Annotated in this window: 73 protein-coding genes and 10 tRNA genes; 27 read left to right on the top strand and 56 right to left on the bottom strand. The window is 28.7% G+C overall.

Annotation, left to right across the window (positions count from 1 at the left end; all coding sequences use genetic code 4):
• Positions 1-246: 246 nt before the first annotated feature.
• From CJF60_RS05000 to def, 17 genes are all read right to left on the bottom strand, one after another.
• Positions 247-320, bottom strand: a tRNA-Gly gene (locus CJF60_RS05000).
• 161 nt (positions 321-481) lie between these two features.
• The gene (locus CJF60_RS04995) at positions 482-1282 is read right to left on the bottom strand and encodes an MIP/aquaporin family protein (RefSeq protein ID WP_084232220.1); all 801 of its coding nucleotides are present in this window, start codon (positions 1280-1282) and stop codon (positions 482-484) included.
• A gap of 2 nt (positions 1283-1284) precedes the next feature.
• On the bottom strand, positions 1285-2820 hold the full coding sequence (glpK, locus tag CJF60_RS04990; protein WP_084232221.1) for a glycerol kinase GlpK: 1536 nt from the start codon (positions 2818-2820) through the stop codon (positions 1285-1287).
• Positions 2821-2829: 9 nt separating this feature from the next.
• The gene (gene glpO, locus CJF60_RS04985; protein WP_234805277.1) at positions 2830-3981 is read right to left on the bottom strand and encodes a type 2 glycerol-3-phosphate oxidase; all 1152 of its coding nucleotides are present in this window, start codon (positions 3979-3981) and stop codon (positions 2830-2832) included.
• Between the two features lie 382 nt (positions 3982-4363).
• Positions 4364-4780 (bottom strand): ATP synthase F1 subunit epsilon, encoded by a 417-nt coding sequence (gene atpC / locus CJF60_RS04980; RefSeq protein ID WP_084232223.1) that lies wholly within the window; start codon positions 4778-4780, stop codon positions 4364-4366.
• Complete coding sequence (atpD, locus tag CJF60_RS04975) at positions 4780-6183, bottom strand: F0F1 ATP synthase subunit beta (RefSeq protein ID WP_084232224.1); 1404 nt, start codon at positions 6181-6183, stop codon at positions 4780-4782. The genes atpC and atpD overlap by 1 nt, the downstream gene beginning before the upstream one ends.
• Positions 6184-6199: 16 nt before the next feature.
• Positions 6200-7039, bottom strand: a complete 840-nt coding sequence (gene atpG, locus CJF60_RS04970; protein ID WP_084232225.1) for an ATP synthase F1 subunit gamma — start codon at positions 7037-7039, stop codon at positions 6200-6202.
• Between the two features lie 5 nt (positions 7040-7044).
• Positions 7045-8631, bottom strand: a complete 1587-nt coding sequence (gene atpA / locus CJF60_RS04965; RefSeq protein WP_084232226.1) for a F0F1 ATP synthase subunit alpha — start codon at positions 8629-8631, stop codon at positions 7045-7047.
• Positions 8621-9187: an ATP synthase F1 subunit delta gene (gene atpH, locus CJF60_RS04960; RefSeq protein ID WP_084232227.1), complete on the bottom strand. Its 567-nt coding sequence runs from the start codon at positions 9185-9187 to the stop codon at positions 8621-8623. The genes atpA and atpH overlap by 11 nt, the downstream gene beginning before the upstream one ends.
• Before the next feature lie 2 nt (positions 9188-9189).
• The gene (gene atpF / locus CJF60_RS04955) at positions 9190-9753 is read right to left on the bottom strand and encodes a F0F1 ATP synthase subunit B (protein ID WP_084232228.1); all 564 of its coding nucleotides are present in this window, start codon (positions 9751-9753) and stop codon (positions 9190-9192) included.
• A gap of 42 nt (positions 9754-9795) precedes the next feature.
• A complete protein-coding gene (gene atpE, locus CJF60_RS04950) occupies positions 9796-10020 on the bottom strand; it encodes an ATP synthase F0 subunit C (protein WP_180738018.1) in 225 nt (74 codons plus the stop codon).
• A gap of 127 nt (positions 10021-10147) precedes the next feature.
• On the bottom strand, positions 10148-10966 hold the full coding sequence (locus CJF60_RS04945) for a F0F1 ATP synthase subunit A (RefSeq protein WP_084232230.1): 819 nt from the start codon (positions 10964-10966) through the stop codon (positions 10148-10150).
• Positions 10950-11396, bottom strand: coding sequence for a hypothetical protein (locus tag CJF60_RS04940; RefSeq protein WP_143823395.1), 447 nt, complete (start codon positions 11394-11396; stop codon positions 10950-10952). Before CJF60_RS04940 ends, CJF60_RS04945 begins: the two co-directional genes overlap by 17 nt.
• Positions 11397-11482: 86 nt before the next feature.
• Positions 11483-11881 (bottom strand): RpiB/LacA/LacB family sugar-phosphate isomerase, encoded by a 399-nt coding sequence (locus CJF60_RS04935; RefSeq protein WP_084232232.1) that lies wholly within the window; start codon positions 11879-11881, stop codon positions 11483-11485.
• A gap of 9 nt (positions 11882-11890) precedes the next feature.
• Positions 11891-14044, bottom strand: coding sequence for a phenylalanine--tRNA ligase subunit beta (locus CJF60_RS04930; RefSeq protein WP_084232233.1), 2154 nt, complete (start codon positions 14042-14044; stop codon positions 11891-11893).
• A gap of 7 nt (positions 14045-14051) precedes the next feature.
• Entirely contained in the window at positions 14052-14999 is a 948-nt protein-coding gene (gene pheS / locus CJF60_RS04925) for a phenylalanine--tRNA ligase subunit alpha (protein ID WP_084232234.1), read from the bottom strand.
• Between the two features lie 119 nt (positions 15000-15118).
• The gene (def, locus tag CJF60_RS04920) at positions 15119-15670 is read right to left on the bottom strand and encodes a peptide deformylase (RefSeq protein ID WP_084232235.1); all 552 of its coding nucleotides are present in this window, start codon (positions 15668-15670) and stop codon (positions 15119-15121) included.
• Positions 15671-15786: 116 nt separating this feature from the next.
• On the opposite strand from def, the gene rsmD reads away from it, so the two are divergent.
• Positions 15787-16350, top strand: a complete 564-nt coding sequence (gene rsmD, locus CJF60_RS04915) for a 16S rRNA (guanine(966)-N(2))-methyltransferase RsmD (protein ID WP_084232236.1) — start codon at positions 15787-15789, stop codon at positions 16348-16350.
• 78 nt (positions 16351-16428) lie between these two features.
• Here the strand turns inward: rsmD and secDF are convergent, their stop codons facing one another.
• The 8 genes from secDF to CJF60_RS04875 form a co-directional block, all read right to left on the bottom strand.
• Positions 16429-19020 (bottom strand): protein translocase subunit SecDF, encoded by a 2592-nt coding sequence (gene secDF / locus CJF60_RS04910; protein ID WP_084232237.1) that lies wholly within the window; start codon positions 19018-19020, stop codon positions 16429-16431.
• Positions 19021-19361: 341 nt separating this feature from the next.
• Positions 19362-20336: a Holliday junction branch migration DNA helicase RuvB gene (ruvB, locus tag CJF60_RS04905; protein WP_306765464.1), complete on the bottom strand. Its 975-nt coding sequence runs from the start codon at positions 20334-20336 to the stop codon at positions 19362-19364.
• Complete coding sequence (ruvA, locus tag CJF60_RS04900) at positions 20299-20901, bottom strand: Holliday junction branch migration protein RuvA (protein ID WP_084232238.1); 603 nt, start codon at positions 20899-20901, stop codon at positions 20299-20301. Before ruvA ends, ruvB begins: the two co-directional genes overlap by 38 nt.
• 187 nt (positions 20902-21088) lie before the next feature.
• Positions 21089-21173 (bottom strand) — tRNA-Leu (locus tag CJF60_RS04895).
• Between the two features lie 27 nt (positions 21174-21200).
• Positions 21201-21276, bottom strand: a tRNA-Thr gene (locus CJF60_RS04890).
• A gap of 4 nt (positions 21277-21280) precedes the next feature.
• A tRNA-Val gene (locus CJF60_RS04885) sits at positions 21281-21356 on the bottom strand.
• Between the two features lie 5 nt (positions 21357-21361).
• Positions 21362-21437, bottom strand: a tRNA-Glu gene (locus CJF60_RS04880).
• Position 21438: 1 nt separating this feature from the next.
• Positions 21439-21513: transfer RNA gene (locus CJF60_RS04875), tRNA-Asn, on the bottom strand.
• Between the two features lie 166 nt (positions 21514-21679).
• On the opposite strand from CJF60_RS04875, the gene CJF60_RS04870 reads away from it, so the two are divergent.
• Positions 21680-22570: a TraX family protein gene (locus CJF60_RS04870; protein WP_084232239.1), complete on the top strand. Its 891-nt coding sequence runs from the start codon at positions 21680-21682 to the stop codon at positions 22568-22570.
• A gap of 2 nt (positions 22571-22572) precedes the next feature.
• Here the strand turns inward: CJF60_RS04870 and CJF60_RS04865 are convergent, their stop codons facing one another.
• The gene (locus tag CJF60_RS04865; RefSeq protein ID WP_084232240.1) at positions 22573-23286 is read right to left on the bottom strand and encodes a potassium channel family protein; all 714 of its coding nucleotides are present in this window, start codon (positions 23284-23286) and stop codon (positions 22573-22575) included.
• Positions 23287-23361: 75 nt separating this feature from the next.
• Between CJF60_RS04865 and CJF60_RS04860 the strand changes: the two genes are divergently transcribed.
• Both CJF60_RS04860 and CJF60_RS04855 read left to right on the top strand, forming a co-directional pair.
• The gene (locus tag CJF60_RS04860; protein WP_084232241.1) at positions 23362-24171 is read left to right on the top strand and encodes an HAD-IIB family hydrolase; all 810 of its coding nucleotides are present in this window, start codon (positions 23362-23364) and stop codon (positions 24169-24171) included.
• A 12-nt stretch (positions 24172-24183) separates the two neighbouring features.
• Positions 24184-24257 (top strand) — tRNA-Cys (locus CJF60_RS04855).
• A 106-nt stretch (positions 24258-24363) separates the two neighbouring features.
• Here the strand turns inward: CJF60_RS04855 and CJF60_RS04850 are convergent.
• The 6 genes from CJF60_RS04850 to prfA form a co-directional block, all read right to left on the bottom strand.
• Positions 24364-25278, bottom strand: a complete 915-nt coding sequence (locus CJF60_RS04850) for an MMOB4860 family gliding motility internal complex protein (RefSeq protein WP_084232242.1) — start codon at positions 25276-25278, stop codon at positions 24364-24366.
• 92 nt (positions 25279-25370) lie between these two features.
• Positions 25371-26348 (bottom strand): MAGa3780 family membrane protein, encoded by a 978-nt coding sequence (locus tag CJF60_RS04845; RefSeq protein ID WP_095279155.1) that lies wholly within the window; start codon positions 26346-26348, stop codon positions 25371-25373.
• Between the two features lie 197 nt (positions 26349-26545).
• Entirely contained in the window at positions 26546-28255 is a 1710-nt protein-coding gene (locus CJF60_RS04840) for a hypothetical protein (RefSeq protein ID WP_084232244.1), read from the bottom strand.
• Positions 28255-28980 (bottom strand): ATP-binding cassette domain-containing protein, encoded by a 726-nt coding sequence (locus tag CJF60_RS04835; protein ID WP_084232245.1) that lies wholly within the window; start codon positions 28978-28980, stop codon positions 28255-28257. The genes CJF60_RS04840 and CJF60_RS04835 overlap by 1 nt, the downstream gene beginning before the upstream one ends.
• Complete coding sequence (locus CJF60_RS04830; protein WP_084232246.1) at positions 28973-29680, bottom strand: peptide chain release factor N(5)-glutamine methyltransferase; 708 nt, start codon at positions 29678-29680, stop codon at positions 28973-28975. The genes CJF60_RS04835 and CJF60_RS04830 overlap by 8 nt, the downstream gene beginning before the upstream one ends.
• Positions 29680-30759: a peptide chain release factor 1 gene (gene prfA, locus CJF60_RS04825; protein WP_084232247.1), complete on the bottom strand. Its 1080-nt coding sequence runs from the start codon at positions 30757-30759 to the stop codon at positions 29680-29682. The genes CJF60_RS04830 and prfA overlap by 1 nt, the downstream gene beginning before the upstream one ends.
• A gap of 40 nt (positions 30760-30799) precedes the next feature.
• Between prfA and gltX the strand changes: the two genes are divergently transcribed.
• Positions 30800-32197, top strand: coding sequence for a glutamate--tRNA ligase (gene gltX, locus CJF60_RS04820; RefSeq protein ID WP_084232248.1), 1398 nt, complete (start codon positions 30800-30802; stop codon positions 32195-32197).
• A complete protein-coding gene (locus CJF60_RS04815) occupies positions 32188-32565 on the top strand; it encodes a hypothetical protein (protein ID WP_084232249.1) in 378 nt (125 codons plus the stop codon). The genes gltX and CJF60_RS04815 overlap by 10 nt, the downstream gene beginning before the upstream one ends.
• Before the next feature lie 77 nt (positions 32566-32642).
• On the opposite strand, the gene CJF60_RS04810 is transcribed toward CJF60_RS04815, so the two are convergent.
• From CJF60_RS04810 to CJF60_RS04795, 4 genes are all read right to left on the bottom strand, one after another.
• A tRNA-Thr gene (locus CJF60_RS04810) sits at positions 32643-32717 on the bottom strand.
• 43 nt (positions 32718-32760) lie between these two features.
• Positions 32761-33225: a hypothetical protein gene (locus tag CJF60_RS04805; protein WP_084232250.1), complete on the bottom strand. Its 465-nt coding sequence runs from the start codon at positions 33223-33225 to the stop codon at positions 32761-32763.
• Positions 33218-33769, bottom strand: a complete 552-nt coding sequence (locus tag CJF60_RS04800; RefSeq protein ID WP_084232251.1) for a DUF4231 domain-containing protein — start codon at positions 33767-33769, stop codon at positions 33218-33220. The genes CJF60_RS04805 and CJF60_RS04800 overlap by 8 nt, the downstream gene beginning before the upstream one ends.
• Positions 33769-34323, bottom strand: coding sequence for a hypothetical protein (locus tag CJF60_RS04795; RefSeq protein WP_084232252.1), 555 nt, complete (start codon positions 34321-34323; stop codon positions 33769-33771). Before CJF60_RS04795 ends, CJF60_RS04800 begins: the two co-directional genes overlap by 1 nt.
• Before the next feature lie 113 nt (positions 34324-34436).
• On the opposite strand from CJF60_RS04795, the gene CJF60_RS04790 reads away from it, so the two are divergent.
• Both CJF60_RS04790 and CJF60_RS04785 read left to right on the top strand, forming a co-directional pair.
• Complete coding sequence (locus CJF60_RS04790) at positions 34437-35501, top strand: formate/nitrite transporter family protein (protein ID WP_084232253.1); 1065 nt, start codon at positions 34437-34439, stop codon at positions 35499-35501.
• A gap of 114 nt (positions 35502-35615) precedes the next feature.
• Entirely contained in the window at positions 35616-36554 is a 939-nt protein-coding gene (locus CJF60_RS04785; RefSeq protein WP_084232254.1) for an MSC_0882 family membrane protein, read from the top strand.
• A gap of 352 nt (positions 36555-36906) precedes the next feature.
• On the opposite strand, the gene CJF60_RS04780 is transcribed toward CJF60_RS04785, so the two are convergent.
• Entirely contained in the window at positions 36907-37650 is a 744-nt protein-coding gene (locus CJF60_RS04780; protein ID WP_143823396.1) for a hypothetical protein, read from the bottom strand.
• Positions 37651-37934: 284 nt separating this feature from the next.
• Between CJF60_RS04780 and asnA the strand changes: the two genes are divergently transcribed.
• The 9 genes from asnA to CJF60_RS04735 all read left to right on the top strand — a co-directional run bounded on the left by asnA (position 37935) and on the right by CJF60_RS04735 (position 46720).
• Entirely contained in the window at positions 37935-38915 is a 981-nt protein-coding gene (asnA, locus tag CJF60_RS04775; RefSeq protein WP_084232256.1) for an aspartate--ammonia ligase, read from the top strand.
• Between the two features lie 134 nt (positions 38916-39049).
• Positions 39050-40060, top strand: coding sequence for an SPFH domain-containing protein (locus tag CJF60_RS04770; protein ID WP_084232257.1), 1011 nt, complete (start codon positions 39050-39052; stop codon positions 40058-40060).
• A gap of 596 nt (positions 40061-40656) precedes the next feature.
• Positions 40657-41583: a TMEM164 family acyltransferase gene (locus CJF60_RS04765; protein WP_143823581.1), complete on the top strand. Its 927-nt coding sequence runs from the start codon at positions 40657-40659 to the stop codon at positions 41581-41583.
• 104 nt (positions 41584-41687) lie between these two features.
• The gene (gene dnaX, locus CJF60_RS04760; RefSeq protein ID WP_084232259.1) at positions 41688-44048 is read left to right on the top strand and encodes a DNA polymerase III subunit gamma/tau; all 2361 of its coding nucleotides are present in this window, start codon (positions 41688-41690) and stop codon (positions 44046-44048) included.
• Between the two features lie 3 nt (positions 44049-44051).
• Positions 44052-44339: a YbaB/EbfC family nucleoid-associated protein gene (locus tag CJF60_RS04755; protein WP_084232260.1), complete on the top strand. Its 288-nt coding sequence runs from the start codon at positions 44052-44054 to the stop codon at positions 44337-44339.
• A 2-nt stretch (positions 44340-44341) separates the two neighbouring features.
• Positions 44342-44929: a toprim domain-containing protein gene (locus tag CJF60_RS04750; protein WP_084232261.1), complete on the top strand. Its 588-nt coding sequence runs from the start codon at positions 44342-44344 to the stop codon at positions 44927-44929.
• Between the two features lie 2 nt (positions 44930-44931).
• Entirely contained in the window at positions 44932-45567 is a 636-nt protein-coding gene (gene tmk / locus CJF60_RS04745) for a dTMP kinase (protein ID WP_084232262.1), read from the top strand.
• 2 nt (positions 45568-45569) lie between these two features.
• Entirely contained in the window at positions 45570-46478 is a 909-nt protein-coding gene (locus tag CJF60_RS04740; RefSeq protein ID WP_084232263.1) for a hypothetical protein, read from the top strand.
• A gap of 166 nt (positions 46479-46644) precedes the next feature.
• Positions 46645-46720, top strand: a tRNA-His gene (locus CJF60_RS04735).
• Positions 46721-46728: 8 nt separating this feature from the next.
• Here CJF60_RS04735 and CJF60_RS04730 read toward each other — a convergent pair.
• On the bottom strand, positions 46729-47304 hold the full coding sequence (locus CJF60_RS04730) for a thymidine kinase (protein ID WP_084232264.1): 576 nt from the start codon (positions 47302-47304) through the stop codon (positions 46729-46731).
• Positions 47305-47395: 91 nt separating this feature from the next.
• On the opposite strand from CJF60_RS04730, the gene CJF60_RS04725 reads away from it, so the two are divergent.
• The 5 genes from CJF60_RS04725 to CJF60_RS04705 all read left to right on the top strand — a co-directional run bounded on the left by CJF60_RS04725 (position 47396) and on the right by CJF60_RS04705 (position 54340).
• Positions 47396-47623, top strand: a complete 228-nt coding sequence (locus CJF60_RS04725; protein ID WP_084232265.1) for a YneF family protein — start codon at positions 47396-47398, stop codon at positions 47621-47623.
• A 170-nt stretch (positions 47624-47793) separates the two neighbouring features.
• Complete coding sequence (gyrA, locus tag CJF60_RS04720; protein WP_084232266.1) at positions 47794-50538, top strand: DNA gyrase subunit A; 2745 nt, start codon at positions 47794-47796, stop codon at positions 50536-50538.
• 126 nt (positions 50539-50664) lie between these two features.
• Positions 50665-52503 (top strand): MIP family Ig-specific serine endopeptidase, encoded by a 1839-nt coding sequence (locus CJF60_RS04715; protein ID WP_084232267.1) that lies wholly within the window; start codon positions 50665-50667, stop codon positions 52501-52503.
• A 30-nt stretch (positions 52504-52533) separates the two neighbouring features.
• Positions 52534-54072 carry an MAG5620 family putative phospho-sugar mutase gene (locus CJF60_RS04710; RefSeq protein WP_084232268.1) on the top strand — a complete coding sequence of 513 codons (1539 nt, stop codon included), beginning with the start codon at positions 52534-52536 and terminating at the stop codon, positions 54070-54072.
• A gap of 76 nt (positions 54073-54148) precedes the next feature.
• Positions 54149-54340 (top strand): hypothetical protein, encoded by a 192-nt coding sequence (locus CJF60_RS04705; RefSeq protein ID WP_084232269.1) that lies wholly within the window; start codon positions 54149-54151, stop codon positions 54338-54340.
• A gap of 581 nt (positions 54341-54921) precedes the next feature.
• On the opposite strand, the gene CJF60_RS04700 is transcribed toward CJF60_RS04705, so the two are convergent.
• The gene (locus CJF60_RS04700) at positions 54922-55488 is read right to left on the bottom strand and encodes a single stranded DNA-binding domain-containing protein (RefSeq protein WP_084232270.1); all 567 of its coding nucleotides are present in this window, start codon (positions 55486-55488) and stop codon (positions 54922-54924) included.
• Positions 55489-55787: 299 nt separating this feature from the next.
• Here CJF60_RS04700 and CJF60_RS04695 point away from each other — a divergent pair, with 299 nt between their 5' ends.
• Positions 55788-56282 (top strand): peroxiredoxin, encoded by a 495-nt coding sequence (locus tag CJF60_RS04695; protein ID WP_084232271.1) that lies wholly within the window; start codon positions 55788-55790, stop codon positions 56280-56282.
• 67 nt (positions 56283-56349) lie between these two features.
• Here CJF60_RS04695 and CJF60_RS04690 read toward each other — a convergent pair whose 3' ends face one another.
• The 3 genes from CJF60_RS04690 to CJF60_RS04680 form a co-directional block, all read right to left on the bottom strand.
• Positions 56350-57696 (bottom strand): ABC transporter permease subunit, encoded by a 1347-nt coding sequence (locus CJF60_RS04690; protein WP_084232272.1) that lies wholly within the window; start codon positions 57694-57696, stop codon positions 56350-56352.
• Complete coding sequence (locus tag CJF60_RS04685) at positions 57680-59287, bottom strand: sugar ABC transporter ATP-binding protein (protein WP_084232273.1); 1608 nt, start codon at positions 59285-59287, stop codon at positions 57680-57682. Before CJF60_RS04685 ends, CJF60_RS04690 begins: the two co-directional genes overlap by 17 nt.
• A gap of 69 nt (positions 59288-59356) precedes the next feature.
• Positions 59357-60919 (bottom strand): substrate-binding domain-containing protein, encoded by a 1563-nt coding sequence (locus tag CJF60_RS04680; RefSeq protein WP_159444203.1) that lies wholly within the window; start codon positions 60917-60919, stop codon positions 59357-59359.
• Positions 60920-61246: 327 nt separating this feature from the next.
• Between CJF60_RS04680 and CJF60_RS04675 the strand changes: the two genes are divergently transcribed.
• The 3 genes from CJF60_RS04675 (at position 61247) to CJF60_RS04665 (ending at position 64825) form a co-directional block, all read left to right on the top strand.
• Complete coding sequence (locus tag CJF60_RS04675; protein WP_084232275.1) at positions 61247-61882, top strand: LemA family protein; 636 nt, start codon at positions 61247-61249, stop codon at positions 61880-61882.
• Between the two features lie 146 nt (positions 61883-62028).
• Positions 62029-63792 (top strand): DUF2130 domain-containing protein, encoded by a 1764-nt coding sequence (locus CJF60_RS04670; protein ID WP_084232276.1) that lies wholly within the window; start codon positions 62029-62031, stop codon positions 63790-63792.
• A 97-nt stretch (positions 63793-63889) separates the two neighbouring features.
• On the top strand, positions 63890-64825 hold the full coding sequence (locus CJF60_RS04665; RefSeq protein WP_084232277.1) for a DUF3137 domain-containing protein: 936 nt from the start codon (positions 63890-63892) through the stop codon (positions 64823-64825).
• A 115-nt stretch (positions 64826-64940) separates the two neighbouring features.
• Here the strand turns inward: CJF60_RS04665 and CJF60_RS04660 are convergent, their stop codons facing one another.
• The 9 genes from CJF60_RS04660 to CJF60_RS04620 form a co-directional block, all read right to left on the bottom strand.
• Complete coding sequence (locus CJF60_RS04660) at positions 64941-65978, bottom strand: hypothetical protein (protein WP_084232278.1); 1038 nt, start codon at positions 65976-65978, stop codon at positions 64941-64943.
• A 227-nt stretch (positions 65979-66205) separates the two neighbouring features.
• Positions 66206-67225, bottom strand: a complete 1020-nt coding sequence (locus CJF60_RS04655) for a hypothetical protein (RefSeq protein ID WP_143823397.1) — start codon at positions 67223-67225, stop codon at positions 66206-66208.
• Between the two features lie 25 nt (positions 67226-67250).
• Positions 67251-69353, bottom strand: coding sequence for a S8 family serine peptidase (locus CJF60_RS04650; protein ID WP_084232280.1), 2103 nt, complete (start codon positions 69351-69353; stop codon positions 67251-67253).
• A 438-nt stretch (positions 69354-69791) separates the two neighbouring features.
• Positions 69792-70616 (bottom strand): hypothetical protein, encoded by an 825-nt coding sequence (locus CJF60_RS04645; protein WP_143823398.1) that lies wholly within the window; start codon positions 70614-70616, stop codon positions 69792-69794.
• A gap of 31 nt (positions 70617-70647) precedes the next feature.
• Positions 70648-71043: a hypothetical protein gene (locus CJF60_RS04640; protein WP_084232282.1), complete on the bottom strand. Its 396-nt coding sequence runs from the start codon at positions 71041-71043 to the stop codon at positions 70648-70650.
• 521 nt (positions 71044-71564) lie between these two features.
• Entirely contained in the window at positions 71565-72743 is a 1179-nt protein-coding gene (locus CJF60_RS04635; RefSeq protein ID WP_084232283.1) for a hypothetical protein, read from the bottom strand.
• 704 nt (positions 72744-73447) lie between these two features.
• Positions 73448-74596, bottom strand: coding sequence for a hypothetical protein (locus CJF60_RS04630; protein WP_084232284.1), 1149 nt, complete (start codon positions 74594-74596; stop codon positions 73448-73450).
• Positions 74568-76484 carry a S8 family serine peptidase gene (locus tag CJF60_RS04625; protein WP_084232285.1) on the bottom strand — a complete coding sequence of 639 codons (1917 nt, stop codon included), beginning with the start codon at positions 76482-76484 and terminating at the stop codon, positions 74568-74570. The genes CJF60_RS04630 and CJF60_RS04625 overlap by 29 nt, the downstream gene beginning before the upstream one ends.
• A gap of 262 nt (positions 76485-76746) precedes the next feature.
• Positions 76747-77871, bottom strand: coding sequence for an Asp23/Gls24 family envelope stress response protein (locus CJF60_RS04620; RefSeq protein WP_084232286.1), 1125 nt, complete (start codon positions 77869-77871; stop codon positions 76747-76749).
• A gap of 337 nt (positions 77872-78208) precedes the next feature.
• Between CJF60_RS04620 and CJF60_RS04615 the strand changes: the two genes are divergently transcribed.
• Positions 78209-78781: a hypothetical protein gene (locus CJF60_RS04615; RefSeq protein ID WP_143823580.1), complete on the top strand. Its 573-nt coding sequence runs from the start codon at positions 78209-78211 to the stop codon at positions 78779-78781.
• A gap of 53 nt (positions 78782-78834) precedes the next feature.
• Here CJF60_RS04615 and CJF60_RS04610 read toward each other — a convergent pair whose 3' ends face one another.
• The 5 genes from CJF60_RS04610 to CJF60_RS05260 all read right to left on the bottom strand — a co-directional run.
• Positions 78835-80916, bottom strand: coding sequence for a hypothetical protein (locus CJF60_RS04610; protein WP_084232288.1), 2082 nt, complete (start codon positions 80914-80916; stop codon positions 78835-78837).
• A gap of 119 nt (positions 80917-81035) precedes the next feature.
• A tRNA-Trp gene (locus CJF60_RS04605) sits at positions 81036-81109 on the bottom strand.
• A gap of 93 nt (positions 81110-81202) precedes the next feature.
• Entirely contained in the window at positions 81203-83803 is a 2601-nt protein-coding gene (locus CJF60_RS04600) for a DEAD/DEAH box helicase (RefSeq protein WP_084232289.1), read from the bottom strand.
• A complete protein-coding gene (locus tag CJF60_RS04595) occupies positions 83803-84042 on the bottom strand; it encodes a hypothetical protein (protein ID WP_143823400.1) in 240 nt (79 codons plus the stop codon). Before CJF60_RS04595 ends, CJF60_RS04600 begins: the two co-directional genes overlap by 1 nt.
• Before the next feature lie 82 nt (positions 84043-84124).
• Positions 84125-84340: hypothetical protein (locus tag CJF60_RS05260; RefSeq protein WP_214608181.1), on the bottom strand; the 216-nt coding region annotated here is incomplete at its 5' end.

The following is an 84340-nucleotide window of genomic DNA, read 5'->3' as shown; positions in this document are numbered from 1 at the left end:
AGGGTATAATAAGGGTACCTAAAGTTTTGTTTAGGATTATCTATTAGACAAAGCTAAACACCGTAATTCACACTATCAAATATCTGAAAATTTATTACAGTTTTATTTTTCAGAGTAGTATAAGGTCAAAAAAAATTCATTTTTTCAATTAAAAATTTAGTAGTAATCATTTTTAAGATTAAAAAATAATTTCAGTAAAAATAAAAAAAGTAGCAATTTGCTACTTTTATGGTCAATAAAATGATATGGAGCGAGTGAAGGGAATCGAACCCTCACAATCAGCTTGGAAGGCTGAAGTTCTGCCATTAAACTACACTCGCATTTTTACTTGCTTTTTAATTATACATAAAAATTTTGAATTGACAAAATTTTTTTATAGCATTTTTAAGTCGCAAAACACCGCAGTTTTAGGCATTAAAAAATCAGTAGTTCTTCTTACAAACTACTGATTTTAATTTTGCTTATTTTATTAATTTTTTAATTAATAAAATAGCCCTGGTGTAACTAATACTCCAATAATTCCACCTGTAATAGGTCCTAGTGATCCAATTCATGCATATGATCAATCAACTTTACCTTTATTTGGAACTTTAACAAGTTGTAGAATAACTCTAGGCATAAAATCACGTGCTGGGTTAAGTGAATATGCTGTAGTTGTTCCTAATGATAGAGCAATTGCTAGAATGATTCATCCAACTACCATGGTTGAACCTGTTGCTGTTTGAATCTGTGCATTACCTGCTACAAAAGCAATTAATAACACTAACATAAAGGTTGCTACAACCTCTGTTAAGAAGTTAAATTTGTAATTTCTTACAGAAGGTCCTGTGTGGAAAGTTGCTGCAATTGAACCTTGATCTTCTGTCAATTTGTATTGAGGTCAAAATAGCATAACAACAAATAATTGTCCTACTGCTGCTCCTAATAATTGAGCAATTAAACCTACAAAGAAGAAGGCTACAGGTAGACCTGAACTACCTGTATGTAAATTAACAATGAAGTTGTTAATTGTAAAGACAGGGTTTAATAAACCTGAAGGTAAACTTCAACGCCCTAAGGTTTGAGGTATATAAGTTGCAATAATTGTTCCTGAAGCAGCCGCTCCTGTGAAAACGGCTAGCATTCAAGCAAAACTGAATAGTAATCACTTAGCATTAGGGTTTTTAGTTCCTTTTAAAACCCCACCTGCTACAACAGCATTACCTAGTAAAAGCAGAATGAATGTCCCCAGAAATTCTGCTCCAAAAAAGACTCCTAAATCTTGTCCTGTAAACGGTCCCATAGTTATTTTTTTGCCTTTCTAATAATATCATTTGATCAATTTAAAGTTCTTTTGACTGCTTCATTTCACTCATAAATTAAGTCATCTTTTTCATCTTCAGAAATTTTTGACTCTAATTCAATGTCAATTTTTGTGATTGCTTTGATTTCTTCTAAAGAACTTCAGTACTTAACGTGTAAACCAGCTAAATAAGCTGCACCCATCGCTGTAGTTTCAATATTTTTTGGTTTTGAAATTTTTAAGCGAGAAATGTCTGCTTGAAATTGCAATAAGTATTTACTATTTGAAACACCACCATCGACTTTCATGATCTTAATTTTTTCTTTTAAGTCACTTTCCATCGCTTTTAATAAGTCATTTGACTGAAAAGCGATTGCTTCTAAAGTCGCTTTGACTAAGTGTTCACGGTTAGTTTGTCTTTCAAGCCCAAAGATAGCTCCTTTAGCTGAAGAATCTCAATAAGGTGCTCCTAATCCTGTAAAAGCTGGTACAAAATAAATTTTTTGCCCATCATCTTTTACTTTCTTAGCATAGTAGTCACTTTCATCTGAATCATAGATCAGTTTTAGACTATCACGTAGTCATTTTAAAGCAGCTCCTGCAATAAAGACAGATCCTTCTAAAGCATAATAAGGTTTTTCATTACCTACTTGTCAAGCAACAGTTGTTAATAAGCGATTTTTAGATCTAACAAGTTCTTGACCTGTATTTACTAACATAAAAGCACCTGTTCCATAGGTGTTTTTTACCATCCCTTTTTCTCAAGATAGCTGACCAAAAAGTGCTGATTGTTGATCTCCAATTGCTGAAGTAATTGGTACAATTCCTTTAGCATTATTTGATCAAAATTCTTTTTTAATGTCTCCAAAATGTGAACTTGAAGCTTGCACTTTAGGGAGAATTTCCCGTGGAATTTCTAGTAATTTTAGAATTTCATCATCTCAATCTAAAGTATTGATATTGAATAATAAAGTTCTTGAAGCATTTGAAACATCAGTTGCATGCACTTTACCATCTGTCAATTTTCAGATTAATCATGTGTCAATTGTGCCTGCAAGTAACTTACCTTTAGCTAGTTTTTCTTGAGCACGCTCAACATTTTTTAAGATTCATCTTAATTTAGTTCCACTAAAATAAGGGTTAATAATTAAACCAGTTTTATCAATAAACATCTGTTGATGTCCTTGTGAAATAAGTTCTTCACAATATTCACTAGTTCTTGTATCTTGCCAAACAATTGCGTTATAAACAGGTAATCCTGTTTCACTATCTCAGAGCACAATTGTTTCACGCTGATTAGTAATTCCTGCTGCCGCAATTTGATGAGATTTAATTCCTACATCATTTTTAACAGCCTGCATTGTTGATAATTGAGTTGACCAAATTTCAAGTGGGTCGTGTTCTACTCAACCACTTCTTGGGTAAATTTGTGAAAATTCTTTTTGACTTACACCAATTACAGTCCCTTTTTTATCAACTATTAAACTTCTTACACTAGTAGTTCCTGAATCTAGTGCAATAATATATTTGTTGTCCATTTGTTTCCTTTAAAAAAATATTTCATAATCTGGTTTGAATCCAGACTTTTGTTTTAGTTCTAGACCTGCATTTTTCACTAGTTTTTCAATCTCTAGAGCAATTGCAGGTGCAGAAGCTAGAGCAGGAGATTGCATTCCTGCAGCATTGATAAAGCGTTTATTGGCTTTAGCATGATTAATTACAAAATCGTTAGTTGCAATATCTATTGGGCGTGAACCTGATAAAGAAATTGATGTTTTATCAAGTCTTAAACTAGGAATAATTTTGTTTCCTATCGCTCCAATATAGTCATATTTTTCACGTGTAATTAATCTTGTATCCTCTTTAGCAACACCTTCTTCAGCAGTAGGTCCAACTAATACATGACCATCTAAAGTGGGCGCTACTAAGACACCTTTGCCATGAATTGTTGGCACCATAAATAAGATATTTCTTACCACACCTGCTTCAGAACGAGCTAGAATACGGTATTCACCACGCCTTGTTGTTTGCTTAAAGTCAGGATAGCCTGCCTTTTCAGCTATAACATCAGCGTAGTGTCCAGCTGCATTGATAATAGTTTTTGCATAATATTTTTCACTACCATTAACAGTAATTTCAAAATAATCACCATGATCTTTAATTCCAGTGACTAGACTATTTTTCTTGATAGTTAAACCATTATTTGTTGCTGCTGCAAAGAAAGCATGAGTTGCTTGCACAGGATCGATTGCGTAAGAATCTCAATAAACTAATGCCTTGACAACGTCTTTATTAACGTTTGGTTCAAGTTTAATAATTTCGTCTTTATCAATGATTGAAAGAAATTCCTTAGGTACTTTATTAGTCATACCTCTTTCGTATAACATATGTAAATGTTTTACTTCTTCATCGTTAAAAGCTAAAACTATTGTCGGAATTTTTGCTCTGTTAAACTTTAGGTGCTTAAAGATTTGTTCTTTTCAAATCTGAACACCTAGAACGTTTAACTTCGCCTCAATTTTATGAGGCTCAGGATCAAATCCTCCATGTAATGCCCCTGAATTACCAGTTGATGTTTCACCAGCTAGAACAGGGTTTTTTTCAAATGTAATAATTTTTACATCATATCGGCTTAATTGGTAGGCGATTGCTCCACCTATAATTCCACCACCGATAATCGCAATGTCTTGAATATCCATTGTTTCCTTTCGCTTAAAATAGCACATTAATTATGCTACGGAACTGATTAGTCTGCAAAAATATTTAATTTTTTATGAAAATTTTCACATTTGGAACTTTAAATTTTAAATTAATACTTTTTTAATAGGAAAATAAGTTTAGCTCTTTGTGATTAAATCCAGAAATATTAACACTTAATTTTGAAATTTGTTTCAGTATTTTGGCTAAATTTAGCAGATTTTGTAAAATTATTTTTACCTTTTGAAGGTCGCTAGTTGTAAAGTGAGTTATTTTAAATATTTAATCTATTTTGTTTTCAGTCCTTTTCTATCATAGAAATGGATAGAAAAAGGCAATAAAAAAATGGACTTTGTAGTCCACTAAAATTATTTATATAAGTGATTAGTGCTTGTTTGAAGCAATCTTTAAACGGTTAATTGAACGCTTTAATCTAGCTTCTTGCTCACTATCAATTGTACCCTGGCGGCGCAAATCATTCAATGCTTTTTGAGCTTCATCTTGTGCTAATCTGGCTCTTTCAATATTGATATTTTCAGAAAACTCAGCAGCCGAAGTAACAATTGTTATTTGATCTTTTTTGACATAAACAATCCCTGAATCAATCGCTACTGAGCGATGTTTAGGAGTGTTTATGTGGTTAATATGTAACTCACTAATTACTAAATCAGCAATTGTTTCTTCCATATTTGCAAGCAGTCCTAAGTCACCTAGAGAAGTTCTAATTGTGACAATATCAACTTGATCATCATAGAAAACACCCTCAGGAGTTGTAATAGTTAGCCTTGTAGTTTTAGCCATTAATTACCTTCGTTTGCTTTAGCAACTGCTTCTTCAATGGTTCCTACATATAGGAAAGCATCTTCAGGTAGGTCATCGTGTTTACCACTAAGAATTTCTGAAAATGAACGAATTGTGTCGCTTAACTTAACAAGCACACCTTTTTTACCTGAGAACTTTTCAGCAACAAAAAATGGTTGTGATAAGAAGTTTCTGATTTTACGAGCCCGTTGCACGATCTTTTTATCTTCATCAGAAAGTTCACCAATTCCTAGAATTGCAATAATATCTTGCAATTCTTTAAATCTTTGCAGAATTTTTTGCACATTTAGTGCTGTTTCGTAGTGTTCTAGCCCAACAACTTTTGGATCAAGTAATCTTGATGAAGATGCAAGTGGATCAACTGCAGGATAAATTCCTAGAGCTGCAATATTACGATCAAGCACGATTTTTGCATCTAGATGGTTGAAAGTAGTTGCAGGTGCAGGGTCAGTTAAATCATCGGCAGGCACATAAATTGCTTGCACTGAAGTAATTGAACCACTTTTTGTTGAAGTAATACGCTCTTGTAATTGACCCATTTCAGTTGCTAAAGTAGGTTGATAACCTACGGCTGAAGGGATTCTTCCTAGTGTCGCAGATACTTCTGAACCTGCTTGAGTGAAACGGAAAATGTTATCAATAAATAATAAAACATCTTGGTTATTAACATCACGAAAATGTTCAGCCATTGTTAAACCAGTTAATCCAACACGCATTCTCGCACCAGGAGATTCATTCATTTGTCCAAAAACTAAAACAGTTTTATCTAGAACACCTGCATCGATCATTTCATGATAAAGGTCATTTCCTTCACGAGTTCTTTCACCAACACCTGCAAAAACTGATAAACCACTATAAGCAACAGCAATATTATTGATTAATTCCTGAACTAAAACGGTTTTACCAACTCCAGCACCACCAAAAAGACCAATTTTTCCACCCTTTAAGAAAGGCGCTAATAAGTCAACAACTTTAATTCCTGTAACAAGAATTTCTGAAGTAGTTTTTTGATCTTCATAACTAGGTGCTAATTGGTGAATTTCACGGAAGGTTTTTGCGTTAATAGGTCCTTTTTCATCAATAGGATCTCCTAAAACGTTAAACATTCTACCTTTAATTTCTTCACCAACAGGTACAGTAATTCCTTTACCTGTGTCAAGCACCCTTAGACCTCTTTTTAATCCAGGAGTGTTACCATCACCGATGATAATTGTTCTTACCATGTCATCACCAACATGTAGAGCAACTTCTAAGGCTAGCTCCGTTGTATCATTAATTTCAACAATTAATTTATTGTTTAAAGCAGGCATTCTATCAGGGCTAAAACGCACATCAACAACACCACCAAAGGTTCTAGCTAAAGTTCCATAATTTTTTTCCATAATTCTTCCTTTTTAACTAAGTTAAATTACCAGCGACAATTTCAGCAATTTCTTGAGTAATTTTACTTTGTCTAGTTTTGTTGTAATCCATTTTTAAGTTAGTGATTAACTCTTGTGCATTATTTGTAGAATTTTCCATCGCAATTCTGCGTGTTGCCATCTCGGCAACTTTTGATTCAGCAATTTTTTCAAAAACAATTGAACCTAAATAAATTGGTAAAGCAATTTTAAAAACACTTAAAGGACTAGGTTCAAACGCTAGTTCTGTTTTTTTAGATTCACCTAGATTTGTAAAATCAATAGGAAAGAGTGTTTTTAAAGTTACTTCATTAGTAACAGCGTTGATAAATTTAGTGTAAACTAAATTTATTTGCTTAATTTCACCTTTTAAAAATAAAGCAATGGCTTTTGAAATTGCATCTTGAATTGGTTCATAATTGATTAAATCATTGACTGAATGATACTCTTTAACAACTTCATATTTTTTACCTGAAAAGTAGTTAATACCTTTATTACCAAAAATAATTAACTTATCAAATTCACTAATTTGTGAATTAAGTTTTTTAAAAACATCAGCATTATATGAACCTGCTAGTCCTAAATTTGAAGTAATTACTATAAAAAGTGTTGAGTTTTTAGGATTTGCTGGGTAAAAATCTTTTGCCAAAGTATCTTTTAAACGAATTTGCACTTCATTGAACATTTCTTCAACAGAATCTGCATAAGTTTTAATTTTTAAATGGTGTTTTTGCGTTTTACGAAGTTTTGCTGCAGAAATTAATTCCATCGCATTAGTAATTTTTTTAATGTTACCTACTAAGTGAATACGCTGAGAAATTTTTTGTAAATTTGCCATTTTTATTAAGCACTTTTAGTTGCTTCAGCCTTTTTATTTAAATAAGGAATAGTTCTATAATCTTTAGAATTATAACCTGGAATTGTTTTAGTTTGATCTTGAGCGATTTTGATTAATGCTTCAAGAATTTTAACTCTTAAATCTTCACTTAATGCTTTTGATTTTTCAAGTTCACTTCTTAAATTAAAACCTTCTTTAGCAAAATATTTTAAAATATTTGCTTTGTAAGTTGTGATTTCACTGACTGGTAAAATGTTGGTAACTTTTTCTTTTAAAGCTAAGAAAATAATTACTTGTTCAGTTTGTTCAATTGGGTTATATTGCTCTTGTTTTAAGATTTCATAAACTTTTGAACCATGGTCTAAAATTGACTTGGTTGATTCATCTAAGTCTGAACCAAACTGAGCAAAAGTTTGCATTTCGTTATATTGAGCTAAATCTAATTTTAAAGTTCCAGCAACTTGCTTCATCATTTTGTATTGTGCTGCACTACCAACCCTTGACACTGAATAACCAACATCGACAGCAGGTCTTTGACCTGCATTGAATAAGGCTTCACGAGTAAAAATCTGACCATCAGTAATTGAAATTACATTAGTTGGAATATAGGCTGAAATGTCACCTTGCTGAGTTTCAATAATTGGTAAGGCAGTAATTGAACCACCACCATATTTAGAATTTAAGCGAGCTGATCTTTCTAATAATGAAGAGTGAGTATAGAAAATATCTCCAGGGTAAGCCTCACGGCCAGGAGGGTTTCTTAACAATAATGAGTTAGTTCGATAAGCCACGGCGTGTTTAGTTAAATCATCATAAACAATGATCACATCTTGACCTTGTGACATAAATTCTTCAGCAACACTAGTTGCAGCATTAACTGCAATATGAAGCATGATTGGTAATTCACTAGCTCCTGCTACAACTACTGTTGTATATTCCATGGCGTTATTATCTTCTAACTTTTTAACAATTTGCGCAACTGATGAGTTTTTCTGACCAACGGCAACATAGATACATTTTACGTTTTTACCTTTTTGGTTTAAGATGGTATCAATTGCGATCGCTGTTTTACCAGTTTGTCTATCACCAATGATTAATTCACGTTGACCTTTACCAATTGGGATCATTGAATCGATTGATAAAATTCCTGTTTCCACAGGCTGATCAACCGCTTGCCTTGTCATAACTCCAGGAGCTGTAACAAAAACTTGGCGCATTTTTTTACTATTAATTGGACCCTTTCCATCGATCGGGCGAATTAATGCATCAACAACACGGCCAGTAACTTCTTCACCAACAGGTACTGAAACAACATCACCTGTACGTTTAACTTCCATACCTTCTTTAATCAGATCACTTTCACCTAATAAGGCAACTCCGATGTAATCTTCTTCAAGGTTAAAAGCTAGTCCATAAACATCATTAGGAAACTTTAATAATTCATAAAGTTGGGCATCATCTAAGCCTGCAACGATAGCGATTCCATCCCCTGTAGAAAGTACTTTTCCAACTTCAGCAAAATCTCTTTTTTGTGAATAAGTTTTAATTCTTTCTTTCAGTAAGGCTGTTAGTTGTTCAACTTTATTTGACATTATTTTGCTCCTTTAAAATGCTTTGTGCGAATTGATCTAATGAACTGTTTAAGTTATTAGCAATTTTTTTACCTCTAATAATTAGTTCATAACCTGCAATTAATTCTTTTTTAACTTTGTTAGTTAAAATGATTTTACTGTTTAATGAAGTAGCAATTTGCTTTTCTAATTTTAATAAAGTTTTTTCATCTAAAGCATTTGCTGTATAGATTTGCACTTCTTCATAATTGCTTTTTTCATAAAAAACTGATAAGGCTAGTTTTAAGAAAAAACTCAAGCGTTTGCTTTGACCTTTATCAATAATGATGAATAATCAGTTCGTAAAATAAGAACTGAATGCTTTAAATTTAGCAATTTCTGCAAAAATTGCTTTTTTATTCTCAAGTGAATTATCGTTATTAGCTAGAAAATCACGAATTTCAGTATTAGTTTTTAAATATTTCTTTAAAAAAACTAACTCTTGTAAGTTTTTTTCTTCTTCATTAAATTCTTTTGCTAATTCATATAAAGCGTATGCTAATGCTTTGGCATATTCATTAATATCTTGGGCTAGCATTTTTAATTATTTTCCTTTAATTCAGCTAATGATTTATCAATTTCATTAATCAGTTGTGCTTCAACATCTTTAGAAATTTCTTTGGCAATAACTTTTTTTGATAGCGCTAGAGAAATATCAAGAATTTGCTTTTGAGCATTTTCTTCGAATTTTTCTTTTTGTCTTTTTTCATCAAGATGAGCATCTTCAATAATTTGTTTTGCTTCTTGTTTAGCACGATCAATTTCTACATAGGAAATTTTTTCAGCTTCGATTTTTGCTTTTGAAATAATATTTTGTGCTTGTACTCTGGCTTCAGATAAACTATCGTGAGCACTTGTTAATAAATGTTCACTTTCTCTTTTATTAACTTCTACAGAGTCAATATTTTCTTGAATATATTTTTGTCTTTCAGCAACAAACTTTTTAACTGGTTTATAGATTAAATAAGTAATTAAAAGAAAGGCAAGTACAAAAGCAATCAGCGTTGCAATTAATAGTGGAACTGATGGAAAAAGGCGCTCAAAAGTATCCCTAATTTCTTGACCAGTATCACTTCTTGTCGATATGGTTTGCAATAAATCCATAATTGACTCCTTATTTTATATTGTTTGTTTGCGATTTCAAAATTAGTAAACAAACACTAATAGAATAGAGATGATAAACGCATATAAAGCAGATGATTCAGCAATCGCCATTCCAATAATTAACATTGATCTAATTTGTGAAGCTGCTTCAGGATTACGACCAACTGCTTGTGAAGCATATCCAGCTGAAACCCCTTGCCCAACTCCTGTACCAAGTACACCTATCATGGCAAGACCTGCACCAACAGCAACTAATCCTGCTGCAATTCCTGCACCCTGTGAATTAGCTGTTGCAGATGTTTCTAAAATTTTATCAACAACTCTGCTCACTGGTGCCATATTTGATATTACGTCCATAAAATACTCCTTTAGTAAATTTTATAAATTTAAGTGACTAATGTGCAAGATGAAGTACTTGCTGACTTTTGTGTTTTTTCTTCTTTGCATCTCTTGCCAGTTTATGTTTATAAGATTCATCACTGGCTTCGTTGACTCAATATATCATTGATAACAGCATAAATACATAACTTTGGATTAGCGCACTAAAAGCATCTAAGTAAAGATGGAATAGTGGTGTCAATAAAGGTCCTAAAACATAGTTAGGAACAGTACTTTGTCCGTTTGTATTTAAAAATCAAGCACTCAGTGAATATAGTAAGAAAGTAACAACTGATCCAGTTGTAATATTTCCAAACATTCTGACTGAAAGAGAAATCAAAGGAATAAATTGACCGACTATTTCGATTGGATTCAAATATCTTTTTAGCATTTTTCAGCGTTCAAACATAATCGCTATAACATAAATCATTGATCAGGTTATGAAAGCAAAAAGTAAGGGAATTGAATAACTTGTTGCAAGTGCTGGAAAACCAACAAGTGGTAATAAGTTACCTATCAACAAGAATGTAAAGAGTGTAAATAAGTAAGGCGCGGTAAAATTAATTTTTCCGTCAGTTGCTGATTTAAAAGTAGTTTCAAAAAAACCAACATATTGCTCAGCTGCAAAGATTACACCTTTAGGCGCTTTTTTAGGGTTTGCTTTTTTAAGTCTGATAAAGATTCATAAAGCAAGCACTAATATAATTATTAAGGTAAGAACTAGGGAAACTATTTGTGGTTGTACCACTCAAATCTGACTAGTTACTAAACTGCCTTCGGCTTCTGGGGTTGCTTCAGCACTAGATTGCAAAGCAACGTTATTTAGCAAATTCATCCTGTTTTCGCTTTCCTTTAATTTTATCAAAGTAATGTTTTACAAAAATCGCTAATGGTAAAGTTGAGATTGCTACGATAAAAGCAAATAAATTAATTGGTTGTGAAATTGTAATTAAAGGACTTTCAATATAAACATGAAAGTAAACATCTATTAAAATTATCATTACCAATAAAATACCAATAACTATTGTTTTAAACAAATATATAACGATTCAAAGATATCGTTTAATTTTGAACTTTAATAATTTAAATAATTCAATATTTATTTTATAGATTAATCAAATCGTGATCATGCCGATGATTCAACCTAAAAACGCATAGTATTTTATTGAGCTATCAGCCATTAAACTTAAGGTTACAATTGCCCCTAAAAAGAAACAAACTAGTAGAATAAAATCTATCGAGAGCGTTTCTAATCGTTTTACCATGCTTTTTTATTTTAGTACTATTTTTAAAAATATAAGATTAAATTTAAAAAAAATCTAACAGCCAAAAACTGCTAGATTTTCTGCCTTTATTGCTTCTCTAATTCATCTAGAGCATCAATAAAATTCTGTAAATTATGGGTTTTTCCACCCAAAGTAATGATTTTTGGTTTTTTAGTTTGAATAGATGTTTTGATTTCTGCTTCATCAGTTTTAATGTTTAAAACATTTTCAACTTTTTGTTCAGTTAAATATTCTAAAACACCTCGACCTGAACCACATACACCGACACCAAAAATGATGTCTTCATCCTTCATAGCATCTTTCATTTTAGTTGCTAATGTAGTGTATGAATTGACACGATCTTCATTTGGATATGAACCTAGATCAACAACTTCATAATCACGTTTTTCTAACTCATCAATGATTTCTTTTTTTAGTTCTAAACCTTGAGAAATATTACCGATGATGATTTTCTTTTTTGCCACAAAATACTCCTAATTTGTTTTTAAAAGAAGGCTTGAATAATCTTCTTCACTATATATTCTAACAGTAATTATTTTTTTACCTTCTTTTTCAAATTCACTAATTATTTTATAGTCAAAGATTTTTTCTAAACTTGTAATTTTAGTTTCAATAACTTTTGAATTTTGATTTAATTCTAATTCAAAATTGACATCATAAACTTTTAATTGTTTACTTAGATCAAAACTATTTTTTGAATATTTTTTAGAGGTAATTTCATCAATTAAAATTTCAGCAATGACAACATCATATTCACTAACTGAAGCATCTAATCTAGCAATATAACCAACAACTTTGTTATTTGATTTAATAATCAAGTTTTTAATTTTATGAGCAAAATCTAGAACATTTTTTTGATGTTCAAAAATTAAATCATAATTTCTAAAAATTCTGATTAAGTCATTTTTTAATTTTAAAAAACTATATTGATTTGAAGCTAAAGCCATCACTCTATTTGAGTTATTTACAATTCCTATTTCATAAATTGAAATGTTATCCATTTTTCTTTTTACGTTGTAATCTATGACTCCTAAAAAAGAATTAATTAATGAGTTTCTAACCACTTCTCTTTCTTTAGAAACAAAGGTTTGTAAAACCATTTCTTTTTCAAATTTAAAAGGATTAAAAATATTTTTTTCTTTTGAAATTAATGAGTATGTTTTTACTTCTTGATAACCAAGTGAAGGAACAACATCTAGGAAATTATCAATATCTTCTTGAATGCTGAAAGGTGCGACTTTTGGGGCATTTGCGACAATTTTTTCATATCCATAAAATCTTAAGATCTCTTCAACCATGTCTTGAATGTTCTCAATATCATGGCGATAAGTAGGTATTATAACTTCATCATTTTTAAATTCAAAACCTAAAATTTCTAATGACTTAATTGCTTCTTTAAAATCATATTTTTGATTATCTGAAAGATAATAATAAACATCTTCAATTTTAAATTTTAATGACTTACTTTTTAGCTCTAAATTTTCAGAAACAAGCACATCATTATTAAATTTATTAGCAACAAAATTAATTGCTAAATTCATTGTTCCTTTAGAAATTTCTTTGGCAGATTGGCGACCAGCATTTGATTCCAATTTAATTGTATTCATACTTTTTCTAATCGCCTTGTTGTCAAAAATTCCAAATTCAAAAATGTAATTATGTCCTTTACTTTCTTTGACAGAAAACTTTTCAATTCCCATAACACCTGCTAAAGAAATAACATCTTCATTATTTTTAATTGCTAAAGTATTTTCTAATTTAACTTCTTTATTTCCTAAAATTTCAACTTTGTCATTACTATTAGAAATACTTACATTTTGAAGATCTTTTTCATAGTAAACATGGGTTGGCATTCCTGTCATAATTAAAGATAAGTTTGTTAAATCAACAATATCATTAATTGATTTAATATTATTTTTAGCAAGTAATATTTGTTCTTCAATTGTGATTTCAAATTCATCTTTTGTTTTTAATAAAACAAAATTTTCAACATCATTTTTAGTAACTTTTAATGTCTTATTTAAGTCATATTTTTTAGAATCATTTTCAAGTTTTTGATTAACTTGAAAATATGCTCTCAGTTCTTGAGCCATTACTAAATATGAATTAGCATCGCTACGATTTGTAAGGATTTTAATGTCAATAATTTGATCATCTAATTTGTAATACTTAACAGGATCTAAATTTAAATCAATCTTATCAATTAATAAGATTCCGTTTTTATGTTCTTCTCTAGCAAGTGTATCATTAGGGATTAATTCTGCAAAAGAAACCATCATTCCTTCTGAAACTATACCCTTCATTTTTTTTGCTTCAAGTGTTGTACCTTTTAATTTTGAACCAGGTACAAAGGCCATTAAGTAAGCACCATCTACGACATTTTTTGCTGCTGTTTGAATAATTCTTACTTTGTCATTGAATTGCACTTCACAAACAGTTAAGTTGTCACCTTCAGGGTTTTTGTAAGTTTTTAAAACATGTCCAAATTTAATCCCTTCAACATTTTGAAAATTGCTAATTGACTCAACTTCAAAACCTATGCTATTAATTGCTTTACTAACATCTTCGATTGTTACAGATTGATCTAAACCTGCAATTTCTTTTAATTTTAAATATGAAAATAACATATTGCTCCTAGAAGTTTTTTAAAAACCTTAAATCATTATTATATAAGTCTCTGATGTCTTCAATTTTATACTTAATCATAGCTAAACGTTCAAGCCCTATACCAGCTGCAAAGGCGTTCATACCATTTGTATAACCTGCATATTTCATCACGTTAGGATGAATAATTCCTGAACCTAAAACTTCGATTCAACGACCTTCATAAAACATATCTACTTCACAAGAAGGTTCTGTAAAAGGGAAAAATGAAGGTCTTAATCTGATCTCCACTTCTTCTTCAATTACATAAGATAAAAACCCTTTTAAGGTATAAATTAATTCATTAAAAGTGACATGTCCAACTGATATAAAATCACACTGACTAAATTGATGTGAATGAGTTTGATCATCACTATCATTTCGATAAACTGCACCAATTGTAAAATGGGAAAATGCTTTGTTTTTATTTTTTCTTAATTCGTTTGCACTTCATCCTGTATTATGAGTTCTTAATAAAGTTTTTTCATCAAAATATAAAGAATCTTGCATCTCTCTTGCAGGATGCATTTGGGGAATATTTAAAGCTTCAAAATTAAGTTCATCACTAATAATTTCTTTTGCACTCTTATCATCTGTGTAATATCCGTTTTGAACAAATCATTGTCGCATTCTTTTAGCAATCAAACTGATTGGATGATTACCATGGTAAAGTTCATTATCAGCAAAAATATCACTTTGATATTTTTGATTTCTAAGAGTAATATTATGCACTCTGATTTGTTCTTCAATTTCTAAATAAATTGCTTCATATTTTTTATTAGCTTCTTGAAGCAATTTACCTTGTGCTGCTTTTTCATTATTAGGTGCATTTCTTAAACTTAATTTTAATTTTCCTAATTCTCCTTCAGCAGAATTTACACTTGCTTTGAATTGTTTTAATTCTTCAAGCGTAACTATTTCTTTATATTTTTCTTTCATAAAACTCCTTGCTTGTTTTGAAATTAATAATATATTTTATTTTTGTTTTTAAATAAAATGAATGTGTCTTTTTATTTTTAAAAAGATTTTATTTTTGATTTCATAAATCAAAAATTAATTTATAAAAGTTCAACACCCTCTTCATTTCATAATCTTTTTTTATCGATATGATCGATAAATAATTTTCCTTCAAGATGATCTAATTCATGTTGAAAAACAATTGCAACATAACCTTCAACTTCAAAGTCATAAAGTCCATTCATAAAATATGAATATGCTTGCACTTTTATTTTTCTACTTCTTCTAATTAACCCTTCTTGATTTGGATGTTTTTCGTTAACACTTAAACATCCTTCTCCTGTATGTAAAGCTTGCAAATCAGCTGATTTTTCTAAAACCACGGGATTGATTAAAACGTCCCTAAAATAGGGGTTTTTAGGATCAGAATCATTTGGAACATTAACGTAAAACATTCTTTTTAAAATTCCATATTGTACAGCTGCAACACCTACTCCTGGGCGATATTTTGTCCCTTCAGTTTGGCTGTTATCAATGTGTCTGATCATTCTTTCTGCAAGTTTTTTATTAGCTTCATTAAGTGGTCAAGTAACTTCTTTTGAAATTTGCCTTAAACGCTTATCTGGTAGTTCAATAATATTTACTAGTTTCATAAAAATTATTATAAATAAGTTTTTATATCTTAAGCAATTTTATTTTGAAATATCTTGAATATTTTTTAATTAGATAAAGCTAATTAAAAAGTCCAAAAAAAAGTAAAATATAAAACATGTTAAGAATTATTGCAGGAAAATATCGCTCTCGAAAAATCGAAGCACCTCCTTATGAAATTACGAGACCAACAGGTGATCGAATGCGTGAAGCGACATTTTCAAAAATCCAAGCGAAGTTACCTGGAAAAATATTTTTAGATCTTTTTTCAGGTTCAGGAGCAAATCCTATTGAAGCAGTTAGCCGTAATGCAATGAAGGCAATTGCTGTTGAAAAAAATAAAATTGCTTTTTCCATTTTGCAAGATAATGTCAATAAATTAGGAATTAATAATATTGATCTTTATCATACTGATGCCCTTAGTTTTTTGAAAATGAAAAAAGGAATTAAAGTTGATTTCATTTACTTAGATCCACCTTTTAAAGATGTTGAATTATTGAATCAAGTTTTAGAAACAATTATTGAATTTGATTTTCTAAGTAAAAATGGAATGGTCATAATTGAAACAATTGAAAATGAATTATTAAAAATTCCTGATAAATATGTTGTCATGAATTCTAAAAGAGATATCAAAACTTATTCAAATTCAAAGGTCATGATCTTCTTACATTTAAATAATTAATTATTTAAATTAACGAAAATAAAATAAGCACGAAAATTAAATCGTGCTTATTTTTAGTGCAATTTTTAATGCTTAATTTTAAGCATTAAAATCGTTAAATCCAGAGAAAACTTGTTCTTCAACTTTTCCTGAACTTCAGAAATTATTAAGTTCTCTTCTTCTAATTCCTTTTTGTCTTCAGTTCTCAAAATGAGATCAAATATACATGTAAGTAAAGTTAGAAGTATAAAGAGAAATTCCTAAAGAAATAATAATTCCAATTCCTGCATTGTAGTCAATTACATTTCCAAACGCACTAAAGACTACCATGATAATAACTAATAAGAAAGTAACAATTAATGATTTTTTAAAGTTTTCTTTAATTGATGTATTACTAATATTTCTAATTGTTAAACTGTCCATTTTGACATTATAAAATTCATTGTAAATAACTGTTTTAACACGGTTAGCTAAAGTTATTTTATCTGTTACTGAATAGACAAAGATAGTTACTACAGTTGCCATAAAGTAGTTATTAATTTCTAATCTTGTGATTAAAAAGAAAGCAATTAAGAGTGCAATATCAATCACGTTTGTCAAAATTAAAGCAAGTGCAAAGGTTCATCTTAAACGAATAAATGAGTAACCAAAAACAACTGCAAAAGCAATTCCTAAAGTAATTGCAATGTTAGTTAAATTAGTTTGCGCCTCTAATAAAGTCACCTGTGAAGAATTTAAAATTAAATTAGAAACTGCATTAGTATTAACTAGATTTTCTAGAGTAGTTAAATTCTCTGCAGAAATTAAGTCTTTAGTTCTAATGACAACTGCATAAGTTAAGCCGTTTGTATTAGTTGCAAAACTTTGGATTTCATTTGGATCGAAAATATTTAAGGCTCTGATTTCACTTACTAGTTGATTAGCAGAAGCTTGATCAAAAACTAAATTCATCGCACTATCACGCTGGATGACAATATTTGTACCACCACTAAAATCTAATGAGCGATTAAACGGTGTTGCAGCATCTTGGTTAACACCTGCAATCGCTGCAAAAATAATTGCTCCTGCTATTAATAAAATAACGATTGCTAAGTTAAATCATTTAGCATTTTTTAAATAGTTAAAGGAAACTATTTTTTTCAAGAATCTTGAATTAGTTGTTTTGTCAGTTTTTTTCCTAATTCCTAATAAGTGTAATTTGTTTTCAAAATACTCACTATCAACAACTAATCTCGTTGCCATTCTTGTGACTAAAACTGCAATCAGTAGTGTAAAGATGATTGATAAAATCATCGTTAAACTGTAAGTTCTAATGACTTTGAAACCAAAGTAAAATAACACTGCAGCAATAATTATGGCAATTAAATTATAGTCAAGTAGACTTAGAAAGATATTCGAAGCACTAGTTTTGTAAGCCTTCTTGAGCGTATCCCCCGTGCCGACTTGCTGTTTGATTTTTTCAAACAGCATAATACTTGTTGATAAAGCCATTGCACTTCCAACTAATAGTCCAATAATTGAAGCTTCACTTCATTCTCCGTTTAACGCTGTAAAAACAGCCATCGTTACAAATAAGAATAAAGCAGTTGCAAGCATGGCAATTACACCTAAAATTCCATAGTTTAAAACCATGAAAACAGCAACTAAACTAAAGGCAATAATTAAAGCATATTTAACATTATTAAAAGCATCTGCACCATTTAAAGCATTAATAAATTGCTGTGAAATTTTTTCTAAAGAATAATTAACTGTGGAAGCGTTAATGTCAAAAGCTCATTGCTTAGCAACTGTTGCAGTCATTGATGCGTTAATTAATAAGTTATTTGAATTTTCAAAATTAGCAATTTCTTTAGTCGCAATTAAATAAGAACTAGCATCAATTTCAACTTGTTTTAAACTATTATTAACGGTTGCGTTATTAATAGTTGAAGTTGGACTATTATTAACAAAAGCGAAGTTGTAAGGGTTATAGTTAACGCTTGCAAACGAAGCTTGATTTTGACTTAAATTTGCTTGTCTGACAAATTCTTCTAAATTAAATCAAAAGACAACATTTTTATTAGTTGTATCTTGCATTTTGGTTAACGTAATTTGTGTTCACTGAGTAGCAGCAGTTGGTGATTCAAATTCTGCAATGATGTTGGTTGTACCATCATTTGCAAGCTGAGTTGTTGCAGATGAAGCTTTGATTGGTACTTGATAGCGATTTCATTCAATTTCACTAGGATTTTGGTAATCTAACTTTGTTAAATTAGTATTTGCTTGTCCATCGATAAAAAGGGGCACACCATTTGTATCGGTAACGATAAAAGTTGGTTTATTCACAATTGTATTTGCAAATAAAGTAAGCTGACCATTATTGGTAACTCGTGAATCAGTTGCCTCAATTACTCCATTACCTAGTAAAGAAATATTGACACCTGCTAGACCTGTACCAGAAGTTAAACGGTCGTTTAAATTCTGAGCGATCGAAACACTTAATTCATTATCTGCTTTTTGTCCATCACTATTATAAGCCTGAGCAGTTACTTGTGCACCACTACTATAATCAATTGAAGTTCTTGTATTATCTTTTAAATATAAAACTGATCCAAGGGTTACTATTAAGATTGAAGCTAATAATGAAAAGATTAATGTAAAAAATCTTCTGGGATTACTTCAGTGAAAAATTTTCTTGAAAAATTTCTTCAAAACTAACTCCTTGTTTTCTTAATTTGATATCAGTGATTTGTTTTTAAATTATAGAGCACATAAAAAGATATAGCAAAAATTAAATAATAAAAAATAATTGAAAAATCAAGTTGTGAATTTGACCTTCCAATTACTGATTTTGAGAGTAGGAAAACCTTCCTTTACCCCTTTTGGATAGAGAATGCTTCTTAAAAGTGCAAAAATTAAGATTTTTGCTAATGAAAAACTGCTTCTAGAAAGAAATTTGTCTTTCTAGAAATAGTTTAGATGTTAAAAGTTTTTTAACTTTTTGATGTTTTGTACGTCAGGTTAAGTAACTTAGTGATGTTTAATAGAAAAAATTATTGTTTAGAGAGATTTCTTTCTAAGTATTTTTCTCCTTGTTGTGTTAGTTGTCGACCACGAATTGTCTTATTAACTAGTTTGAAATTTAAAAGTGCAGGCTCAATTTCTTGAGTAATACTTTCTTTAGAACTATTCAAAAGACCTGCCAAAACATCGAGTGAAACATATTTGTTTTTGAAACTTTCGCTCAGTGTTTGTAAGTATTTTAAGTGCTCTTCATTCAGACCAAATTCATAAAGACCTAGATAATCAAAAATCTTCATCAAGATTTTATGATTCAAATTTTCAAGGTTATTAAAGACTACATAGTCTTTAATTCTTGCTAGTAAATTGTTAGCAATTCTTGGTGTAAGTTGTGAATATTCTGCAATAAAATTAATATTTTCTTCGTCTAAATCGATCTTAATAATTTTTGCATTATTCTTAATAATTTTCTTAATATCACTAAGTTGATAAGTCACCATTTTGCTTAAAAAGCCAAAACGGTCACGCAGTGGTTTAGAAATTATTTCTAATTTTGTAGTTGCTCCAATTAAAGTAAATGGCTTAACTTTCATTCTCACAACTTTAGAATTACTATCCACACCTAAGACAATATCAATTACAAAATCCTCCATTACTGAATAGAGCATTTCTTCAATATTTTTAGGTAAAGAGTGAATTTCATCAATAAAAAGGATTGTATTTTCTTCAATTGCTGTCAAAACACTCAATAAGGTTGCTTTCTTTTCAAATAAAGAACCTTGTGAGTAATAAATCTTCATCCCACTTTCTTTTGCAATCACATTTGCAAGCGTAGTTTTTCCTGAACCTGGCGCCCCATATAATAAAATATGGGGCAATACTTTATTTTGAATCTGGGAAGATCCAATCATAATTTTTAATGTGTTTTTAATTTTTTCTTGACCAATATATTGTTTAAAAGATGTTGGTCTAATTTCTAAATTCTGGTGCTTGGCTAATTGCAACAATTGCTCTTTCAATTAATTCTTCAAGGCTACCTCCTGCATCGATATGATCAAGGGCGTATTTGATCTGCCGTTTTTGGTAACCCAAAACTTTTAATGAAGTTTCTAATTCATTAATTTCTTGTTGTGAAGCAGTCATCACATTAATTTGCTCACGAGCATTTTCACGGTCAATCATTTTCAGCATTTTCTTTTCTAATGTGAAAATAATTGTGCTAGCAACTTTAGCATTGACATAGGGAATGACTGAAAGTAAGTCAATATTTTTTTCAACAATCATCGCTGCAACTTTTTCTCAACCTTCATTTAAAATTGAAAAAGCAATTTTAGGACCAATGCCACTGATGCTGATTAAATCAGCAAATAAAACTCTTTCTCTAAAGGTTTTAAAACCATAAAGTTGTTCACTATACTCAGTGCGATGCTCATAAATGTATAACTTACTTGAAACATCTAGAGCTCATTTTGAATTAGGATTAACCTTAATTGAATAGGCATTTTCTGCCGCTTCGTAAATAATATTTTCACCATTTTGGTGGACAATTTTGCCAAATTTATATAAAATCATATTTTTCCTTATTTATTTTTATTTAAAGATCCTTGAGATAACCTCCCTTTATCTCACCTTAGTAATAAAGAAAAATGACAAAGTGCAAAAAAGTAGCACCACTTTTTTACTAGTAATTTTTGCAAATCAAAAATAAAAAAACAACCTTTTTCAGGTTGCTTTTGTTATGGTCATTTTATAAATGATATGGTGCACGAGGAGGGACTTGAACCCTCACGCCGCAAAGCACTGGTGCCTAAAACCAGCGTGTCTGCCAATTTCACCACTCGCGCTTGTAGAGATGGTAGCTTAACGCTATATGGTGCCGACTATAGGAATCGAACCTACGACCTACTGATTACAAGTCAGTTGCTCTGCCTGCTGAGCTAAGTCGGCATAATGGTGGGGGTTGAGGGGCTCGAACCCACGACCCACAGCTTGTAAGGCTGTTGCTCTCCCAGCTGAGCTAAACCCCCATTAATGGTGACCTATACGGGACTCGAACCCGTGAATGCATGGATGAAAACCATGTGTGTTGACCGCTTCACCAATAGGCCATGGCGCCGATTACAAGATTTGAACTTGTGACCAACTGGTTAACAGCCAGCTGCTCTGCCACTGAGCTAAATCGGCAAGATTGCTTGAAGAGATGCTATTTTTTAGCCTTTTTATTATATACACTTTTGCCAGAACAAAATAAAAAAATTGAGATTTTTTTAAAGCCATTTTTGGAGTAATTTTTTGGCTACAAAAAATTAAAATTCAGTCAATATTAACAAAAAACAATATAATTAATTTTATGTCAAATGTCAATCTGAATAATAAAAAATCTTGAAGTGAAAAACTAAAAGCTTCTAATCAAAACTTTAAAGTGGCTTTTTTGAGTTCAACTAAAAACTTAATTAAGTTTGATTTAACCAATTTTAGTTGAGAATTTTTATCTTCAAATGTCTTACGCTGAATTGCAGTTTTTACAATGTTTATCGATCATGCAGGTTTAATTGCTAGACCTAGCGAAGCCTGATTTAGAATAGTCGGTAGATTGGCCTTTCCAATTTTTGCCTTCTTAGCAGGAGTTGGAGTTAACTTTTCGCATCGCAAACTTTATTATGTGCTTAGGTTCTTAGTAATCGGTATCGTAATCCAATTATTTATAATAATTTTTTATTTTACAGTCAATCGAAATACTGGTTTAGGTCCTTTTTATTTTAATATCATGTTCACCTTATTTTTTGGAACTTTGGTGGGCTATGTTCATTATAAAAATAATATTGCAGGTTTTGCTTTAGCTTTGATTTTACTAATTCCGTTTTTACTAATTGACTTTATGAATACAAATGTATTTGTTAATAGTAGTTTATTAAACATCTCGATTGATTATACAACTTATGGTTATTTATTGATTTTGGCTTCATATTTTAGTTTTTATTATGCAAGAAAATTAGATTCAAAAAACTGATTTATCTTCTTTAAAATGGCTTTTATTGCTCTTTTTGTAATTATTTCTGTTGTATTCATCGGTTTTTTACAAACTATGTCAACTGTGCAATGATACGCTTTATTCACTATTCCTTTATTTCTAGTTTATTCAAAAATAAAACCATATAAAAATATGGTTTTAAATATTTGGTTTTTATCTGCTTATGCCTTGAGTTTTATCATCCCCGCATTAACAGTTTTTTCATTTTAAAATTACTCAACTGTATCCTTGAATTCATTGCTTTTAGCAGTTGCTTGATTTTCTTTATTAAAGATTTCAAAGATGTCATTGATTACATCAAGAGGTCCAATTAAGGTGATTAAGTCACCTTTTTTTAATATCGTATCACCAGTAGGTATCTTAGTTACACCACCTGATTTAATTAGCACGATACTAATTCCTCTTTTAGTTAAGTTAAGTTCTTTAACTGGTTTATTTTCAATTTTATTATTAAATAATTGAGTCGAGGTCATCACAAAACCTCCACCCATTTCGGTCATATTTTTACTATATTTAATAAAACTATCGCTACCTGCAATTAGTGCTGTTCTGATCCCAGCTTCTTCTTCAGGTAAAACATATTGGTCAACACCAATTTGTTTTAAAACACGAGCATGTTTAATGCTTGTGGCACGAGCAATGATATGTTTTACATTAATTTCAAGTAGTGAAGCAACAATTTCGATATTATCAGGAGCAGCAACAATTACTGTTTCTAAGTTATGCACTCCTAATTTTTTTAAGGCTTCAATATCAGTTGCATCAGCAATATAAGCTGATGTAACTTGATTTGCTCAAGGTCTTAAATTAATTTCATCGTTATCAATTAAAACAATTGAACGTTGCATACTGCGTAGTTGTTTGGCTACTGATGAGCCAAAACGCCCTAAGCCAATAATTCCGATATCTTTTTTATATTTGATCATAAGTTTCCTTACATATTTTAACTTTAATTTAACTTTATCATTATAAATGAGGTATATCATTTATAATAGATATTTATGAAAGAAATTGAAGCATATTTTATTGATTTAGATGGTACGTATGTCGACATAGGACATAAAAATGTCTCAAGTGCAAATAAACAAAGTGTCAGGCAGGCGTTAAAGCAAGGTAAAAAAGTAATTTTTGCTACAGGTCGCAACATGACAATTAACACGATGTGAATTATTAATTCAACTAATGTTAAGGACGCAATTTTTATGAACGGTGCCATCATCATGATAGATGGCAAAATCGTTAAAGAATCAAGAATCTCGCTTGAAGCAGTTAATGCTTTAAATAACTACTTTATGAAAACTAAACCCTTTGTTGTCTTAAATAGTCTGATTAAAAAATGAGTTCACACTGGTAAATATTACTTATATCCACTATTTTTTCTAATCGGAACGAAAATTTTACCAATGAAAGCCTTGAACACTTTTTATCCTGTTGTTCATAAGTACAATATTTTTTCTTTTTCAAAGAAAAAAATTCAAAAAATAGTTACTGATTTAAGAGCCTTAAACTTAGATATTTCAATTGCAACTAGTTATAAAGATCGTGTGATTGAAATCACAAGTAAAGAAGCATCTAAAGGTTTAGCAATTGAATATGTTTTGCAAAAACACCAAATTGATAAAGAAAATGCAGTCCATATCGGTGATTCCATGAATGATTATAGTGCTAAAAACTACGTTGGTAAACTAATTGCAATGGCTGATTCAAATGAATCTTTTTTAAAGCTAGTTGACTATGTTGGCCCTAATCATAAAAAATCTGGAGTTGCAAAGATTATAAAAAATAATGAATTTTACGCAAAAATCAAGTAAGATTTTTATTACGGCACCATAGCTAAATGGCAAAGCATTGGTCTGCAACACCTTGACTGCCGGTTCGAGTCCGGTTGGTGCCTCCATTTGCAAACTTTGCACCAAAATAAATTACTAGTTTTAGAGATTCTAAAACTAGTTTTTTATTACTTAAAAGTAATGAAAAAGCCCCATTTTAGGGGCTTTTAGGTATTAGAAATCACCATTTAGTTCTTGGTCAATTAGGCTTTGTTTACGTTTTGTATATGCTTCAGGAGTGATCATATTGTTTGCTAGTAATTGGTCTAACTGAGCAATTTTAACTTGAATTTGTGACTTAGGTGCTTGGTTTGTTTCAGGCATAAAGTCAAATTGTTGAGTTACATATTGCTGTTGAAAGAATGGATTTGGTTGTCTTTCAGGATTTGGATTAGGTGCAGGAATGTAACCAGTTTTATGAAATTCGTTGTAGTATGCGTTTGAATTACTATTTGGTAGTGGATTTAAAGGCATTGGTAAATGAGATACATCTAAACGAAATTCTTGCTCCACAACTTGAGGTTTTGGTTGAACTGGTGCAGGTGCTTGTTGTTTAGGTGGAATGTAAACAAGATTATTATCAGGGTAGGTAAATGGTGAAGTCATCATGTACATTTGAGTTGTAGTAAGTGCTTGTTGTCTTGTTGTATAAGTTTGACTTACAGTTGCATGATGATGTCCGTGTTGTTGCTGATTTTGGTTATCAAAAACTTGTGGTTGATTTTGAAAATCACCTTGTTGAGTTTGATTTGGATTAGGTTGTGCATAAGTTCATGTTTGAGTAGGCACTTGATTTGGTTGTTGAGCTTGACTTACAGGAACTTGATTTTGTGGTACAAAATCAAATTGTTGCTGCATAGTTTGGTGTTGTGGTTGTGGACCTTGTTGAGCATAAGGTTGTGGTTGTTGTGGGAATTGACCTTGTTGCTGGAACTGTGGTTGTTGAGCTTGTTGATTTCTAATGTATTGGGTTTGTGAAAAATTTTGAGGCTGTTGTTGGTAAGCCTGTGATTGATTCATTTGGTTGTTTACGTTAGGTTGTTCAACAGGTTGCCCGTATTGATTAAAAAATTGCTTTTTGTTATTCATTTCTTTCCTCTTTTTAAATTTGAAAATTTTTTATTTTATCTTGGTTTTAATTATAAATTAAAACTAAAAATTATATAAAAAAATGACTGATTTTAAGCAGGCATTTTTTTGTTTGCTTTTCTGAATGAAATCTGGTTTAAAATTAGTTCATCCTTCTTAGTGAACTTGCAAACTTTAAAGCGTTTATCAGTTTTTTCTTTCTTAAATAAACGGTAATGTTTGATTGAATATGCACCAACAAAAAATAGTGTAATAAACGCAGGTAAAATATAAATTAAAGAAACCATTATTAAATGTAGAGCTACTCTTCCAACAATTTTTCCTGCAGTTTCAGAAGAACCTAAAGAACTAATATATAAAGGTTGGAATGGATTTGCGAATCCATAAACTACTACATAAGTTAGATATTCTTTATTTACTTTTGCAATGTCTTGATCAGATGCATTTGCTCCTAAATCAGCGATTGCTTGATCATGATTTGCAACTAAAGTAGGATTATTTAAAGTTGAAAAAGCCATGATGATCATAAAAATATAATATGCAGTTAAGTATAAAGGAATCATGATTCTAGTTTTTCTTAAAACAATAAATTCTTTTCTTACAAAAAATAAAACTATAAATCCAAAAACTGGAAATAGAAAATGTGTTAAGAAACTATCAACTGCTGATAAAGCAATTTTTCAGTTTGTACTATTTCATGAAAGTAATAATCAATAAATTATGAAGGTAATTGAAATTCAAATTACTGCTGCAAAATATCAATTATATGAAGTATTTGTTTTTCTAAAAATTAGAATAAACATGGCGATTGCTAGGATTAAATTTGACTGAGTAGTAAAGTGTAAAAAACTATAACCTTGTCCTACTAGTTGTTGTAATTCATGTTGTAAATTATTTACAACAGGAGGCATCGCTGCTCTTGTCATGGTTCATATAAAACCAAATAAAGAAAAAAATAAAATTAATAAATCTGTAACAGTAAATTTCAGATTTCAACTTGATATCGAAAATAATTCGTGTTTGTATCACACTCTATTTCCGTTATCACTATTTAAAATTTGTTTGTTCATGCTACTAATGATAGCGATTTTTAAAAAATTCTAAAAACTTTTTTAAAATAATCTGAACAACCTTATTTTTATAAATTAGTTTTATAAAAATAAAAAAGTAAACGAAAAGTGCCTGTTTTAGGCACTTTTAGATTATTTTTAGATTAATCAATTTACTACGTAAATGTTTTAAAAACTAATCTACAGTTTAAAAAATATTAATAAGGTTTTTCAAAGAAGAATTCTCTTGTATAAGTATTCTTGTGGAAAGGCATTTTCAAAGTTTTGTTTTTAAAGAAATATGAAATACCTTTTCCAATTAAAATAATACCTAATGCGCCAATTGCAAAAGTAACAACTTGAGGTAAAGCATTATTTAAAATAGTTGGATCGCCTGCACCTGCAGTTAAATAAGTTAATCCAATATAGGATGCTTGAAACTGCGACATGATTGTAAATTGCTGAAACATTTCATACATAATAACTGGTGCTGCTCATGAGACTATGACATGTTTTATGCTAGGAAAAACATAATAATAAGTTACATATAATCTATTAAAACCACGCCTGATAATTCTGATGTTTTTTAATTTATTTTCATCAAAACCATCGATTGCATTTCTAATTGCAATTGCTAATACGTTTGACTGCACAATTGCAATCGCAAAAATTGCTGTTGTAAAAGTATTAGTAAAAATTGGTCTAATTAAAAAGAATAAAACAACTGTTGGCATTACTCTAAAAAAGTAAACTATTAATTTTAAAAATCTTCTTAGATATTTTGTCTTAGTTTGTTTTGAAATCAAAATTCCAAAAAGTGTTCCAAAAATTAATGCAATTGCAATTGAAGCAAGTAGTTGTGAATAAGCAGAAAAAATATGTGTTGCAACTGTTTCAATATTAAAGTTATCTCATGATGAAGCATTAAAAATAGTTGAAACTGAATAAGAATAATTTGCTCATTGATCAGTTGTAGTCGTATGAAAGCCATAGATTAAACAAGCAAAAGTTGTAATTAAGAAAAATGAAAAAATAAAGAATTCAATAATTTGCACATTAATTAATTTTCTTCTTATATTTTGAAAATGCAAGTCATCTCTTTGTCTAAATAATCCCCACTTAACTATTTTGATAATTGCTAATTCAAGCAGAACATATGCCACGAGTAAAATAATTAAAGGTACTCCGACAACTGCATAGTTTTTGTTTTCTCCAGAAACAAAACCTCTTACTAAATCGGCTGCATGGATAACTCCTAAAACAGGCATAAATGAAGTAAATCTTGTCATTCATTCTATTCTTTGAAATATTTGAACATAGATTTCAAAAGCTTTATAGCGGTGAATTTTTAAATAGACAATAAAACTATTTTCTAACTTCAATGTTTGTGAATAAAACTTTCTTACTTCAACTTTTTCAATGATAGGTAAAAGCGAATTATGAAGATAAATTCAACTAACTCATCAGACAAAAAAGATTGTTCCTAAAAATGGATTAAGTTGCTTTGAATATAAGAAAGCAATTAAAATAAAAGGCAATAACATCTTTGCATAAATAAATGTTTTAGTAATATTTGAAACTATTTTTCTTTGTAAATTTTGGGCTGCTAAATATACTGAAAAGAAGGCAAAAACATAACCTAAAAATGTTCCTGAAATACTATATAAAAGTGTAATGATAATAAAATATCAACTACTAAAAAATAAATTAGAAGATGAATCAGATGAATTTGATAAGGCTCCCATCTGTTCAAAAGAATAAAAAAATTCACTAATTCCTGTTCGTGAAATTTCTGCCTTATTTACAATAAAACTTACTATTACTAAAATAATAGTAATTACAAAAACACTTAAAAAGATACCCCTTCTTAAGTTATGATTTCGCCTTCTACTTTTGAAGAAATTAAGAACAAATTCTTTTGTCCTCATTAGATTTTATTTTCCTCAATTAATTTTAAAAATTCAGCTTTAGATGCTTTTCTTAATTTACGATTATCTAGGTAATAAAAGTTATCAAAATGATCTCTAAGTAAATCTAAATCACGTGAAACAAAGATCATTGTTGCTTTATTTTTATGACAATAATCTTTTACCATTTCCACATATCATGATGACAAAGTTGAATCAATATATGAAGTTGGATCATCTGCTAAAATAAATGTTTTATCACTGATTAAGAGTTGTCCTAATTCTAGTTTTGCACGTGAAGTTGGATCTAATGTTTTTGTAATTGCAAATGTTTTCGGAATTAAATCTACCATTGTTAAAACATCATAAATTTTACGGTCTTGTTCATCATCAACTAACCTAAAAAATTTTTGAATAGTTTTAGTTTTAGGGATTCATCTTTGAAGTTCTTCATAAACTGTTTCATACTCTAATGCATAAGTTAAATTAGATGAATAGTGAATACTTTTTCAATACTCTAGTCTGACATTTTTACTTAACTTTTCAAAGTCATGTCCTTTGTAAGAAATAAAACCTTCGCTTAAAATTAATTCTTTCAAAAAGATCTTCAAAAAGTCGGATTCACCGCTAGTTTTGCGATCTGCAATAGCAATTATTTGTCCTTCTTCAATTTCAAAATTAATGTTTTTTAAAACATTATTTTTTTGATCTTGTAATTTAAATGAAGCGTTCAAAATTTTAAGCATCAGCACCTTTTTGATAATAAGCAAATCTAATTTTGCCGTTAATATCTTTTACAGTTTTAAAATTAAATTTTACAAAAAAATTGCTATGTCTGTGATTAATTTCAAAAAATAATCAACCACCTTTATTTAAATATTTATCATAGTCTTTTAAAATTTTTTTATAAACATCTAGACCATCATCTTTTGCAATTAAAGCAACTTCAGGTTCATGATCTAAAATAGTTTTATCAGGGATATCTTCTAAAATTAAATAAGGTGGATTTGCAACAATTAAATCATATGTTTTTGAAACATTTTCAAAAACATTACTTTTAAAAAAATGCACATTTTTAATGTCATTTAAAAGTGAATTTTTTTGACTTTGTTTTATTGCTTCATCACTAATATCAACTGCATCAATTAAAGCATTAAAATAAATTTTAGCAAGTGCTAATGCAATAAAACCTGAACCTGTTCCAATTTCTAAAATTGAATTAAGAGTTTTAATTTTTTCTTTAATTAAAAGAATTAATTCTTCAGTTTCATATCTAGGAATTAAAACATGATGATCTAAATTAATAGTCACATTTGCCATTTCTAGATAACCTATAATTTTTTGAATAGGAACATTATCTTCTAACATTTTTAATTCTTTTTCAGAAATTTTTTCTTCAAGTTGATAACGCCTTTTTTCTAGTAAAAGTAATTGCCTACGATCCATTATAAATTTGCTTCTTTAATTAATTCTGCTTTTTCTTCAGCAAGTAAATTATCAATAATCATTTGTAATTTACCTGACATAATTGACTTTAAAGATGAACTAAAATTAATGCGATGATCAGTTACACGATCTTGAGGATAATTATAAGTTCTAATCTTTTCACTACGTGCTCCTGAACCTGCTAATTTTCTAAATTTATTTTCTTCTTCCTGTTTTTTTCTAAGCTCTAAATCATAAAGTTTTGATTTTAAAAGTTTCATTGCTAATTCTTTATTAGCAATTTGACTTTTACCCTCTTGCGAAGCAGAAACAACACCTGTAGGAATATGTGTAATACGAACAGCTGAATCAGTTGTGTTAACTGATTGACCACCTGGACCTGATGAACGATAAGTATCAATTCTTAAATCTGCTTGATTAATTTCAATTTCAATATCATCATCAATTTCAGGCATTACAGTAACTGTTGCAGTTGAAGTATGAACTCTTCCTTGAGTTTCGGTTACTGGAATGCGTTGCACACGGTGCACACCTGATTCAAATTTTAATTTTGAATAGGCTCTTTCACCCGAAATTGATAAGGAAATTAGTGTAAAGCCACCATTTGCTGCATAACTTCTGTCAATCACTGAAACATTCATTTCGTTATTGACTGCTCATTTTTTATACATGTCAAATAAGTCACCTGCAAAAATATTGGCTTCATCACCACCTGCAGCGCCCCTAATTTCCATTAAAACGTTTAAGCTATCCCTTTCATCTTTGGGTAATAAAAGAATCGTTAATTCTTCTGTTAGAGTTTCAAGTTGAGGTTCTAATTCAGTAATTTCTTTTTTTGCTAAAGCAATTAATTCAGGATCATCCATGATTTCCAGAATCTCTTTTGCTTCAGTTACTTTCTTTTCATAATCTAGATATTTGCTGAAAGTATCAGCAATATCTTTTAAGTTAGCTAGATCACGAGAAACTTTATTATATTTTTTAATGTCGTTGACAGTTTCAGGATCTTCTAAGAGTTTGTTTAATTCTTGATATTTGCTATAAATTTCTTTAAGCGAGTTGTACATTGATTTTTCCATAGTTATTCTCTATTATATACTTATGTGCTAAAATTTGAACATGCAAAAAATTAGAACTAGATACGCCCCTTCACCGACAGGTTACCTTCATATTGGTGGGGCAAGAACTGCCCTTTTTGCTTATTTATATGCAAAAAATAAAAACGGTGACTTTATTATCAGGATTGAAGATACTGATATTGAACGAAATGTTGAAAACGGCGAAAGCTCACAAATTGATAATTTAAGATGATTAGGAATTGAAGCTGATGAATCACCTTTAAAACCTAATCCTGACTATGCACCTTATCGCCAGAGTGAAAAATTTGATAGATATTATGAAATAGCTTTAAAATTAATTCAAGAAGGTTTAGCTTATAAAGCTTATGATTCTGATGAAGAACTTGAAAAACAAAAACAAGAAGCAGAAGCAAAAGGACTTGCTTCATTCCGTTATGATCGCAACTGATTAAAAATTTCTGATCAAGAAAAGCAAAAACGAGATCTTAAACACGAATTTGTAATTCGCTTGGTTTCAAAACCAAATATTATTTATAGATGAAATGACAAAGTTAGAGGAGAAATATCATTTGATTCAAATGATATCGGTGATTGAGTAATTATTAAAAGTAATAAGATTGCAACTTATAATTTTGCAGTTGTAATCGATGATCATGATATGGCTATTACTGATGTTCTTCGTGGTGAAGAACATATTACAAATACACCTAAACAATTAATGGTTTATGATGCTTTAGGATGAAAGCACCCTAACTTTGGACACCTAACAATTATCACAAATGAAGATGGAAAAAAACTTTCAAAAAGAGATACATCATTAAAACAATTTATCGAAGATTATAAAATTGAAGGTTATCATCCTGATGGAATTTTTAACTTTTTAGCACTGCTTGGTTGAACTCATCCTGATGCCAAAGAAGTGATGAATCATGAAACTTTAATTAAAGATTTTAACCCTGCACGTTTATCAAAATCACCTTCTAAATTTGATATTGAAAAGATGAATTGATTTTCAAAACAATACTGACAAAAAGAAGATGATGAATTAATTATTGAAAAATTAAGACACTTAAAAAACGATGATAATTGACTAGAAATTTTTGTCAAAATTCATAAACCACACATGGTTACTGTGAAACAAATTGAAGATGAATTAAGAGAATATTTAGACCCAAAAATTGTTGATCAAAAATTTAATGATGATGAAATAAAAGTCATTAAAACATTTGCTAAATTTTTATCTGAAACTGAATTTACAAATGAAAATATTAAGTCAGCAATTGACTTAACTTCTAAACTTTTAAATGTAAAAGGAAAGCCCTTATTTATGAGCATTAGAAGAGCCTTTACTTTTAAAGAACATGGTCCTGAATTAGCTAATTCAATTTATTTATATGGAGAAACATTTATTAAAAATGTTATTAAAAAATGACTGTAAATTTTAAATCAAATTTCGTTCAAAATGGTAATGATTTTGAAGTCGCTTTTAAAGCACCTTTATTGCAAGAAGATGAATTTGAAGGAGCTAAAGTAATTGAATTTATTGACCCTGAAAGAAAGATTGTAAATCGCTTTGAATTTGGTGAAAAAGAAATTTTAATTATCGCAGGACCTTCTTCGATTCAACTAGTTTTAGATGAAACAGTTGATAATGAATATCCTGTTGAAAATAAGTTTATGCCAATTGTAACTTTCATGAAAGAATACAATAAAGAAGAAAACTTTTTCGAATTCAAATATGAATTATTAAGTACTCGTGGTGATGAAATCGGAAAATTTCATATCACAATTTCAATTGAAGAGTAAAAAAATAAACTTTGTTTCAAGCAAAGTTTATTTTTTATATTTGGTCTAAAAACACGGTTTTACCGATAGTTTAGATATGGTGCCGATAACTGGAATTGAACCAGCGACCCCATCCTTACCATGGATGTGCTCTGCCCCTGAGCTATATCGGCGCTAAATAATTTTATATTATTTAGCCCATAATTTTTAAAATTTTTATAATTCAGTATCGTTTTTATTTTGGGTCTCAACTATGCTCTCATAAATCTCAACAATTTCTTGGGGATAGTTGTTTCCTTTGATATCACTTAAAGTTAATTCAGCTAACTTTTTCTCTTCTTGTAAAACGTTAATACTATTTTTAAAAGCAAATAAAGATATGATTGAATCGACAAAAGTTATTAACGCAAACATGATTGTAATTGCTATAAAAAAGACAATTGTTTCAACAGGAAAAATGTTATATCTTATTTGTAATAAGTTCAAAATAAGCAAGGAAAAATTTAAAAACAATTGCAAAAAACGAAGTGCTAAAAATGTATTTTTAGATCGCTTTTCTTTTTTCTCATTTATAGCTCTAATTGCTTCGTATTTTTGATAAGCATCTTTTCTTTTAGGGTCTTTATTTAATAATGAATTTTCATCATTATTTTTAAATAAAAACTTCATTATATTAGCCATTATTTTCCTTTCTTAATTTTGATTGTCTTGTAATTTTTACACTTATAAAATTAACTATTCTAACTGTCTCTTCATAAAGATTTTTGTCTTTTGTATTAGGATCAGAATACTCTGCTAAATTTAAATCATAAAGCATTTTTTCATATTCCAATTCTCTAATTCTTACCTTTGCTTTTTTGTATTTATCATTAACACTAAAAAAAGCAACCATACCAATTATTGCTGATGAAGCAGCAGAAATAATTGCAGTAAAAATAGGATATGAACTTGTATTTGCTCCACCTATTGAAATTGAATTTCTAAGATGAATTAAAGCGTTATTATAGTTATTATCTATTTCTGTTAAAGCGCTTCCTTCTGCTGCAGTTCTAAGAGCAGATGAACCTAAAGATGTAACTGCTGCTAAATGTAAAACAGAAATAACTGCTGAATAAAAGATTAGTAAAAAACTTATGATGTTCATCAGATAAAATAAGATTCTGTAAACGTGTAAGTGAGTTTTACTTTTTTTATAGTAGCCTTCGAAAAATAAAAAATAATTCATTATAGTTCCCTTTTCATTTTTTTAATTATGAACTGTTTAAAAGTTAAAAATTTCTTTTTAGAATAGTATTCAATTGTTTGGTTACAGTCTTCAATAAATTGCTCAACTTTATAATCTGAATCGTATTTTAGGTGAGTTAAAAAGTAAGATAATTCACGATTGACTCCACGGTAGTTTTTAAATTTTTGATTGATTGTAAAAAATTGAACAAAAAAGTTTATAAAAAAACTTATTATGATAAATGAACAAGTAATGATTGAAAGTTGGATGGCATCCGTATAACTAATTCCTAAATTAACAACAAAAGCACTGCGTTCAATTGCAGAAATATCTGCAGCAGTTAAAGAATTACGTTTATTAACAATAAAAATTAGTGCTACTATCGCTAAAACTAAGATGATTAGACTGATTGCAGTCGAGATTAGGTTTAAAAGAGAGTTAGTTATAGCCGAAGTAAGCATTTTATTCTTAGAAATCTTCAATTTCTTCTCAAAAAACTGGTGTAGTATCTCTACTTTCTCTCTTTCTGTGAAATTTTGAGTGGTTTTTTTCATATTTTTTGCAGTTTCTCCTTATTTGTAATTATCAGCCTGCTATAGTGCTAATATGATTATGTATATATTTTAGAATATCTACAATTTATATATTAATTTGAACAGGAAATTATATGCATAATTATAAAGATAATTTTGACAATGCATTAAACTATTCGACAGCAAAAGCGACAATGGTCTGATGAAGAATTGTTATCATGGGAATCCTTGGTACAGTTTACATGGGACTTGCTTATGTTGGCTATATTAAAGTTGCAGCCCAATTTTTAACTCCCGAAAGCATCGCTTTAGCAGCATCAGCAGGTGCTGCAAAACAAATTGCTTTTGAACCTGGGGGAATTTTATTAGCATCATTCATGCTACCAATCGGAGTAGTTTTAATAGTCTTTCTAGGTGGTAGTCTATTTGCTAGCGATAGCATTAATATGATCGCTGTCTTTTCACAAGTTATTAAAGTTAGAACAATGTTTAGAAAATGATTAATTGTTTTAATCGCTAATGTGATGGGAGGTTTCTTAATCGCCTTTGTAATGTGATGAGGAAATGTCTTTAACGCTAGAGATATTAAGGTGATCGCTTTTATTGTGGAAGCAAAAACTGAAACAGAATGATGAATGGTAATTGGTAACTCTTTTGCTGCAAATATTATTGTTGCTGGAATGATCTGAGCTTCACTTGCAACAAGTAACCCAGTTGGTAAAATTGCTATTATTATGTTGCCTTTTGGTTTATTTGTCCTTACAGGATTTAACTTAGTAGTTTCAAATGCAATCGTGTTTGCTTTCGCAATTTTATCAAATGACAGAGTTGCACCTTGATTAACCGAACCAGGAGAGTGAATTGGAAGGGCAATTTACATTAACTTCTTCCCAAGTGCTCTAGGTAACTGATTATCAGGAGCCTTATTCTTACCAGGACTTTACTACTTATTAATTAAGTTCAAAGTAAAACCAGGATCAAGATTATTGAACTTAGGAATCTTCAAAATGGCTGAAGAAGGTACAAAAATTGAATCGAGTGAAAAAACTTTCTTCTACACACCTTTTGATGCAACATGTAAATTTAATACCGAAAGTACTTTCAACCCTTTCAGAACTGCTTATAGAAAAATTAAGCGTAAAATGTTTCCTAATAAAACGGAACATAACCATGCTTCGCATAAAAATCATAAACACTAAAAAATAGTTTTTTAAACAAGTCAAAAACAAAGCAGATGAATCATCTGCTTTTTTTATAAATTACAAAATAATTTATAAAAATTTCTTTAGCGCGCTTTTGCTATAATTAAAATTATGAACATCAAACCACTCAATGATACTTCAACCGTTAACATCATCACACCTAGTGAACAGATGCAAAAGATTTATCTTGAAACAACTACTTTTCAAAAACCTCCCAACGAGATTATTCCTAACGGACTATATCGAGTTTTTCGTTTTGAAAGGTTTTTTGATGTTTTCATGATGGTCGCTTTATCAATGGTTATTCTGACTATGGCTGCCATAATTATTGTTAATACTATTCGCCCTGATTTATTACTAACACCAACTATTAAACAAGAATTAACTATTAATGTCGCTGAAAATACGACTTTACAGCCTTTAATAGCCATTTATATTATCACTGGCTTAGTTATTTTTGCAGCTTTTGCAAAAATAATTTCAGTCGCTATTGATTTTAGTTCGATCAAAAGATCGATGGAACAATATCGCAATAATTTAAAAAATGAAGACTATTCTTCACCTGCTTATATTGATAATTTATATAAGCGTTTAATCGTTGGTCAAGTTAACCATAATTGAATCACAATTCACTTATTATGATTTGGTGGTTTATTTGTAGCAATTCTTTTTGGATTAAAAAATGCTGATTGATCAATTGGTGAACCTGGCGGTGTTTACTTACCAATAACTTGAAATATCTGAATTAAAAATGCTTTTATTGATCCTGATTTAGTAGTAACTTTATTTGTCACAATTCTACTTGCTTGAATTGTGACTCACATCGTTTTTTTTCTTGTTAGAAAAAAACGCAAAATGGATATTGAAAGTTTTTTTGCAAAATCACAGCTAGCTGATACTGAAACTAGCCAAAAATGAGTAAGCAGAACGAGAAAAATTTGGTTTACAACCTTCTTAATTTTGAACCTAATTTTAATAGTAATTCCTGCTGCTTATTTAATTTATCAAGTAATTAAAAAACGTAAACAAATTTCTGCTTTGGCAACTTAAGAACATTTAAATAGCAAAATTTTTGCTATTTTTTTATGCTTTAAATTAAGTTTAAAGCATAAAAAGAACCCGCTTTGAAAGCGGGAATATATTAGAAAAGAATATATATAAATTTATAAATTAAAGAGTACAATAGAACCAATTTTGATCCTATCTGGGGTTTGTTCAAGAATAAATATAAATCATATTTTGACTTATATCTTGAAGTTGTTTCTTTGCAACTGTTTTACGCTCTTGATTACATAAAACATAATAATTATGAAATATCTGCAAAAATTTTTGCAAAAAGCGTGTTGCTTTAGCAAGAAAGGCTTAAAACAGGCAAAATATGGTATAATATAAAAACTATTTTTTAGGATCTATTTCTACGGAATCAATTTCATCAACTTCATCCACTAGATGAATCTGAATCATCATCTTGATCTAAATCTTGCTCATCTGATTCATTACTTGATGAATCATTTTGCTGATTATTTGTAGTGTTATTTACATTAGAATTATTTGATTGAGAACTACTTATAGTACTTGGATTAGTTTGTTGGTTATTAGTTGCATTTGCTGAATTAGTTATGCTAGTTTGTTCAGTAGTTGATCTACCTTGCTGATTATTTCCTGAAGAAGATGAAGGGCTTGCACCAAATAATTGAGTTAAATTAATTTTGTTACCATCGATAGTTATATACTGACTTCCATTTTCTACAGAAAGGGAAATACCATGTTGATTTCCATTTGAATCTGCAAAAGTATAACTACCACTTGTTGTATTATTTGTTCCGATATTACTAATTGCTGACAAGATATCTGTAACAATTTCTGAGTCTCAATTAGTAGCCAAATAATTCATTATTTGTTGCGTTGTTTCTGCACCAATTTTTGAGTTTAATTCCTGAACAACTTGCCCTGCTTTTTCTAAGGTACCAGAAAAATCAGCATTGCCAATGTCAGTTGCAAGCTGTTGAATTCTTCTAATATTTTCAGCAATTTGTTCTGCGTTAATACTTTTTGTAACAACCACTGCCGTAACAGAGGCAGCAACAATTGCAACAGCAGAAACAGCTGCTAAAGTTCCGTATAAAATCAGTTTTTTCTTATGCATTATTGAGACAATTTTAACAGTATTTTTAAATAACACAAAAAAATGAAATATCTTAATTATTTTTTAAAAGGCTCTCATTAATTATGCTTAAATAATGGAACACACTGTTATAAATGATAAAAATTGAATGTTAAAATAATTTATATTATAAAAATAGTTGCAAAAATCGCTTTTGACTTTGCAAATTACTCCAATTTTTGCCTAAAAGTAAAATATCTATAACAAAAATGGCTTTTGTAGTTTATTATTTACTAATATTTATATCGAATTAAAAATGGAGAATAATGTACAAAACAAAATTAGATATCAATCAAACTCAAGTAGCAATTGGTTTAATTAAAAGTGTTTTTCCAAAATATTTATCTCAGGAATTACATTTAACTAGAGCAACTGCACCTTTATTTTTAGATCCTAAAACAGGATTAAATGATGGGCTAAACGGTGAAACACCAGTTAGTTTTCAATTTAAAAATATCGACACTACAGTCGAAATCGTGCACTCATTAGCAAAGTGAAAAAGACACTCATTAAAAGTTTATGAATTTCAAGAAAACACTGGAATTTATACAGATATGAACGCCATTAGAAGGGCTGAAGATCTAGATGAAGTGCATTCATTTTATGTTGATCAATGAGACTGAGAAAAAGTTATTAACGTTCAAGACCGTAATTTAAATTACTTAAAAATGACAGTAAAATCAATTTATCATCAAATTAAACGCATGGAATATTTACTAAAAAGTGAATATTACAACTTAGAAATTAAGTTACCTGATGAATTAACTTTCATCACCTCTCAAGAATTAGAAGATCTTTATCCAGACTTAAGCCCTGAACAAAGAGAACATCAATTTGCTAGAAAAGTTAAAGCATTTTTTGTCATCGGAGTTGGTTATAACTTAAAAAGCGGAGTAAAACATTCAGGTCGTGCTTTCGATTACGATGATTGAAATTTAAACGGAGACTTAATTGTTTATCACCCTGTTTTAGATCGTGCTTTAGAACTTAGCAGTATGGGAATCAGAGTCGATAGCACCTCAATTGTTAAGCAAGCAAATAAATCAAGTGCAGAAGTTGCAAGCATTAGCCCTTATCATCAAGGTGTAATTGAAAACAAATTACCGCTAACAATTGGTGGGGGAATTGGTCAATCTAGACTTTGCATGTTCTTATTAGAAAAAGCTCATATTGGCGAAGTACAAGTATCTTATTGAAGCGAAGCAGAAATTAAAACTGCTTTAGATAAAGGTATTAAATTATTATAATTTAAAAATTTACGCTCTTTTTTAAGAGCGTATTTTTTAAAGTTTTAAGCACTTCTAGGCAAATAATATTTTTGAGATTAATTTAATTTGGAATATAATTTAAAAGTAAATAACAAAAGAAAAAGAGGTGTCAGATGTTAGATGGCGGACAAATAGCTGGAATCATCATTGCAGTATTAATTATAGGATCTATAATTTTATTTTTAGCACTGTCAATTAAGATTGTTCCACAAGCAAGTTTTTTTATGGTAGAAAGACTTGGTAAATTTAAGAAGAGTTGACAGGCAGGAATTCACTTTATGATTCCTGTAATTGACAGAATAGTTTTAAAAGAAACTATTCGTGAGAAGGTAATTGATTTCCCTGCGCAAAACGTTATTACTAAGGATAACGTTACCATGAGAGTTGATACAGTTACTTATTTACAAATCATGGATCCACAAAAATATTTTTATGGAGTTGAAAATGCTGTGTTAGCGATTGAAAACTTAGTAGCAACAACCTTGCGTAACTTTTTAGGAAATATTACAGTTGATGAAACATTAACTTCTAGAAATAGAATTAATGGTGAATTAACTCAAATCCTTGATGTTGCTAGTGATGCATGGGGTGTAAAAGTTAACCGTGTCGAATTAAAAGAAATTGCTCCACCTGCTTCAATTTTACAAGCAATGGAAAAATTATTGCAAGCTGAAAGAGATAAGTCAGCAATCATAACTGAAGCAGAAGGATATAAAACTTCGAAAATCGAAAGGGCACTTGGAGATAGTGAAGCTATTAAATATTTAGCTGAAGCTAATAAGCAAAAAACTATTTTAGAAGCTGAAGCTAACCAAGAAAAAATTCGCCTTGAAGCAGAAGCTAATAAAGAAAAAATAATTTTAGAAGGAGAAGGAAGAAGACGCTATGTTGAACTTTTAAAAGCAGCAGGCGTTGATCAAAAAATCCTTCAATGAATCGCTTTGGATAAAATTGATACATTAGCAAATGGTAATGCAACTAAAATTATTATTCCACCTGATTTAGCTTCAACTGCAAGAAGCATGTCAACTTTTGCAACCTTATTTGATTCAAAAGATGATGCTAAAAATCATTCAAATAATCACCATATTAATTTAAATGAATTAATTGATGAAACTAAATAATTTAATAAATTAAGAGTCATATTTATGGCTCTTTTTTATTGCCTTGTTTTATAAATTTTAATTAAATTAATTAAGTTGTTTATTGTTCAAATTTTGATGCTTATTTTTTGAAAAGATGATTGCATAATTTTTAAAAATAAGTCTAATATTTAGTGATTAAATTTTAAAAATTTTTCTACTAAAAATTAAATTATGATTTCTTATTTAGGAAAAAAGAAAATTAAAATTTAAAATATATAGTTATTAAATTCAACTATAAATTACATTCTTAAAATATTATTAATAAGCAAAATATGTATTAATAGTTTTTATTTTTCATAGAAATTTTAATGACTAATGAAACGTATAAATTTTTTTGTAAAGCAAAAAATTTAAAAATATTAATTTTAAAAATATTTTCAGATATCTAAAAATTAATTTTTTTAGTCTGAAACTGGGTACATATACACTTTTTTTAAAAAATGGCTCATTATTAATATTTTTTAAATATTCTCAAAATAATTTGAAAATTTAATAAACTTTAATACATGAATATTTACAACTTTTTTAGCTGAGCAGGAAACAATACAATTTTTGCAGGTGGACAAAAAATATTAATGATCGTACTTATAGTTGTTGCACTTTTAGCAATGGTTGTAGTTTCATTTTTTACACCTTACATAAAAAGAAAATATGACAGCTATATTTATTTACAACAACAAAATGCAAAATCAAAATCAATGTTTTATTTTAAAACAAATTGATGATGAATTATCATTGCATCTTTTTTAGTTTTTATTTTCTTTTTTAGGATACTAATTTTTACAAATTCAATTGTAAATACTGGGCTTCCAGTTTATCCAAGAATTTGAGAATTAGTGCCACTTCATTGAACACGTATTTCGATGGTTTTATTAATTGTAGTTTTATTTTCAGTTGGAAAAGTTAAATCAAGTTCTTACACATACTTTTTATTTTTACCTTCGATAGCAACTGGATTTCTTGCATTAACAAATCCTGATTTAGGACCTAGACCTGAAGCATATGCAGGAATAGAAGTTCATTGAGGAGCAGACAGTTATGTTTTTTGAGACTATTACTTTGTTCATATTTTTAACGTAATTGTTCCATGAATGTTATTAATTTTATATAGACCAAAATTAACTTTCAAAACTTTAATTTATTCATTCGTAGTTATTTGAATTTATTTAATTTCAGTTTTCATAATTAATATCTCATTAGCAAGTTCAAGTGCAACTGTAGATCAAATTTGAATTTCAAATTATGCCTACTTAGCACCTGATAGATACAACCCAACTTTATCAGGATTTGCAAAACCACTAACTTTATGACCTTACAATTTAATTACCTATCTAATTCTATTTACATTTACAAATTGATTGATTTCAATTATTTATTACTACATAGATAAGCTATTTAAAAAATATTATCCATACCATCAACTAAACCCTGAATGAAACTTTATAAGCAATGTAAAAAAACAATTTATAAAGTGTAAAACATGGTTAACCAAAACTAGATAAATCAACAGAATTTAATTCTGTTTTTTTATTAAATTTAATATTTATATTAACTAAAAAAAGACTACATCATAATATAATTAAATAAATTAATAGAAGGAAGTGTTATGTCATATCAAGCGTTATATCGTGTCTATCGCCCAACAACTTTTGATGAAGTAAAAGGTCAAGATGCAGTTGTTACAACTTTAAAAAATATTCTCGAAAACGATAAATTGGTGCATGCTTATTTATTCAGTGGACCACATGGAACTGGTAAAACATCGATCGCTAAGATTTTTGCAAATGCAATTAATTGTATTCATAAAATTGATAGCCAAAATCCATGTCAAATTTGTGTTGATAAACTTGCCTCAAATCTTGATATTACCGAATTAGATGCAGCATCAAATAATGGTGCTGATGATATTCGCCGCATTAATGATGATGCCATTTCAATGCCTTTAAATGGCAAATATAAGATTTTTATTATAGATGAAGTTCACATGCTTTCTAAGGCGGCTTTTAATGCTTTTTTAAAGACATTAGAAGAAGCACCAAAACATAGTGTTTTCATTTTAGCGACAACTGAAGCTAATAAAATTCCAGCAACTATTTTAAGTAGAGTGCAACGGCTAAATTTTAGAAGAATTAGTAACACAATTTTAAAAATGCATCTTCAAGATATTTTGATAAAAGAACATATTGAATTTGATGAACAATCACTAAATTACATTGTTAAGTTAGCAAATGGATCACTGCGTGATGCTTTATCAATTGCTGATCAAGCATCAGTTTATGGAAACAAAAATATCACTATTCAGTCATTAATTTCAGCTTTTGGAATTACTTCATATGAAACAGTTATTGACTTATTAAACTTTGCATCTAATGATTTAGCAAAAGCAATGAAAATGCTTCATGATTTAAATAATTCAGGTGCAAATGCAGAATATTTATTAAATAATATTATCGCAATTATTAAAGATTTTATTTTGATGAGCAAAACCAATACTGATGAATTTAATAGTGTTTTAACTTTTGATCAAAAGAAACAGTTTTACTTCACAACTAAAACTGCTTATGATTTATTAGACTTTGCAATTCAAACTTTTGAAAGACTTTATACTTCAAATACACCTTTTGATTTACTGGAAATTTTAGTAATTCGTATCCATAATCATCTAGGTGATTTGAACTTAAAAACACAAGTTTTTTCAACAACCGAAATGGAAAAACGTTTGAAAGAAATCAAAGCTGAAGATAATCAAAATCGTTTTAAAGTAATTCAAAATGTCAAAGTTGATGATGAAATCAGCAACGCTCCAAAAACTTCTTCACTAGATGTTTTTGGTAGTTTTGTAAAAAGTGTTTCAAATAGTAAAGCAGGCGATTTAGCAGATGTTGATATTGTCAGCACAAAATCAATTCAAATTGATACTGATGATTTACGTGGCATTCAAACTCCACCTGAAGAAGATTCAATTTTTGATATCGTGGGCGTGCAAGATCATGAAGTTACTAAACCAGTTGAATTTCAAGAAACTCAAAGAATTAAAGTCAAAGAACAACCAAAAGCAGCACCAAATATCGCACCTAAATCAAGTAATTTTGAAGCAACAAGCACCGACTTATTAAAACAAACTAATGATTTTATTTCATCAATTAATGAGTCAAATGATTACATGGATACTCAGGAAAATTTCATTTCCACAAATGAAATTTTAATTGATACCGACCTAGTTAATAACAATGAATTGATTTCATCAAATTTTAGTGAAAACGTTAATCCATTTAACACACTTAAAGAAGAAAAAGTTTCTGATAGTGCTGAATTAGTTGATACAGTTATTTTAAATGACCCTGTTTTAAAAATAGATGAAACACAAATGGCAACAACTTCAATCAAGCCACAATTCAAAAGCGATACGTTAGATAACACTCTAGATTTTTCTAACACAGAAACAAATAGTTTTAACAAAACTGAAACTAAAATTGACTTAAATAATTTAGCAATTAATTTAGTTACTAAAGACATCTATTCAAAATCTGATTTAATTAATTTATTTAAATTAAGACATTCCAAAGATGCTGGAGAATACGAAAAAGAAAACTATCGAAATCGCCGTTCACATTTTGAAAATATCAGATTTAAAGATTATGAGTATCTTTTTGGAAAATTAAAATTTGTCACATCAGGAGAAAATTTTGTTATCCTAACTAGTGATGATGATAATGTCGTTTTTTCAACATTAGAAAAAATCGAAGACCCTAAATTCTACGATTTAATTTACAGTATCTTTAAAGAAAATAAACACGTTTTCGTTGCAACAATTAATTTAGTTACTGAAGCAAAAAACGATTGAAAAATTAATCGTGATAAATATATGAGTGAACCTAAACCTCAACCTTTAAAAGAAAATAAGAAAAAAATCGATCCTGAAGAGACCTTGATTAATATCTTCGGAGATGATTTAAACAAGGAGTAAATTATGAATAATAATGAAATGATGAAGCTTGCAAAAAAAATGCAAGCTGAAATGAAAAAAAGAGAAAAGAAAGTTCAACAGGAAAATTTCACTGTTGAAAAACAAGGTATTAAAGTTACCTTTAATGGTATGAGACAGTTGAAAGAAATTAAAATTGATGATGCCTTAATTGATCCAGAAGATCCTGAAACATTAGAAACAATGATCCAAATCGCCGTTAATGAAGTGCTTGAAAAAATTGATGCTGCTTACGATGCAATCGAAGCAGAAGCTAAGAATTTTCCTTTTTAATAATGGCTTCGAAAACGTTTGAAAATTTAGTTGAAAGTTTAACTAAATTAGATTCAGTTAGCAAAAGATCAGCAGTCAAATTAGCTAATGATTTTTTAAAATTAAGCGAAAAAGATATTGAACAATTTAGCATCATTTTAAATGAAGCAAGAAATAAAAATCAATATTGCAAATCATGTAATTTATTTCAAGAAATGCCTATCTGTACTTACTGCTTAAATACTAATTTAGATAAGAGTGTTTTGATTTCTGAATCATCACAAAATATTTTTAAATTTGCAAGTATTGAAAATTATCATGGCTATTTTTTTGTAAGTAACCCCTTATTAAAAATCAGAAATCAGATCGCATCAATTGCTTGAAAAGATCAATTAATTAATTTCGTAGAAAAATATAAAATTGAAGAAATTATTTTAGCAATTTCACCAACATTAAATGGTGAAATTACGATCACATATATTAAAAATTTATTTGCTGATCATGATATTAAAATTACTAGATTAGCACTAGGAATTCCAGTTAATAGTGATATCGATTATATCGATAATATTACTTTAAAAAGCGCAGTTACAAATCGGGTGAAAGGTTAAAGATGTTAATAACTTTAGAAGGTTTAGATGGTTCAGGAAAAACTACAATCGCTAATTCAATTTTTAATGAATTAGTTGGTTTAGGTTTAGAAAAAAATTTCATCTTTACAAGAGAACCTGGTGGAGCAGGAATTATTGAAGCAGAAAAAATTAGAGAAGTTATTTTAGATAGTCATAGCCGTTTAAGTAATATTTCTGAAGCGCTTTTATATTCAGCTTCAAGAAGAATTCATATCGATAGAGTTATTGAACCTAACTATGAAAATAAAATAATTATTTGTGATCGTTACATTGATTCATTTTATGCATATCAAGGTTATGGTCGTGAATTGGGAATTAAGTGAACAAAAGATTTAACTGAATTAGTAATTGGAAAATATAAACCTGACTTAACAATCTTTATTGATATCACTTATGAAGAAACACGCAACAGGCGTGAAAAGCGTGAAACGACCGACCGTTTAGAAACTCAGAGCCAAGATTTTTATAAGCGAACTTATGAAGGTTATTGAAAATTAATTAATGAAGATCGTGATCGCTTTTTAGTAATTGATGGCAAATTAAGTGTTGAAGAAATTGTCAAAATAATTATGGACAAAATTAAGACACTTGATAAATTTAAAAAAATGGGTAAATAAAGATGAATCAAAATATTGACTATTTAAGAAATATCGTAAATAATAAAATGGTTTCACACGCCATTATTTTTAAGGCGAGTCCAAATACAAATGTGGATGAGCCTTTATTATTTTTAGTCAATAGTTTAAATAATTCTAATTATGAAAAATTAGATAAGAGTCTTATTTCAAATAATATTTTATTATTAGATGATGTAAAAGAAGACTTAGTAAAAAATAATTTAGTTGAAGTTTTAGAGAAATTATTTAAGACAACTTTAGTTGCAAATAAGCCAAATATTTTGATCATAAAGGAAATTGAAAATGCTTCAAATGCTTTTAATAATTCATTATTAAAAAGTATTGAAGAAGCACCTGAAAATAGTTATATATTTATCGTTACATATAACTATCATAAAATTCTTTCAACAATAAAATCAAGGTGCCAAAGCATCACAATTTTACCTTTATCTTTTAAAGAAAAAATGCACTATCTAGAGAGCCTTAATTTTAAATCTCACTACCCAGAAATATATGCAGAATTGTTCGATAATTACGCACAATTAAAACAAAATTTTAATGATAAAACTGAAGAAATAATTAATAGAACTTTAGTTGCATTTTTAAATAGTAATGAAAATTTTTATAAGTTAGTTCATTTTTTGCACCTTGAAATTTCCAAAACAAAATATGAATTAACTTTAAATATTTTGAAGATTTTTTATAAAGTTTTAACTCAAAGTTTTGATCTAAAAATGGGCAAAAAAAATAGCGATATTTTTCAAAAGATGAGAGAGAAAAATATTCCTTATATTAAGGTTAATTTAGCAATAGATGATTTCCTTTTTAAGATTAAAAAATACAGAAATTTTTTTATTACAAAAGAAATTTTAATTTCTCAAATAGTTAATATTTATAAAGAAAAAAAATAATTTCAAATTAAAAAAGATGAAAACAAAAATCCAGTTTCAAATTCAAAAACTGGATTTTTTTAATTCTTCTTTAACTAAGATTTTTGCCTTTAAAATTAGCTCAGATATAGGCTTTATTTTTTTATGCCATTGTAAAAAAATTAATATATAATTTTAAACGCATGTGGTGAATATGGCGAAGTGGTCAACGCAGCGGGTTGTGGTCCCGTCACGCGCGGGTTCGAATCCCGTTATTCACCCCATTTTTTTATTACCTTTTTTGGCTTTTTTGTTTAGTACCTAGAATGTGGCATGAGCGACATCTTGCTTCATAAATGTCATCATCACCTAATAAGTTTTCTTGATCATCTTGAATAGTTCTAAAAGTTGTAGTTGCTGCTTGCTGGCAATTTGAACAAACTGCTTTTAATTTTGTAATGTGTTCAGCAACTGCAAGTAATTTGGCAATTACTTTAAAAGGTTCTTTTTTAAAGTTTGTATCAAGTCCTGATACAACAACATATTTACCTTGATTAGCAAGTTCTTCAACAACTTTAACTAAATCTAAATCAAAAAAGTGTGCTTCATCTATAATGACTGCATCATAATCTTTTGCTAGATCTAAAATTTTTGCAGAATGATTAACAGGTGTTGCACTAACTTCAATTCCTGCTCTCGATCTGATTTTGTCAATTCCAAAGCGTATGTCAAAACTTGGTTTGACCACTAAAACCTTGCGCCGTGCATGGTTTAAAATTCTTAACTTTTTAAGAATTTCCTCGCTTTTGCCTGAAAACATTGGACCAGTGATAACTTCAATAGCTCCTGGCGTATATTGTGGATACATATTACCTCTTTCATATATCTATATAATTTAATATTACATTGTTATTTTATGTATAATAAGAACTAATAAAATTTTTTTACTAGGAGCATAAATGGAATTAGGTTTAGCAATTGGTCTGATCGTTGGACTATCAATCTTATTTCTTTTAGTTGGAGGTATCACAGCCTTTTTTGTAACTAAAAAAATCTTTGAAAAACAACTACGAGAAAACCCTCCTATTAATGAAAGCATGATTCGTGTCATGTTTAATCAAATGGGTGTAAAAGCTAGCGAAGCACGCATTAAACAAGTAATGCGTTCAATGCAAAACGCAAAATAGAAAATCCGTTTTTAGACGGATTTTTTTGATTTTTAAGGCTAAAAATCAACTGCAAATAATTATGAAAAAATTCACAAGAAAGCGAAAAATTTTCATGTTTAAAAGTTGTCTTAGTTTATAATTTAAATAATGCAAATTAATTTTGTTAAATATTATTTTTAAGGTGTTATATGAGTTTAGATAATAACCATGACGGTCAAGACGAAGACCGCAAAAAAACAGGAACTTTTGAAATTCCTGAAGATGATTTAAAAGTTGTTTTCGAAGAAAATAAAAAGGCTCCAAAAAAATCTAAAGAAGTAGAAGAAGCTGAAGAAGAAAATCCTGCTGCTAAAGAAGAGTATCAAGTTCAATCACAAATTATTGATGAGACAGTCAATGGGATTTCACCACGCTTTGTTTCTAATGAAATGCAAATTTCTTTCTTAGAATATGCAATGAGCGTGATCGTTTCTCGTGCTTTACCTGATGCACGTGACGGGTTAAAACCCGTGCATCGCCGTATTTTATTCGGGATGCATGAAATCGGTGTTTTACATACATCAGCCCATAAAAAGTCAGCCAGAATTGTCGGGGATGTACTTGGTAAGTACCACCCCCATGGTGATAGTTCAGTTTATGAAGCAATGGTAAGGATGGCTCAAGATTTTTCAATGCGCTATCCTTTAGTTGATGGACATGGTAACTTTGGATCAATCGATGGTGATGCTGCTGCTGCGATGCGTTATACAGAAGCTAGGCTTTCAAAAATTGCTTTCCATATGTTAGATGGGATCAAAAAAAATGCTGTTGATTTTGTCGATAACTATGACGGAAGTGAAAAAGAACCTGCAGTTTTACCAGCACGTTTTCCTAACTTATTAGTTTCAGGAGGGCAAGGAATTGCTGTCGGAATGGCAACCACAATTGCCCCCCATAACTTAGGTGAAACAATTGATGCAGCAATTGCTTATGCACGCAATAATGAAATCACAACTGCTGAATTAATGCAATATATCAAAGGACCTGATTTTCCTACGGGGGGAATTATTTTAGGTACTAGAGGTATTTATGATGCTTTTGAAACAGGTAAAGGATCAATTCCTTTACGTTCAAAAGCAGCGATTACGCACTTTGATAGTGGTAAAAGCCGTATCGTTATTAGTCAGATTCCTTACGGAGTGCAAAAAACTTCAATTATTGAAAAAATTGCTTATTTAGTAAAAGAAAAAATTGTTGAAGGTATTAGCGACCTACGTGATGAAACTAACAACAAAGGGATTCGTGTTGTTCTAGAAATTAAACGTGGTTTTGTACCTGAAGTGGTTTTAAATAAATTATTTAAAAACACTAACTTACAAATTAATTTCAATGTCAACATGGTTGCTCTAGTAGGTGGCGTACCCCAAACTTTAACTTTAAGAAAAACTTTAGAAGTTTATCTTGAACATCAAAAAGATACAACTAGAAGAGAATTAACTTTCGATCTAGAAAAAGCAGAAGCAAGATTACATATCTTACATGGACTAAGAATTGCTACTCAAAATATTGATAAAGTTATTGCAATTATTCGCTCATCAAGAGCTGATGAAGATGCTCGTGCAAAACTAGCAACTGAATTTAACTTAAGTGAAATTCAGACTAAAGCAATTGTTGATATGCGCCTTGGTCGTTTAACTGGTTTATCAATTGAAAAAACAGATGCAGAAATTGCTGAAACAGAAGCATTTGTTAATAATTTAAAAGATATTCTAGGCGATGAATCTAAGTTATTAGAACTGATTATTAAAAACTTAGAAGAAATTAAGGCTAAATATAACGATGCACGTCGCACTGAAATCGATGGACAAGCCTTTGGATCAATTAGTGATGAAGACTTAATTCCTGTTAAAGACATCGTGCTTACTCGTTCAGTTAAAGGTTATGTAAAACGCATTGCCTTAGAAGAATATAAAGTGCAAAACCGTGGTGGAGTTGGTGTCAGAACTGCTAAAACATACGATGATGATGATATCAGCGATATCTTACCAACTACTACTCATACTGACTTATTAATCTTTACAAGTTTTGGTAAGGTCTTTAGAATAAGAGCCCACATGGTGCCTGAAGTTTCAAAACAAGCTAAAGGAACACCTTTTGTTAATCTAGTGCAAATTGACCCTAAAGAAAAAATTGTTTCATGATTAACAACTGATGCTTATAATGAAGATCAATTCTTATTAACTGTAACTAAAAACGGAATTGTTAAACGTTCAAATTTAAGTTTATTTGAACGTATTAATGCAAATGGAAAAATTGCTGTTAACTTAAAAGATGGTGATGAATTAATTAGAGCCATGGTTGTAAGCGATAGCGAAGAATTAATTTTAGGTTCTTCAGATGGAAAAATTTGTCGCTTCGATGTAACCGAAGTAAGATCAATGGGAAGAACTGCAGCAGGAGTTAAAGGTATTACTTTATCAGAAAAAGCAGAAGTTGTTGCTGTTTCATCTTCAAGCGAAGGTAACTTAATTTTTGCTCTAGGTGCTGATGGTTTTGGTAAAAAAACATCAGCTGATGAATACCGTAAAACACGCCGTGGTGCAAAAGGTGTTCAGACCTTAAAAGTGCAAAAAGCAGGTGACTTAGTTTACGCTGGTTTTGTTAATGGAAATGAAGATGTTTTAGTTATTAATTCAAGTGGGATCACCATTAGAACTTCACTAGAACAAGTTAGCGAAACAGTTAATCGTGCTACCAAAGGTGTACGTGTTATCCGCTTAAAAGATAATGAAAAAATTAAATCTGTTGGTATCTTAAATATTCAAAAAATTGAAGAAGAAATTATCAGAAGAACAACTGAATTATCTTTAAATGATCTAAATAATCCACCTGTAAGTGTGATTGCTGAAGCACCTTCAAGTGATGATAATTTAGAAGATCAAGATGAAATTTAATTAAATCGATATGTTGCCAAAAGCAACATATTTTTTTATCTATCAAAAAAATCTGATAAATGCTTTAAATAATTTAAAGTTACTCTATTTGGCTTATTTTGACAAATATCATTGATAATTAAGGATATGAAAAAATTCAAATTACTTTTAACTTCATCTTTAGTTTCTGCTGTTGCACTTAGTGCAACATTAATTGCTTGTACCCAAATTGAAAACCCTGGAACTCTGCCTCCTAGAAAAATTGTTGAACCAGCACCTACACCACCTAAAACTGATAAACCTCCAGTTGATGCAAAATCGCCTGCAAACGGCAATCCACCAAGTACCGAGAAACCACCTAAAAATGGTGGTCCTGAACAATCAAAACCACCTAAAAATGGAGAACCAGGAGCAGGTCAAAAATCTGAAAATCCCCCAAATAACGGGGTTTCAGAACCAATATCAAAAAATAACATTGATAAACATTTAAATTTACAAACTACTTTAAGAGAAGTAAATAACAAGGAAATTGAAACTAAAATAGATCCGAAAATTTCAGCAAATGAAATTTATAAAAATATTTATGACAGAACATTTTCAATACGTTTTAGCATTCAACAAGAAGATGCAATAGTTGCTTCACGTAGTTACTGAGGAACATCTTGATTACTAGATTATCATAAGGATGAAGTTGATGAAAATCAAATCACCTTATATCTAGCAACAAATGTTCACGTAGTTTCTGAAATAGGAAATTCTAGTCCACTTAAAGATGCAGGTTGAGATTATTCATCTAATAAAGCAGGTGAGGTTAAATATGTTTCACTAGGAAAATTAACTGAAGCACCGATTTTTAACCCCTTAAATCAGGAAGAAAATAACATCAAATTTGCAAACAACCAAAGACAAACTTCCTTAGCACATTTTTATACTAATAGCAATAAAGGTAACCAAATTGGAACCCAAATCAGTGCAATAACTGCTCCACCAAGATTAATTTTTGCAGCTGTAGATTTTATGGATAAATCAGTTAGTGATCAACTTTCAGATATGCACGAAAAGTGAAATTCAAGCACAAGATATCAAGCGGATTCTGATAGAAAAAGTGTTGATCAATTGGGCTTTTTTAAAGATTTTGCAGTCGTTGCAGTTGATGTAGATCTAAGTAAAAAAGAAGTCTTAAATAAAGGTGCAAGTGCTCCTGATACTAATGAAAAAATCAACGCAGAATTTGAATCATGAATCAAAAATGCAATGAAAGCAGTTGATGAAACTATTAACTTAGTTAAGACTAAAAAACTACCAAATAATGATGGTGTTAGACCTTATGTAACTTATGATATTCCTTCGACACTTCATGATAATGAAGAGAATGCAAAAGAAGCTGAAAAGTACAATGCAAAAACTGAATATGATAATGTTTATATTTTAGGTTATCCTGTTTCAGATGGTTTTGCCAAAATTAAATGAAACAATAATGAAGCCAGATATAGCGAAGCAAATAAAAATTTAAAAGCAATTGCTAGGTTAGATGAAACCTATAATATTATTACCGATTATAAAAATGTAAGACAAGAGGAGGCAATTAAAAAATGAGAGCCAGATGCTCTTAGTTTAGATACTTTCTTCAAAAAATGATACATCGATTACTATGGTTATCAAATGCGCTCTAAATTCTCAGAAATGGGTTTTGGCGCATCTGGCTCACTAGTTATGACAGATTATGGATTACCTTTAGGAATTCATTATAGTTCATCAGATTCAGATGATTCTGCATCTAGCGTATATGAATTATTTGTGCAGGCTCGTGATGAAAAAGTTAAAATTGTAAGTACTAATAAAGACATGATTTTATACAAATACAACTTATTTGATAAAACAGGAAATGAAAAACAAATCACTTCGTATCGCAGTAATTTAAAAGCAATTATTGATAGTGAAAATAAAGGAGTTTATAAAACTGCACTATTTCCTGAAGGTGTTTAAAAACTTTCTTAATGATGTAAAATAAAAAGTATGAATAATACTTTTGCACACTGAATAAATTTTTATGCTAATGACAAAAAAACTTTAGCACATCTTAAAAACATTGAAAAAAATTTGGATAAGCATCCAGATTTTTTTGCTAAACCTTATTTCAATGAAAGAGGTTTTAGTTTTGAAAAAGGACTAGGTTATAACCGTTTTAATACGCTAACTATGTCTTTAATTTTTCAATCTTTTTTAAATTTAATTCCCGAAAATATCAACCTAAATATTTTAGTTGCATATAACAATGATAGTGATTTAGCTTACTATGCAGAAATTGCACAACAGATCTTTTCAAAAAGAAATTTTAAAGTATTTCTTTTTGAAAGAGTTGAAGTTGTTAATAGCATTATCAATGAAACTTACAAAAATATTAATCTAGATGCAGCTATTTATTTAAACTATATTAAGGAGCAACGCAAATATAAAGTTACCTTTTTAGATGGACAAGCAAACTCAATTGCTTTAGAAGTTTATGAAAAAATAACTGAAAATATTTTTAACTTAGATCCTAGTCAGGATATTCATAAAATGATGAAGGCACCCTTATATTTAAAAGAAAGTGCTATTTTTGATGAATATCGCAAAAAAGTTTTAACCCTTTCAAAAAGAGCAACTGATGTTAAAAACCTAGTTATTGCTCTTAGTCATAACTCACAAGCATTTGCTCAATTAAGTAGCAAAATTTTAGGTTCCTTAAATTTTGAATATCGTTATGTTTCATCAAATAAAATGCTCTCACCTTTAATTGATAATACTTTGCAACTATCACGTTCCGCTATTAAAGCAGATGCTGATTTATTATATTCAAGTGATAGTGGTGCTACTTTTTTAAATATAGGAATTAACGTTGGAAGCAAAATGCAATTCTTAGAAAAGTTTGAATTTCTAACCTTATTTTTAGATCTTTATCTACTAGATAAAAAAGTTAGCAAAATAGATCTGAGAAATAAAGTGATTGTTTTACCCCAATATTTAGGAATTTTGCTTGACCCAATTTTTAAAAAATATGAAGTTAATTGATTGGCGATTGAACAAAATTATAAAAATGAAGTTGCTCAGCAAGACATCCTATTTTTAATCAATAAAGATAATCAATTTAACTTTAATACTAATTTAATTGACTACTTTGATCATTTACAAATTTTGGTCGTTTTTTCAGAATTATTAAATTACTACAAAACTCAAAAAGGAAGTATTGCTAATGTTTTTAGACAATCGATACAACTTTATAAGCCTATTTTTGTAGTTAAAAATATTTTTCATAGCGAACTACATCAAGTTGAAAAATTACTTTCATACTTTGATGAAAATAAATTTCCTGGAGAATTTAAAAGTTGAACTATGACAGTTAATCCTGCATATTTCATTATTCAAGACTATGAAAAAAATATCTTGATTAAAATTGAATATGAATTTTTTAAGAAAATTCTTTTCGTTGAAGTTTATGAAAGAAACTTCAAAAACGCTAAAAGAGCAAAAGCAATTTTTCATCATATTCATAAAATAGTTAATGCAAAAGAGTAAAAATTTTGCTTTATTAGAGTTTGAGACTTAAACATTAATATATAATTTTAATAACTAAATAAACTAAGGAGAATTTATGAATGCTAGAGATAAAGCTAAAAAATTAATTTCTAAAACTGGTATTAAAGATGTTGATGAAGTTTTAAGAACAATCGATGAAATAGTGCCACCTGATGCTAAGGTAGAAATGGATTGTAAAGAAGGAGAGAACAAGTCAATAATTTGTAATTTTAGTTTTACATTTCCAAATGATAAGCTAAAAAAGTAATTTAAAATTTTTAAATTGCTTTAAAAATTTACAAAAATTTTGTTTTTTTGTATAATTATTTAGTACGCATTTGCGTATAAATTAATAAGCCGCATTAGTGTTAAAGCTATCACATAGTACGCCCCATTGCCGTGATAGAAGTTGCTAAAGGCATGAGATATGAGAAAGAGTTAAATTTTTATTTAGCTGTCTAACTAGCGTGTCCTCAAGTGTCGGATTGGGCTGTCATACAAGCGGCAGAAAAAAAGAGCCTTTTTTGGGCTCTTTTTTATTGACTTAAATTTTTAAATTGCTCTAAAGATTTACAAGAAATTAATTTTTCTGTATAATTATTTAGTACGTATTTTGCGTATCAATAATCCCCCACATTAGTGTTAAAGCTATCACTTAGTACGCCCCATTGCGGTGATAGAAGTTGCTAAAGGCATAAGATATGAGAAAGAGTTTTATAAGACTGGCTAACTAGTATGTCCTCAAGTGATTGGATTGGGCTGTCAACAAGCGGCAGAAAAAAAGAGCCTTTTTTGGGCTCTTTTTTATTTACTAAAATACATTAACAGACTGTTAACTAGATAAATATTTTATTTATCTTTCTTTTTAAGCAATTCTAAAATTGCTTCAAGTTTATCATTTGTATCTTTATTTTGTTTTTCAGCTTTTTCAAAACCTTCTTTCATTTCTGAACGAATCTCATTTGCTACTTTTTCTAATTTAGCGTCAAACTTTTGTTCTATTCTTTTTTCCATTTGCATTAATTTAGCGTCAAACTTTTTTTCTTGTCTCTTTTCCATTTGCATTAATTTAGCGTCAAACTTTTTTTCTATTCTTTTTTCCATTTGCTTCATTTCATGTCGTAAAATGGCAACAGTTGTTGCTGCTGATTCTTTGATCTTCTCTAAAGTTCACTTTTGTCATCATTGCAAATTCTCACCATTTCCATTCCCTCTACCAGGTTGTCCTGGTGGGTCGATAGGTGGTTCAAACTGTTTAGGAGTACCCATTGCACTATATTCATAAAGAATATTACCTGTTCGATCATCTGCAGTTAGATGATTTTTAACCTCTTCAAGATCGTATGCTTTATCTAGTTCTTTAACTGCTTTATCGCAATTACCTTTTTTAAATTTTGCTGGTTTTTCATTACTCATATTACTTAATTATAACCAAAGAAAATTGCTATTAATTTTTTTTCAGTTTTTTTCATATTAGTATGACAAATTGGTTATTTTAATGAACCAATAAAAGTGTTTTACAAAATAAAACTGCTTTGAATGTCTTTAATTAATTCATCCTGATCAACACTAAAATTGCTTGTCAAAATTGATAGATACTAACGCAATTAAATAAAAAATTTTTTATTTAATTGCTTTACTTTTTTTAAAAGTTGTATAATGATTATATATATTCAGAAAGGATTCATTAATATTGAAATATTAATGATTTATAAATGCAAACAGAATTTAAAAAAGTTAAATACAATACTGTTAAAGAACTAATTAAAGTGGGAGAAAAACTATCTTTTAAAGCAGTTAATCGTGATTTAGAAGAAGTTGATTTTAAAGCAAAAAAAGTGACTGTTGTTTCACCTTTTCCTGCTATTAGTACAAAAATTTGTGATGAGCAAACTCGTGGTCTAAGTATCATTGCTGAAAAGTATGCTGATAAAGTTGATGTTGTTTCAATTTCACTAGACTTACCTTTTACACTAGCAGATTGATGTGGAGCACACGGCGTTGAAAACGTTGACACTCTAAGTGATTGAAGATACCTAGATTTTGGTAAAAAAACTGGTTTTCTAGTTGATAAACTACACTTATTAAACCGTGGTGTAATTATTGTTGATGAAAATTCAGTTGTAAAATTTGTCACAGCAAATACTAATATTCATGATCAAATTAACTTCGAAGAAGTTAATAGTGAACTAGATAAACTGATTAAGTAAAACTTAAAAAGTCAAAAAATAAAAGCGAGCTAGAACTCGCTTTTTTATATGTTTTAAAGTTAATAAACTATGAAACTTTTCTTCTAGTTAAAGTGTCATATGCCACGACTGAAACTAGAATTGCTGCTTGAATAATGTTAATGAAAGCAGCTTGTTGTTCAAGAATGTTCATACCCAATTGGATAAAGTTAATAATGAATGAACCAATAATAGTTCCTACAACTGTACCAATTCCACCCGAAACTGAAGCACCCCCGACAAACACTGATGAGATAACAGTTAATTCTTGAGAAGCACCAGCACCTGCAACAATAGCTTGCTGAATTGAAGCAAATACTAAACCAGTGAATCCACTTACTACACCAATTACAACAAAGATCATCATAGTTGTAAGTTGCACATTTACCCCTGATAAAGCAGCTGCTTTTTTATTTCCACCGATTGCATAGATCGCTCTACCAAAACGAGTATTTTTAGAAATAAACATGAAGATTGCAATAATTATGACAGCGTAAAGAATGTATAACTGCAACCCAAAATTAGACGTTGCTAATAACAGTGCAATTGCTAAGAAAAATCCGATTACAAACACTTGTTTAACAATTAAAAATGCTATGTGACCTGGGTTAAGACCAAATTTTTTCTTTTGAATAAATCCAAAAACATTCGCTACAACAACTAATACACCAATTATCATAAATAATAAGAAAGCAATGATATAAAATTTAGATTCTTCACTACCTAAATTAAAATCGATAGTTAGAAGTGTAAAATCTTTAAATGACTGCCCGTCTATTCCTTGTGCTGCTGAAGAAGATAAAATTGTTTTACCTTCTGATAAATATAATAGTAATCCCTGAAATAATAGCATTCCACCTAAAGTAACAATGAATGCTGGAATTTTTAAGTACCCTACTAAAAATCCTGTAGTTACACCAATTGCTAGTCCAACTGCTATGGCAGTAAAGAAGGCAGCAGCTAGCGAACCATTAGTTTCGATATATGTTCTAACTGCAATGTAACCAACTAAACCAAAGAGCCTTCCAACTGATAAGTCAATGTTACCACTAATAATAACTCAAAGCATTGGTAAGCTGATTAAAACAATCTGAATATTACCTCTTAACATTGTTGAGAATTGATCTGGTGCTAAAAGGTGAGAAGTAGAACTTATGCTAGTTCAAATTGAGAATAAGACAACTACAAACAGCAAAATGTAGTACATCGAATTACGATTCAAATGCTTTTTGATAAACCTTGTATAAGGGCTGGTTTTTTTATAATAAGTAGTTGCTCGATACTTTGCTTTTTGTTCTTTAATTTTATCGCTAACAGTATCTAGAACTTTATTAATGCTTGATTTTGTTTGAGCAAAAAAGTCACCAACTGGACTAATATTATTCTTTTTCGACATTTTGATTTACCTTTCTAACAGAGATTTCAAAAATCTTTTCTTGTGTTGCTTCGCTAGTTTTAATTTCGCCTTTGACATAGCCACCATCCATGACAAAAATGCGATCTGTTAAACCAATTAATTCTTCTAATTCTGAACTAATGACAATCACGCTTTTGCCTGCTGCTGCTAAATCAAAAATAATTTTATAAATTTCGTATTTTGAACCAACGTCAATTCCTTTAGTTGGTTCATCAATAATTAATGTTTGAAATTTAGTTGTTAAGGCTTTGGCAATAACGACTTTTTGTTGGTTACCACCTGAAAGAGTTTCAACATTATATTGAATATCTGGAACTTTAATTTTTAGTTTCTCTTTTAGATCCATCGAGTTTTTTACAAGCTTGTTATGTTGTAAAATCGAAGCTTTTGTGTAAAGATGCAGTGATGCTGAACCAATATTATTATCGATTGTAAACATCTGAATTAGACCTGTTAATTTACGGTCCTCGGAAGCATACATCAGTCCCATTTTAATGGCTTCAAGAGGTCTTTTAATATTAACTTTTTTCTTGTTAACATAAATTTCGCCCTTTTCAATCGTTCCAAATTGTTTTCCAAAAACTGATAAAGCAAGTTCAGATCGACCCGATCCTACTAGCCCTGATAAGCCGACTATTTCTCCCGCTTTAACATTGAAATAACCATTTTTTACGACATAAACATCGCTAAATTTAGGGTGCTGAACTTTAAAATTTTCAACTCTTAAGGTCTCTTCACCAATCTTACGATTTTCTGGCTTAGGTGGAAATTTAGCTTCTAACGAACGACCGACAATGTCTTTAATAAGTTGTTGCTCAGTAATTTTTGTTTCTTCATTATTGTATGAAGATATAAATTTTCCATCACGAATAACAACAATATCATCAGCAACATATTCAACTTCATTTAATTTATGGGATACGAAAATAGAAGTAATGTTTTGCTCGTCACGTAATTTCTTCATTAAATCCAGCAACTTATAACTGTCTTTATCATTTAATGATGATGTTGGTTCATCTAAAATCAATAATTTCGAATCTTGGCTAAGCGCTTTAGCAATTTCAACTAACTGTTGCTGCGCAACTGATAAATTTCCTGCTATGTCTTCAACATTAACATTAGTTAAACCTACTAGATCAAGCCATTTTTTTGATTCTCTAATCATTTCGCTTCATTTAAGAACACCATATTTTTTACGGTAGTGACCCATGAAAACATTTTCATAAACAGGTAGAAATGGTGATATTGAAAGTTCCTGGTGAATAATTGCAATTCCTTTACTCTCTGAATCACCGATTGATTGGAACCTTGATCTTTCGCCATCAAAATAAACTGTACCTTCATGTGCTGTTGAAGGAATAACCCCAGAAATAACTTTTAGTAAAGTACTTTTTCCAGCACCATTTTCTCCAATTAGCGAAAGAATTTTACCTCTTCTTACTTGAAAAGAAACATCACTTAAGGCAGTTACACCAGGATATGTTTTAGTTATCTTATCTAGTTTCAAAATAATGTCGTTATTATTAACTGATTTAGATTTTGAAGTATTTTGAACAATGTTTGTTTGCATATTTTTCCTTACTTTATAAAAAGATTTAACTCAAAAGGTTAAATCTTTTTATAGTTATAGATTTAAGAATTATTTTGGAAATTCTGTAGCAACATTATCCTGAGTAACAATTGTTGGAGAAAGCAGAATTGTTGTGATTGCTTTTGATTGAGCTTTATATGAGGTTGTGTTAATTACAAAATTATCATTAGGGTTACTGATTTTTAATCATGCATGAATTTGATCTTTAGTTGCATTTGGATATGCAGCAAGTAATGTTAAAATTGCAACACCAGCTCTAGAAAGTGGTTCATCTGCTTTTTTAATAGTCATGTCAATTTTACTATTTTTTGCTCTTAATGACTCTAATGATTCTGTATTACCATCTTGTCCAGTAATATAAACTGATTGTCATTTAGTGTTTCCACCACCGATATTTGATAATTCAGTTGCTAATGCGTTAGCAACACCATCATTAGGTGCTAAAATACCTACTAAATTTGATTGTTTTTCAGTACCTGCATTATTTCAAATTGGAGTAAATTTCTTTGCAGCATTTTCACCAATTCATTTAGGAGTAGCAACATCTGCAAATGTTGTATTGGTATTTAAGAATAGTAAGTTTGTGTCTTCAGCTTTAGCTGCATTAATTACACTCATTGCTCCATCGAAGAAAATTTTTGAGTTATTATCTTCTTGAGCACCTGCAGATAAATAAATATATTTAGCTGATGTAAATTTGTGTTCTTTAACATAATCAACTAATGCTTTAATATTGTCTGCATTTGATTTAGCACTATCAAAATTAACTGTTGCACTGTAAATTCCCTTAATTAAGCTAAATCCTTGCATCACACCTACTCGTTCATTATCATATGTTACGTAGTAATCATAGTCTGAACTACCTGTAATTAAACGGTCGTAGGCAACAAGTGGTACATTTTTAGCTTTTGCAGCATCAACTAATGGTTTAGAAGAATCTGCATCAACTGTTGAAACTAAAATACCTTTTGCCCCATTATTTAAGGCAGTTTCTAAAGCACTATTTTGCTCTGCTTGCCCTTCTATATTAGTTGTGCTTCCTGAAAAACCATAGTTTCTAGCAGCTGTATTTAAGATGTCTCTTGCTGCATTTCATCTAGGGTTAGTTGGGTCACCAACTGATAGACCTAAACTAACACCAGTTGTTCCGTTTTTTTCTTTACCAGTAATTTGTTTTACAAAGTGAACTGATGAATCACCTTTCGTTGCTTTAAGTAAAACATTTAATTTAGATGAATCTGTTCCATCAAATGCTACTGCAACAACATCAACTTTAACAGTCGTATCTGTTGGAGCAGCAACAGTTACATCTGCTTTAGTCAACTCAGCAGTTCTTGTTGCTTTTGTTGTAGTTGATAAAGTTGGAGTTGTATTGCTTTTGTTGTCTTTGAATCAGGTTTCTAAAGCGGCTTTATCATTTGTTCCTGTAACTACTTCAAGATCACCTGTGAACGATAATGTTGTAAGTAAATCTTTGTTCGCTTTCAAGTCATCAAGTACTTTTGATGATGAACTAGCTTGTTGACCACAAGCAATTGCTGTTGCTGCTACAGCAGCTGCACTAAGCGCTAGTGCTGGTAATAAAATATATTTTTTAAAACTTTTTTTCATAATTAAAATATCCTTTGTTTGTATGTATTTAATAGTCATATTTTATTCCTTTCGCAAATTTGTCGGCAATTTTTTTCAAAATTTCATCAAATTGTGAAAAAAATGCCGTTTTTTCATACCAAAGCACTAAAATTTAACTATTAGTACTTATTTTTAATAAATTTTGATATACACCCCCAACTTAATTTAATAGTTAAAATTAGCAACCTAGAGCCTAAAATTTAACTAACTAAAACATTTGATTTAATTAATATTTTTAATTAAATCTGCTTTTTTGATAAGATTGCTATGTTTAAATAATCTTTTAAATCAAAAAAAGGAGACCTTATGAATTTGGTAAACCCTAATAACGAAGGCAAAGAAGCAGGTTTTAACCCTAACGTTGATAACACCGAAAGAAGTGCTAAACTGAGCACTGGTGCAAAAGTAGTTTGAATTATTTTATGAATCTTAATAATTCCACTAATCTACCACGTAGTTAAAAGTAACTGATTTAATCGCCAACAAATGAGCATTAACAATGCTTCTTCAAGTATCGATACATACTTGAAAAACCGTAAAGACACCTTAACAAAACTAGTTGATGCAACAAAAAGTTATGTTAACTATGAAGGTGAAACTTTAAAAGCAATTACTTCACTAAGAAATATGAATATTTCAAGAAATAACTATGGTGATGCTGATGCGATGATCAATTCAGCTTTTGGTCGCTTAATGGCTGTGGCTGAAAATTATCCTCAATTAAAAGCTGAATCAATGTTTCAACAAATGATGGAGCAAGCAACTTATATTGAAAAAGAACTAGCCGCTGCTAGAAGAAACTATAATATGAACGTTACACAATACAATAATCAATTGTATTCATGACCTGCAAGCGTTGTTGCTGGTTTTAAAAACTTAATGCAACTACCTTTATTTGCTGCTTCAGCAACTGACAAACAAGACGTTTCATTATCAATTTAAAACTTTAATCTCTTCAAAAACTTGAAGAGATTTTTTAATGCTTTTTGAGCATTAAAATTGGCTTATTAAAAACTTCCAGATTTTTCCACAATTCTTTTTTAATCGAGTAATAATAAAATTATATACATACATCAAGGTGGTTAAATATGAATCCAAAATTCAAACTAGAAATTATTAATGGCAAAGTAGTTTTAGTAACTAATAATAGCCATATCAGCATAAATGAAATTATTGCTGAATTAATTTCAAGTAAAAATGATCTTTTAGAACAAGATCAAAAAGCATGAGAAGACTTAATGGAAAAAGTTTTCGAATTTGTTAATAAAACAAATAAAAGAGAATTAACTGATAAGGAAAAAGAAGAACTAGTTAAAAATAGTCCTTTATTCAAAGCAGTTGAAAGTGACAGAATTAGATTAGAAGCTGAAAAGCAAAAAATCGAATCTGAAAAAGAGAAACTTGCTGAAAGAGAGAGAAAATCAGCAGAACAACTAAGCAAAGAAATTACTAATCTGCAAATTCAAATTAACAATGTTGAAAATGAGAAAAAAGTAATCGATGCAGAATTGACACGTGAGCGACAGTCTAAAGAGGCCGAAATTGCCGCAAAGAAAAATGAAATTGATCAACTTTTAAAAATTGAAAAAGCAAGATTACAATTTGCTTCAGCAGATGAAAAAATTAAAATGCAAGATGAGCATAATAAGAGTCTTGAATTTTTAAAAGAGCAACGTAATCAATTAGAATTAGAGAAACTATCTGTTGAAAATGAGCTAAAAAAAGAGAAGGAATTTAAAACAAATGAATTGCTTCAAAAAGAAAATGAACTTAAAAAAGAATTAGAAATTGAAAAATTAAGATTAAAAGATGAATTAACCTCAAAACTTAATCAAGAGTTTGAAAGTAAAAAAGAAGAACTTATTAAAAAAATTAAAGAAGAAGAATCAAATCAATTAGAAGCACGCTTCGAAGAGCAAAAAAAATTCATTTCTGAAGAATATGAAAAACGACTACTAGAAAAAAATGAACAGATAAAAGAAGCTGAGCAAAAAGCGCAAACACGCTTAACAAGCAATATTAAAGTTCGTGGAAATGAATTAGAAAATTATTTATGAAGTCAAGCAAGAGAATTTTTAGTGGATAAAAATTTATCTTTTAGAAAGGCTGAAAAAATCAATAATACCTTGCCTGATTTTATTCTTGAAATTTTATACAATGACAAACTTGAAAGAAAATATGTGCTTGAAATGAAAACTGAATTATCTGAAAATGGGAAACAAAAAAACAGAGACTTCTATGAGAAACTAGAAAAAGATCGTAAAAATAATAATGCTGATTTTGGAATTCTAATTACTGAATTAGAAAAAGAACAAAACTTCATGGTTCGATTTGTTTCAGGTAATGATAGATTGCTTGAAATGAGACCAGACTATTTCTTAACCTTCTTTATCAATCAAAAAAGAGACATGCTTGAACTTGCTAGAAGAAGGGAAGAAATAGCTAGTGATTCAGAATTTAAGGATCTTAAAGCACGTGAAACAATTAGAGAATTTTTTGAAGAATTAAAATTGCATATCACTAAAAATCTAATTGGAATTATCCAAACAGAATTAGATACAATTATGAGAAGAGTTGAAACAATTGAAAAAGCTACTAAGAGTATTCGTAAAAGTATTACTGTTACTATTAAAGAAAAATCAATTAGATCAACAATTGATCTACTAGAAAATACTGAAAAATTTATCGAAGCAACTTCTAAATTAAAACCTAAAGATCCATTAACAATTGAAAAAGAAAAACAAGCTAATAAAGAACAAATTAGACTGATTCAAAAAGAAACTGAGGTTTATGAACCTGAAGATGATTCTGAATTTGAAGTAATTGATGAAGATGAAGAAGATCAAAAATAGTTAATTAATCAACTAATTTTCTACCACTTAAAATTAATATTTTAAGTGGTTTTTTATTGCAGTTAATTAACTAATATTATTTATAATAAGGATTAATATGAAAAAAGTTACAGAGCCACTTAGTTATAAAGAATTTGAACAGCGTGTTTATCGCTACACTTATCCTTTTGTAATTGAAACAGTTGAAAAGTTTTTTAAAGAACATCAAAGGCAATTAAAATGATTAAACCCTGGATGACTTGTTTTAGGAATTTTATTACTTCCTGTTTTTTTTATCGGAATCGCCTTCATTGTACTTTATTGAAGTTCTTCATCGTTATTAATAACTGAATTAAAAAGACAATTAAAACCTAATCATATTTATAAAAATATTTTTGATAGTATTTCTGAAGATTTTGAATTTATCTCAGCACAAAATAGTGGTGATTTAGATCCTAGAGATTATCCAATTGCTAGTTATGGTGTACCAGTAATGGCTTTTAAAAGCATCGTGCAACGTTCACCTGAATTTAATATTAGATATCGAGAAAATCTTTTCTCGATTAGATCACTAACTTATGAATGAGTTGAAACAGTTGGTAAGGTGGAAACTAGAAGAAGACAAGAAGTTGCCATTGCTAAAATGCTAATGAAACCTAATGAATTAAGTGATTTTGATTTTACTTGATTTCAAAAAAGTTTATTTACTCGCTCACAAAATATTCAAACTGAAAATAAACAATTTAATAGTGTCTTTGCCATGAAAAGTAACGACCCTATTAAAGCCTTAATGGTAGCAACTCCTTATTCAATGGAAACTTTATTAAAGCATTATCGAAATAATATTTCAACTAACTTATTACATTTAACTAAGAATAGAAATACCTTTAAAATTTCTTTTGCAGTTTCTTTAAAAGGCTTTTTAATTTTAAATTATCAAGTTACAAATAATCATGAAGTGGTTGTCAGAAATATTCTAGGTGACATCATGGGCGACATGTATGAACTATATTCAATCATTGCTTTAATGGCAATTCCACCAATGTTAGATTAATTAAAATAATGACCTTTATGAAATTTCATAAAGGTTTTTTATTAATCTTTTTATCTAAGTTAACTAGCAAAAACTGCATAAAAAAATGGTTGCTTTTGCAACCAGATTTCACTTTTTAAACAATTCCTAATTCTATTGGAATTCTAATTAGTAAATAAATTTGGAAGATTTCATTAATAATTGAATTAGCAAAATTGTTAGCAATTTTATCAGTTAATAATGAGAAACCAAAATGTAAACTAGGTGTGTAATCAATATAAGGAACAAACTTAATTTGCAATGAATTGTCAATTTTTTCTAAGCTTCATTTTTTAGCTCTAATTCCTGATTTAGCTAAATTTAATAAAGTTGCTTTTGTTTTTTCATCAAGTAATTCTTTTAATAAATTAATGCTATTAGTTTTAGGTTTAAAGAAACTATCAAATTCTTCATTAGCAGATTCAAATTCTCTTAGTTTATCAAAACGTGGTGAATCAGATTTTAAGGTAAAGATTAATTTTTTATAAAACTGTACATTTTTTTGACTTGTACTTAAATCATATTTAACAAGTCCAATTACTCTTTTAGGAAAGAGATCTTTTTTCTTTCCTCAAGTATAACTTTGCAATTGGAAAATAATTTTTGAGCCATTATATTCTAGTAACATCTGATTAGTACGGGAATTAATTAAACCTTCTTCAGGAATTTCAAATTCGCCTGTATGTCTCACTGAACTTAGTTCTAAAAAGTCTTTATCAGCTGCTCCATAAAATTTAAAACCTTGAAAATTAGCAAACACTCTTTTGTAAATTAATGTTTTATCAATTACATTTGAAAGATATTGAATGATTTTATTTCTTCTTGTAATTCTGGTTACAAATAATAAAAAGGCAATTAAGAAAACAACGATTGCAGCAAAGGCTAAAGCAATTTGATAAATCTGAGCTTGCCCTGGATTTAAAATTAATCAAGTAGCAACTGCTGTTGCAATTGCTGCAACACCAATTACAAATAAAATTATTATAAAAATACCAAAGAAGAAACTATTAATAAATAATCACCATGATGGTAATTCCTTAATTCTTTTTTCAATTCTTGGAATTAATAGTAGTTTAATTCCATCACGGTTTGCTTTACGAAACCGTGTCTGCAGGTCTTTGTAATCTTTAGTCATATTCTTTTCTTTAATATAAATTATACAGTCATTTTTTATCAAAATGAAATTTACTCATACTATTCTAGCAAAAAAGCAAAATATTCGGTAAAAAGTTAATACATGTCGCCGTTTTTCTGCAAAATTTTGAATTAGTTTCATTTAAAGAGTTAAAAAACAGTTTAGAAAAATTCCAAACTGTTTTTCTGTTTTGATTAGGTTGATTAATAGATTTAGGTTAATCTTTTTTATCAGCGACCATAAGGAATATATTCATAACCTTCAATGTCCAAATTTCAATTATTCATATTAAATTCGCTAATTTTATTTTTTTCAATAGGTATTAGCATTGAACTTAATCTTTTTCAGGTTCAAGAGTGATCTCACGCATCATCTGCCATGCAATTATGGCAACCCCTAACTTCTTCATCATACCAAAACATAATTTTTAGTTTATGGTTTTCAGGTTCAATTTTATAAGAGTGAATTTTAATTCCCTTACTTAAATCACCAATTCCTACATTTCCATCTCCATATGAAGGTCTTAGATCTTTAACGAATAAATAATCATAATTTTTAAAATCCATTTTAGAATTAATGGTGTCAAAATTGAAAGTATCTGTTCAAGGGAGGTATTTTTTAGACAATTCTTCATCAGAAAGTTTTTCCTTTTTATACCAATAGAAATAGTCCTCCAAAGACCTAAAATATTTCAAATATTTTTCACGATCTTGATCTTCTAATCTTAATGCCTGTTTTAACTCTCCATCGTTTTTTATTAAGCTAATAGATTTTAAATGATTTGGATAATTTTTTTGATCACTAAAATCGTGAATATAACCTGAATCTATATATCTTGAATCTTGCACATCAACTGCGTTATTAGGTAATTCTGGTTCATAACTTCACTTAAATTTTTTTATAAATTTTATAAATCTATCTGAACCTTGCACTTTTTTAAGCCAAGAAGCTTTTATAACTTTATCTGATATAGTGTGGGGGTTGATATCCTTTCGCACTTTTTCTATTTTACCATTAGTTCAAACACCTTCAAATATTCATTGAAAATCACTAAATGTGAAATCCATAAAATTTCAGGTATTTAGTTGTAAATAGTTTTTGTTATCTTGCGTTTTTTTATCAAATAAGCCAGAACCTTTTAGAATGCTTTTATCATCAAATGGTTCAGGATGGTATGCTGTTCGTTTAAGTGAAACCAGTCCAATTGCTAGTGAAGATGTAAAGATAACAAAAATTGATGAAGCCAATAATATAAAAAATATTTTTCTTTTTTTATATTTGAGAGTAGGTGAAAGCAACGTCTATATCCTTATTTCTAGGTTTATATTCATCTTCTTGGAAATATACATTAAAGCGATATACACCAGACACTTCGGCTTTAAATTCAATAGTTTTTGTATTTGCTTTTTGTGTTTCACCAGACATATTTATAAAATCAGTAGCATTTATTTCCCTTGATCTTCCACTATAGTTTGATGGTTTAACAATTGTTAAACCTAACGGTACAGGACCAGCATGATGCCTAAAACCATATTTTGGATTTTGTTCTGTTCATCCAGAGACATATGAATCTCGATTTTGCCATGTAATATTAGCTCTATATACTTCACCTTCGCTTAAATAAATATAATTAGTATATGGATCACTTTTTGTTCTTTCTTTTGAAAGACTAAAGTAAATTAAATGCTCAAGTGATTCTTTCATTTTAGAAAAATTTGCTGCTCCAAAACCAGTTTTTTGATTATATACTTTATGATTTTCGATTAAATTCGAATCCTCGGAATTAAATAGTGAAGAAGATCTATTTCTCGATCCTGAAATCAAGATACTTTTTGCTATTAATGAATCTGCTCTTTTGTAAAAATAATCAGGATAATTATTTCTCAAAAATGCTATCATTGCAGTAACTGAAGCCGCTGAATAACTAGTCCCAGTTTGCTCAATTTTTTCACCTGGTTCAGGAACTGTTTGTGATATAAATTTATCAGGTACTGAAGTAGTTATATAATTATCTTTTCTAGACCATTCACTTATCTCCCGAGCAGTTACTGGACTTGCTTGTTTAAGCGCTCCCACTACAATTGAATTTAAAGATAACTTGTAACCATCTAGATATTTTGCTAATTCAGGGTTATAACCAAGGTCTGTAGGATCTCCATATATGGTGTGAGCTTTAGAAACATCACCATCATTACCTGCAGATTGTATAAAAATAACTTCGGGATTAGCGTTTATAACATTGTCTAGTCACTCTGCATCTTTATTGTATGAATAATCATTAGTTTCTTTCTCTGCACCCCAACTATTATTGATTATGTAAACATCTTGTCTAATCATACTATCAATTGCATCTGCAGTAGTATTTCAATTTTTTAATGATGTAAGATATAAGATAGGATATGGATTTATACCTTGTTTTCCAACTATAATTTCTGAAACAACATTTGCATGAGTGCTATAATTACCACGATGTTTACCGTGATCTATTGTTAATTCGCTATTTGAAAAAGCATCTAGATTACCTAGATAATTTAAAACACCAGTAGATTCAATAACACCGACTTTAATTCTTTTGCCGTTGTTCCTATTTTCTCTAGACATTTCTCTTTGTTCTTTTAAAACAGCTTCGCTTAATCCCATGCCTAAATAGCGTTTTTTGTTTTCTTCATAATAGTTTTTCCAAAAATTAACATTATTATTTATTTTTGGTATATATGGAGTTTGTGTTGGTATGGGAGAAGGTTCTGGTTTAGGTGCTGGTGGTGGGGATGGATCTTCATGAGTACTAGGTTGGTTTCAAATATAATCATAATATTGCGAGTCCAACGGATTCATTTCTGGAATAAATTTTCACTTGTCAACAGTAACATTTGTATCATGTACATTAACTTGTAAAAGGTCATTTGAATTAATTTTAAGATCTCATATTAACGAAGATAATGTTTTCAAATCATCTTCATCTTGATATGCAACTGATAAAGTTAGAACATATTTTGAAAAAATAAATTCTCTGCTAGTACCAATTGTTTCTTTAATTTGGTCAACATATTTTTGCAATTGTTCAGGACTTATTCCTGCTTTAAAAACTATATCAATTCGATTAGCTCCGTTTTTAATAATTTTTGATTTAGAATCAGAAGATTCAGATTTAAACCCTTCATATTTAAAATAATTTCAACCTAAATTTTTGATTATATTTTCAATAGATTCAGAAATTTTTGGTTGTTGAATTAAATTGTCTTGTTTATTACTTTTTAATTCATGACTTTCATCTTTTGAAGATGTTTGAATTGCAGATACACTTGTAATTGCTGCAATTGAAATCGCACTTACAGAAAGAACTGATAGTGCAATTTTTGATTGTTTAAGATTCACGGTACCTCTTTTTTAGATTTAAAATAATTGTTTTTTTGTTTTTCTAAGTATCTAAATCAACAACAAAAAAACTAGAAAAAAAGAACTGATTTATTGCTTTCCTCCTTATCGCACGCATTATATGTTTTTTACAAAAATGTCGTTTTATAAGATAAAAATATTTTTTTAATAAAAGCATTTTTTAAAAAAAGAGTAAAATTTACACTAGACTAATTCTGCTGAAAATCCTAAGATAAATTTAGAGTAAACAATAACTAAAAACAAAATAAAGTTATTCGATTCTAGAGAATATGAAATTATTTTGCTCCTAATTTAAGCTGAATTTAATATTAAAAATAAGGCTATAACATAAAATCAAATTATAAAAATAACATAAACAAAAAAACAGTTTAGAAAATTCCAAACTGTTTTTTTGTTTTGATTAGGTTAATCTTTTTTTTATATTCTACCGTGAGGTATATAAAAATAACCTAGAATCTCCAAATCTCAATCATTCATATTAAATTCGCTAATCTTATTTTTTTCAATAGGTACCAGCATTGAACTTAATCTTTTTCATGACCAGTAGTGTTCTGCTAATTCATCTAATAGACAATTTTCACAAGGATTAACTTCTTCCTCGTATGTAAATAGGATTGTTAGTTTATGGCTTTCAGGTTCTATTTCAAAATATTTAATTTTAATCCCCTTGCTTAAATCACCAATTCCTAATGTACCATCACCATATGTAGACCTGAGATCTTTAACGAATAAATAATCATAGTTTTCAAAATCCATTTTAGAATTAATGGTGTCAAAATTGAAGGTGTCTGTTCAAGGGAAATATTTTTTTGATAATTCTTCCTCAGAGACTTTTCTGTTTTTTAATGACGGATGAAAATATTCTTCCTGCCCTTTAAAATATTTCAAATATTTTTCACGGCTTTGATCATCTAACCTAAGTGCTTGTTTTAAGTCTCTTTGGTTTTTTATTAAACTAATAGATTTTAAGTTATTTGGGTAATTTTTTTGTTCACTAAAATTGTGAATATAACCTGAATCTACATACTTTGAATCTGGTAAATTAACTGTGACATTTGGTAATTCTGGTTCATACTGTCACAGTCATTTTTTTATAAATCTGTCTTTACCGAAAAATCGATCACCTATAATAACCTTATCTGATGGTGAGAATGGAAAACGATCCTTCACCGTTGTATCCATTTTTGCATTAGCTCAAATATCTTCAAATATTCATTGAAAATCACTAAATGTAAAATTCATGAAATTTCAAGTGTTTAATTGTAAATAGTTTTTATTTCCTATCGTTGTTTTTTTTATCAAATAAGCCAGAACCTTTTAAAATTCTCTTATCACCAAATATAACACTCTTAACATATGAAACGACGCCATTATTAATGTCTTTATTATAAAATGTTGCAGGATCATTAGAAGTGCCTTTCTTACTGAATGGTGAAATAGGTTCTTCAGCGTACCCTTTATCATCCAATGATGCAGGATCATTAGAAACATTTTTATTTTCCAAAGGTTCAGGTTCTTTATAAATGCCTTTGTTGTCAGGTGGTGTGTCAATGTTTACTTTTGATGTACACGCAACTAGTGTTGCTGTAATTGCGAGAAAACTTGATGAAGCAAGCAATATAAGAAAAGCTTTTCTTTTCTTATATTTTGATTTACTAGAAATCAACATTATATAAACCTTTCAACTTAGTAATTGAAATTCTTATTTCAAAATTTTTATTTTTCATTTTAACCTTCTTTTTTAAATTGAAAATAATTGTTTTTTTGTTTTTCTAGTATCTAAATCAACAACAAAAAAACTAGAAAAAAGAACTGATTTATTGCTTTCCTCCTTATCGCACGCATTATATGTTTTTTGTAAAAATGTCGTTTTATAAGATAAAAATATTTTTTTAATAAAAGCCTTTTTTAAAAAAAGAGTAAAATATAAAATAGACTGATTCTGCTGAAAATCCTAGGATAAATTTAGAACAAATAACACCTGAAATAAAAACAAAACAAGGTGAATTTAATTTTAAAGTATATGGAATCAAAATAAAACAAAATTAATTCTTAACTAGTAATGTTCACAAAATTAAATTAAATTCATATATCTAAAATCTTTTAAAAAACAGCTTGGCAAGATAGCTAAACTATCTTAATTTTTGATTATTTAATTAATTAACAAATGATTGGTTTTATAGTTTAGATTTAGTAAACAACAGGGCTCCAAAAACTTATTTCTATTTTTCAATCATTCATATTAAAGTCATTAAGTTTATTTTTTTCAATTGGTATAAACATTGAACTTAATCTTTTTCAATATCATTCTGAAGCAGCATTACTACTATAGACTGATTCAGGAATTGGACATTTAGGACAAGGATCAATTTCTTTATCATATGAAAAAGTAATAGATACTTTTTTATTATCAGGCTCAACTTTATAAGAATGTATTTTTATTCCTTTGCTCAGGTTCCCTATGCCCTTTCCAGTGTATATATTAGTAGCTCTTAAATCCTTAATAAATAGATAATTATTTTTTTCAAAATCCATTTTTGAGTTGATAGTTTTAAAATTAAAACTATCTGTTCAAGGGAAATATTTTTTACTTAATTCTTGGTCAGAAAGTGGCTTGTTATTGAGAGAATAATAAGCAGTTTTTTCGAGCATTTTAAAGTATTTTAAATACTTTTCTTTATCATTTTCTTCTAACCTTAATGCCTGTTTTAATTCAGTTTCATTTCTTACTAGACTAATAGATTTTAGGTGATTAGGATATGGTTTTTGCTCACTAAAAGGTTTTAAGAAATCTTCATATTGATTATTTGAATTAATAACAAATTTTGGTTCATATTCTCAATTTCATTTTTTAATAAATTTTTCTGATCTAAGTTTATAAGAACCATCAAATTCAACTGGATATCAGTAATATGAATTTTTATCTTTTTCTGTTTTATCTAATTTTTTATTTTTTCAACTGTCTTTTCATATTCATTGGAAATCACTAAATGTGAAATCCCTATAATTTCAGGTGTTTATTTGTAGGTATTGTTTATTATCGCTAGTCATTCTTTCATATAATACAGAGCCTTTAAGAATCCCTCTATTATTATATTTTGAAGGTTCCATAGTGTTGTCTACATCGTAAAATCATGATGGAAATGTGTAATAACTTACATCTTCATCTGGTTCAGATTCTTTTGGAATGACCTTATTTTCTAAAGGTGCAGGTTCTTTAGGAATATCTTTATTTTCAGGTGGTGTGTCAATGTTTACTTTTGATGTACACGCAACTAGTGTTGCTGTAATTGCTAGAAAACTTGATGAAGCAAGCAATATAAGAAAAGCTTTTCTTTTTTTATATTTTGATTTACTAGAAATCAACATTATCTAAACCTTTCAACTTAGTAATTGAAATTCTTATTCCAAAATTTTTATTTTTCATTTTTACCTTCTTTTTTCAGTAATTAGTTAATGTGTTTTGTTTGTTTATTTTCTAAAATAATCAATCATCAAAACGAACAACAAAAAACAGATTGATTATTTTTTTTATATTTTCTTTTCTTCGTGCGAATTATATGATTATTGTAAAAATGTCGTTTTATAAGATGAAAATATTTTTTTAGTAAAAGCATTTTTTAAAAAAAGAGTAAAATTTAAAATAGACTAAAACTTACATAATTTGAATTTAAAATTATGGCTTAGTGGTTAACTAAAAAATAAAATAGATACATTGTTATTTCTAATTTATACTTATTCGTTTAACCGAATTATTGCTCAAAATTGATGAAACAAAGTTAAATTTAATCATCAAATTTCATAGTTTAAAACAGTTTCGAAAACATGTCTAACAGTGTTTAAATTTTGTTCCTAATTAAGTAAGAGCAAAAAATTGATAACATATAAGACAATTATTTTTCAAAGAGTGTGTTTGTATTTTAATAAACCCTAAGGTTATTAAACATATTAAAAAATTTAAAATAACTTTCATTAAAAAAAATAAACTTCCATAAAGAAAGTTTATTAAATAAATTTATGATTCACTAATTACACATAAAAATTATGAATAATTTTAGATCTCATAATTAATTTTAAGGTTCATTTTTAGTTCATAAGTCATGTATTTCGGTTGTATATTCGTGTTCTTTATATGTTATAGTTCAATCATTAAAATCAAAATCACTTAACTTATTTTTTTCAATAGGAATCATAAAAGAAGTTAATCTATTTGATGCTCCAGTTCAAGATATATTGTTAACAAATTGCCTTGGCAGTAGTGCACTCTTTTCCCTAAAATCTAGAGTAATATTTTTGTTTTTAATATCAATATCGTAATCTTCAATAGTAATGCCCCCATCTAAAAGTACATCTGCTTCACCATTGTTAACTTCCAAATTCCAAAAGTCTTTTAAAAATAAATAATTATATTTTTTAAGATCCATCTTTTCTTTTATTAATGGATAATTAAATGTTTTAGATCAAGGGAGAAATCTACTTTTAATATCTTTTTTAGCCACGCAATATGGTCCATATTTACAGCCATTATTATAATCTCATCCAGTTACTTTATCTATTGATTTGAAATACTCATAGTAAGTTTTTCAACTTTCATCATCAAATCTAAGAGCAATTTTTAAATCATCTTCATTTTCAATTAAACTAATTGATTTATGATTCGTATCAAAATTCTTTTGGATTTCAGGCTCTTCAATATGAAAATTGGAATTTTCTCCACTTCAAATTCATGTGTGCTTATTTCCGTTTTCGTAAATCCATTCACTTTTTTTAATAAAACCACCAGCTATATTTGGTTTCATTTTAGGCGTTTTTTCGTTAGTTTTACCTTTGACTAGTTCATCGTCTTTCTTTATTTTTACAGCACCGTCTAAAGATTTTTCATCTCCTGGCTTATATCAAGCCCAATATCAATCACTAAAAGTAAAAAACTTAAAGCCAAATGTGTTCAACTGTACAAACGGTTTTTTATTACTAGTTACTTTTTCGTAGATAGCTGCACTAGGATTTTTTATAAGTGCTGAATCTCAGTATTTACCCCACTTTTCAAAAGGGTTGGATGGCATTTTTTCGACTGGATTGATTGGTTCAACTTTAGGCTTTTCTGGTTCAACATTTTGTGAGCAAGCAACCAGAAATGAAATAGATGAAACAGTTGAAATAGTAAATAATCAAAATACTATTTTACTGCGTTTTTTATATTGCTGAATAGGTGAATGCAACATCTACGTCTTTTTTTCTACTTTCGTCCTTTTGAGAAATATTAAAAGTATAATAGCCGGAATCATCAGCAATAAATTCAACTGTTTTAGTATTTGCTTTTTGTTCTTTGAATCAATTTTTTGCCTCAGTGTGCTTATTAGAAGGTGTGACTACATCTAAATCTAAAGATAACGGACCTTTATACCAAGAAAGCCTTTCTCTTTTGTAGTTATCATTTAGCCAAGTTATATTGAATCTATATTTTCTACCACCTTGCAAATAAATTTTTTTGGTTATGGGGTTGCTATTAGTATTATTTTTACCTAATTTAAAATAATCTAGATGGAGCAATGACTCTTTTACTTTAGAGAATTCAGGTCTTCCAAACCCAACTTGTTGTTCATACACATATGAGTCATTTCATCTTATTCTACCTAATCCTAAACGCATATATGAACCTTCTGTTCTTGAACCTGCAATTAGTGCACTTTTCATTATGATCGAGTCGGCTCCCATATCAAAATATCTTGGGTAATTAGTTTTTAAAATTGATGCAATAGCAGCAATCGTAGGAGCAGACATACTATTACCAGTAACATTTCTGCCATCAAATGGCACATCAAACATAGAATGAAATTTATCAGGAGTAGAAGTAGAAATATAATTATCGGTATATGAATATTCACTTGATGGTCTTGCTAATATGCTGTCCGCATCCATTAAACTACCAACAATTATAGAATTTTGAGATAGTGTTGTGTCATTAATATATCTTAGTCACATGTTAGGAATTTTTTTACCATATTTATTTAACTGTTCTGCCTTACCCTCATTACCTGCTGCAATAATAAAAATGACTTCTGGATTTTTTGAAATAAATTCATCAACAAGCCCTGCAAGTTCATTATAGTATATGCCAGAACTGTCTGTCATGGAACCTGTATAGTTTTGAATGTAAACTCCTTCTTTTACTAACGATTCCATAATTCTTGTTAAAAATTTTTTATCATAAGCATGAACTTTTTTACCGTGCGTTTTATTATAGATAGAAACATAAGGATTTAATCCTTGTTTTCCAATTATTACTTCTGCAACTGTATCAGCATGAAATTTATCGGGGTCATTAGGGTCGTATTCAAAATTACTAGTATCAACATTTATATCTTTTGTAGCAAAATTATCAGAATTTTTGTCAATTATATCGCTTGCTTCAATTAGACCTACTTTTGTTTTATTCCCTGCATTAGCTTTGGTCTCCAAATCTTGTCTTTCGCTTGCTAAAATTTCTTTGGTAAGTCCAACTCATTCATACCTTTTTTGATTAACAGGATCATATCTATCTCAAAAAGAAGTATCAGGTTTTTTTGGCTCTTCAGCATGTTTGGGTGGAGGTGTTGGAGAGGGTTCTTCATGAGTACTAGGCTGGTTTCAAACATAATCTCAATATTGTGAATCCAGTGGATTCATTTCTGGAACAAACTTTTCTTTGTCAGAATTTTCATATTTATCGTGTACATTAAGTTGTAAAAGATCATTTGAGTCGATCTTAAGGTCTGATATTAACAAATTTAATTTTTTTAAATCATCTTTATCATCATATGAAATTGACAAAGTTAGAACATATTTATAAAAAATAAGTTCTCTACTAGTACCAATAACTTTTTTGATTTGGTCAACATATTTTTGCAGTTGTTCAGGATTTATTCCTGCTTTAAAAACTATTTCAATTCTGCTAGACCCATTTTTAATTGTTTTTGGTTGTTGAATTAAATTTTCTTTTTTATTAATTTTTAATTCATGATTTTCATCTTTTACAGATGTTTGGATTGCAGACACACTTGTGATCCCTGCAATTGAAAGTACACCAACAGAAAATAATGCTAGTGTAATTTTTAATTTTTTAGATTGCATATAGCCTCTTTTTTAATTTAAATAAAATTGTTTTTTTGTTTTTTAGTATCTAAATCAACAACAAAAAAACGAGAAAAAATAATTGATTTATTATCTATCCATCCTTCTTGTGAACATTATATGATTATTATAAAAATGTCGTTTTATAAGATGAAAATATTTTTTTAGTAAAAGCATTTTTTAAAAAAAGAGTAAAATTTAAAATAGTAAAAATACCACCAAATTCTGGTGGTATTCATAGTTTTTTTATAAGTAAATGTAATTATTTTTTATCAGATACTTCTTCACTTTTTTGATTCTTATAAATTGAGGAAATTAAATAATTAGGTGTTGTGATAATTGAGATTAAAGCAAACATTTGATAGATTTCATTTAATGTATTATTTGTTCAAAAATCAACTTCTTTTTTAAAATTATCTGAATAGTGAAAATTAACTTTTAAAACCTTAGGAGATGAAGGTAAAAACTTAACTAGGATATTATCATCAATTTTTTGAATATGATACATATCAAGGTCAATTGCATTAAAGTTTTCTAGTAAAGTATTTTGCACATCTTTTGTAAAAATTGCTTTTGATAATTGTTCATCATTTGATCTTAGTTTTAATTTCTTATTAAATTCTTCAGAATCTAATTTAATCTTTTTAAGATTATCTGTTTCAGCCAAAACTGAAACCAGAGAAAAATGATAACCTTTTAACTGCTCTTTTTCTTCAGGTGATAATGAGTATTCAATCATTCCTACATTTGCATATAAGTTTTTATTAACACCATTTAATTTTTGTTCTCAAGTTCAAGCTTGAGTTTGAAAAACAACTTGGTGGTTTAAATAATTAAAAATAAATAAAGGTGAGAATTTAAAAATTGAAGCATTATCTCCGATTTTAGGAAATCCTCTTTGGCGATACTTAACAAGGTTTAGTAATAGTTTATCGATACTTTCTGTAAAGTCAAAATCTTCTAAATTTTCAAAAATAATTTTGAAGAATTCTTTATGGTTAATTGACTTATTTAAAATTTTTACAGCTCGTTTTTTAAGTGGTCAAATTAAACCTAAAAAAAATAAACTAATGACCATTAATGCTACTGAAATACCTAATAATAAATATAAAACTAAATCTGAATAGGTATTTGGATTAGCAAAGTTGGCATCAAATAATCTAGTTCAAACAATAAAGGTTATTAAGCCGACTAATAAAGAAATAATGAAAACAATCAAATAAACTTTTGATAAGAAAAAACGAATTACAGCAGGAATATTTTGCTTTTTCTCATTCATGTATTCGATTAACTTTTTAGAAATGATTTCTGAGTGTCGATTTATAAATTGTTCTTTTAATTTAGCTGAAAAATGTTTTATATGATTTATTTCTTTGGTATCGTTCATAAGTCATCTCCTAAAAAAGTGCTTGTAAAATTATAAAATTAAAATGCTTATTTTAATGAAAAAATTTAAAGTTTTCAACTAGTAAAAAATACTAAAAAAACAAATTATTAATTAAATGTTTATAATTAAAAATATGAACTTTTTAATGTCGTTTCAATCTAGTCAAATTTGAATACTAAATACCTTTTTAATAATTAGTGCAATTTTACTATTAATACCTATGATAGCCCTTTTTGCTAACTTTTTTATTAAGTTTCGTAAGACTAAAAATTACTCAGTTTATTTTGAATTTAATTGATTATCAGTTTACATATTTTTAAACTATTTAGGAATTGCAATGAACTCTTTTACAATTTCAATTTTTTCATTTATTTGTACTTTATTTTTAATAGCAATTATTGCTTTTAAATTAATTAAAAGCAAATTCAAATTAAATAAATTTTGACTCATAAATATAGCCATTAAATCAATCTTATTTTTAATTGTAATTGTTTTAAATTTTAGATTTTATGATTCAAGTATTTATGTATTTAACCAAGGTCATGTTTTTGATTTTATGCTTTTAATATTTATATTTATTTTAATAACAGTTGAATATGTTTTTGTAGATCACAAAGATTTAAAAGAATTAAAAATAGGAAAAAATAATTTTGTAAATTACTCTGCATTTTTATTAATTGTTCCTTTTTGAATTTTCTTTTTAGCAACAAATGTTTTTCTAACAATTTTTGTTTCCATATTAAATGTTACTCAAACAGGAACATTACTTTCAAGTTTTGATTTTAGAATTTACATGTATATTTTTACAAGTATTATGATGTCAGTTTTAATTTATATTTCTTTTTGAAAATTCAATAAATTTAAATATCATCTTAAAGAATATGATCTAGTTTTTAGTAGTAAAAAATAAATGCTACTACAATATGTAATAGCAATATATTTAAATTTGATTAAAAAGTTAAATTACTTTTTTAATAAGCCTTCAACAATGTCTTTTCCTTTTTCATCTGTTCCATCAGGTTCAACTTCATGGTTTCATAATCTCACTACATTATGTTTATATGTAAAATATAAGCTACTAATTACTCTGCTTGTTTTATTTATTTTAGATTTATCTAATACTTTTGTTTTTTTAGATAAAACATAATCCTTTGGATAAAGCACTCGATTGTATCCAAACTCTTCTTGAATTTTAATATAGGTTTCATGCATTTCTGGATTTTTATATTTAATTAAACTTGGGAAATTTTCAAAAGCAAGGTATTGAGATTCTTCATAAGTGTAAGGAATAATTTGTCTATCTATTGGATCTATATAAACATATATATCTTTTTCTACTTTTATAGTTGAATTTGGTGTCTTATCAAGTTCAAAAAAATAATCTATTTCTTTATAGACTTTTTCATAAAGTTCAAAGTATGGATCCATAAATTTTTTAACAGAAGAAACATAGTTACTTAACTTAGATTCAAAATCTTCAATATTTAGTTTTCCAATATCTTTGACATTGCCTCCATCCAGCATTCTTAATTTGCCGTTTTCAAGTTCAATGAAAAAACAATAAGTGTTATTATTTTTTAGAAGATATAAACTTCTGTATGCCTTATTAATATCAATCTTTTTTCATAATTTCTTATAAAAAGAAATATAATCATCCATTTCAATCTCATGCAATCCATCACTATAGTTTTCAAATTTATTTACTAAGTAAGGAATTATTTTAAAATTAAATTTGGAAGGTAATGCTGAAGAATTATCTTTATCTGCTAAATACATTTGTGTTTTATTAGCACCTTTAAAATTATGATTTTTGATACTTGATAAGTAAATTCAATTTGGGTTAGAATGCTCATTTGACCAATTAGAATCATAGTCATAAGTAACAAAAATAACTTTCATGTCACGAGAAACTTTAAGCAATTTCTTGTGAAAGCGATCAACAATTTCTTTTTCCTTTATCTCTTCTCTTAAGGTAATAAAATTAGCATTACTAATTTTTTCTTTGTTATTTAACCTCTTATCTTTACCTGTAAATCCTGTTCCCCCAAAAATTAAAAAAGGAAAATCAGAAATTATTTCTCTTAATTCCTGATTAGATATATTTGCTAGTTCATCTAATTTTAGTATCCCCAATCCCTGTTCTAAATATACTTCAGGTAAATATAATGTATTGTTTAATAAAAGCACTAGTTCATCAGCTATGTTTTTTGATAAAAAAGAAAAGTATTCTTCAAAAAAATGATAAACATCTTCAATGTTTTCTAACATTGAGTGATCAGGATTATCATCTTGATTATTGTAATAGTCTTGTGCACCAATTATATCTTCTTTTCCTAAAACAACAAAGGTTCTATAAGGAAATACTTTAGCAAACAAATGAAAAAACATGCTATATATTTTGAAGCAACGAGCAATGTTTCCAGCTATTATAATATGATATCTATAAAAATCTTTGTAATCAAAATCTGATTCTAGATTCTTCCTAATTTCCATTAAATAGTCTGCTATAAAAGTTGATGCTTCATCTTCATTTATGCTATCAGGAAATCTTTTTTTCAATTCAATATCGATATTTAAATTACTTAGATATAACATTAATACATCAGTGTTTGTCCTTTTGGTAGTATCTGAATTTATTGATTCTGAATAACTTTTAAAAGTTTCAACATGAGATGCTTCTCTTGAAGAATCATCAATATTTTGTAAACACTTAAACAAGGTATCATCATAAATACCTAAAAGTTTTTCGTTTTTAGAAGAAATTGCAGCATTACTAAAATCATATTCATGATAGTTTTTTAATTGTGAAATATCATAATTCATTAAATTAGTATCTTCTAAGTTTTTCTCTGCTGCTTCATAAAATTCTTCGAAAGTATCATATGTTCTTTCAAAACTTTTGATACTCCCTAGTGGATCTACTCATTTGACATTTTGCTCAGATTTATAAAAATCTTCATCGTCAATAACAGAATCAAAAACTATATGAAATTTATTTTCTAATTTGTCGTATCATTTTTGCGTTACAGTTATTAATTTTTCCATTTTTACCTCTAACTACTTAAAAAATAATTAATTAAATTTTATCTAGATATTTTTTAAATTGGAAAATAAAATGCTATTACCTTGCGAAGTAATAGCATTTTTCTATGGTCATCTTGATATGGCAGAGGCTACAGGAATCGAACCCATACCAGCAGGTTTGGAATCTGTTATACTACCGTTATACTAAGCCTCCATTTTAAAACTAAAAATGACTATTTTTAGTATATCAAAAAATGGACTGCTTAATGATTATCTAAATTAATCTTTAGTAATTTTATTTGCTTGATTAGTTAACTTTTATCTTATTTTTCATGATGTCACTTGACTTATAAATTTTATAATTCATTTTAGAAAAAGAAGCTAAATTTAGAGCAGCAATTGCTTTTGCACGTACATTTCGATTATCAATTTTATTGTCCCCTTTTACTTCTATTATTTCTATTGAACCATCATAGTAATAAACCAGAATATCAGGATAGTATGTTCTTATTAAATTTGAATCAGGATCTATATATTGAACAGATAGCCCGTTTTCTGATCCCGTAAACATACCAGTAAAATATACTTCCTTTACATGCTTGGATTCTAATAAATCCATAAATAATTTCTTTTCAGGAATTGAGTCAAAGCAGTATCTATTTACATGAAAACTTTTCTCGGATTTGCTTTTCACAAAAGAGTCGTTCTTTTCAATAGTTAAATTTTTTGGAGAATTAAAAATAAAATGTTTTGTACCCTTTTTATATTTTATTAATGGAACTGTTTTTAGTTTTGTTTCTGTTTCTTCTTTCAAAAAATACAAATAAGAAAATATTGAAGGAATTAGTTCATCATATAAAATATCATTATACATTGAGACATAATTTAAAATATCATCAAAAGTTTTTGTTTCTTGTAACATTTTATTTATTAATATCGGGTTTTCATTTAAGTATCTAGATATTTCAAATACAATAGAATATTTGCTGTGGACAATATTTTCATTAGAAATAAATTCAGTTTTGGATAAAACATATCTTTTATCAATTCCTTTTTTTACTAAAAGTTTTGATTTATATTTTTCTGTATCTATTCTAGAAACATCAAAGTAAAATGGCTTACTTATGTTGTTTCTATTTAAGGTATAAGATTTTTTTATTTCTGTAAGTGTAATGTTTTTAACAGGTGGAACAATTGATACAATATATTCAGAATTTCTAATTTTTTTCTCAGTTATTGATTTAATGTCAACATTAAAATTTTTCTTTAATTCATTATCCAGTATTTTGTAGTTTTCCTCAGATAAATAAACATGAGCAATTTGTTGTATATTTGTGATGCTTCTTAAACAACGCATTGTTGATTGCAAAACAAATATCTTAGATTTAGGAGATCTAAAGAGAGCCACAGAAAATAATGATCTACAATTTCAACCCTCTCTTCCTTTGTTAACCAATAATAAAACTTGTTTTTTACTGCCCTCTGTACCTACCTGATCGAGATTATTAAAATTATTTATATCTTGGTCCTTAGTTATACTTGAATCACCAACATTCACCAATATTGTTGATATATCCTTCCCTAATTCAACCAAAATAGTTTCAACAACTGGTTTTATTTCTTCAATAATTTCTTTTATATCAGCACCAAAAATTGCTATTTTTGGCATCAAACCTTCATAAAGGTTATCACCATGATAGTTAAAAAAGTCAATTAATACTTTTCTTAAAAATTCCTTATTCTTGACGTTTTCATATCCCTGAATTTCAATATCTTTTAAATATTTATTTCTTATCGCCTCACTTAATTCGTAGGCGTAAACTACTTCAGGTAAGATTTTGTTTTCTACATAAGGAGTTCCAGTATAGTTATAACAAGCTACTAATTTAGTACCTTTTTTCTGAAGTTTTAATGATATTTCATTTATAGTATATCTCAAAGATGTTTCCTTACTATCTTCTGAAAGATCATTTTTCAAATCTGCACCAAACAAATGGTGAGCTTCATCTACGAAGACTCCTAGTTGCTTAAGGCGAATAATTTTTTCGTATCTTTGATTTGCTGCAACTACTTTTTCATCCTTAAAAGTTTCCATTAAACTTTCATAATCATCTGAATAATTATATTCTTCATTAATAAATTTATCCATAGCAGATCTTTGCTTATGGATTTGTTTTAATATTATTTTCTGTGTGTTAGAAATAATTATATTATAGTCACTTCCGTCAATAGTATTCAATGTTGTCGAGGTATCATTCATAAAATGAAATTTAACATTAGTGGTTAAAAAACTTGCGTATTCTGTAGGCATGACTTTATTTAGATCGAATGTTTGAATTTCTTTTAATGATTGCAGAACAGTCTTATCAGGAGCAAATACTAGTGCATTATGGCAAAATCTATCATCTTTAGGAAACTTGCTTGAAACTACAAAATCATAAAAAATACATGTTGCTATAAGTATCGTTTTACCAGTTCCCATTGTTAATGCATAAATATAATTTGGATAATCTCTACTCTCACTGTTTAATCTATCAAAAACTTCTCCATATATATCTGAAGTTATATCATCTACAATAGAAGACTGTTTTCAGTCTGTTTGATATTCTTTATTGGATCTAGCAAATACATTTCTTAATTCAAATTTTTCTTTTTGGTGATACCAGTCATTAAATATTTCCTTAACTTTTTGATTACTAAGATACTCTTTTATGAAAACATAAATTTCAAATGCCTCAAATTGTGGTTTTCTAAGGTAAGCATTTTCATTTTTGCTTTTATCATTGTAGTCCAGAATTTTTCTACTTACACTCTTAAAACTTCTCTTAATAGAATTTTTATTGTCTTTGTAAAATTCTAATAGTGCTTGATAAAACGGAAAATCATTTTTAATTTTTTTAGTTGCCATTATTCAACATCCATTTCTAAAGATTCTGATAATAAATCAGTAATTTTAATTTTAATTTTTCCATGGTTTATAGGTATTCTATATGAACCTATTACTTTTTGATTTTTATTAGGAATATCCACAATTTGTGGTTTAAGGATTTTTCCATCATAGTCATAGTCTATCAATACACTGTCAACTAAATTTTTTCAATCGTCAATAACTTGCTCATCTGCAGATAATTTCTGAAGTAAATTCATCGGATAGAATTCCTTTATCTCAAGAATATTATTTTCAAGCTTTAAATTCGCATGCGAGTCTCTTTTAAAAATTAGATTTGTCTTATCTTTTAATATATCCAAAATCTCAATATCTAATTTGTAGCCCCCCCCCAATCATTTGCAACAGGTTGCCTTTCAAATCAGGCTCATGTCCCATACATATTAAAGTTATTCTATCAACAAACTCATTTTGATCTTCGTTATAAATTTTTTCATATGCTTGATAAGGAAGATTAGCAACTAATTCACCAAGATCTGCTTTTGTTGTAATTCTATT

Source organism: Mycoplasmopsis agassizii (assembly GCF_002272945.1).
Taxonomy (GTDB): Bacteria; Bacillota_I; Bacilli_A; order Mycoplasmatales; family Metamycoplasmataceae; genus Mycoplasmopsis_B; species Mycoplasmopsis_B agassizii.
Note: the sequence above shows the minus strand (reverse complement) of the source record. Positions and strands in the feature narration are given on the sequence as shown.